Below are 87227 nucleotides of genomic sequence, written 5' to 3' on the forward strand. Positions count from 1 at the left end.
CGAGGATAAGTTCCGCGCGGCACGTTTCTGATTTCCGTGGCGTGCGTCTCGCCGTCATCGCCGCAGGCACCTGGCGCTGGACTACCGCTGCGACCAAGCATTTTGCTGACCTTCCGCAGTCAGGTGCGGCCAGCACAGACGTCGACCGAATGGTTGCTTATGCCTCCCTTATCGTGGGCAACATGCCGGTGCTACGCGCCCAGCAGGGCAAGCACGTGGCCATCGTTGCGGTAGATTTCCACCCCTACCTGGACTTTCGCCAGACCTTGCTGCGCGGTCTCCAACACAGCAGCGCGGAAGCGGACGAGAAGGGGCCGGCCCTCGCACTTGCCCGCTACCTAGACATGGAGTCCACCGCGGAAGAGCCCTACCTGCATTTTTCTGATGGCACCACGGTGCGTTTTGAGCAGTCAAGCCCCGGGGTACACAAGATTTCCAGCATCACCCCGGGCTTGGCGGCCGCGCGCGTCTTGGAGGACGCCTTTTACTTAAGCACCGAAAGCCAGATGTTTTTCCAAGGCAACTTCCCAGATGCCACGGTAGAACTCGATGTGGATAAGGCCACTGCCACGGTGTCCTACAGCGGCGGGCAGATGACGGCCAATGCGGTGCTTATCGCGACCATTTCGGACGAGGAATTCACGTGGGCCTGGGCGGATCCGAAGCTCAAGGACACCGCGGCGGCGCGGTTGGCAGGTAACCTAGCGCGCTTTGGCATAGACGAGGCCGTGCCCGAATTGGTACGCCCGCACCTTCCCCTTCCGCTGGCGCGTGGACACCAGCTGCCGCACCTAGCTTTGCCCATTTTGGGGATCTGGACGCTGGCGGGCACTACGCTTGCCGACGCCCGCGTGGGCCTCGTCCTGCTCGACGCCCCACAACTACACCTCCCGGAGCCGACTCCGGCAGCCACCGAAGCGACGCTGTCGGTGCCACCTCCCTCATGGATCAACGCCGATCGCGCCCGCGCCGCCTATGGATCATTTCGCGGGGTGGAGGTGTAAGGCGCTGCGGAGGGCGTCCACGTCGACGTCGGCAAGCGCGGCAGGTTCAAATGCCGCATCGTTGGTTTTATCCACCAAGACCGCTCGCACGCCCTCGGCAAAGTCCCCACGGCGGTACATATAAGCACCCAGGTTGGTCTCCATATCTAGCGCTTCGCGGATGCTGCTGCACTCCTGCTCGGCGCGGAATAGCTCCATGGCCGCCACGATGGAGGTAGGGCACGCCTGCGCGGTCAGCTTTTCTACCAGATTTTTCAGTTCTGGGTACTGTTCCAAGGCCGTGGAAATGTCTTGCCAGGTGTCGTGGGCAAAGGCGTCCTCGATGGCGTCGATAAACTCGGCTAGGGGAACCTCGCCGCTAGGTGCGGTAGCGTGCTGGGATAGCGCCGTGGCTAGTCCATGCTCGATAACCGCACTAGCAAAGGCCTCGCCGTCCGCCACATAATGAGTGGCCAACCCGCTCCACACAAGGTCTGCGGCATGCATGCGGTAGCCGGTAATCCCCCAGAACTTCGCCAACTCGGCCGAGGCCTTCCCACGCGTTCCCACCGCGCGCTGGGCGGCATAGGCCATGCCTACGTCCGTGACATAGCCAATATTCATCTCTGGCATAGAAGCAAAGGTCTTATCCGTAACTACTCGATGGGACCCATGGGCGGAGATACCTAGGCCACCTCCCATAGCGATGCCATCGATGAGCGCCACGATGGGCTTGGGATATTCCGCGATATCACCGTTCAACGTGTATTCGGTGGCGAAGAAGGCATCGACCTCATCCACCTCGCCCTCCTTGACCCCTTCGCGGGCGTAGCGAACATCGCCGCCGGCGCAATATGCCTTGGAGCTAGTCGAGGTAAACAGCACCTGTTCTACCTCATCGTTGTCGCGCCACTGCGCCAACGACTCCGCAATGAGGTGGATCATTTCCGGGGTGAGAGAATTGAGAGCCTTGGGGCGGTTGAGCTCAATGACTCCGGTATGGTTACGGATTGAGGAAACGATAGGTGCAGCATTAGTCATAACCCCTAGTGTGACACAGAACTCATGCACCTATCCACCATCAGCCAATTCACAGATAGGTTCGGAATTTTGCTCCCACAGCTCATCGCCCTGGATATGGACGGCACCCTACTGGACGGCAACGGCCAGCTTCCACCAGATTTCGCCGCGATCAGCACCCGTGCCCACCAGCTCGGCATCACCCTAGTACCCGCCTCGGGCCGCCAGCTCGCCACCCTGCAAGAGATGTTTCCGCACGAGGGCACCTTCATCGCAGAAAATGGCTCCGTGGTCGTCCATGATAATCGCGTCATCAGCGCCACTACCCTGCCCGGCACAGCCGTGCGTGCCGCCATAGCCGCACTCCAGTCTGTCGAAACCCCGCATACCGTAGTGCTATGCACGCCGGATACCGCCTATGTCCACAAGGAAGCTAATGAACAGTCCCGCGCTGAGATTGCCAAGTACTACAGGTCAGTGGAATGGGTAGATGACCTCGATGCGCTACTGGATGCGGACATCATCAAAATCGCCGCTTACTGCGCCGACGGCAGCGAAAAGCACCTACATCAGCCCCTTCTTGCGGCTGTACCGGAACACAATATCGCCATCTCTGGCGCCGTATGGCTCGATGTCATGTCCGCTGGCGTCAATAAGGGCGTAGCGCTACAGACCATGGCGGAGCTCCTCTCGGTTCCCATGCCTCGTACCGCCGCTTTTGGCGATTTCCTCAATGACTACGAGCTCCTCCGCGAGGCAGGCACCGCGATCGCAATGGAAAACGCGCACCCAAAGTTGAAGGAAATCGCCGATCGCATTGCCCCACCCAATACCGAATATGGTGTCATGACAGTTCTGCGTCAGCTTTTTGACAGCGAAGAGTCTTAGACTCGAATTTTCGCCTCCGCCCCGCGCGCCGCACCGTTACGCCCCCGCATGGGAAAAAGTGCTGGTGCGCAGGCTAAAATAGTCCGTTTAGAAAATATACGTAGTGCTTTGGGAGTTTTTGTGAAGCAAATTTTGCGCTCACTGCTGGGGAAGAAGAAACCTGGGCGTTCGAACAAACCACGCACACCGGTCTATCAGCCAGTACAGCCCAAAGCTGGCTCTACCAGTGCGCCCCAAACCCCTAATAAAAAGGATTCTGCGCCCCAGAAATCGGCCAACACCGAATCCACCACGGGTGCACAATCCACCGAGCCGAAGGGCAAGCCCCAGGACCGCACCGCCAAGGACGGCGAGTCTAAGAACCAGGCTAAGCAGGCACCCGCGCGCAAGCCCACTCCGACGAAGCCTGCACAGGCTTCCGAATCCAAGTCTGCTGCTGCGAAACCGAAAGATGCAAAGCCTGCCGCCAAGCCCGCGGCTAAGGACACCACTCGCCCCAGCACCGAAAAACCACAGGCAAGCAAGGCCACTTCCGCAAAACCGCAGCAGCCTAAGTCCACCTCGCCATCGCCTGCAGCCAAGGCACCGAAGGCCAAGCCTGCAGCCCAAAAATCTGCCGCCAAGCCATCCGCCGCACAACAAAACAAGGCAGAATCCTCCCCCAAAGCAGCTGTTAAAAAGCAACAGGACTCGCCCGCTCAGGACAAGAAGCCACAGCGCAAAGCGCACGAACCGGTTCAACGACCGCGCCGCGGCGCAAGCTTTAGCACCACCCCCTCTAAGAACTCCCCAAAGACCCCTTCTGCCCGCAGTACTTCCCCGAAGCCGGCCGCGAAGCCTGTCACCGAGCCCTCTCAGAAAGGCGCGGTAAAGCCCGCACAGCAGGCGCACCCCAGGGCCGAAAAACCGAAGCAGGCACCCAAGCCATCCTCTTCTTCCAGCGCGAAGAAGGCTTCCCCGCAACCGGCAAAGCCGCAGAAATCCCAGCCGGCTAATTCCAAGCCGGCCACAGACCAGCAGCAAGCGCAGAAGCCACGCTCCCCCAAGCAGGACCCGGCAAACTCGGCAAAAGAGCAACCACAGCCGCAACCAATGCCGATGAAGAATGCGCAGCCGTCGAAGCCCTCGCAACCGTCCAAGGGCCAAGGATCAGCGCGTACTCCCCGCACTACAAAGCGAAAGGCTACCCCACCGGCCTCGGCCCCTAGCGCTCCAGCGCCAAAGAAGGGCACCGCTACCCCCAAGCCGAAGTTAGCTGCGCCAAAGACTGCATCTGATCCTTCTCAGCAGAAAGCTGGGGCGGCGCAAAACCAGACTGCCAACAAAGGAAACAAGGTAGTCCAGCCGAAATCGCAGCAAGGCGCCCCCTCTAAGGGCAACCTGCCCAAGCAACAGGCGAAAAAGCAACAACCGCAGCCGGAGGCAAAGGAGACGACGCCTCAAGACAACGCCAAGAAGGTAACCAAGCGCCGCCCGCAGGTTAAGCCCTCCGATATCAGTCGCGGATTGGCTCGCAAATCGCAGCAGGTGGGCACTCCTACCCCAGCTCAGCAAAAGCCGTCGCGATCTGCCCAAAAGCCCAAGGCAAAGCAACAGCCTGATTCGCCTCAGCCGAAGAAGGCCGAGCCTCAAGCCACTCCGAGGATGGCGCCTGCAAAAGCCGACAAGTCCGCTGCGACAGGCACTGTAGCAGCTGGAGTGGGTACGGCCGCCGCCGCTGCCGCCGCTGAGAAAAAGCGAGAGAAGGCACAGCCGTCGAAGAAGCAACATCCAGCCCCCGAAAAGCCACAGGCAAAGGCGGCACCGCGCCAGCCACAACAAGCTGCGCAGAAGCCAACATCACAGCAGGCCTCGGCCACGCAGGTAGATACTAAATCTAAGTATCCGCTACAAAAGCAGGCCAAGGATCCTGAAGCACTGGCTACGCCGCCTGAGAGCAAGGTCGTTAAAAAGAAGCGCCACGCCCGCCTGCGCCAGGTCAAGGGGCTGGATGGACTGCGCGGCCTCGCAGTTATTGCCGTAGTGTTGTACCACTTCTTCCCTTCCCTTCTTCCCGGTGGTTACTTGGGCGTTGACCTCTTCTTCGTCCTCTCCGGATTCCTCATCACCTCGTTGCTGGTGCGCGAATTCCGTACCTCCGGCACAATCAGCTTGAAGGACTTCTGGGTGCGTCGATTCCGGCGCATCCTCCCAGCCGCAGTATCCGTCCTAGTCATGTGTACCGCGTTGGTGGCATGGATAGGCGGGGACCTAGCGGTCGGCTTGCGCCAGCAGTTCTTAGGCACCCTATTCTTTGTCAATAACTGGACGCAGATCGCCACCTCCCAGTCCTACTTTGCGGACAATGAGATTCAGGTCTTTGCCCACTATTGGTCGTTGGCTGTGGAGGAGCAGTTCTATGTCATCTGGCCACTTCTTATCACTGGCGTTTTCCTGATTTCTCGCCGCAAGCCGCGCCGGCTTCCCATCTTCGTAGCCACAGTCTTAGCTATCGGTTCCGCCGTGGCCATGGCACTCATTTACGTGCCGGGTGAAGACCCGACGCGCGTCTACTACGGCACTGATACCCATGCTTTTGGCCTGCTCACTGGTGCCGTGCTGTCTTTGCTAATGACCTCCACCAAGTCCGACCCACAGGCGGACTCGTGGGCAGCGGCAGGCAAAGCCGAATCGCGCATCGCCGGAATCATTGGCACTTTGGCGCTCATCGGCTACGGTGCCCAGCTATTCCTCATGCCGGATGACGCGGAGATCACCTACCGGGGTGGGCTCTTCCTCACTAGCGTGCTTGGTGTCCTGATGGTGTGGGGCGTGGTTCGCGAATACGGCCCGATGACCCCGCTCTTTAGGACCAAGGTCATGCGCTGGTTTGGCCAGCGATCCTTCTCGCTGTATCTCTGGCACTGGCCGGTCATCATGATGCTCAAGGCGCTTTTCGAGGGCAACCAGAACTCCGATAAATCGTGGATCCTAAGCCTGGTAGCCGTGCCGATTTCGCTGCTTCTGTCCGAGATTTCCTATCAGTTCATTGAGAATCCTTTCCGCCGCGGCGGCTATAAGAAGACGTGGAAGACCTACTGGTCCTCCCGTCCAGGGTTTAGCGAATTGCGCGACGGCTTTGGCAAGACCATGTGGCCGGTAGTCCCATTCCTGGTCATTGCCTCTGTAGCCGGCGTAGTCTACGGCGTTGTTAATTCCAGCGATAAGACCGAGTTGGAGCAGCAGCTGGAGCAGCTCCAGCAGCAGAACCAGAGCAGTAACAATGCCCCGGCGCAGCCGAATGATGCTGCCCCTCAGCCGCCTGCTGAGGACAACGACGATAAGGCTGCCGCGAAGGATAAGAAGACCCGCCCGATGCCGCAGGGCAAAGACATCACCGCTGTCGGCGACTCAGTGATGCTGGCTTCTAGTGGCGCCCTCAAGCAACGCTTCCCGCAGATTTACGTCGATGCAGATGTATCACGCCACTACACTGCGGGTATCCAGATTCTGCAGCAGCTCAAGGATTCCGGTCAGCTGCGCGACACCGTCTTCCTCGGGTTTGGCACTAACGGTCCTGCCTTCCCGGACCAGATCAAGGAAGCGCTAGATATCATCGGCGAAGACCACACCGTTGTCATGGCTGTTCCCTATGGTGACCGCGAATGGATGGCCCAATCCCAACAAGATGTCCTCGACGCAGCCAAGGAATACGACAACGTATATATTGCTGACTGGTGCGGACATGCACAGAGCAACCCGGAGATCCTCTACTCCGATGGCGTCCACCCGATGCCGGAACGCACCGGCGAGTACTCGGATGCCTTCTACGATGCTCTAAAGCAGTATTCAACTGGCGACAAGACTGTGTCCTCTCAGTGCGTGCCGCAGTAAAGCACAGGCCGGCGCGGGGCGGGGCGTCGGAAAGCGCCTAGATCCCTCCCCTCCCCTCCCGCCCTTCGCGCTCACCAGAAGGTGTGCTCCGCTAGCAGCAGCATCCGCTGTGAGCGCGAAGGGCACTGGTGCGCCTAGGCATAGAAAAAGCTCGCCCTCTACATCGCGGTAGAGGGCGAGCTTTATTCGTTGGGATTAATCGACGGAGAATTCGCCCATCTTGTCCCAACCGGTGCGGCCTTCGATATGAACGTTAATGATGTCTGGGGTTTCCACGAGGTACTTTGGGAATTCCTCGCAGGAGCGCTGGAAGTGCTCGCTCTGGACGTGCTCTACGTCCTTGCCGTCTGCGTAAGACTCCAGCAGCAAGAAGCGCTGGCGATCTTCTGGATCGCGGAACCACTTGAAGTCGATGCAGCCCGGCTCTGCATTGCAGGCCTCGGTGTACCAATTGATTTCATCGAGGAAGGTCTCTGCGTATTCAGGCTTGACGTGGAACTGTACGTTGATCAAAATCATGCCCCGATTCTACCGGTACCGTGCAGCTTCTTCATCGTCACAGATGGAGGCCACGAATGCGGTGAAATCGGGGCTAGTGGAATGCGGTTTAGTTGAGGAAGAACTCCGCAACGTAGATGTAGGTTCCGTCATAAGCAGTTGCTACGCCAAAGCTGTGTGGGGAACCAGCATTGACTGGAACATCGCGGTTGAACCAGTTCAGGCGGTCTTGTGCCTGCTGCTCAGTGAGGCGGTGAACAGAACCCTGTCCTTCGTCCTTGTGGTTCAGGCCGTGGGCTACCCCGCCCTTGTAGTCGAGCTTGCCGGCGGCACCCTGGTTGGCCCATTCCTGGGCGATGGCGGTGGCGTGGGCATCCTTGCGGTGCCCAGCCTTCTCGAGGTGGGCGCTGGTGGCGGCCCCCAACTCACCAGCGACCTTGGGCGCGTGGCCCGCCGGCTTGGCCAGGAATTCTGGCAGCGAGATATCGTACTTCTCGGCCAGCTCATAGGCCTGCGGTGGCAAGGTGAGGCGGAAATCCTGCACAGCGGCGAAAGGATCAGAAGAAAGCTGCTGAACCTGCGAAGAAGCCTGCTGAATCTGCGGCGGCAAGGCCGGCTGCGCAGAGGCCACGGTAGAAGTACCAGTAATGACAAGAGCGGTGGACAGGGCGGCTACGGTTGCACGGTGAGAAAGCTTCATGCCCTCCACCGTGCCATAAGTGGCCGGCAGTCTGGAAGGAGTTTCCAGGCTGCGCAGGTGATTCGATACAACTTTGTTATGGTCCCTGTGTTCTTGGGGAAATCCGGATGGTGGGACAATATCCTCACCGCGCATTTTTGGAGTACTGCGAAAGGTTCTTGACTGTTGCTGGACGTATTGACCGGGTTTGCGATTATTTTCGTAGTCATCGGCGTCGGGTTTGTGCTGGCCCACAGGGGTGTTATTGGCAAGGGCGAGGCGCGCTTGCAATTCAATCGCACAGCCTTCTGGGCGGCCACGCCGGCACTCATCTTTTCCAGCGTGGCTACATCCGATACCTCCGCGTTTGCGTCCCCAGTGGTGGCCGTTATTGCCGTTGCGTCCGTCGCCACCATGCTGTTGTATTGGCTGTGCAGCCGGCTACTTTTCCACGCAGCGGCGCCGAAACCATGGCGGGTGCCGCTGCGGCGAGCTACTACAACTCGGTCAATATTGGCTTGCCCATTGCCACCTATGTCATTGGTGATGCCACCTTCGTCATCCCGGCATTGGTTCTCCAGATGGCGGTGCTCTCCCCGTTTATTATTGCCGGGCTCAATGCGCAGGGTACGAGCCCGCGATCGATATGGGGCTCCGTGCTCGCAGGGATTACCGCGCCGGTGGTGTTAGCTGCGGTGGCGGGATTTATTGTCTCCGCGGCGCAGTGGCAGGTACCGGATGTGGTGATGAAGCCGCTAGAGATATTGGGTGGCGCCTCTATTCCTATGATCCTGATGAGCTTTGGTGCCTCGTTAAAGGGCGACGGGCTGTTGGAGGAGGACCGTCTGCCCACCCTAACCGCGACGGTATTGAAGTTGGTGGGCATGCCCGCTGTCGCGCTGGCCGTGGGCGCAGCGCTGGGGCTAGACGGTGCGGAGTTATATGCGGCATTGATTTTGGCGGCCTTGCCTACGGCACAGAATGTGTATAACTATGCCGCCACCTATGAGGTAGGAGAAACCATAGCCCGGGATACGGTCTTTCTCACTACCTTCCTGTCGCTTCCTGCGATGCTGGCCATCGCAGCCTTATTTGGCTAAAGCGCACTTAGTATATGCCGACGTCGAGCGCGTCAAATTCGCGCTGCAGCGCATCGGGGTCAATGGCTCCTGCCACGTCTGGTCCAGCGATGGCGGCGAAGCCGTCGAGTACCGATGCCCCGTAGTTATGACCGTGTCCATCGGGTACGTCCTTTGCGCCGGGCAAATCGGCGGCTACTTGGAGGGAGGAGATGATGGGCATCCACTGCATCACGCGCTCGGCAGAATACGGTGTTCGCTCGCGCATCCAATCCGGCTCTTTAAAGGCCATCTGTGGTGACCACCAGGCCACCGGATCCGAGGGGTGTTGGATATAGAGCATGCGGGTGCGTCCCCACTCCTCTTCTGGCACCGTGCCCCATTGGCGCACCTGCGCGTCATCATTGGCAAAGCGCACGACGAGGCCGCCGGCGTATTCGGGAGTTATCTCAGAGGAGCCAGGGTCGCGGCGCTCCACAAACTGGGTGCGCAAGCGATTAAAGTGCGGCGGCCCCGTCAATAGGATGCCATCAACGGAATTGGCGATATCGCGCACCCCGGAAAAGGCCGCCTCAATGCCCGTGGTGCCCAAGGATTCGCCGTAGAGGTAGAGCTTTGGTCGCTTATCCTCCGGCAGCTCGTTCCACCAGTCCACGATAGGGTTGATGAACTCCTCCCCGGCGCGTTCTACTTGGCCGCCACCAGACAGGAAATGCAGGGCTGAGGGCATGGCAGAGTATTGGGCGGCCGCGATGGCGGTGTCGCCGCCGTAGAGCAGCTCGAAGGCTTGGGCGGAATAGGACGACACCCACCCCGTTCCGGTGGTCATAATGAGAAGTAGCGCCTCGCGGTCTTGAGCGTGGGTGCGCTCGAGTTCCGAGATAAGCAGCTGCGCTCGCTCCTCATTGGAGGCGCGATTGCCCAGGCCGGCATAGGCGCGAATGGGTTCTTTAGCGGGCTTTCCGGTAACCTCTTCCAATTCCGCGCGGTGCGCACCGGAGGAGAGGAAACGCGAGCCCTGCAGTCCCACCCCATTCCAGTCCACGCGGGAGTCTGGGGAGCCACTGCGCTCAACAGACGTGGGACGCTGCGCTGCGGGATCGGGTTCGGCATTTTGGGCAGTAAAGATCCTCTCCCCCACGCCCACAATGGCGCCGGGAATGAGGTTTTCCACGGTATACGTGCCCACTAGGGCCACGATGATTACCGCGCCCACAACGCGGTAGGCGGCACGGAAGCGCTGGGGAAAGTGGCTGGAAAGCCAGCGCACACAAAAGCGCAGCACGCGCAGGATGAAAAGGAAGGCGGTAAATACCGCAAGAGCCAACGGAACCACCAGCACATAGCTGGCAATGGTGGGTGCCGGTGCGGACAGGGTGTCTGCGAGTTGGCGTTGCCACCGCACGGCAAAGACCGCAAAGCCTATCATCCACACCACAAAAGCGGCAGTGGCAATGCGGGAAACGAGGCGGTAGCGCCGAGCTGGCCACGTGGTGGCATCAAGCCAGGGATGCCGGGGCGCCACATAGCGCACCACCAGTCGGTACCACACGAGCTTGAGGGCGATGCCCAGCGCATAGCCGAGCCCTGCGGCAATGCCGGAGACGAGTCCTTGGTAGAGCCAATCGCGCGGCAGGATGGATGGAGTAAGCCCCAGGGTAAATAGTGCTGCGGCGCCGATAATGCCCCACAGGTCGAGGTGGCTGACGATATCGGCGATGTGGGCTTCTACCCTTCGAGCTTCTCCCCCAACTCCAGCCATTCCATCTCCAATTCCTCGTAGGCGCTGCGGTTTTCCTTTAGTTCTCCGTCCAATTCGGTCAAGGCCTGGGTATCAACCTTTTCCGCGGCGGTGGCCATCTTCTCATTAATCTGCGCGGCCGCCTTTTCCAGCTTGTGCATCTTGCGCTCGAGGGCGTTCATCTTCTTGGTGATTTCGCGCTCTTGCTGGGACGAGAGCTTCTTTTCTGGTTTCGGTGCAGCATTGTCTGCCTTCTTTTCTCCCAGGTTGAGCACGCCGGAGCTCTGCTGGGCCTCAAGCGCGGCACGCTTGCGCAGGTACTCGTCGATGCCGCCGGGAAGGTTGGTGAGCTTGCCATCGCCAAAGAGCGCGTAGGTGTTATCTGCGATGCGCTCAATGAGGTAGCGATCGTGCGAAATGACCACCAGGGTGCCTGGCCAGGAGTCCAAGAGGGACTCCAGTTCCTGCAGGGTATCGATATCAAGATCGTTGGTGGGCTCGTCCAGCAGCAACACATTGGGCTCGGCCATCAGTACGCGGGTCAGCTGCAAGCGGCGCCGCTCGCCACCAGAGAGGTCGCCTACCGGGGTGCGCTGACGCTTGGCGGAAAAGCCCAGGCGCTCGGCCAGCTGGGAGGCGGAAAGCTCCTTTTTGCCGAGCTGAACGTAGGTGGCGACGTCCTCGACGGCGTCGATAAGCCGGCGCTGCGGATCTAGGTCATCGAGTTCCTGGCGCAGCCAACCGAGGCGCACGGTTTGGCCCTCGATGCGTTTGCCGGCCGCCAGCTCGTACTCGCCGGCCAGGGTGCGAAGCAGGGTGGTTTTGCCGGAGCCATTAACGCCCACCAAGCCGATGCGCTCGCCGGGGGCTAGGCGCCAGGTGAGGTGATCTACCAAGGTGCGACCGTCCGGGGACTGCACGGTGGCATCCTCTAGCTCGATAACTACGCGGCCTTGGCGCTGCTTGGAAAAGGCCATCAGCTCAACCTTATTGCGCGGCTCCGGCACGTCAGAGATCAACGCCTCGGCGGCCTCGATGCGGTAGCGCGGCTTGGAGGTACGCGCCGGTGCGCCGCGGCGCAACCAGGCCAGCTCCTTGCGGGCAAGGTTCTTGCGGCGCTGTTCCATGGCATCGGCTTGGCGGGCGCGCTCGGCGCGGGCAAAGGTCCAGTCGTTGTAGCCGCCCTCGTAGGTATCGACCACGCCATCGTGCACCTCCCAGGTCCACGTGGCTACGGTATCGAGGAACCAGCGATCGTGAGTAACCACGACCACAGCTAGCTTGCGCTTGAGCAGGTGGTCCGCGAGCCACTGCACGCCTTCCACGTCGAGGTGGTTGGTCGGCTCATCGAGTACCACGAGGTCCAAATCCTGCACCAGCGCGGCGGCCAGATTCACGCGGCGGCGCTCGCCTCCGGAGAGCGAGCCCACCGGAGTATCTAGCCCAAGATCTACAATGCCCAGCCCGCCCAAGACATCGCGCACCTTGGCATTGGAGGCCCACTCATAGGTTTCCAATTCCAGGGGCTCAATAATCACTTGAGCGATGGTGAGCTCATCGGGCAGGTCAAAGCGTTGGGTAACCACAGCCATGCGCAAATCAGAGGTATGGGATACGCGGCCGGCGTCGGGCGGTTCGATACCGGTGAGCACCTCCAGCAGGGTGGTTTTGCCACCACCATTAACGCCGACGATGCCAATACGGTCGCCGCTTTGCACACCTAGGGATACCCCGTCTAGGAGGGTTTTTAATCCATAAGTTTTGCTGACTTGCTCGAGGTTAATCAGGTTTGCCATAACGAGTGTCCATCTTAATACCTCCCTGCACATACCCCCGCATTTCTTCAGGCTATTGCGATTGATTTTCACGTCCAATAGTGTGCCTATATATGAAGCATTACACACTTTCCCTCTGCGCGGTGCTCTCTGCCACGGCAGTAGCCATCGCCTCCTGTTCCGCCCCCACCGAAGAGGAAAAGGATTCCCTGCACTCCCACGACCACGCGCACAGCGAGGAGGACCACGCTCACGAGCACGACCATGACCACGCCGGGCACTCACACGAAGGCTTCGAAGCCGAAGAGGGACAGACCGAGGTAGCCCAGCTGCCCACCCGTATCGTTATCTCCCATGCAGACGGCTTGAGCGCTTATGACGCCAAAACGGGCAAAGTAATCGGCGAGGACAAGATGAATGCCTTCCTTCGTCTCAACGATGCCGGGGATAATCGCCACGTCATAGTCACTAAGGGCGATAGCTTCCTCACCTACGACACAGGCCGCATTACCAAGGGCCACGGCGATCACAACCACTACTACACCGCAGAGCCCTCGCTTGGCGACGCCCCTATCAAGGCCCCGCACGCCGGCCACGTTGTCCACCACGATGGCTTTACCGCACTGTTTTCAGATGGCGATGGCGTAGCACGGATTTACAAGACCGAAGACATGGGCAAAGACGATGCCCAGTCGGTCAATACCGTAGATACGGGGGCTGCTCACCACGGCGTGGCCGTACCACTGAAGGATGGCTCGGTAGTTATCACAAAGGGGACCGAGGACGAGCGCCACACCATCCAGCATCTGGATAAGGAGGGCAAGGTCCTTACTGAAACCACCAAGTGCCCTGGCGTGCACGGCGAGGCCGCCGCGGGTAACGGCAACATTTTCTTCGGCTGCGAGGATGGCCCTGTAGTCTTCGATGGCACAAAGTTCCACAAGGTGGACGCCTCCGCCTATGCCGGAGCAGGCGGATACCAGCGCTCCGGCAATGCTGCCGGTTCGGAGGAATCCGATGTCATTCTGGCCGATAATAAGACCGACAAGGATGCAGAGCTCGAACGCCCCACCTCCGTGACCCTGGTGAATGCCAAGGATTTTTCCGCCAAGAAGGTTGAGCTCGATGCTTCCTACTGGTTCCGCTCCCTGGCCCGCGGCCCGCTGGGCGAGGCACTGGTGCTCACCACCGACGGCAAACTCAACATCATCGACCCAGATTCCGGCGAAATCACTTCGCAGATCGATGCCATTTCCAGGTGGAAAGAAAATAAGGAGTGGCAGCAGCCGGGGCCCATCCTGCAGGCTGCCGATGGCTACGCCTTTATTACCGACGCCCAGAAGAAGCAGCTCGTGGTCATCGACCTCCTCCAAGAAAAGGAAGTTAATCGTTTCGACCTCGACATCGAGCCCACCGAGATGACGGTGCTCTAGCTACAGCACCACGGCGCCGCTAGCAGGACCATGGGTAGCCACACCCTTGGTGCCGGGAATTTCCACCGTCACTTGGGAGACCACTTCCTTAGCCTCCTCTGCCCCAGCGCAGAGGAAGGCACAGGTCGGACCACTGCCGGAGACGATACCCGCGAGGGCTCCAGCGGCCACACCCGCCTCCAGCGTCTTGCGCAGGTCCGGGCGCAGGGAAAGCGCCGCCGGCTGCAAGTCATTGTGCAAGTGCTGTGCCACCCGGTGCGGGTCGCCCGAGATAAGCGCCTGCGATACTGCCGCAGTATCCATGTGCGGCGCGCCGCCGCGACCCTTTTCTCGCATTTCATCCAGCTTGTGAAAGACCTGCGGGGTAGATAGCCCGCGATCCGAAGCGATGAGCGCCCAGTGGTAGGTACCGCGCGCCATCATCGGGGTAAGCTGCTCGCCGCGCCCTGTACCGAGCGCAGTGCCACCCAACAGGGTAAAGGGAACATCCGAGCCCAGCGCCGCGCCTAGCGCGTCCAAGATCGGCTCACCCACCGAGTCGATGTTGTAGTAGCCGCCATAGCAGCGCTCGGCTAAGCGCAGCGCGGCGGCCGCATCAGCAGAGCCGCCCGCCATGCCTCCGGCGGTAGGGATGGCTTTGTGGATTTCCAGCGCTACCTCCGGCAGCGCCTTCGGTCCATGGGTGGTGTATAGGTACTGCATGATGCGGTTGACTGCGGTCCACGCCAAGTTTGTGTAGTCCTCCGGAACACCCTGTGCATGAGGGCCCGTAACCTTTAACCCTTGAATGCGCGGCTTATCCACCTCGGGATTACCCAAGTCCGTGAGTGTCACGGTGTCATGCAGCTCCAAAGACTGAAAGACGCTGGCAAGCTCATGGAACCCATCCTCGCGCGGTTCCTCCACGCCGAGGTGGATATTGACCTTGGAGTGAGCGCGCGCGGTATAGACGAATGGATCGCTATCTAGTGGTGCACTCATTTAGATTCCTGCCAATCGTACGAAGTCCTCCACGGCGAGCTTTTCACCGCGCTGCTTCGGATCGATATCCGCCGCTCGCAGGGCTTCCTCGGCGGCGGCACCCGAACCAAAGTGGCCGGACAATGCCGCGCGCAGGGTCTTGCGGCGTTGGGCAAAGGCGGCGTCGATAACCGGCCAGACCTTAGCCCGCGACTCATCGGTGACCGGCCAAGGAGCATCTTCAAAGACGTCGATGCGCACCAGCCCAGACTCAATATTGGGCGCGGGCCAAAAGACGTTCTTGCCAATCGTGCCAGCCTTGGAGACCTTGCCATAAAAGCCCGCCTTGACCGAGGGTACGCCATAAACCTTGCTGCCCGGCTGGGCCGCGAGACGGTCCGCCACCTCGAGCTGGACCATCACCAGCACGCGGCGAATGGAGGGAAAGGTCTCCAGCAAGTGCAGCAGAACCGGTACAGCGACGTTATACGGCAAGTTGGCCACGAGGGCAGTCGGCTCCGTGACGTCAGAATCCGTCACGCGCAACGCGTCCTTTTCCACTACGCGCAGGCGGTGTGCATACTCAGAGGCACGCTCGGCCACGGTATCGGGCAGCTGGGCGGCCAAACGGGAATCGATCTCTACCGCAGTCACCTCCCCCACGGCCTCAACCAAGCCAAGGGTCAGCGATCCCAAGCCGGGGCCTACCTCGAGGACGCGATCTGTGGGATCCAGCTCCGCCGCGGCGACGATGCGCCGGATGGTATTCGGGTCATGCAGAAAGTTCTGCCCCAGCTTCTTCGTGGGCACGATGTCGAGCTTCTCCGCGAGGGCGCGGATCTCTACAGGACCCAAAAGCGCGGCGCCGGTGGAATCAGTCATGCCTTCTAACTTAGTAGAAGAGACAAAAAGGCCGCACACCACAGTGGGTGTGCGGCCAAGAAGCGCTACGGTTTAACGCAGGCCCAGCTTGGAAGTACATGCCGGCCATGCGCCCCAGCCCTGCGCTGCCTGCACCTTTTCTGCCACGGCAATCTGCTGCTCGCGGGAAGCCTGCCATGCCTCCGGTGCGTACTCGGTGCCGCCGAATGCTGCCCAGGTCGATGGGGTGAACTGCAGGCCACCGGAGAAGCCGTTGCCGGTATTAATAGCCCAGTTACCGGTGGCCTCGCACTGTGCAATGGAATCCCAGACGGAGCCATCGGCCACCGCCGGAGCAGCAGCACCGGAGTTGCCGCCCTCCTCCGACTTTTCCTCCTCAGCCTTCTTGGTGCCGCGGGCAATGGTGGCAGCCTTAGGCTCGACGGTTACCTTTTCCTTGATGACGTCATTGGATTCCTTAGCGCCGTCCTTCATTACCAGCTTGTGGGTAATAACGCGCTTGCCCTTAACGCCTTCCTCGCGGACCTCTTCGGTGCCCTCTTCCAGCTCCGGGTCATCAACGTAATTAGGCTCGGCGTCAAACTCTTCTTCCGAGTCATAAACGGTGGTAGATACCTGGTCCACCTTGATGGACATGCCCTCGGTAACCTTGGTCTCCTTGGACGGGAAGACGCGGTCATCGTCATCAACGTCGATATTGCGGGCCTTGAGAACGTCCTCAACGGTCTTAGCGGCAATCTTGGTGTAGGTTACCTTGCCGCCATCATTAATCTTGACGATCTTCGGGGACACAACCTCAAGGTCCATGCCCTCTTCCAGCTGGGCGTCCTCGTCCACGTCAGCATCACCGGACTTCACAGAAGCACCCTTGACCACGCCGCTGAGGTTACCCAGCAGGTCAGAAACGGTGAGGTCGGTGGTGGACAGCTGCTGCTGCACGCCATCGATGGTCACGGCTACTGGCTTGGCGGTGCGCACAGAGATCTCATCGCCATCACCCACGGACTCGGACGGGGCTGGGGAGACGATGTCCCCCTCGCCTACCTGCACGCCGGCTGCCTCCAGCGCGCCATCGACATCCTTGGCAAAGGTAGCCAACTCCACCTTGTCGCCGTTGATGTCCACAGTGACATCCTTTTGTGCCGCAACGGCTACCACGCCGCCGACGGCTAGGGTGCCCAATACACCACCCGTTGCCAGGCGCAGTGGCAGCGAGCGGGAGTTATTGATGCGCTTGATCTGATGAGGTGACATGCTGAATAAATCTCCGGTAGTGCAGGTTTCAACAATTACAAGAGTTTAGGCCAGCAAAGTTGTCCACGCAGGCGTTTGCTTTACTAAGATCCGCTGCTGCCGCACCAAGGGCGGCGCTGCAGGATCCTAAAACCTAAACGAACGATTAATAACGATACGATAACAGCCCCACAAAGTCGAGGACTAATCCACCACACACCTCACTGGACACACAACCGCCACACCAAACACCCCCGCCACCTCTGACCAGCGGGTTTTATTTTTGTGAAAACCGTCACCTAGGCGTTAGCGCAGGCCGTAGACACGATCAAAAGTGTCATTTACCTCCGCCGCTAGCGCTTGCACCGTCTGGTGGCGCACGCGAGCGATGCATTCATATGTGTGCCCGATAAGAGCCGGTTCATTGCGCTGGCCCCGGTAGGGCTCTGGCGTCATATATGGCGCATCGGTTTCCACCAATAACTGGCCGGCCGGCGCCTTCGCCGCCGCCTGCCGCAGCTCGGCATTGCGCTTGAAGGTGACGTTACCGGCGAAGGACAATACGTAGCCGCGCTCCAAGGCCTCCTCTGCTACTTTCAGCGGCGAGGAAAAGCAGTGCAGCATAACGGTGTCGGGCGCGGGGGCGTCGGCAAGAATGCGCAGCAGGTTCGCATCCGCCTCGCGGTTGTGAATCATCAGCGTCTTGCCATGGCGCACCGCAAGGTCAATATGCCAGCGCAGGGATTCCTCCTGCTGGGCCATGGTCGCGGTGGTCTCCGGCTCGTGCTGCACCCAGTAGGCATCGAGGCCGGTCTCTCCCACTGCTACGCAGCGCGGATCCGCCACCATCTCCTCCAGTGCCACCTTGGTAGGTGCATCCAACTCGTTGGCGCGCACTGGGTGGATGGCACAGGCGGCATACACATCCGGAAAGGAATGTGCAGTAGCTAGAGCCGCTGCCGATTCACGGCGGTCATCGCCCACCGTCACCATGCGGCTAATACCGGCGGTGCGCGCGCGATTGACCAGCACCTCATCGGTGTCCTTGTGTGAAAAAAGATGCGTGTGCGCATCGATGAGGCCGCTTAGGCCCGGTGCCGGAACGGGAGTGGGACGTCGCTTCTTTTTAGCCATGTAGGCAATTGTAATATTGGCTGCCATGTTGATCAGACCCGCTGGCCTTGCGGATGTGCCCGCCATGACCGAGACCCTCAACTGGGCTATCGAGCACACCGATGTTATTTTCCGCGCTACCCCGGCTAACATCGCAGAGCGCGAGGCCTACCTGCGCGGCATCTGGGACGAGGGCTGCCCGTGCTTCATCGCGGAGTCCGATTCTGGCACCTACCTGGGGTGGGCGCTCTACTATCCTTACCGCGATCCGCAGGTGTGGACGGGCTGTTATGAGACCACCATCTATCTCTCCCCTGCTGCTCAGGGCCGGGGCGTTGGCACTGCGTTGCTTGGTGCCTTGGTAGATGCGGCCCGCGCCGATACAAAGGTTCATTCCCTGCTCGCCCTCATCGTCTCCACCAATGCGGCATCGCTAAAGTTGCATGAAAAGTTCGGGTTTGAAAACGTGGGTACTCTTAAAGAGGTTTGCTACAAGTTCGATCACTGGTTCAGCCTCACCCACCTACAACTTCTGGTGTAAAGGAATTTCTATGCATATCCGTCCTGCTGAGCTTGCCGACGCCCCCGCACTCACCGCTATCTACAACGTCGGCTCCGCAGCGAAACCCGCCGCTAACCTGGTCACGTGGCAAGAAGATGTCTCCGACCGCGAAGAGTGGCTCAAGGAGATGTTTAAGGCCGGCTCCCCAGTCTTTGTAGCCGTGCACGATGATGAAGTCATTGGTTGGGCGGCCTACTTCCAGTTCGTCACCCCCGCCATCTATTACGGCACCGTGGAAGATTCCGTCTACATTGCGCCCTCCGCTCAGGGTAAGGGCGTGGGCTCCGAGCTTCTCGACGCCCTTATGGACGTCGCCGCCGACGACGCCTACGTGCAGACGATGATCACCTATATCGTCGATACCAACGAGAGTTCTATCGCCCTGCACAAGAAGTTCGGCTTCACCGAGACCGGCCGCATGCCGAATATCCATACCAAAGATGGCGTCCGCCTCGGCTTGGTGCACCTCCAGCGCGATTTCGAGCGCTAAACCCGCAACCACCCTTCCCGGCAAGGATTCGGGTATTTCGTACTCTTTCTTTCTAGTCCGGAATACAGAAACGGCCGCGTTATGCCCTTTTCTTCGCCGAAAAGGGGACCATAACGCGGCCGTTTTAGGTGCTGTTACTTAGTAACAGGCGCCCACTCGGGGCCGGTCTCGCCCAGCTCTGGGTCGAGCTTAGAAACGAGCGGCTTCGGCTTGGCCAAGGCGGTGCCCGGCTCTACCTGGATGCGCTCCCACTTTGCCTGCTGCTGGGTGTAGTCGCCCATGATGACCGGATACTCGTGGCCCTCTGGCGGCAAGCCAGCACCAACGAGCTCTACGGGGATATCATCCTTGACATCGTGGACCTCTGGCTGGGCTGCCCACACGCCGCTACGGCCCAAGGTTTCATGGACCTTCTGCGCGGTAAACGGCAGGTACGGCGTGAGCATAACATTGCAGTCAGAAACCACCTGGAGAGCAGTCCACAGCACGGTAGCTAGGCGCTCGCGCTGGGCCTCATCCTTGGCCAACTTCCATGGCTCTTGGTCTGCAATATAAGCGTTGGCTTCGCCGACGACGTGCATGATAGCGGTAATCGCCTGCTTGAACTTGGACTGCTCCAACAAAGCACCGGCGGTCTCGAAGGTCTCTTCCGCCAGCTGCAGGATCTCCTTATCCTTTTCTTCCAGCGCCGCTGGTGCCGGAACTTCACCGAAGTTCTTAAAGGCCATAGATACGGTGCGGTTGACCAGGTTGCCCCAGCCATTGGCCAGCTCATTATTGATACGGCGGACGAATTCATCCCAGGTGAAGTCCGTGTCATTGTTTTCCGGACCGGCCACGGCGATGAAGTAGCGCAGGGCATCTGGGCCAAACTCCGCCAAGAAATCCTTGACATAGATGACAACGCCCTTGGACGAGGAGAACTTGGAACCAGACATGGTCAAGTACTCAGAGGAGACAATCTCCGTAGGCAGGTTCAACTCGCCGTACTGGTGGAGTTCACCGCCCTTGTTGCCCTTGCCGGCATAGCCCAAAAGCTCGGCCGGCCAGATCTGGGAGTGGAAGGTGATATTGTCCTTGCCTTGGAAGTAATAGTGGCGGGCCTCCGGGTTCTGCCAGAAGTCCTTCCATGCCTCCGGCTGACCGGTGCGGTATGCCCACTCGATGGAGGAAGACAGGTAACCGATGACCGCATCGAACCACACGTAGAGCTTCTTAGCGTTATTGTCCTGCCAGCCCTCAACGGGGATCGGAATGCCCCAATCAATATCGCGCGTCATGGTGCGCGGGCGCATATCCTCCAGCAGGTTCAGGGAGAACTTCAAGACGTTCGGGCGCCAGTCCTCACGGGTGGAAAGCCACTTTTGCAGCTCCTCCTTGATGGAGGGCAGATCCAGCAGGAAGTGCTCGGTTTCAATGAACTTTGGGGTCTCGCCGTTGATCTTGGATACGGGGTTGATCAGGTCCACCGGGTCGAGCTGGTTGCCACACTCATCGCACTGGTCACCGCGGGCGCCATCCGCGCCGCAGATGGGGCAAGTGCCCTCAATGTAGCGATCCGGCAGGGTGCGTCCGGTAGACGGCGAAATAGCACCCTGGGTGGTCTCTTTGAGCATGTAGCCATTGGCATACAGGCCCTTGAAGAGTTCCTGTACCACGGAGTAGTGGTTACGAGTGGTGGTACGAGTAAAAAGATCGTAGGACAGGCCGAGGTTGGCTAGGTCAGTGACGATCTGGCGGTTGTAGCGGTCTGCGAGCTCGCGAACGGACACGCCTTCTTTGTCCGCTTGAACCAATAGCGGAGTGCCGTGCTCGTCCGTACCGGAGACCATGAGTACGTTGCGGCCACGCATTCGCTGGAAACGTGCAAAGACGTCAGAAGGAACACCAAAGCCGGCCACATGACCGATGTGGCGCGGGCCGTTGGCATAGGGCCAGGCAACATTTACTACTACAGACTCAGTCATGGGTTCTACTGTATCGAAGCCGGCTCCTGCCCACACGATTAGGGCAGACATTTACTCCGCAGGTGAACCGCTTTTTCAGAACAAAGCGCCCACCGCTTCCCCACTGCTGAGGAAACGATGGGCGCTATGAAAGCAAACCGTGAAGGGCGCGAATTACTTGCGCTTCATCGGGTGCTTGAGACGCTCGTTGCGGCGCTTCTTAAGTACCTGCGTGCGCTGGTACTCGCGGTGCAAGCGGCGCTCGCGGGCCATCTTGCGCTGGAACTGCTGTGCCTCGCGGTACTCGAGGTAAATAATATCCTCGCTCAGAGCCTTGTAGATGGCGAACATCAGGCCTATGACAATGAACAGGAACGGCAGTGCAGCAACGATGGTGACGTTCTGCAGGTTAGTCAGCGCGTCCTCATTAGCCAGGAGCAGGGTCAGGCCTACCAAGGCAGTCAGTGCGCCCCATGCCGCGGATAGCCACGGCTTAGCGGTAGAAGCACCATTTTGGGACATAGAACCCATCACCGTGGACGCAGAGTCCGCAGAGGTGATAAAGAAGGTGGACAACAGGACCGCCGCAACGATGCCGGCAACGAAGCCGCCAGGCATGGACTGCAGCAGATTAAACAGCTCTTCCTCAGCAGACTCGCCGGTAATGGATTCGCCGTTTTGCTCCATGTGGATAGCGGTGCCGCCGAAGATAGCGAACCACAGGGTGGATACGCCAGCTGGAATAAGCAGGACGCCGAGGCAGAACTCGCGGACGGAACGGCCACGGGAGATGCGTGCCAGGAACATGCCCACGAATGGGGACCAGGAAACCCACCATGCCCAGTAGAAGATGGTGTAGCCGGACAGCCACTCACCGGCGGTGCCGTTTTCGGACTCGGCCGTGCGGCCGATCATCTCGGTGAAGTAGTTGAGGTAGTTACCAATGGAGCCAGGAATCTGGTTGAGGATGGTAACGGTCGGGCCCAAGATGAACACGAAGATCGCCAGCACTGCGGCAAGGACCATATTCGCATTGGAAATGTACTGAATGCCCTTGCCCACACCGGACATCGCGGACAGGAGGAATGCGAGGGTAAGAACCAGCACGATGCCGATAACCACGGAATTGGTGGGGTTATCGATGATTCCGGATGCCTTCAAGCCGGCCTGAATCTGCAGGGCACCCAGGCCCAAGGAGCAGGCGGTACCGAAGACGGTGGCGAAGATGGACAGGATATCGATGAACTTGCCCACCGCACCGTTGGCGTTACGCTCGCCGATGAGCGGCACGAAGGCCTGGCTCAATAGCTGCTTGCGGCCAATGCGGAAGGTGGAGTACGCGATGGCCAAGCCAACGATGGCGTACACCGCCCAGGGGTGCAGCGTCCAGTGGAACATGGCATAGGCCATGGACGATCCAACGTTGCCAGTGCCCTCGCCCGGGGTGCCGTCACGGTAGTTAGCCAGCGGCTCGGAAGCGCCGTAGAACATCAGGCCAATGCCCATGCCGGCGGCGAACATCATGGCAATCCACGATGGCGTGGAAAATTCCGGCTCCTCATTAATGTGGCCCAACTTGATGGAGCCGAACTTGGAGGCGGCAATAAACACAACGAACACCACGAAGACGGTGCCGAAGAGGATATAGGCCCAACCGAAGTTGTCCACGACCCAGGTCAGGGCCGAAGAGGAGAAATTGGCAAAGTTATCCGGGGCGGCCAGGCCCCACACAACGATCGCGGCGACCAGAACACCGGCGATGCCGACGATGGACCAATCGATTGGCATATTGTCACGATCGGCCGCGATTTCCACCTCAGGATCGTCATAGCGCTCCGGGTGGAAGCCATCGGAGTGAATCATATCCTGAAGCTGGCCGGTGGCAGATTGTGCGTCCAGCTGTTCGTCTACAGTCTGATAATTCTCAATAGGCTGCCCGCTCGAAGAAGCAGAGGCCGGCTGCGCCTGTGCGCCGACCGGTTCCTTTCCTTCTTCTGGCACGCCTGTGCCCATATTTTCCGAGTTCGTCATGAGCTATACAGTGGTGCGGAACTACTCAATTATCAAACGAAGCACGTAGAAACTTCGCTGCTCAACGCCGTTTCCCAGGGATTTTCCACAATAATTTGAAAGGTTTTTACGCTTTATTTCCCCATGTAAATACCGCTTTAATCCGCCCACACGCCCGAGGACTATAACAATTCAATTACAAATCCCCCGTTAGTGAAGCCGTCTACGCGCGCTACGGGGGTGTGACGTAATCGAATAAGCGGTGGGGACTAATCCTTGCGAGCCGCCAAAGCGGCATCATAAAGATCGCGATTAGAAACCTCGGTGCCTTTGGCTACCTGCTTGCACGCGTCCTTCAGTCGCATCCCCGCGTCCGCTAGCTCGAGCGCCTTGGGCACCAAGTCTGCGGCGGTAGCGGCAGCGGCAGTACCGCCCTCAATCACTACGGTGATCTCTCCCCGAGCACCGTCTACTGCCCACTCAGCTAGCTCGCCCAGATTGCCACGGCGGATTTCCTCATAGGTCTTGGTCAGCTCTCGGCACACCGCGGCCGGGCGGTCGGCGCCGAGAATTTCCGCTGCCTCGGCCAAGGTTTCGGCTACGCGGTGAGGAGATTCGAAGAAGACGATGGCTCGCTTTTCGTTACGCAGTGACTCCAGCCACGCCTTGCGGGGACCGGGCTTGCGAGGAGGAAAGGCGTCGAAAAGGAAATGCCCCACGCCCAGGCCCGAAAGCGCCAGGGCCGTCGGCACGGCAGAAGGGCCAGGAAAACAGGTCACGGGGATATCCCGCTCGGCTGCCGCGGCCACAAGGGACAGGCCCGGATCCGAAATAATGGGCATGCCGGCATCGGTGACGACGAGGACGGTGCCTGACGCGGCGGCGTCGATAAGCTGCTGGGCTCGGTCCTTTTCATTGTGATCAAAATTGGACACCACCCGCCCGGAAATCTCGATCCCTAAAGCCTGGGCCAGATTGCGCACGCGCCGCGTATCTTCGGCCGCGATAACGTCCGCATGCTGCAAGGCATGCATTAAACGCGCGGAGGCATCTCCTACGTTTCCCAGCGGCGTGGCGGCGAGGATTACCCCGCACGGTAGTGGATCCAGACCTAAAGCAGACATACTTCTAGCATTCCATACTCTTTAATGCGCGGTTGCGCTACGTTGTCGCCTAGACTCAACCAAGTGACTATTGCTACCGCTGCCCCATCGCGCACCACGCACGACACCGTGGCTCCGCCAGCACCCCGCGCCTATGCGTGGGGCAAGGCTGACTGGATAAGCACTAGCGTCGTCGGCGTCCTTGCGCTCATTACCCGCTTTATCGGACTTACCGCGCCCGTTTCCAAGGGCACGCCCGTCTTTGATGAGAAGCACTACGTTCCCCAAGCCTGGGACATGGTGCGAAGCTGGGATAACCTTTTTATCGGCGGTATTGAAACCAACCCCGGCTATGGTCTGGTGGTACACCCACCGCTGGGTAAGCAGATCGTGGCACTTGCCGAATGGATCTTTGGTTATTCCCCTTTGGGCTGGCGTTTTATGACGGCCCTCTTCGGAGCAGCCACCGTGCTCTTGACGATGTCCCTGGCCCGCCGGGTCTCTTTATCCTGGCAGGTAGCAACCCTAGCTGGCCTCATCGCCGTATTTGATGGCGTGCTCTTGGTCTCCTCCAAGTTCGGCATGCTGGATATCTTCCAAGTCTTTTTCGTTGTAGCCGCCGCCTGGGCGCTCGCCCGCGATCATAATCAGATGCGCGAGCGCCTCCACAACGCGTTTTTGAAGGACCGGATGGGCTCTTCCGCCTTCGGCCCGCGCTTTGGATTCCGCTGGTGGCGCCTCCTCGCAGGTGTCTGCCTTGGTCTTTCCCTGGGCGTGAAGTGGTCCGGCCTGTACTTCATCATGTTCTTTGGCCTGATGTCCGTCTTTAGCGACCTTGCCCTGCGCAAGCGCTATGGGGTGCGCCGCTATATCCTCGGTACACTGGTGCGCGATACCCCTGCTGCCCTGGCCTCCCTTGTGCTCGTGCCGGTACTGCTCTACGCCTGGACGTGGCGGGCTTGGTTTTCCTCCGAAACCGCCGTGTACCGCCATGCCAAGGTGGATGGGACCATCGAGGATGGATCGTGGCTAATGCACCTGCCCGATTCTTTGGCCGGCTGGTTCTACTACCATTCCTCTGTCTTGGAATTCCATGCCAGCCTTACCTCCTCCGGCGGCCACCATCACCCGTGGGATTCCAAGCCCTGGGCCTGGCTCGTTGGCGCCCGCCCTATTTTGTACTACTCCTCCACAGACCTGCAGTGCGGTGATGGCAGTAACGAATGCCGCAAGATGCTCTACCTCTTTGGCACCCCGGCCATCTGGTGGCTGGTCATCCCGGCCGTGCTGTGGGGACTGTGGTCACTCATTATTCGGCGCAACCGTGCCTTCCTTATCCCCTTGGTGGGCTTTGCGGCAGGCTTCTTGCCTTGGCTCGCGGCCTTTGACCGCCAGATGTACTTCTTCTACGCCACCGCTTTTATCCCCTTTGTCATCGTGCTTATTGCATTAGCTTTAGGCCAGCTCATCGGGCATGGCAAGCCTGTGCGGTGGGGATGGCTGAAGAGCTTGGCCGGCGGCCCTGTACGTTGGGGTACTATCGCCGCCGTGTTCTACCTAGCCCTGGTAGTGGCGATGTTCTTCTATTTCTCTCCCATTTTGTACGGCTACAAGATTCCAGATTCCTGGTACCACTCCATGATGTGGCTGCCGAGCTGGACCTAACCGCGCCTGAATGAAGTTTATTGCGGCTGTGCATTGAGGGACTTCCACCACGCGCGCACGAGGTAGCCCTTTTCCGCCGCCCAAGCCCACGCCAGGCTAATAGTTGCCAGCGCGGTGGCAATAAGGAAATACACCTGCTCAATGGTAACGGTACCCAGCGCTATATCGCGCATTCCAAAGCCGAAGAGGAAGGCAAACATCGTGGTCGATACCGGAAGCAGGCCGGTGAGCGCTGCGGGGCGCCAGGCGCTGAAGAATAGGCCGCAGGCCATGCCAAAGCGTACTGCCGCGCCCTCCATCAGCAGGTTGGCTCGCTCCGGATCCGCAGTGGGATCTAGAACTTTTCCTTCCGCGCCCAACGGTACGAGCCCGGAGGCGTGCACGATGAGGACCACTGCCCAGATCGCAAAGATGGCCCCCATAAGCACCATTGCGGCCCGCGCAACCGTGAGGTTGGCTTGGCGAGCGCTCGCGGTACGTCGCCATTCCGGCTCCACGCCGGCCAAGATGACATCAGAAAGATCCGTGGGCGGAGCCATGCCGGAATCCACGGGCTCCACAAAGCTCAATGAACGCGATAGCGCGGCCGCCTTGTCACGGAAAGCGCGGCATTCGGCGCAGCTTTCCAGGTGAGTATCAATGACGTCCTGGGACAGCTCGGAGTGCTCTCCATCCATATGCGCGGAGATAGCCGCTTGGACCTGGCTATGCGTCAACATTGCTGAGCACCCCGTCCATGCTGGCTCTACCGGAGCCAAAAATTACGATCATCAGCAGGGATAACAGCAATACCAGTGGGTATTCGATTCCACCATCGGCAGCAAATAGCCCGTGGCCCAGGTGCACGAAATACAGGGCACAGCCCATGAGCAATGCGAGTGCCCCGGCGACAAAAGTGGTGAGCAGACCAACGACGAGGAATGCACCGCCGGCCATCTCTCCTATGGCGGCGATATAGCCGGAAAGCTGTGGCTGCGGCACCCCCAGGGCGGAAAATTGCCCCACAGTTTCATCCATGCCGGTCATAAACATCTTGTCCACGCCGTGTGCGATAAAGATTAATCCGAGGACCGCTCGAAACATAAGCAGTGCGGCATCGCGTACGGCAGGTCTATTCATGCTGAACAGATTACCCTGAACCCCTCACCCGATGCGAAGGCAATGGACTACACCCATGCTCCTGGGAAATTCGCCCTTTGGCGGGGGAAGGAAAAGAACACGGCCGCGCGGGCTGTTTCAATGGGAACCACGCACAAAAGATAAAAGGAGAACACCATGAGCGAACCAACTACGCAGTCCGAAGAGCGAACCACCTTGGTCTATGACGATGATGGCCTGGGCCGCCCGCCTTGGGCGATGTCCTCGCCGATGTTAAAGGAGTATTACGACACCGAATGGGGCCTGCCCATTTTCGATGAAGCTGGACTCTACGAGCGTTTGAGTCTCGAATCTTTCCAGTCCGGCCTGTCCTGGGCGGTGGTGCTCAAGAAGCGCGAGGCCTTCCGTGCGGCCTTTTGCAACTTCGATCCGGACAAGGTCGCCCAATTCGGCGAGACTGACGTGGAGCGTTTGCTTGGCGACGCCTCCATTATCCGCAACGAAACCAAAATCCGCGCCGCGATTAATAACGCCAAGGCGACCATCGCTCTGCGCGAGGAAGGCGGGCTGGCGGAGTTCATTTGGGCCTACCAACCTCCAGAAAACCTCTACCCCACCGTGATGGAGGATATTCCGAAAAAGAGCTACGAGTCCAAGCTCATGTCCCGCGAGCTCAAGAAGAAGGGGTTTCGCTTCGTTGGCCCGGTTACCTGTTTCGCCCTCATGGAGGCCATCGGCATGATTGATACCCACCTCATCGGCTCTCATCGCCGCGGCACCTCCGGGGTGTGGCTGGAGAGCGGCGTGCCGAATTATGGCCTAGCGCAGGAATACAACGCGATCGCGAACTCACAGACAGCGAGCGCCGACGAGCTCCACGGCGCTACTAGCTAGTCCGCCACACGCGCTTATCCAGCGCGGCGGGCTGCTAGGTCATCGCGGCGATCGTAGCCATCCGGCCCGGCGTGCGGGCCGTCAAAGTCGCCGTCCTCACCATCGCTATAGCTCAGCGGAAGATGCACGAAGTCCGGGCTCTCATCGTCGATTTCCACGACCACGGCGCCTGGGCGGCGCAGATTGCGTGGAATCTTCAGCTCTTCATCCTCGGTGTTGCGCACGCCCAAACGGGCGCGGCGCAGGTGGCGCACACGGCGGCGCATCAGTGCCTGTTCCTGGCGGACCTGAGAGCGAAGGGCGATCAAGTAGGCCACGGTGAGCACGCCGGCGACCGCAGCCAACCACCAAGTCCAGCCACCAACTACGATGCCGAGGGCCACCGTGAGCACCACAGCCACGGCCAGCCCCAGCAAGGTGCGCTGACGTCGCTGGTAGCGCGTTGCAGACTTTTCCTTTTCCGCTACCGGATCCCAGCCACCGCGGCCCAAACGACGCTGGGCAAATTCGACCTCGTCCTCGGACAGGTCAGTATCCAAGCCGGCTTCGTCTGCTTCCGTGGCCGCTGCTAGTTTCTCGGACCCCTTGGCCTCGGACACATCATCCGCGCCGGCAGGCTCTACGGGGTCATTCTCCCTGACCTCGGCCTTGTCTACGGCGCCCGGATACATGAGGTCTACCGGCGAGGTATAGGTTTCGTCGTAGGTATAAGCATCGCTCGCCACGCTAGAGACAGCTGGAGCGCTAAAGACCTCAGCCTCGGCGGCGGCAACTTCGGCGGCATCGTTCTTCGAGGCCTTGTCCGCGGCGTCGTCCTCGTCCTCCAGGAGCACGTCATCGACATCGTCTGCCTCTGCGGTGTTGGCTTCCTTGTCCGCATCAGCCTGCTGGGAGGCAGGAACCGCAGCTGCCTGTGGCTCGACTGCAGACTCGTCTTCTTCTGCAATCGCTTCTTCCACCAATTCGCCGTCGATGGTTTCTGCCTGTTCCTTGGATTCTTCACCCGCGGTGGAGGCGGAAGCGCCAGTAAACGCTCGGCTACCGCTGCCGAAGGGCTGGGACTTGGCCCGGCGTGCGGCGCCGGCAATCGTTACGGAGCGCGACGAGGGCTTGGTGGTCTCGGCATCGGATTCACTGTTGGCAGCGTCTGCAACCTCGACGACTTCGTAGTCCGCCTCGTCTTCATCGTCACGGCGGTGGACGTCTTCAGCGCGCAGGCGCGGACGACGCCGGCCAGCGACCTTGCCGGAATCTCCTTCAAAGAGGACCCGGGTATCTTCAAAGGCCTCACCGGTATGGCTCATTGGGCGATTATTCCTACCCAATAGCCACGGTGCGAGCACGAAGAGCCACACCACGATGATCGCGATAATCGGCACAGCTGTCGACACGAAAAGGACCTTCCCCTTGGATACAGATGATTACTCCACCTTAAACGGTGAAACCGCACCGTAGCACCCCAAATTCGCACAAATTACAATGTTGTGACTTATGTGAAAATTGAGGTGGGAATCCCAGCGGTTAGGCCGCTATTTCACGCCAGTCGTCCAGCTTGACGCAGGCGCTCCACCGCCGTAGAGGCAAAGTCTTCTTTCACCAACGCCACGTAGTGGTGGTCCTGCCACGCGCCGTCGATATGTAGATTGCGCCGCAAATACCCCTCATGCCGGAACCCGTTGGCAGCCAAGACGCGGCCCGAGGCTGGGTTGTGCTCCAGATAGGTGGCGGTCACGCGGTGCAAACCCACCCGTCCAAAGGCATGGTCCACGCCTAAAGCGGTGGCGGCCGTAGCCACCCCGGCGCCGTGAACCGCGGAGTATACCCAGTAGCCAATCCAGCAATCGCGAATGCTGCCATGCTGAATGTTTCCCAGGGTTACCTGCCCTGCGAATTTCCCCTCCACCTCAATGACAAGCGGGATCACCAGCGCCTCACGCGCGGCGGTGCGCAGGTACATCAGGTGATTCCACCACGCCTGCTGGCTATGCGCCGCCGCCCACGGTGCGGCTTGGGTCGGCTCAACCGGACGGAGGAAGCTTTCATCGTCGATGCGCTGACGCCGCCACTCATGGCCGTCGGAACGCAGCAGGGGGCGCAAACGCATCCGCGCCCCCGAGGGAAAGACAGAAGAGGAGGGAAGCTGGACAAAAGGAGTAGATTCCGGCCACCCCGGATGCATGTCATCGGTGGGGCCGGTAGCAGGATGGCGAAACCTATCCGCCGCGTTGCCGAAAGGATCGAGCATTAGCTGCGCTGGGTCAAAAACAACACATCTACTACATCGCCTGGGCGGATTTCTGTGACCTCTTCCGGCACGCGAATCATGGCGTTGGCCTCTGAGAGGCCGGCCAAGAGGTGTGCCGGGGCACCTGCGGCACCGCCGAGGCCTTCCACCAAGTAGTCCGCGGTTTCGGCATCGCGCATCAGGCGAGCGCGGATGAAGCCGCGCCGGCCGGGGCGAGAATCGATGTGGTTCAACGCGCGGGCACGCACCACACGGCGGTGCGCATTCCGCTTGCCCAGCGCCAAGCGGATAAGCGGGCGGATATACACCTCAAAGACCACAAGCGCGGACACCGGATTGGACGGCAGCAAGAAAGTAGGAATGCGCTCCTCGCCCATCAGCCCAAAACCTTGGACGGAGCCGGGGTGCATGGCCACGCGCGAGGTATCAATATCACCAAGGTCGTCGAGAATCTCGCGGATTGCTTCGGCACCAGCGCCACCCACCGCGCCGGAGATAACCAGCACCTCGCTGCGGGCAATGTGCTTTTCCAACGCTTCGCGGATACGACGCGGCTCACCTTCGGCAATGCCCACGCGGTGCACCTCTGCCCCGGCTTCGCGGGCCGCGGCAGCCAAGGAATAGGAGTTCACGTCAAAGACCTGCCCCAGCGCCGGCTCTTGGTCCAAGTCAACCAACTCGCGGCCAAAGGAAATGATGGTAATACGCGGGCGCGGATACACCAGCACCTTTGAGCGGCCCACCGCGGCTAGAAGGCCAATCTGAGCTGGGCCCAGGACGGTGCCGGAGGATACAGCGACATCGCCAGGCTGGATATCGTCGCCTACCCGGCGCACAAAGTCACCAGAGCGCACCGGGCGGTGGGCGGTAACGCGCTTGCGGCCGCGGTCGGTCCACTCGAGGGGAAGGACGGCGTCGGCAAGCGTGGGCAAAGGCGCACCCGTATATACGCGCACCGCTTGCTTAGGTTGCAAGCGCAGCGGCTGCTTGGAGCCGGCCGGAACCTCACCCACCACGGGCAAGGAACGCTCTACCTCCGGCTGCGGGGAATCCGCATCCTCTTCGCCCTCAGTGGACTGGTTCTCCTGGTCCTTGTGGCGGCGCACCCGCAGACCCCGCTCGCCGCCAATATCCACGGCGCGCACCGCGTAGCCATCGATGGCCGCTTGCGGGAAGCCTGGCAGGGGTTGGTTAGCCTGTACCTGCTCGGCGCACATCAAACCCAGCGCGTTGGAAATACCGATGCGCACCGGCTCCGGCGTCGTCGCCGCATCCGTTACCAGCGCCAACTGGTCATCAACTGAACGCATAAGGTCTATGCCCGCCCTTTCTTCGCTTCCACATCCTTAGCCACTAGGAAATCCCTAGGCTAGGCCGTGCTCGTCCTCATACTCGGCGATGATGTGCTTAATCGCTTTATACAGCGTGGGGCCGTACTTTTCATCGCGCAGGCCAAAGTCCACGTTGGCGGGGATATAGCCGCCGGGATTGCCCAAATCATGGCGCTTTCCTTGGTGGACTACCACGTGGACGGGCTCACCCTCCTCGATGAGGAGCTCGATGGCGTCAGTAAGCTGCAGCTCGCCGCCCTTGCCCGGCTTAATGCGGCGCAGGGCATCAAAGATCTTGCGGTCCAAAAGGTAGCGGCCGGTGGCCACGAGGTTAGAAGGAGCATCCTCTACTGCCGGCTTTTCCACCATGCCCACGACCTTCTTCACGCCAGGGGCATCGGTATCTTCCACGTCGAAGACGCCGTAGTTGTAGGTCTGCTCGCGCGGGACCTCGAAAGCGCATAGCACGCTGCCACCCAATGCCGCGCGCACACGCGCCATATCGGCCATGACGGTGGCGGGCAGCACAATGTCATCGGGGAGCATGACGGCGAAGGAATCCTCGTCTTCCCCAAGGACCTCTTCGGCAAGGCCCACCGCGTGGCCCAAGCCCAGCGGCTTTTCCTGTTCCACCGCAACGGGGTGAATGAGCTGGTTGGCGCGCTTAACCTTGGCCACCTGCTCGTTCTTGCCGCGGGATTCAAGGGTCTCTATCAGCTCGGGAAAAGCCTCGAAGTGGCGCATGACTTCTTGCTTATCGGGCGCGGTAATCACCGCCAGACGGCGCGCACCTACAGAAGCTGCCTCCTCTGCGATGAGTTCGATGCCGGGAGTATCAACAACGGGCAGTAGTTCCTTGGGAACCGTTTTGGTGGCGGGCAAAAATCGGGTGCCCATACCTGCCGCTGGAACTACAACCGTGGTGATTCCGCGGGCGGAATCTTCGCGTTCTATAGCCATGCACAATAGCGTACAACGCCACATTATTTTCCCGTGCACCGCTACGCCGCGGGGTTATGATTTATTTATGACCTCTTCCATTACCGCCAAAAACGAGCTGCGGGCCCGCTTGGTCCAGGCCCGCCGCGAACTATCCTCCGAGGACCACGATGCCTTTACCGCTGGCGTGCGTAAGCATCTCGAATCCGAACTCACCGAGTCCATGACCGTGGCCGCCTACTGGCCTTTGGGTTCTGAGCCCGGTGGTGCGGACTTTGTGCCGTGGCTCAAGGCCCATGTTTCCCGCGTTCTCCTGCCAATTTCCGGCGAGAATGGCACGCTGACCTTTGCCGAATACCGCGGCAAGGAAGCCATGCACACCAGCCCATTGGGTTTGAATGAGCCCCAGGGCCCAAGCTTTGATAGCAGCGTGCTGGCCGAGTGCGATCTAGTGCTCGCCCCCGCCATGGCAGTAGATGCCAAGGGCAACCGCATGGGCAAGGGCGGCGGCTACTATGACCGCGCACTAGAGCCGCTTCCCCACGGTAAGCCGCCGGTTTTCGCCATGGTCTACCCCTCCGAATTCCTAGACGAGCTGCCTACCGAGGACCATGACCGCAAGGTTGATGCCGCCGTCACCGCAGAGGGCATCACCCGCTTCTAGTTTTTAGAGTGCGGGAACCATGCGCGGTTTCGGGCAGTCTAAAAGAGTATGCCCACTTCGCGTATACCCCGCCTCGTTTCCACCCTTCGTACCCCTGGCCACCGCCGCGGCGTTGTAGTGCGCCGCGCCATTGCGGTGGCCCTTCTTATTGCCGCGCTGGCTTCGGCCTTGTCTGCGGCTAAGGAACTGCCGCGCGTTCCCGTCTTTAGCCGCGACCTGCCTGCGGGGGCGGAGCTGGCGCTTGCCGACGTCGACTTGGCCCGCCTTCCTTCTTCTTCCATCCCCGATTCCGCGGTAGCGGCAAATCCAGAAGAACTTACTGGTCGCGTGATTACCGCCGCAGCCGGCAGGGGCGAGGTGATTACCGATGCGCGTCTTTTGGGAGAAGACCTCGTCTCCAGCTTGGTCGGCGGATCGGAAGCCGCGGCTGCGCGGATGATCCCGGTCAAGCTCGCCGAGCCAGACATCATCCCCCACCTACACCATGGCGATACCGTGGACGTGGTGACCGCCGTCGATGCCGCGCCCTCCCCTGCTGGAGAAGGCGAGGCGCCCACAACGCCCACCGCGCGCGTTATCGCCACCGGCGGGCGCGTGGTGTCGACCTCTAGCGCCGAAGGCGAGGCCTCTTCCTCTACGGTTTTGCTCGCGCTGCCCCATGACCATGCCAATGATGTTGCCGCGGCGTCATTAAGCCAGCCGCTCACGGTGGTCATAGTTGGTGATCGCGCTCACCCGCAACAGCGCTAGGCCTTTTCAGCCACAACAGTTGTGGTTGGATACCGCCTACATTAAGGTTTCACGATGCCCATGGTTCACACCAAACTTTAGTTATTCCCAGAAAGGTTCGTGCATATCACCATGCTCAAGGGTTTTAAAGACTTCATTATGCGCGGCAACGTCATCGAACTTGCCACCGCAGTCATCATCGGCTCCGCCTTCACCGCGATCGTCACCGCCGTTACTGACTCCATCATCCAGCCGATCATCAATTCCCTTGGGTCTGCTGAGGTGGACGGCCTAGGCTTCCAGATCACCGACAACAAGAACACCCTCGTGGACTTCGGCGCTGTAATCACCGCAGCGATTAACTTCCTCATCATCGCCGCAGTGGTCTACTTCCTCATCGTCATGCCGCTGAACAAGCTCACCGAGGCCGCTAAGCGCCGCCACGGTGTAGACCCTGAGGCTCCGGCACCAACCTCCGAGGAACTGCTCGCGGAAATCCGCGACCTGCTCGAGGCCCAGAATGTCTCCGATAAGGACATCCCGGGTACCGGCATTGACGGTTCCGCCCCCGGCGCTGCCGACGCCGATTACGGTTCTACCGGCGGCGGCCGCCACCAGGCCTAGTACCCTGCGCTGCATATACAACGCAGAGCCCGCGGTTTCATTTCTCCGGAAGCGAAACCGCGGGCTTTTTGGATACCTCTGTGGCTGCAGACCTGCATCCTGTTTTAGGCACTAGCCGCCGTAGTGTGGGGGCTGATTCTCTCGGTAGAACTGTTCATCGCGCTGGCCGGACTCCCCCTCTGCCGCCGCCGAATCCCCGTCATCGACGGTAACGATTCTCTCTTCATCGGCACCGTGGGCAGCGGGTGCGCCGGGTTTATCAGCACTACGGTCATAGTCGGCAGCAGCAGATTGGCGAAATACTCGCCGGCGATTTCTCCGCGACGTCATAGAAAATTCCCTGCGGTTACTGGACGCTAGATTGCTGCAGCTGGTCAATGAGGTGGTGTACCAGGGGCGCCAAGGTAGCCATGCCATCGCGGACGGCAGCTCGCGAGGAGGCAAGGTTGACCACTACGGTAGAACCCGAAACACCAGATAGGCCGCGGGACGTGCAGGCATCCACCGCGCCGCAGGCTTGGCCAGAAGAACGCAGCGCCTGTGCCACGCCCGGAACCATCTTGTCGATGACAGACCGGGTAGCCTCCGGAGTCTTATCGCGCGGGCCTACACCGGTACCGCCCACGGTGAGGACCACGTCCACGCCACCGACCACGGCGGTCTCAATGGCCTGGCGGATCTTGGATTTCTTGGAACGGACCACGATGGCGCCATCAACACGGAAATTGGCCTCCGCCAGCAACTCACTTACCAACTGCGAAGTGCTATCGGATTGCTCACCAGGATGGTCAGTGACAATCACAATAAGCCCACGGCGCGGGGCAGCAAGGCTATCCTCCTGCTCGCTTGCCAGCAGGAAGGCATCATCGGGTTCGGCAACATCCATCAAGGAATCGCGCCTGGTCGCGCCGTCGGGCTGCGCGGAGTCGGTCACATCGTGCTGCGAATCTGGCATTTTTCTCCTTAAGTTAAGGCATTGAGGCCTTGTGGCGGGGTGAGGTACGGCGCATTTAGCACCTAATGAGGTCTTGCACAGTAATTTACTCGCCTGAGAGGGTTACCTCTACCTGACGAGATTCATCCGAGTCTTCGCGGGTAACCTCCAAGGTCACCGTCGCGCCAAAGTCTTGCGATCGCGCCGCCGCGATGAGCGCATCGGCGTTTTCGATCAGACGATCGTTGACGCGGGTAACAATGTCGCCATCCTTTAGGCCCGCCTTATCTGCTGGGCCACCCGGCTCCACCCCGGCGATGCGGGCACCATTGCCGTCGTCGCGCGCTAGCACCTTCACGCCAAGGGTCGGGTGGGAAACTTTGCCGTCATTAATGAGCTCATCTGCCATGCGCTTGGCAAAATTGGATGGGATTGCAAAGCCCAAGCCAATGGAGCCGCCCTCGCCGGAGGAACTATTAGACAGCGAAGCAATCATGGAGTTCATGCCCACGATATTGCCGTCTCGATCCACCAGGGGGCCGCCCGAGTTGCCAGGGTTTACTGCGGCATCGGTCTGAATGGCGTCAATCAATGAGGACTCGCCACCATCCTGGGATGCGCGCACGGGACGGTTCTTCGCAGATACGATGCCCGAGGTCACGGTAGCATTCAACCCCAAAGGAGACCCCACGGCCACCACCTCCTGGCCTACAGCAACGGAATCGGAGTCGCCGAACTGCAAGAAGGGCAAGTCCTTGACGTCCTTGATCTTCACGATGGCCACGTCCGTATTCGCATCCGAGGCCACCACGTTAGCTTCATGCTTGCTGCCGTCATTCATGGTCACTTGCATCATGCCACCGTGTTCAGCACCGGCAACCACGTGGTGGTTGGTCAGTACATAACCATCTGGGGAGATGACAGAACCGGAGCCTTCAGCCCCACCAGCACGAGTCATCGTCTGGATAGAAACCACCGCCGGCAAAACCTTGGAGGCTACTTCTTCCACAGAACCCTGTTCCGGTTCCTTACCGGTGCTATTGTTTGCCGGCTCAGCCTTGAGGGCTTCATTGACCACGGAGGTATCGTTATTGCCTCCCCCAGAACTCATGCCGACCACAGCGCCGGCAATCGAGCCTGCGGCGATGGCAGCGACGGCCGCCAGTGCGGTGGCGGCGCCCAAGCCGATTTTCTTCTTTTGCTCCGGCTGCGGAGGCAGCGGGGTGACCATCGGCCCTTCCTGCCCCTGACCACTAAAGCTTTGGGTCTGTGGGGCATTCGGATAGGGCCCCAGCGAACCTAGCGTTCGCGGGTCATCGCCTTCAGCACCGCCGCGCGGCTGATTCCAGCCCTGCGAATAGGAACCGGTCTCATACGCCTGCGCACCAGCACCACTATAAGGACCAGTGTCATCGCTGTAGGGGCCAGCATTTCCGGCACCCGCGCCCGGCTGTCCGGTCTCCCCAAAGTTCGGACCACCCTGAACCGGCTCGGCCCTACCCGGACCTTCCTGGGATTCTCCCTCTGGGGAGTTTCCATCAAAGCCGCGGTAATCGTCATTCCTCATGTTCATGAGAAAACTATGCCTCACTTCGCTTGGTCAAGACTGATATTGATCTGCCAACCTACTAGGAATTCCTGGAAGGATGCTGTATTACCTCACCAGTATAAACGCTTGTACGCTAGCCCTGATTAAACCAACGCTGCGCAAAGATTTCACCCCGGTCGCTCGGGTCTTCCTTATCACCCGGCAGCCCCTCATGCGGGTCTGCCAAACCGTCCACGAAAATCTCACCCGGCGCAGGCTTACCCGGCAAAATGACTTCCATGCGGGTGCCACCATCATTAGACTCGCGGATCTTGATCGTGCCATCGTGGCGTTCAATTACCGATTTCACAATGGCCAAGCCCAAGCCCGAGCCCGGCATGGAACGCGCTTCTGCCGAACGGTAGAAGCGTTCAAAGACCTTCTCCCGCTCCTCCGGTGCAATGCCAGGCCCAGAGTCATCAAAGCGCAGGCGCACCTCGTGGGAGGATAGCTGCTCCATGGATACGCGCACCGTGCCAGTTGCCGGCGACCACTTAGCCGCATTGTCCATGAGGTTAAGCGTTGCACGGCCCAATGCGAAGGGGTCGCCGTCCAGCTCCCACGGGATAAAGCGCACCAAGAACTCCACATCGGGACGGCGGCGGCGCGCACGCTCCAGCGAAGCCATCATGACTTCACAAAGGTCAACCGGTTCCGGTTCGCGCTCATTGCCGTCCTCGCGCGCCAAATCAACGAGGTCCCCAATCAAGGTGGAGAGCTCATTCATCTGGGACATCACGTCATCTTCGAGGTCTTTGCGGTCCTCATCGCTCATGCCAAAGCCACCACCGGCGCGATTGAGCATCATCAAAAGCTCAATATTGGTACGCATAGAGGTCAGCGGGGTCTTCAACTCATGTCCAGCATCGGCTACGAACTGAGCCTGCTGCGAACGGGATTCCTGCAGTGCCTCCAGCATCTGGTTAAAGGAGGTGGTCAACTGCGCCATCTCGTCGTTATTGGAGACCTCAATAGGACGCAGGTCGTTGGTCTGCGTCACGTAATCCACCGCTCGCTTCAGCCGGGCGATGGGTTGCATACCGGTTTTGGACACGATGAGGCCGGCAAAAATGGCGAGCAAGATGCCAAGGCCAACGATAATCAGAAGCACCGTGCCCAAGATGGCTATGAGCCCTTGCGTAGGTGCGAGAGACTGAGCGACGACCACGGTAGAGCCGAGATCATGACGCTTGGCCAACACCCGCTCGCCGCCGACGGTACGCACGGAAGTTTCCGTGTAATCCTCCGTCCGGTGGAAGTCCCCGCCCACAGGAATGGTGTCGCCGTAGGAAAAGCTCATGGAGGGCGGTGATAGGGCTACACGGGTGCCAGGGTTATAGGCCTTAAAATCCTTGATTTCCTGGTCCACGTTATCCATGAACCGCGGGTCTTGGCTTTGCCGCAACAAGACATCGGCCTTGGCCTCCAAGCGCTCATCGACGGAGGCAGTAAGGGACATAGAAACTACCCAATACGTTGCCAGCGTCATCAAGGCAACGGCTACGGCCACCACAAGGCCGGTAACAGTAGCAAGGCGCCACCGCAGTGGCGTCCGTGAAGCCCAACTCCCCTGACGATCAGAGAACTCGGTAAGAGGGGTGGACTGTACCTTCCCGGAAGCCACCGCAGGGGAAGCGGGCTTCCTTAAAATCACGAATTAGACTCCCTCAAAACATAGCCCACACCACGGACGGTGTGGATGAGGCGAGCATCGCTCTCGCCCTCCGTCTTCTTACGCAGGTAGCCGATATAGACCTCGAGAGCATTGCCGGAGGTAGGGAAATCGTATCCCCATACTTCTTCCAGGATCTTGCTGCGCGAGAGAACCTTGCGGGGATTTTCCATCAGCAATTGCAGCAGCGCAAACTCGGTACGCGTCAAGGAAATGGCCCGGCCACCGCGGCTTACTTCGCGGGTATCGGCATCAAGTTCAAGGTCCTCGAAGCTAAGCTTGCTTTCCACCGGAGCTTCAGCGGCGATGGAATCTGCAGCGGCACGCCGTACCAAGGAGCGCACGCGGGCCAAGAGCTCTTCCAATGCGAACGGCTTTGGCAGGTAATCATCCGCTCCGGCATCGAGGCCAGCCACGCGATCCGAGACGCCATCGCGCGCGGTCAGAACGAGGATTGGACGATCCCAACCCTCACTGCGCAGGGTACGGCATACTTCTAGTCCATCCATGTTGGGCATCATGACGTCCAGAATCACCAATTCGGGATTCTCAGCGCGCACCGTCTCCACGGCTTCCAAGCCGTCGTTAGCGGTCAGCACTTCGTAGCCGTTAAAGCGTAGGGAACGGCGTAGCGATTCGCGGACGGCTTGTTCATCATCCACCACAAGGATTTTCATAGTCCTAATTATTACTGATGACAGTCAACTTCATGAAGTTAAGGGAAATATTTACCCCCATAGCCCCCCAAATACAGTTAAAACATGCTTATAGGAGGCTTCTAAAGCTAAAAATCCCCGCCCAGCCCTCTAAAGAGAGCGGACGGGGAGATTAAAGAGCGAGCTTAGAACTGCTCTACGTCAACCAGGCCCAGCTTGGCAGCCTTAACCAGGCGGCGCGGGATGCGGACGGTCTGGCCATCGATGGTGACTTCCTGGAGGGCTACATTGTCAGCCTTCCACTGGGAACGGCGTGCGTGGGTGTTCGCACGGGACTTCTTAAACTTAGGAGTTGCCATTTTCTACTCTCCTCCTTACGCGTTCTTCTTCTTGCGGCGTGCCATGCCACCGAAGCGCTGGTTGAAGCGCTCGACGCGGCCGGCGGTATCCATAACGCGCTGTGCACCAGTCCAGAACGGGTGGGACTCAGCGGTAACGTCAACGACGATCAGTGGGTACTCGTTGCCGTCTTCCCACTCAACGGTGCGGTCGGAGGAAGCGGTGGACTTGGTCAAAAAGGAGTGACCGGTACCAGCATCACGGAAGACTACCGGGTGGTAATCCGGGTGAATATCTTTCTTCATATATATTCCCTCAGGGTTGGACTACGGGTCGGTTCCACACGCTTGGTGAGGATCGTGCCCGAGTTGGGACGTACAAATTTCACTCTGTTAACCGCGCGCCGCGTGGCACGGGTCAACAACCTGAATTATCCTACAGCCAACTAACCCATATACGAAATCCCCAACCAGCGGCGACCACTCATTTCACTCACGTTTCTTGCATCACGCCTGGCGGCACCCCACAGGCAAACACCACCCCAGCACGGCAAACGGCCAAGGTGCCGCAGCGAGGCAGCGATTAGGTAATTCGCGCCCGAGGCTGTAAGATTTTCCCTTGCTGTTGTCAAAATATACGTTTTACGCCCCGTCTACTGGTGTTTGACGATGGCGCCGCACCCGCTCACACCTCACTTTTGAGCACTGCCACCCTCACACGGCAGTCGGCGCTTCATTGTCTATAGCCATGATGTGGGCGGCTAGGAGAAAGAAGACCCATGTCGGCTATTTGCCAGGTAACGGGCCGCAAGCCGGAATTCGGCAAGCAGGTCTCGCACTCGCACCGCCGCACTTCGCGCCGTTGGAACCCCAACGTGCAGCGTCGTCGCTACTACCTGCCCTCTGAGGGCCGTACCATCACCCTGAACGTTTCCACGAAGGGCATGAAGATCATCGACCGCGATGGCATCGAGTCCGTTGTGGCTAAGATTCGCGCACGTGGGGAGAAGATTTAAGTATGGCACGTAACGATATCCGCCCAATCATCAAGCTTAAGTCCACTGCGGGCACCGGTTACACCTACGTGACCCGTAAGAACAAGCGCAACAACCCGGATCGCATCACCTTGAAGAAGTTCGATCCGATTGCCCGCAAGCACGTCGAATTCCGCGAGGAGCGATAATCAATGGCTAAGAAGTCCAAGATCGCTAAGAACGAGCAGCGCAAGGAAATCGTCGCCCGCTATGCGGAGCGTCGCGCTGAGCTCAAGAAGATCATCAAGAACCCGAACACCCCGGATGAGGAGCGCCTGGAGGCTCAGTTCGAGCTGAACCGCCAGCCTCGTGACGCTTCCCCAGCCCGCGTACGTAACCGTGACGCTGCCGATGGCCGCCCACGCGGTTACCTCCGCAAGTTCGGCCTGTCCCGTGTCCGTATGCGCGGCATGGCTCACCGTGGTGAGCTGCCGGGCGTTCGTAAGTCCAGCTGGTAAAGGGGTAATTGCACAATGGCTAATAAGCGCAATAACCAAAAGAAGTTCCGTATGGAGCAGAGCCGTCGCCCAAAGAAGAACCCTTTGAAGGCTGAGGGCATCGAGAAGGTGGACTACAAGGACACCAAGACTCTGCGTCTGTTCATCTCGGATCGTCACAAGATCCGTTCCCGTCGCGTCACCGGTTTGACCCCGCAGCAGCAGCGTCAGGTTGCTACCGCAGTCAAGAACGCACGCGAAATGGCTCTCCTGCCGTTCACCACCCGCTAAACAGTAGCTGGGTATCAACAGCGCACTTTTGCCGCTGGCAAGTGTGACACGGTAAAAGAACCATAAGCTTTCGCCGCCTCCCTCCCCGAGGGCAGGCGGCGAAAGTCGTTTTAGCCCTCCTATCCCTTCTGCGCGGCCCACATGCCCGGATCACAGAACCGAAGTGTTAGATTGAAAACATTCGTGCACCCCGCAGCCGGCGGGGAAGCACCGGCCCCGCACTAGTGAAAGGCAGTGAGCAATGGCCCTGCACCAATCCCTACTCGATCTTTCCGAGCTCGCCCCGCACTGCCAGTCCCGCGCTACGGCCCGCGGACTGCTCGCAGAGGCCCAAGATATCTTGCGCAACGCGGTCGCCCACCAGGACAATGAGATTGAATTAGCCAACTGGTATTCCCGGCTGATTACGGATATTGTTCGCTCCCCGGGGGTCAACTCCCCAGTCCGTCTTAGCGGCGCGGCCGCCCGTGGCGACCAGCTGCCCTCCATGCCCGTGGTGTGGATGGGCGACGATGCCGATCTGCAAGAGGTCTTCGCCGATGTCGGTCTCCAAGCTCACGCAGCCACCGATTCCATCGCCGCGCGCGTCGACGCCGGCCTGTCCCTTGGAAGCGGCGGGGAACAAGCACTGCTAGAAGAAGCCTTGGGCCAGCGCCCGCCTGCCCTAAAGATGGTCGATGGCCTGCCGGACCGCGATGCAGCGGTCGATATTAAGGCCACGCTGCTCTCCCCCATTGCAGCTATCGCACGCTGGGCGGCACCTGGACCGCGCCCGACCGTTGACCGCCTGGCGATTGGCGTGGAACGCGATCTGCTTACAGCCGCGGACGCAGAGTCTTTGGACCTAGCGTGGCGCACCGGTTATGCGTTAGAGTTGCGCCGTTGGTATGAGGGCGTTAGCGATCGGCCGGCCACGCTGCGCGATCTTCCGCCGCTGGATCGCACCGCTTATGGTTCGGCGTGCCGCATTGTCTCGGCTGCGTTTGAATCCATTTCCCGGCGGGCAGAAGAATATAAATAGTCTCTACGGTGCGGATTCGGAAGCTGCACCTCATCGGGCATAAGATTGTACAGTTGACTATTAAAAGCGATTTCCCTTTGTGAAAGGAGGCGTCCCACCGCATGGCAGGCAATGTCGGTAGGCCGCGTAAACACAGCCCGCGGCGCAGAGGCAATAGCGCCCGTGAGGAGATCTTGGACGCCTCCTCCGAGCTTTTCACTACCCAGGGTTTTGCAACCACGTCCACGCACCAGATTGCAGACGCGGTAGGCATCCGTCAGGCGTCGCTGTACTACCACTTCCCGTCCAAGACGGAGATTTTCCTGACGCTGCTCAATTCCACCATTGAGCCCTCCCTGGAATTGGCCGATGAATTGGCGGGCACCGACGCCGACCCGGCTCAGCGCCTGTGGTCTTTGGTTGCCGCAGAATCGCGTCTGCTGCTTACCAGTGGCTGGAACGTGGGCCGCCTGTATCAGCTGCCGGTGGCTAATTCTTCGGAGTTCTCCGAGTATCACGAGTCGCGCGACCGCCTGCAGAATCATTTCCGCTCCACCGCCGCCGCCATTGTGGGCGAGGATGACCCCCGCGTGGAGCTTCCCTTCCACATTGCGCTGTCCGTTATTGAGATGCGCCCCAATAACGGCACCCCTCCGTTTGACGCTTCCCAGTCGGTTCCGGAGACTGCCGCCATGCTTGCCGACGCCGCCTTGGCCGTCCTCGACGCCTCCGTCCCCGACAATGCCGAAGAAACTACCTTGGAGCTGCTGAAGAACCGCAACGACTCCATCTCTGCGGCCGCCGCCGCAGCGGCCGACCGCAAGAAGAAGTCGCGCTAGCCCGTCGTTCCTCTCGTTAGCGCTGCCACGACTCCGTGAACTCGCCCGTGGCGGCCAATCCGCCGCCCTCGCGCACGCTCACGCCACTCGGCGTCACCACGATGATCGACGGATCAGCATTGACGTAGTAGTTATTGCCGTCTTGGGTAACGTCGCTTGTTTGAAACTGACCATCAAACATCGACGAGCGATAGAACTTGACGCCACCACCCGTTTCACAAATGATGACCCTGCCGTCGGGACCAGCCCCAGCGAACAAGGCACGCTCAAAGCGCTGACAGTTGGCGTAGCCGCCATCGAGCCATCCGTACTCATTGAAATTAGAAATGTAGTTTCCCACACCAGTTTTCTGACCCCCACCGGTGGAAGACGGGGCCTCCTGCTTCTCCGTCTGCGTGACCGTGACTACCGGCGATTCCTCAGGGGATTCCTTGGTTACGGTCTCTTGCGCGGCCGTAGTTTCCTCGGCGGTCTCCTCTTCTTTGTCGGAGTTATTGACCGTAGTCATTCCACTGCCCTCACCTTTGAAGCTGGGAGCGGATTCATCCGTGGAGTTACTGCAACCACTCAGCGCGAGGCTGGCGGCCACGAGCGGGACGAAGCCTGCGGCAATAAGCGGGCGGAGGCTTAAGCGAGAAGTCATGAGTTTTCCTTTCTACTGACAGCCTTAACAGGCAGGGCTGGGCCACTGGGTTTCGGTCTGCGCTAGGGCTTCGGCCATGGAGGTAAGCACCGATTGCGCGGAGGCGTACTGACCATCAGGGGAGGATGCAATCAGTGCCACGGCGACGTCGTGCCCGTCAAGCTGCACGATGCCCATCTGCCGCACGTCGTAGGCGCCGGCGGGGCTCGGGCCCCAGCCGCCCTTCATCAAGGCGCCCGGCAGGGTGCGCAGGCCGTAGGCTTGGGCGGGATCGGCGACACCCATGGCGTCGATAATCGGCTGGGCGCCTTCAACGCAGCGCACCCCGGCCATGAACTTTGCTTGGTTGGCTACGCCCCACATGGTTTGGCCAAAAGCCGTAAATTCCGGCCGGGTGACCTAGGATTGGACTTGGGTGGCGGTATCGCCCCCCTCCGCGATGACGCTTTGTGTGGCCTGCGCGGCGGCGGCCCCCTCCCCTAGTGCCGCCCACGCCGCCTTGGCGGCCTCGTTATCGGAGTAGGTGATTGCAGAGGACACTAGCTGGCCATCGGCCGCACCCGTGCGATTCGCCGCGATCAGCACCGGCACCTTGGAGGTTGACCACGCGGCCTCGGGAGCGGTGCGCCCGGCTTCAATGGCGGTCGTGCCATCGGAGACGGCGATGCCCACATCGCCGTGTTCGGCCACGATGCGGTCAAGCACGGCTTGGACATCACCGGAAGGGGCCGCGGCCGGTGGCTCCGTAGAGGAGGAAGGCGCAGACGAGGCAGCCGGTGGTGCTGATGAGACCGCGGGCGCTGCGGACGTGGTCTCTTTTCCGTAGAGGGGATCTGCCGTGCCACGTGCTTCGGTGTTGACGAAAGTAGGGGAATTATCTGCCGCATCCTCATCGCCGCAGGCGCTCAGGGTGAGCGCGCAGGCGATAAGGGCGGCTGCCGGGCCCCAGGCCCGGCGGATAGGGAATGTCATGGCATTGAGCTTAGGCTAGTGCGCGAAGTGGCGGGTGCCGGTCAGGTACAAAGTAACGCCGGCTTCCTTCGCTGCCGCGATGACTTCTTCGTCGCGGATGGAGCCGCCGGGCTGGACAACGGCCTTAACGCCGGCGTCGAGAAGCACCTGCAAACCATCGGCGAACGGGAAGAAGGCATCGGAAGCAGCGAAGGAGCCCTCAGTGCGGTTGGCACCATCGGCTAGGGTATTGGCGCGCTCGACGGCGAGTTTGGCGGAGTCAACGCGGTTGACCTGGCCCATGCCCACGCCCACGGTGGCATTGTCCTTGGCCAGCAAGATGGCATTGGACTTCACCGCACGCACGGCGCGCCATGCGAACTCGAGCTCAGCCAAGTCGGTCTCGTTGAGGGCCTCGCCCGCGGCCAGGGTCCAGTTAGCCGGGTTATCGCCCTCGGCCTGGTAGGTATCTGGCTCTTGGGTGAGCACGCCGCCAGAGATGTACTTGCGCTCCTCGTGCTGGTCTTCGTGCTCTGCCTGTAGCACGCGCAGATTCTTCTTGGCCTTGAGGACTTCGATGGCGCCGTCCTCATAGGAAGGAGCAACGATGACCTCGGTGAAGATCTCCTTGACCTGCTCGGCCATCTCTACGGTGACCTCGCGGTTGACGGCAACCACGCCACCGAAGGCGGACATTGGGTCGCACGCGTGCGCCGCGCGGTGGGCAGCGGCGATGGACTCCTCGGACACGGCAATGCCGCATGGGTTGGTGTGCTTGATAATCGCAACGCAGGGGCGCTCGTGGTCCCACGCGGCGCGCCAAGCGGCATCCGCATCCTGGTAGTTGTTGTAGCTCATCTCCTTGCCATTGAACTGAGTGGCATTGGCAAGGCCCTTGGAACCGATGCGGGTAACGGTGGCCGCCTGGTGAGAGTTCTCGCCGTAGCGCAGCGGGGTGGTTTGCCCCTCCTCGCTGAGCTGGTCCACGAACCAGGCGGAGACGGCCGCATCATAATCCGCGGTGTGCAGGAAAGCATCGCGGGCAAGGCCACGGCGCTGCTCCAGGGTAAAGCCACCGTTGGTGACGGCTTCCACGGCTTCACCGTAGCGGGAAGGGTCTACCACAACGGCGACAGACGGGTGGTTCTTGGCGGCTGCGCGCACCATGGACGGGCCGCCGATATCAATCTGTTCCACGCAGCCATCAAAGTCCGCGCCCGAGGCCACGGTCTCGCGGAAGGGATACAGGTTGACCACGACGAGCTGGAAAGGCTCTACCTCGAGCTCGGAGAGCTGGTTGAGGTGATCTTCCTTGCGGGTATCGGCCAGGATGCCGGCGTGCACGCGCGGGTGCAGCGTCTTAACGCGACCTTCCAAGCACTCCGGGAAGCCGGTGAGCTTTTCTACCGGAGTAACCTCGATGCCTAGGTCCGCGATCTTCTTCGCGGTGGAGCCGGTGGAGACGATTTCTACGCCTGCCTTATCGAGGGCGCGGGCTAGATCCTCCAGCCCGGTCTTGTCGTACACGCTGATAAGGGCGCGCTTTACCTGCTTGCGGTCTTCGCTCATGAGGAGGATTAAGCCTTTCGAAAAGTCTTAGTCTGCGAGTTGAATAGTTAGTTTCTCGTCGTGGACGTTAGCTGCACGCAGCACCTCCACGATGAGGTCGCGCTCTACTTGTTTAATGCGCTCGTGGAGGGTGGACTCGTCATCGTCCGCATTGATGGCAACGGGGCGCTGCGCGATGATGGAGCCGGTATCCACGCCCGCGTCCACAAAGTGGACGGTAGAGCCAGTGATCTTCACGCCGTAATCTAGGGCGTCGCGCACCGCGTGCGCTCCCTTGAAGGCAGGCAGTAGCGCCGGGTGGGTATTGATGGTGCGGCCTTCGAAGCGGTCCAGGAATTCCTGGCCCAGGATCTTCATAAAGCCCGCAGAAACAACAACGTCTGGCTGCGCAGCATCTACTGCGTCAACCAGACGTTGATTCCATTCGGCGCGATCCGCACCCAGCGCCACGACCTCGGTATCAATCCCGTGGTCCTGTGCGCGCGAAATACCGTGGCATTCCTTATCCGCCACCACCTTCACTACCTGGTAGTGCCCGGCCTGGGCATCCATGATGGCTTGCAGCAGGGAACCCGTTCCAGAAACGAGCACCACCACTCGGAGGCGTTCAGGGTCAGCGGTATAGCGCGGAGGCATCGGTGAAGTCACGCGCTATAGCCTAGCCCCTCTCCCCCTCCTCGGGGGAATCTTCGCTCGAGGAGTCCTGCTCACTCTCCCCCATTTGGTCCTTGAGCTGTTGGCTCAGCGGCTTGGCGACGCCCCTTTCATCGCCCTCCTTAGCCTCCTCCGGCCGCTCCGCTGCTTCTTCGGCTGGAGCGCCCTCTTCTTTCTGCTCTTCTTCCGGTTCCTCCGCGGCCGCGTCAGGTGCAGTATCTTCGGGCTCGTCCTCGACTACCTCGGCGTCAACAATTTCCGGATCGGTGATGGGGTCTCGCTCCGGTTCGGTGGGAGCCTCGTCGGCAACGGCAGCGGGTTCGTCGGCATATTCATCGGCGGGGGACGCACCAGGTGCCGTGCGGGCCGCACGCCAGGCCACGAAGGCGAAGCCAGCGGCAACGGCGCAGCCAACGACGGCCAGCCACAGGGCGGTGAGGCCTGCGGCAGTCCACAGCTGCGGGCCGGTCGCGCCGTAGTAGCCAAGAACACCGCTGACGAGGTAGCAAGCAACCAGCATGATTACTGCGGAGGCCACCGTAGCTACTAGTACGTCCTGAAAGCTCGGGCGCTTCTTATACAACGAGTAGAGTGCGGCCCCGAGGGGGACGATCAATAGCGCCACCGCCCAGCTGGGCGCGGATGCTGGAATGCCGCCGGTAATGGGCAGCGGCGGCAGAGGCACAAGGTGGGCGCTAAAGAGGCTCACCGATCCTTCGCCTACGGAGAACTCCGAGCCCACCAATACCGCCGCAGTGCTCACGATGGCATTGGGAATGTAGAGCACGCTCAGCAGCACGAGTCCGGCAATGCCTAAGCCGGAGATCGTAGGATAGTCATTCATCATCTCGCCCTGGCGGGAGACATTGACCAGGAATACCACCGCGAAGACTGCGGCTGCGCCAATGGCCAGGTAAGCGAGATAGCGAAGGGCGATCTGGGTGGCGTCGACAAGCGGGCGCGGCACTCCATAACGCTTGGCCAACGCCCGCCACAAGCGCCACCCCATGCCGGCCGCCATGGCAGCCAGGTGCAGAACAATAACGCGCAACAACGCCTGCGCCAGGTTTGGCGGGGAGACGTCATAGACCTTGCCCGCATCCCACAGCATCAGCCACGCGATGATGGTAAATACCACCGGCACGCCAAGCACGCAGGCCAAAAGAGTAAGCAAGTCCTTGACGCTGACCTTGTGTTTTATCGCGCTGCGTACCCGAACCGCCACCACCGCGGCGAGGATAAGCGCTGGCAAGGCGGGCAGGAAGGAAATATGCACATCAGCCGCAGAGACCGGGGCGAGGTTAAAGACCATCCAGGCCTCCGCCACGATGGTGTACCACCACGCCATGGGAGAGCCGGTGAGCATGAGACCGCCAAGCGCGATGGCCATAATGATAAGGGCAATAACCACGTTGGGCACTGCCGCCGTAACGAGCATGCGGCGAATGCGCCCGGCTTTGGTCAACGGCGCGGGGGTACGGCGCGCCTTGGCCTTGGAGCCGGCCTTGCGAGCGACGCGCTGCGCCGATCCAGAGGACTGGCGTGACCCACTGGGGTGAGGCGCGCGTGGGGTGCGCTCCGCGCGCACCGTACGGCCCCGCGCCTGGCTACGCGGGCGGGGCGTTGACCGAGATTGGGGGCTGGTGTTTTTGTTCATCGGCGTCCACTTTGCCACCTTCCGGAAGTGAAATCGGGGTGGCGCGACGAGGGGCTCGCAAAATCACCGGCGGCAACCCCTGTACCTGGGCTATACAAATATATAAGGAGTATAAAATCTACCCTGGTTTCACACCCTTAACTCTGGCTGTAATACTACTGAAGGCAAAGGCCGCTAGTTTTGAGTGACGCACGCGGAGCTCGCGTGGGATCTTTATCGCACTAACATTATTCTGGGTGCCACATGTTGCCTGCTCGTGGACAATTTCCCCGAGAGGGGCCTGAAAGTTTCTTAATTTGGGTTGCTGTTATCTTTTCGAGACGCTACTGTTACATCTCGTTGGTAACAAGAAGGTCACAATCTCGTAACTAACTCGGCGGGGACGTAACACCCGTTCTGCGCAGATTGTGAAAATGACGAAAGAAGACCTAATGCGAAGCAAAGTTCAGCGTGGCGCCGGCCGCCATCGCAAGATTGTCACCTCGCAGACCGCGAAGGGCCGCATTGCCGTAATGACGGTTGCGGCAGGTGCAGTTTCCACCGCCGGCGTTGGTGGCGCAGCCGCCGCAAACATCCAGTCCGATGACGCAGCCACCACCAAGACGCAGTCCGTTGACTTCGAGCTCGCCTCTGACTCCACCCAAGTTGAGGATGCTGCTGCGGCTCCGGTTGATACCACCCCGCAGATCCTCAACGTTGCTGAGGCTAAGCCAGTTACTGATCTGACCGATCAACTCAACAAGGCCATTCAGGCCTCTGAAGAGCGCGCCGCTGCCGACGAGGCTGCTCGCGCTCCGTCCGTAGCTCGCCCGGCCGAGGGTGCATTCACATCTCCATTCGCTATGCGCTGGGGCACCTTCCACAAGGGCGTCGACATCGCCAACTCTCCCGGCACCCCAATCCTTGCCGTCATGGATGGTACGGTCATCGACTCCGGTCCAGCTTCCGGCTTTGGCCAGTGGATCCGCATCATGCACGACGACGGCACCATGACCGTCTACGGCCACATGCAGACCCTTGACGTGGCCGTTGGCGAGCACGTGCATGCCGGCCAGAAGATCGCCGGCATGGGCTCGATGGGCTTTTCCACCGGCTCCCACCTCCACTTCGAAGTTCACCCGAACGGTGGCGAGGCAATCGATCCGCAGCCTTGGCTGGCTGAGCGAGGTATCGACCTCTAAGACCCCCAGCCAACACCTTCTTGTTAAGCGCCGCAGTGGCTTTCCTGCGGCGCTTTTTCATGTCTACAATTGCCCTAAAGACACCAGCGCCGGCCCCCGACCACCGAGGCTGCAGCCAACCTTCCCCGAGACGACTCAAATGCCTCCCAGCCTTCCCATTGCGCCTCCAACAAAAGGCAAGCCCCGTCAAGACAAGCGCTCCACCACCGAGCCCTAGACACAAATTGCGCCGCACAGCCAAGTCCAGTACGCAGCCTTGTCGCAGGTAAATACACATTTACGCTAATCACTGGGCTTGAACGCAACACGCTATTTCCAGAGCGGCACACCCACCCCCAAGGTCCACCCCCAGACCCTAAACCAATACTTTACAGACGCCACTCCAACCACATTGGTAACACGCGCAACAAGCTGGCATGTTCGAATAATTTCGAATTATTTCCGCCTCTACCAGCGTTTTTTAAGATTGCGCGGGCCGTTCGGGCGGGCTAACTTTTAACTCGTTGCCACGAGCGATTTCGAACGCAAGCATTTCAGCTTTCGGCGTGTCGCGGTTGGCAGTTGCAAGACGCCGCCCTCACTAGGGCACAAGCGTCCCGAGACCATGCACAGCCATGAAAAGGACTTTAACTATGAAGCGCATGAACCGCGCACGCAAGAACGTGGCGCTGAGCATCGTTACGCTTGGCACCGTACTTGCTACCGGCACCACCGCTTTTGCTGCAGAGCCAGTGGCTAGCGTGGACGTATCAGACGGCTCCTCCGAGCCCACCGCTACCAATGTAGATAACGCCGGAGTGGTCGACGCCCTCGTTGGCTTGGCCACTACTACCGTAGGGGTTCTCAACGGCGACGCTACCCCGCAGGTAGATGGAAACGAATCCGGCGGAGTAAATATCGTCTTGGATCCTGGTTCTGTACCGGGATTGAAGGAAGCATTCGCTCCACAGGGAAATCACTCCGGACTCACCACGAAGCGCGGCAAGGACTCCGCGGGCAATACTGTGGTCTTTCCTACCTCCGGCACGCTTACTTCTGGCTTCGGCCAGCGCTGGGGCACGATGCACAACGGCATCGACGTAGCTAACCCGGTGGGCACCCCGATTCTGGCGGTCATGGACGGCACCGTCATCAACTCCGGCCCGGCACAGGGCTTTGGCAATTGGATCCGCATCCAGCACGATGACGGCACCATCTCCGTCTACGGTCACATGCCGGCAGACCAGCTCAAGGTAAATGTGGGCGAGCGCGTGACCGCGGGTCAAGAAATCGCCGGCATTGGCAACGAGGGCCACTCCACTGGCCCGCACCTCCACTTTGAGATTCACCCAGGTGGAGGAGCACCCGTTGACCCAGTCTCCTGGTTCAACGAGCGCGGCATTACGGTCTAGAGTTTTTCCATCGGCACCCCGCCGATGAGCATCAGCCGGACCTTACCGGAAGAACCAAAGTCCACGGTGACCGTGGCACGCTTACCGGAGCCGGACGTTTCGATGACGGTACCGAGCCCGTATTTGGCGTGATTGACACGGTCACCCACGGCAAGGTTGAGGTTATTGTTCTTAGGCATCGAGGTCGCCGCCGACTTGCTAGTGCGTTGCGATGGGGAAGACGCAGCGCGCTGGCCACCGCGGGACCCGCCTCTGCCCCACCCAGACCCGTCGCGGCCGTAGGAACGACCATATTGGTAATCGTCCTCGCCCCACGCGCCGGTTAAGGAACTATCGGAGTCTTCGCGCCGCCAGTTGATGAGGTCTTCTGGGACCTCGCCGAGGAAGCGGCTGGCGGGATTAGTCACCGGATTGCCCCACGCCGAACGCAATATGGCACGGGTGAGATACAACTGTTCACGGGCACGAGTAATGCCCACATAGGCGAGACGGCGCTCCTCGCTTAGTTCCTTCGGGTCACCCAGTGAGCGCATATGCGGGAATTGGCCATCCTCCCAGCCGGTCAAAAAGACTACGGGGAACTCAAGGCCCTTGGCGGTGTGCAGAGTCATCATGGTGACCACACCAGTCTCGGAATCTGGGATCTGGTCAGCATCGGCCACCAGCGACACCTTTTCCAAGAATGCCTGCAGCGAACCGGGCGCAGCTTCGCCTTCCTCTACTAGCTCGGAGGGGTCCACTGCATCCGCACCGGATGCGGCAAGCTGGTTGGCCGCCTCCGAGGTGAATTCGCGCGCCACCGATACCAACTCGTTGAGGTTATCTAGGCGCGCTCCGTCCTGCGGGTCATTCGAATTTTCCAATTCCGACTTGTATCCCGTGGCATCCAAAATGGCGGAAAGCAGCTCGCCCAAATCCGGTTGGCCGGTAACCTCATCGCGCATGGACGGGATCCGATTGCGGATGCCCTCCATCATGTCGTTGAATTTGGTGACTGCGTTAATAGCCCGAGTGCCAAGGCCAGGGACGTCGCCTCGGGGGACATCGGCAAGCGCCTTGCCAAAGCTAATGCCGTGGTTTTCCGCATGGAGGGCAATATGTCCCTGCGCCTTGTCACCAATGGCGCGCTTGGGCACGTTGATGATGCGGCGCAGACTTACCGTATCGTCCGGATTATCCAAGATGCGCAGGTAGGCCACCATGTCGCGGATTTCGCGCCGCTCATAAAAGCGCGTGCCACCCACCACCTTGTACGGAATTCCGGAGCGAATGAAGATATCTTCCAGCGCACGGGAGGCGTTATTGGTGCGGTACATGACCGCGATATCGGAATAGCTGCGGCCCTTATCCGCCAAGGAGTCGATTTCAGAGGCGATAAACCGCGCCTCATCGTGCTCATTATCGGCAACATAGCCTACGATCTGCTCGCCCTCACCGTGGGCGGTCCACAGGTTCTTCTCGCGGCGATTCTCATTCTTGGCGATCACGGCATTGGCCGCGTTGAGAATGGTCTGTGTAGAGCGATAATTCTGTTCCAGCAAGATCGTGTGCGCCTGGGGGTAGTCGCGCTCGAATTCCTGAATATTGCGGATGGTGGCCCCGCGGAAGGCATAAATGGACTGATCGGAATCGCCCACTACGCACAACTCGGGGGCATCGGCGCCGAGCTCTCCCCTGCCCACGAGCGCGGCAACTAGGGCGTATTGGGCGTGGTTGGTGTCCTGGTACTCGTCAATTAGCACGTGCTTAAAGCGCCGACGATAGAACTCCACCACCTGCTGGTGCTGGGTGAAAATACGCACCACCTCACCGATGAGATCATCAAAGTCCACAGCATTGGCCGCGCGCAGGCGGCGCTGGTATTCGGCATAGACCTGGGCCACGGTGGTTTCAAATGGGTTCTTGGTCTGCTGCGCCTTTTCCAATGCGGATTCGGGACCGATGAGCTCATTTTTGTGATTAGAAATCTGATTGGCCAGGACCCGCGGGGTGTACTTCTTTAGATCCAGCTGCATGTCCTTAGCAATCATGGACAAAAGCCGGCGGGCATCATCGCCATCATAAATGGTGAAATTGGTATTAAGCCCCGGCACCAGCTGCGCATTTTGGCGCAAGATGCGCACGCAAATGGAGTGGAAGGTAGACACCCACATGCGCTCGGCCACGGGGCCGACCAGCCCGCCCACGCGCTCCTTCATTTCCGCGGCGGCCTTATTAGTAAAGGTAATGGCGAGGATCTCCCACGGATTTACCCCGCGATGGCGCATGAGATAGGCAATGCGGCGTGTAAGCACGGCAGTCTTGCCAGAACCAGCGCCGGCCACGATGAGCAGCGGGCTGCCCGTGTGGGTAACGGCCTCAAGCTGCTGTGGGTTGAGGCCCTCGGTCAAGGCATCGGGGGATTCGGATTCCGGGCTCGCTGCGCGCGGTGTGCCGAAGCCGCCAAAGGGGCTTGGTGTGGGTGCGCCGCCGGTGGACGGGGAAGGGCTAAAAGGAGAGTTTTCGTTCATAGTGCCTTCCAACCTACTAGCCCCACCGGACACGCCCCGTATCTGCCGTGCGAGCTGCTATTTCCTTTTGCGCGAGCGGGTGGCACAATATGGTCTTATGACCGCAGAAGATAACAAGGACATCGTCGATAACGGCCTGGACATCCGCACGCCTTCGGGTACGGATGATCCCCTATCTGATGCGGAGATCCAGCAGTATCGCGAAGAAATCAACCGCATGGACCGCATCATCTTGGATGCCGCCAAGCGCCGCACGGAAGTCTCTCAGGCTATTGGCCGCACCCGCATGAGCTCCGGCGGCACCCGCCTAGTTCACACGCGCGAGATCGCCATTTTGAATCAGTTCCGCGATGAACTTGGGGAAGAAGGCCCCACCATCGCCTCGGCGCTACTGCGGATGGGCCGCGGCCGCCTGGGTTAACCGAATAATTACGACCCAGCCGATACTATGCAGTACCCTGAATTAGCATGAATGCAGTTCTCGTCGCCGTCATAGTCATGCTCGTGCTCGCCCTCCTGCGCGTGCATGTGGTGGTAGCGCTCTTCCTAGGAGCCATCGTCGGCGGGCTCCTGTCGGGCATGGGCCTCGATGCCACCATGGTCGCCTTCCAAGACGGCTTGGGCGGCGGCGCCAAGATTGCCCTAAGCTATGCCCTCTTGGGCGCTTTTGCCATGGGCGTAGCCTCGGCCGGGCTGCCACAGGTCCTGGCTAATTTCCTCATCCGCAAGCTCGGCGGCAGCGGCGAAGCAGACCCCAAGACCGCCCTGGCCACCAAGTGGATGCTCATCCTCGGGCTCATCGCCATGTCCGTGATGAGCCAGAACCTCATCCCGGTCCACATCGCCTTCATTCCGCTCATCATCCCGCCGCTACTTACAGTGATGAATAAGCTGCGCCTGGACCGTCGGCTAATTACTACCTGCCTGACCTTCGGCCTTATCACCACCTACATGTTCATTCCGGTGGGCTTTGGCTCCATCTACCTAAATGACATCCTGCTCTTTAATATCCAGCAGGCGGGGCTTGATACCTCCGATATCAATATCATGCAGGTTATGGGCGTACCGGCGCTCGGCATGCTCGCCGGCCTACTCATCGCCATTTTCATTAGCTACCGCAAACCGCGCGACTATGAAAACCTGCCCATCGCGGCTGAGGAGCACCAAGAGACCCCCTCTGCCTATAAGGTGTGGGTTTCCGTCGTGGCCATCATTGCCACCTTTGCGGTGCAGATTGTCATGCAGGCGCTCGACTTCGAATCCGATGGCCTCATGGTCGGCGCGCTGACCGGCTTGGGCATTTTGCTGCTTACCGGCGCGGTGGATTGGAAGCACGCGGACGATGTCTTTACCAATGGCATGAAGATGATGGCTCTTATCGGATTCATCATGATCACCGCCCAGGGGTTTGCCTCGGTGATGACGGCGACCAATGAGGTCGGCCCGCTGGTGGATGCCACCGCCAACCTCTTTGGCACCAATAAGGTCCTTTCCGCCGGCGCGATGCTGGTGGTGGGCCTGGTGGTCACCATGGGCATCGGCTCGTCCTTTTCCACCTTGCCCATCATCTCCGTTATCTATGTGCCGCTGTGCATGTCGTTGGGCTTTAGCCCTGCGGCCACCGTTGCGCTTATTGGCACCGCGGGCGCGCTTGGCGACGCCGGCTCTCCCGCCTCCGATTCCACCCTCGGCCCTACCGCAGGCTTGGGCGCGGATGGCCAGCACGACCACATCCGCGACTCGGTCATTCCCACCTTCATTCACTTCAATATTCCGCTGCTTATTGCCGGCTGGGCAGGCGCGCTCATCCTCTAAGACGGCCCGACGCGGTAGTGCTTTCTGGACTACGGTGGGAGGGGTACATGTTGCCAATGCGCTAGTTGCCAGAAAGGCCTACCACCATGGATATCACCGCATCTGCCCAGTGGAGCGAGCTCGCGAAGGTTTATGAGGAGAAGAAGGACCTCAACCTCCGCGAACTTTTTGCCGCCGATGCAGACCGCGCCCGCAACTTCACCTTCGACGCCGCCGGGCTGCACGTCGATCTGTCGAAGAACCTGATCGACGGGGACATCGTCAAGCAGCTGGTTGAGGTAGCCAAGGCCGCTGACCTTGAGGCCCGCCGCGACGCCATGTTCGCCGGCGAACACATCAATAACACCGAGGACCGCGCCGTGCTGCACACCGCACTGCGCATCCCTGCCGAAGATGACTTGAGCGTTGACGGCCAGGACGTCGCCGCCGATGTCCACGAGGTCTTAGGCCGCATGCGCGATTTCGCCACCGCGCTGCGCTCCGGCTCGTGGCTCGGGCATACCGGCCACACCATCAAAAAGGTAGTCAATATCGGCATCGGAGGCTCTGACCTCGGACCAGCGATGGCGGCCAAGGCACTGCGCTCCTATGAGGTCGCCGGCATCTCCGCCGAATTCGTCTCCAACGTTGACCCGGCCGATATGGCCGCCACGCTCGATGGTCTGGACGCAGAATCTACCCTATTCATCATCGCCTCCAAGACCTTTACCACCCAGGAGACGCTAACCAATGCGCACGCTGCACGCCGCTGGCTCATCGAGCAATTCAATGGTGACGAATCCGCCGTGGCCAAGCACTTCGTCGCCGTGTCCACCAATGCGGAGAAGGTAGCCGAGTTCGGCATCGATACCGAGAACATGTTCCCGTTCTGGAATTGGGTCGGCGGCCGCTACTCCGTGGATTGCGCCATCGGTCTGTCCCTCATGTGCACCATTGGCCCGATGGACTTCATGCGCTTCCTCGAGGGCTTCCACGCCATGGACGAGCACTTCCGCACCACCCCACTGGAAGAAAATGTCCCGGCACTCATGGGCCTCTTGGGTGTCTGGTACACCAATTTCTTCGGCGCCCAGACCCACGCCGTGCTCCCCTATTCCCAGGACCTCGGCCGCTTCCCTGCCTACCTGCAGCAGCTGACCATGGAATCCAATGGCAAGTCCGTGCGCCGCGACGGCACCGCGGTTACCGCCCCATCCACCGGGGAAATCTACTGGGGCGAGCCGGGCACCAATGGCCAGCACGCCTTCTTCCAACTCATGCACCAAGGCACCCGCCTCATCCCGGCGGACTTCATCGGGTTTGCCCGCCCGAAGCAGGACTTCCCCACCGCCGATGGCTCCGGGTCCATGCATGATCTGCTCATGGGCAACTTCTTTGCGCAGACCAAGGTGCTGGCCTTTGGCAAGACCGCAGAGGAAATCGCGGCCGAGGGTGTTGACGAGGCAGTCGTGCCCCATAAGGTGATGCCGGGCAACCGCCCGACCACCACCATCCTGGCTGAGGAGCTCACCCCGCAAACCCTCGGCGCGCTCATCGCACTCTACGAGCACATCGTGTTTACCCAGGGCGTTATCTGGGATATCAACTCCTTCGACCAGTGGGGCGTGGAGCTGGGCAAGCAGCAGGCCAATGACCTAGCACCGGCAGTCTCCGGCGCTGAGGCTGCCGACTCCGGCGACCAGTCCACCGATGAGCTCATCGGTTGGTACCGCTCCAACCGCTAAAGGCACACTTTGAGCCGCGTTATCCCCTCTCACCTACTCGGCGAGGCGGATAACGCGGCTGCTTTATGGCCTCGCTTGCCCCACGGCGATGTAAAACAAGCACGTTCTGCCCCAAATCAAAGGAACATTAGGCAGAACGTGCTTGTTTTGTCAGCGGAATGCGGTTTAGAGCTTGACCATCGGCTCCCAGCCGAATGGGATGTGATCAGAGTCCACAATCTTGCGGCCGAACGGGAAGCAGGTCACCGGGATCATCTTCAGGTTGGCCAGCGCGGCTGGGATGCCCACGATGGTCACTACCTGTGCCGCCGCGGTGGTGACGTGGCCAATGGCCAGCCACAGGCCGGCGACCACGAACCAGACGACGTTGGAAAAGGTGGACATGGAGCCGCTGCCCTTTACCGGCTGCACCACCGAGCGGCCAAATGGCCACAGGGCGAAATTAGCCATGCGGAACGATGCGACGCCCGCGGGGATGGTGACGATGAAGATGCAGGCGATGATGCCAAAGATGAAGTAGGCCAAGGCTAGGAGGAACCCGCCGGTGATGAACCAAATGATGTTAAGAAAGGTACGCATGTCCCCCACACTAGCGCGGTCGTCTTACTGCGCGGGGTGAAAAGGCTGGCAATGCGGGCACCACCAGATGATGCGCTCGAGTTCACCTTCATCACCTCCGCGGTCCACCCCGCCGAGCGCGCCCTTGGTGATGAACGTGCCGCAGCGACGACAGCGCTTGCGATTGCGGCCGAAGACATAAGTGGTCTCCCCGGCGCGGCGCACCCCCGTGGTTACGCGCACCGGGGAGGCGCGGTTGGCCCACATGATGCGCCGAGAGATATCGAGGATGCGGTCGGTATCTACCTCGGCCACCGGTGTGGCCGGGTGCACGCCGGCCAAGAAACACGCCTCGGCACGGTATTCATTGCCGATCCCCGCGACGACCTTCTGGTCTAGCAGCGCCGCTCCGATGGCTCGCTGCGGCCGAGAGTTCAGCCGGCGCAGGGCCTCCTCGCGGTCCCAGTCGGGGTCGAGAATATCCGGACCGAGGTGAGCGATGCGCTGGTGGTAGTGGTCAGCAGGATAGATATCCACAAAGCCCAACTGGTGGCCAACGACCTCGATATCGCGCGGGGAGTTGGCCAGCTGCAGCACGATGCGGGCGGTATGCCCGGGCTTGCGCCAGCGATCGCCTGCGTAGTGGATGGCCCAAGCGCCTTCCATCTTGAGGTGGGTGTGCACGATTGTCTGGTCGAATTGCATGAACAGGTGCTTGCCGTAGGGCCAGACGCGCTCGCACACCATGCCGTCTAGGTGCACGGTGGCATAGCGCGGCACGCGCACGGAGCAGCCGGTGACTTCGCGGCCGGTCATGAACTGCAGGCGGTTGGATAGCTGCAGGACGGAATCGCCTTCGGGCATAACACCTCCAGTGAATCTTTAACGGCGGTACCCGCCGCGCGGGCGGAAACCACCATTATTGCGCGGAGCGGGCGGCGGATCATCAAAGCTGAGCTCTTCGATGGCCTCGGTCGCCCGGCGGCCTGCCCGCGGGGTGCGCGGAGCGGCGGCGCGGGCGGAAATGCGCACGCCCTTAGGCGTAATCCCGGCGCCGGCGTCGCGCAGGTGGGCCGCCGCATCGGTTTTATGGATGGGGCTGCCATTGCACTTTTCAACGACCAACGGGGACAACGCTCCCCTCGCCACCATGTCCGTGAGCGCGGAAACCAAGCGGGGATATACCTCGGCGGGGTCGATGCCATCGGGCAGCGATTCGATAAAGGTGGTGAGGGTTTTACCGCCGCGGGTGAGGTGGGCGATGGGCAGGCCGTCGATAAGCACCACCAGCGCGCCGGCCGAACGGGCGGGGCCGCCAGTCGCTTTGCCGTCGGCATCATCGCGCTGCGGCCAGGGCAGGGCCGCACCGTACGGGTTGGCCGGATCGCAGGCGGCGAGGACAAAGGTCTCGGGCTCGGTGGTGCCAGACGGCCAGCCGGTAACATCCGGGGAATCGGCCAGGCCGCGCAGGCGGTCGATGATGGCGGGGGTGGAGAATTGCGCGGCGCCAAGCCCATCGATGACGTAGCCACGCATGGCCTTGCCGGATTCTTCAAAACCGGAGAGCACCTTATAGGCCAGAGCAAAGCCGCCGAGCACGTCTTCGGCCACGACGGAGCCGCGGGTGAGCACGCCGTAGCGGTCGAGCCAGGCCTCGCCGTGGGCGACGGACCGGGAGGTGGCATCGGTAGAGGCTGGTACCGCCAGCGACCACCGGCCCATGACATCGGGCGGGGTCCCCGCGCCCGCGGCATTCTGCGCCTGGGCGAAGGAGGTGCGACCCATGCGCAGGCGGGAGCGGGTGGGCCGCCGCTTCGAGCGATGCGCGGTGCGGCCCGAGCGGGAACCGCCGGAAGACAGTCGGGTGCGAATAGGCGCGAAGGAATCGGGACTCACCAGGCCCATCTCTACTAACCCCCAGAGGGCCTCGCGGGTTTCCTCGGTGGTACCGGGGGCGTCGGCGGCAATATCGGCAAAGAGGAAGCCACCGCCACGGCCTAGGACATCGAGGATGGAGCGCTGCAGCATGCTGATACCCTCGGCATCCGTTTCCGGGGCGAGTTGAGCAGCATAGTCTGAGGGCAACAGTATGATCCAGGGGTCGGCCGCGCCGGCCTTGCCAGCACCCACAATGAGCACCTCGCCATTGGAGGTGAGCTCATCGAGCATGGTGGGTGAATAATCGCCCACCCGGGCGGGCAGGATGAGCGATTCCCACGCAGAGGCAGGCAGGCGCACCCCAGCGAGCTGCTCGATGACGGAAAAGACGCCATCGGCACCGCGCAAGGCCGGGCGCTTTCCGGCCGGTGCGATGCTATGCCACTCCGGCAAGAAACGGGCGAAGGTAGCGCCCGAGACCGGCTCGGTAGCAGCCCGCGCGGCGGCGAGCGAGCGCGAGCGAATGGTCTTGAGCACCGCGGCGGCGCAGTACTCCTGCTCCTCCACTCCCTGCCGGTAGCGGCCTTCTACTACCCCATCGAGCGCACCGAGGACGGTGTGCGCGGCGGAGACGGAAATGCCGAAGGCCTCGGTGAGATCTCGCAGCACAAACGGACCGCGGGTGCGGGCCCAGCGCGAGACCAGCTGCGGTAAGGCATCGGAAATAGTGGCCACCTGGGCGGGGATGCCGGGAGGAATGGGGATGCCCAGGGCGTCGCGAAGCAGGGGCGCATCCTGTGCTTGGGCTAGGTGCTCGCGGCCGCCAATGCGCACGCGCATAATCCGGGTGCCCAGCTGGTCTAGGGCGGAAAGCGGCACGTCGGTGTGCTCGCCTAGCTCGTCTATGGGAATCGGCCCCAGCACACGAAGCAGGTCCGCAACTTCCTCGGTGGTGCGCGCCCGGCGCGAGGGATGGGTGCGCTGGAGCTGGGCATGGACCTCGGCGATGATCTCCGGATCGAGCAACTCGCGCAGCTCCACCGTGCCGAGCAGCTTGGCTAAAAGCGCCGGGTCGAGGGCCAAGGCGGCCGCGCGCTTTTCCGCCAACGGGGAATCGCCCTCGTACATAAACGCGCCGGTGTAGTTAAACAGCAGCGAAGAGGCAAACGGCGAAGGCTGCTCGGTGGTGACCTCCGCGATGCGGATGCGCCGGTGGCCCAGCTCCCGCATGACTTCCGTAAGAGCTGGGACATCGTAGACATCCTGGACGCACTCGCGCACCGTCTCCAGGATGATGGGGAAGGACGGATACTTGCGGGCAACGTCCAAAAGCTGTTCGGCGCGCTGGCGTTGCTGCCACAGCGGCGCGCGCTTGCCGGGATTGCGCCTAGGCAAAAGCAGCGCGCGGGCTGCGCACTCGCGGAACCGGGAGGCAAAGAGCGCGGAGTTGCCCACTTGCTCGGCCACGATATCAGCGATCTCATCCGCGTCGAAGGCAAAGATGGATCCATCGGGCTCGGATTCTGCCTCCGGCAGGCGCAGCACGATTCCATCATCGCCAGCTACTGCCTGCGGATCCATGCCGGTGCGCTCGCCTACCCTGGCCCCCACCGCTAACGCCCACGCGGAGTTGACCGGCCGGCCAAACGGGGTATGCAGCACCACACGCCAATCGCCTAGCTCATCGCGGAAGCGCTCAAGCACTAGTGTCTTTTCATCCGGGATGACACCGGTGGCCTCGTTCTGTTCCTGCAGATAGGCCACGATATTGGAGCGCGCATTATCATCGGCATCCGCAATGCTCTCCGGCGAGGAAAAGACCTCGCGGCGATACTCACCTAGCGCCTTGCCCAACTCATAGGGTCGGCCCGCGCCATCGCCATTCCAAAACGGCAGGCGCCCGGTATGCCCCGGTGCGGGCGTGACCAATACCTGGTCGCGAGTGATGTCCTCGATGCGCCAACTGGTAGCGCCCAGGGTGAAAACATCGCCCACTCTGGACTCATAAACCATCTCCTCATCCAGCTCGCCCACCCGGCGCGGAGCACCACCGGAGCCCTCGCCCGAGCCGGTATAGAGGAATACCCCAAACATGCCCCTATCCGGAATCGTGCCGCCACTGGTCACGGCCACGCGCTGGGCGCCAGGCCGCGCGGTCATCACTCCCGTCACGCGGTCATAAACCACGCGGGGCTTGAGCTCGGCAAAGTCCGTGGACGGATACACACCGCTTACCAGGTCCAGCACGGAGTCATAGACTTCCCGCGCCAGATCGCGGTAGGGCCAGGCCCGGCGGACCATCTCGTACCACTCATCGGCATCGAGCCCGTCCTCGCCGGCCGCGGCCACGGCCGCCACCGTCTGCTGCGCCAGTACGTCCAGCGGGTTGCGCGGGGTATGCATTTCCTCAATGAGCCCGGCGCGCATGCGCGCTACCGTCAGCGTGGACTGCACCAGATCCGCGCGGTGCTTGGGATAGAAGGAGCCATGCGAAACCGCGCCCACAAAGTGCCCGGCGCGGCCCACTCGTTGCAGGCCGGAGGCCACGGAGGGCGGAGCTTCCACCTGCACCACCAGTTCCACGGCACCCATATCGATGCCCAGCTCCAGCGAGCTCGTAGCCACCACGGCCTTGAGCGTGCCCTCCTTCAGCATGGTCTCTGTCATCGCGCGCTCATCCTTAGACACCGAGCCATGGTGGGCGCGGGCGATGACAGCCGGAGCCTTGCCGGCGACGTCGACCTGCTTCATCAGCTGGGCCGGGTCGCGCCGAGTCTCAGGCGAGAGCGAATCCGGATCGTGCTCTTGTGCATAGAGCTCATTGAGCCGGCTGGTCAGCCGCTCGGCCGTGCGGCGAGAATTCACAAACACCAGCGTGGAGCGATGAGCCATGATTTCCGCATAGAGGTCATCCTCAATAAACGGCCAGATCGACTTCGCCGTGGGCAGCGCGGACTCATCCACGGAAGGAGAGCTGATGCCAATCGCATCATCCACCGTCATCTCCCCAATGGTGGAGCCTTGCTCTGGTGTGGGCAGATCGGACATATTCTCCACGGGCACGTGCACGTCCAGCTGCCACTTCTTCTCCGCAGCCGGGGCCACAATTTCTACTGGGCGGTTGCCGCCCAAGAAGTTTGATACCGCAGACAATGGCCGCACGGTGGCGGAAAGTCCAATGCGCTGGAAGTCCCCTGCCACCTGCTGCAGACGCTCCAAGGTCAGCGCTAGGTGCACGCCGCGCTTGGTACCGGCTAGGGCATGAATCTCATCGATGATGACGGTATCCACCGTCTTTAAAATCCCCGCCGCCTTGGAGGTCAGCATCAAATAGGCGGACTCCGGGGTGGTGATCAAGATATCCGGCGGTTTGCGCACCTGCCGCGCACGTTCCGCCGAGGGCGTATCGCCCGAGCGCACGCCTACCGATATATCCGGCACGTCCAGCCCTAGGTTCTCCGCAGTGCGCGCGATGCCGGTCAGCGGGGCGCGCAGGTTATTTTCCACGTCTACGCCCAGCGCCTTCAGCGGAGAGATATACAGCACCTTCACCCCGGAGGCGGATCCACCAGTCCCAGAACCCACCGGCAGCGCCAGCTGACCTTCGCGCTCGACCAAATTATTCAGCGCCCACAAAAACGCAGCGAGCGTCTTACCGGAACCGGTAGGAGCTACTACAAGGGCATGCTCACCGCGGGAAATCTTCTCCCAGGCCTGCACTTGCACGGCGGTAGGAGCAGCAAATACATCCTGAAACCACTGCGCTACTTGGGGCCGGAAGCGGTCGAGGATGTTTTCTGGCATGACCACACTCTAGTCCGCGTTGTAATGTGGGCACCATGACCGTCGAGATTTCTGATTCCCGCCTGACCAATTCCCTCGCCCAGGGCTGCGGTGAGATCCTAAAAGGTGTGCGCAACGGGGGCCTGCTACGGGGCCTTTCGCTTGGCGACGCCGGCGATGAAGCCGCCCAAGAATGGATCTCCCGCGTCCTCGCGCAGCACCGTCCCCAGGACGGCATGCTCTCTGAGGAAGCCTCCGATGACCTAGCCCGTTTAAAGAAGGACCGCGTGTGGATCGTGGATCCGCTCGACGGCACCAAAGAATTTGCCACCGGCCGCCAGGACTGGGCCGTGCACATCGCCCTGGTAGAAAACGGTATCCCCATCCACGCGGCGGTAGGCCTGCCGGATCTCGGCGTTACTTTTAAGTCCTCGGACGTCCGGGCGGTCACCGGCCCGCTGTCCAAGAAGTTCGTTGTCTCCCGCAATCGCCCGCCCAAGGTAGCCGACTATATTGCGGAGAAAATGGGCTATGAAATCGTGGGCGTCGGCTCCGCGGGGGCTAAGGCCATGCACGTGCTGCTCGGCGATTATGACGGCTATATCCACGCCGGCGGTCAGTACGAATGGGATCAGGCCGCTCCGGTGGGCGTCGCCCAGGCGGCCGGCCTGCACTGCTGCCGCCTCGATGGCTCCGAAATCCGCTTCAATAATGAGGACACGTTCATCCCGGATATCCTCATCTGCCGCCCCGAGCTCAAGGATGAAATCTTGGAGCACGCCCAGGCCTTTGCCGCGGAGCATGGCGGATTCTAAACTAGTGCGCATGATTGAGACCCCGTACGAGGATCTGCTGAAGAAGGTCCTAGAGACCGGCACCCCCAAAGGCGATCGCACCGGCACCGGCACGCGCTCCATTTTTGGTGCGCAGCTGCGCTATAACTTGGCCGAGTCCTTCCCGCTACTGACCACCAAGAAGGTCTACTTCCATGCGGTGTTGGGCGAGCTGTTGTGGTTCCTCAAGGGCGACTCCAATATTAAGTTCCTGCAGGAGAACAAGGTCCGCATCTGGAACGAGTGGGCGGATGAGAACGGCGAGCTGGGCCCGGTCTACGGCGTGCAGTGGCGCTCCTGGCCCACCCCAGACGGACAGCACATCGATCAGATCCAGCAGGCGCTCGACACCCTGCAGAACAACCCGGATTCCCGCCGCAACCTGGTCTCTGCATGGAACGTCGCGGAGCTAGACAAGATGGCCCTGATGCCCTGCCACCTGCTCTTCCAGCTCTACGTGGCAGATGGCACCTTGTCCATGCAGGTCTATCAGCGCTCGGCCGATATGTTTTTGGGCGTGCCCTTTAATATCGCCTCCTACGCGGCGCTGACCCACATGTTTGCCCAGCAGGCCGGCCTCAAAGTGGGCGAGCTCATCTGGACCGGCGGCGATTGCCATATCTATAACGACCACGTGGAGCAGGTCAAAGAGCAGCTGTCCCGCGAGCCGCGCCCCTACCCGCAACTCAACCTCCACAAGGCGGAAGACATGTTCTCCTATGACTTCGCCGATTTTGAGATTGAGGGCTACGACCCCCACCCCACCATCAAGGCGCAGGTGTCCGTCTAATGTTGGGCGCAATCTGGGCACAGTCCCTGGACGGCATCATTGGCGATGGTGAGCAGATGCCTTGGCACGTGCCGGAGGATCTCAAGCACTTTAAGGACGTGACCATGGGCGCGCCGGTCATTATGGGCCGGAAAACCTGGGAGTCCCTCAACCCCAAGTTCCGACCGCTTCCCGGCCGCGAGAACTACGTGCTCTCCTCCCGCACCCCCGGCCAGTGGTCCGCCGGCGCCCAGGTGCTTACCGCGATGCCCTCGCTTTCCGACGCCTGGGTTATCGGCGGCGGCCAAATCTACACCGCCACCTTGGACCAAGTGGACCGCATTGAGGTCACGCTCATGGGCGTTAATATCGGCAGCACCTACGGCGAAAAGTCCATCTACGCCCCCGACATCCCCGAGGAATTCGGCCTCGCCCACAGCACCGATTGGCTAACCTCCGCCAAGGGCCACCTGGCACTGCCGGACAAAGAGGCCAGCGACCTCCCCATCAAGTACCGCTTTTTAACCTACGACCGAAAGGATGCAGCCTAATGTCTGTTACTACCCCAGAAACCAACTCCGACGTCACCATTTTCTACGCCGACTGGTGCCCGTTCTGCGCCAAGCTCATCAAGAACTTGGACCGCACCGAAACCCCATACACGCTTGTCGACGTCGAGGCCGACAACGCCGAAGACATCAACGCCTGGATCGAATCCGTCAACGACGGCAACCGCATCATCCCCACCGTCCTCTACTCCGACGGCACCCACGAGACCAACCCACCAGCCTCCTCCGTGCGTAATAAGCAGAAGGAATTGGCGGAAAGCTAACCCACACCCCAGCCATTTCGGGGCGCTCCTGCCCCACTGCTATGATTAGCCAAGTTGCACACGCAACCCCGCCCCAGTAGCTCAGGGGATAGAGCACGGCTCTCCTAAAGCCGGTGTCGGTGGTTCGAATCCACTCTGGGGCACAATTGTCATGAGTCGCGACATGTTTGACAGATGAGTCGGGACATTGTTGACAAACCGGCATCTCAGTTGCTTTTTGTTCTGGGATGTCGGTTTCTTCGATCGGACGGCCAGTACAAGGTCCTATGAGGGTGTCAGGAAGTTTGTGTGTGAGGCTCTGATCTAGAAGGAGTTTCACCGATAATGACTACGGTGTCACCGAAGAAAAGCCATGACCCGGCGAGGGTCAACGAGATCAGCGAGAAGCTGATGGAAAACCCTGAGGTCGCCAGCTTGATCAGCGAGCTGTCGGCTTCCGCTGATGATTCAAGCGAGCTGGTCAAAGGCCTGTTACAGGCATCGATCAACGCTGGCCTTAAGGCGGAGATGGATGCGCACTTGGGCTACGGCCATTCCGACCGCAACGCCAAAGCCCAGGTCGAAACCTCACAGGAGAATAACCACCGCAATGGGTCGTACATCAAGACCGTCAATTCTGGATACGGCGCGGTGGAAGTAACTGTGCCCAGGGATCGTGCCGGCACGTTTATTCCCCGCATGGTGCCCAAGGGCGCACGCAGGCTCACAGAGCTCGACGACATGATCGTCTCGCTCTACGCCGGCGGGATGACAGTGCGCGATATTTGCCATCATCTCGCGACCACCCTTGGGGTGGATATGAGCCCCGATACGATCAGCACCATTACCGATGCGGTCTTGGAAGAGGTCATGATCTGGCAAAACCGCCAGCTCGACGAGTTTTACCCGGTGATCTTCCTCGACGCCCTACGCGTGAAGATCCGTGACGGCCACCGCGTGGTCAACAAGGCTTGCTACATGGCGGTTGGTGTCGACATGGACGGCATCAAGCACATCCTGGGATTGTGGATCGCTGAAAGTGAAGGCGCCGCATTCTGGGCATCGGTGTGCGCAGATCTGGCCAACCGCGGGGTCCAGAACGTGTTCATCGTCTGCTGCGACGGGCTCAAAGGCCTGCCAGAAGCCGTGGAGGCAACCTGGCCGAATTCCACATTGTGCACCTGATTCGAGCTGCGAACCGGTGGGTGTCTTATCAGGACCGCAAATCTGTCTCCCGCGCGCTGCGTGAGGTCTACACCGCCACCAATGAGGACACCGCACGCGCCAACCTGGATGCTTTCGAGGCCAGTGAACTGGGCCTAAAATACCCCCAGTCGGTCAAAGTCTGGCGCGACGCCTGGGAGCGGTTCGTGCCGTTTCTACAGTTCCCGCCTGCGGCCAGGCGAGTGCTCTACACCACCAATTCGATCGAGTCACTCAACGCGCAACTGCGTAAAGCTACCCGTAACAGGGGCCAATTCCCGTACGATACCGCGGCGCTGAAGACGCTGTGGCTGATGATCTGCAACATCGAAGACAAGCGCGCTGCCCAGCGGGCGAAGAAAGCCAAGCGCAACATTGAGTGCAACGGCTATATTGAAGGAGCGAAAGCCACCGGGTGGAAACAAGCCATCAACCAACTAGCCGTGGCTTACCCCAACCGATTCGCGGACTACTTGTAAACCAAGCCCCCGCACACAAAGAATCGGACACTCTCGGTCCTATCGTTCCAAGCAGCAGTACCAAGACGTCATAAAGAACACTTACGCCCGGCGAAGGAGCCCCTTCCCTTTCAGACTTTAGAAAGAGCCCTATGGCCTAAGTGGCTACACTTTGCAACGACGCCACCGGGCTGAGGCCTTGATGACGTACAGCTCCACCCGGGTAACAGATACACCACGCTAGCGGACGCAACCGGTTTTCCCATCTACTCAAGCGGGACAAAGCCTGGAAAATTTCAAACCAGTACAACTACCACAAACTCACGTTCCAGCTCTCTATAGAACGTGAGTTTCATGTTTTAGCGAGGGAAATGACACCCATGTGAGATAATCAACCTGATCTGATCAACCCTGACTCAGAAAGGAGACACGATGCCCCAAGACGGCAGCTGCTCAAAGCTGAATCCCTGCCTGACATGGTTCGGAAATATCCAAAGTGACATCGCGAACAGGACTGCAGGCCTTGCGAATTCCAAAGCCCTCGCACAACAAGCAGCAAGCATCAGCGCGTCTATAAAACTGGACGCAAACCCCTACATTGACTTCAAAAACACCGCAGCAATACAAGCCCTAAACCGGGTACAATTATCCGCCAACACTACTTCCGCTTTTCTGGATATACGTAACGAGCAATCATTCAAAGCTGTCGATGCAATGCGGCAGGGCATGGTTATGGAGATCGACTCTCCGACCTGGAAGCAGATCACTGGGGCGCAAACTTCAATTGCTGCCTTAGCGAAAGTCAGCAGTCCTCTGTCGGACCTTTCGACTCTTGCTGGTATGGGTCAAGTCATTCCGCCGAAAAGTACGCTCGCGAGACTCAACTTCTCTGCCGTGACTGAAGCCATTACTGCAACGCAGGCATTGAACAGACAAGCAATGGTTCCACGAGGACTCTCCAAAGCTATCGCTCAAGCGACCAAGGGCCTGACTGTCTCTGAGCAGTTACTCAAGCAGATGAAGGGTCTAGCATTCTCGCCAGCTGCGCAGGTTGCCCTTAAAGAGTATTCAACGGCTTTTCCCGATTTTGAGAAGTTTTCAGCAGTATCAAAAATCGTCGGCGAACACTACAGTCAGCCCAACATCAACAGCACTCTACGCCGCTTCCGAAGCCTCGAAAGAGAACTCAAACTCGACATTCCAGTGGAAACGCCTGGTGATATCGATGACCTAATTGATGATGCAGAGACCGTTGAATACGTTCAGAATCAAATCACCGAAGATGGGGCTCTTAAGCCTTCGATTTCACAAGCCCTGTTCGGTTTCAATCTCAACGAACTCACCCTTACACAATCCGGCAGTCTGGTCGCATTCGGAGGATCAGTTATCACTTATCTGCATCAAGCTCTGGGGACACTGCTTGAAGAGAACGTCACAGCCGCACGCTTCTTCACCGTTGCAATCATCTACTTCATCCCCGTTTACGGTGCAGCAATGGCCGCAGATGGAGCACTAAGCAAGGGCAAGGATTCACCTGCTGCGTAGTCAGCAATGTCATCCGAGTTTCGGAAGCAGAACCCGCCACAGCCAACAGTAAAATTCAAGGCAAAAGCCTAGGAACAAAACTCGGGGCGCTTCACCCCTATGCTCGAAAAGCTTTCCTCATGGCTATAAGAAGACCTAGCCCTGCCCAGTAATACAAAAGCCCCCTGAAATACCTGCAAATAGCAGTACAGACAGTAGTAGAGCCAGCTTGCCACTGTGAGCAAGAATTCGGGCGCGCTTACTACCCCTATTTTAAATTATCTGAAGTACAACGAGGTCCATCAAGCAACTATAGTCGCATAGGACGTTACCTAGCCCTAAGACAGAAGGACCCTGCAAAGTGAGCACCGCTGAGCTAAATCAGTCCGTCGTGTGGAACACCGCCGACAAGTACCTGCGCTCCATCGTCGAGCCAGAGGACTACGGTGACTACATCCTGCCGCTGACCGTCCTGCGCCGCCTCGAGTGCATTTTGGCTCCCACCAAGGACAAGGTTGTAGAACTGGCCACCAAGCTCAATGCAGAAGGAATGAGCGAGGCCTACCTGGACTGGGAAGTACAGTCACAGTTCGGATTGTCCTTCTACAACACCTCGCAGCTGGACTTGACCCGCATCGCTGAGACCGATGACCACGTGTTCGACTCACTCATGGATTATGTGGGCGCATTCTCACAAAGCGTGCGCGATATTTGGGACGCGTTCGACTTCGCGGTCAAGATGCGCACCCTAGACCAAGCTGGTCGCTTGTGGCCGGTGGTCAAGCACTTCTCCACCATTGACATGTCCGTGGAGGCACTACCGGACGCACAGATGGGTGACTTATTCGAGCACGTGATGTACCGCGCCTTCAACACCAAAGGCAAAGCTGCGGGTGCTTTCTACACTCCACGTGATGCGATTCGTCTTATGGTGGACATCCTCTTTGCCTCCGATGACCTTGGCCTGACCTCCCCCGGCGCGTCGCGTACCGTCTACGACCCCACCGCGGGCACGGGCGGCATGCTACTCGTAGCTGAGCGCGCGTTGAAGGAACTCAACCCCAACATTGAGGTCAACCTCGCTGGTCAGGAACTGATGCCAACAGGCTACGCTATTGGCAAGGCCGACCTGCTTATTCAGGGCGGTGAGCCGGACGCGATCCGTCACGGCGACACCTTGCTCACTGACCTTTATGAGGGCGAGCAATTCGAGTACATCCTGTCCAACCCGCCGTTTGGCTCTGACTGGTCAGTGCAGCAATCCTCGGTCAAGGAGCAGGCCAAGGTACCGGGTTCGCGCTTTAGCCACGGCCTGCCTAATAAGGGCGATGGCCAGATGCTGTTCTTATCCCACGTGGCTTCCAAGCTCATGCCCGCAGGCAAGGACGGTTCCGGGGGACGTGGCGCGGTGGTGTCTAACGGCTCGCCACTGTTTACGGGTGGCCCTGGTTCAGGCCCCGACCAGATCCGCGCGTGGCTGCTAGAAAACGACCTGGTGGACGCGATTATTCAGCTGCCCACCAACATGTTCTACGGCACGGGTATTTCCACCTATATCTGGATTCTGGACACCAACAAGGAAGACCACCGCAAGGGCTTTGTGCAGCTTATCGACGCCTCCGAGTGCTGGTCTGTCCCAGATAAGGGCCTAGGCGATAAGCGTCGCGAAATGCGCGAGGCCGACCGGAACAAGGTACTGCAAGCCTACAGCGCTTTTACCGATAGCGATATGTCCAGGGTACTCACGCCGGACGATTTGGGCTTCCGTGATGTGAAGGTCACCAAGCAAACACGACTGGGAGTTGACGTCACCGACGACGCAATTGCTGAGGTACTGGAGCACAAACAGGCCGTAGAGGCACACGCCGACGTGGTACGCGCGGTAGCTAACGCTTCCTACAACGATTTGCCGGACGTCCTCAAGGCTGCGGCCAAGGAATACGGCGTGAAGATGCCCTCCACGCTTATCGACGCCATCTCTAAGGCCATCGCCGTCCCTGATAACGAAGCGGAGCCAGCAGTTGACCGCAAGGGTAACCCGGTTCTCGACCCGTCATTCACCATGACTGAGCGCGTGCCGCTTACCGAGGACATCAACGAGCACATGCAGCGCGAAGTACTCCCCTTTGCACCCGATGTAACCTGGGACACAGCCAAGGCCGTCACCGGCTACGAGATTCCGTTCAAGCGCGTGTTCTACAAACCCGAACCCGTGCGTCCCCTAGCCGAAATCGATGCCGACGTGGCGAAGGTCATGGGCCGCCTCATGGAGAAGTTCGGGCAGGTGAGGAAGTGATGAGTGAGACAAACCGGTTGGCACCGCTGTGGTCGCTTGCTGAATTGAATAACACCCCGACGCCTCCACAAGGCGAATTAGTATCACTTGATCGAATAGAAGGCGGTACCGGCAGATTAAAAGATGAAGAAAGTAGCTTCACCGCAGAGGGACGAGCGTTTGAAACAGGCGACGTCCTTTTCGGAAAGTTACGGCCCTACCTTGCGAAGTATTGGCTTGCAGATAAGGACGGTACAGCGCAGGGCGATATTCATATATACCACCCCTCTGATGAAACAGAACCACGATTTCTTGCATATATCGTCGGCTCCAACGAATTTATAAGACTGGCGGACGCAGCTTCTACCGGAACGAAAATGCCGCGTGTTGAATGGTCAAAGGTTGCTCAGTTTCAGGTACCTGCCCCACCGCTGGATGCCCAGCGCGCCATCGCCGATTACCTTGACCGCGAGACCGCCGAGATCAACGGTATGCGCGCCGACTTGGACGAGATGGAGCGGCTGCTGACAGAGCGACGAGCGACGGTAGTTGAACGTTTGCTGCTGGGGAAAAGTACTCCAGACTTGGCAAACCTACCGCGCCAATGGAAGAAGACCACCATAGGCACGCTCTTCTCCCTTCATAATGGTGATCGGGGGATTAACTATCCATCGCCTGATGAGATCACTGAAACAGGAATTCCGTTTATCAACGCCGGAGACTTAGCTTCTGGCAGCATCAACCTAGAAACTTGTAAGCGAATCAAACCGGAAAAATACGCTGCAATGGGTGGAGCTAAACTACGACAAAACGACCTGTTATTTTGCTTGCGAGGCTCCTTGGGGAAATGGGGGTTGGTGGATTTCGATGGAGGGGCACTAGCAAGTTCATTGTGTGCCTTAAGGCTGGAACGCGTAGACCTTGCAGATGTGAGATACATTGCGCACTCTATGGCTACCCGCGTGTTCTCGCTTCAAGTCTGGTTGAACGAATCAGGGTCCGCACAGCCAAATCTGGGTGCGGAACAAGTCAGCCGGTTCCGCATCCCCCTCCCACCCCTCGTCGAACAGCGCCGCATCGCGGACGAGATCGACCGCGAGACCACCGAGATTGATTCGATGTTGGAGGACATTACAAAGCTGAGGGACTTGCTGGCGGAGCGTCGCGCAGCAGTGATTTCAGCGGCGGTAACTGGCCAGATTGATATTCCTGCCTCCCCAACCCACAAGGACGAAGCTCATGCCTAAACGTGACATCATGCGCGAAGAGCGCCTGGAAGAGACCATCTGCGAGTCGTTGCAAACCAGCGGCTGGATCTATGAACCGGGTATGAAGGACACCGGCTGGGATGCACGCCTAGGGCTGTTCCCAGCTGATGTGCTGCACTGGCTTTCCACCCAATACCCGGAGGACTACGCCAAGGCCGTGCCACACGACGTGACCGAAGCAAGGCGGGAGAATGCGCAGAGGTTGCTGCTGGAGTACGTCGCCAAGCGGCTCGAATCCGCAACGCGCAAGGATGCGCAAACAGGACGCATCCGTGGAGGCTTGCTGGGTACCCTGCGAGAGGGCTTTAAGTACGCGCAGACTAATGCGCGCTCAGCAACCTTTGGCCCCATGGTGGCATTTCCACCTGCCAACCCGCTCAGTGTGTCCGCGGCGAAGCGTGCGGAGGAAAATCGCCTACGCATTATCCGCCAGGTTCACTTTGATGCGACCAGCGGCGAGACACTGGATCTCGTCGCCACAGTCAACGGCATTCCGGTGGCCACGTTTGAGCTAAAGACGGACAACACCCAATCCGTGGCGCAAGCAATGAAGCAGTACCGTGAGGACCGTGTGCCGTCGAAGAATCGCCGCGTACTCCTGCCTGGGCGCGCACTGGTTCACTTCGCGGTATCGAATGACGAGGTGTACATGACCACCGCGCTTCACGGCAACGACACGAGGTTCCTGCCGTTCAATCAGGGACATGACGGCGCAGGCGGAAACCCGCCGATTGAGGATAGGTCGGCTACGTCCTACTTGTGGGAGCAAGTGTTGAAGCCGAGGTTGCTGCTGCGCATCTTGAGTGACTTCGCGGTATGGGAGCCGGATTCTAAGTCCAAGCGCGGTGCTCAAGGCAAGCTCATCTTCCCCCGTTTCCACCAGCTGCGAGCGGTGGAGAAAGCCACCACTGATGTAGCTCAGCGCGGCGCTGGAGGGCGCTACCTCATCGAGCACTCCGCTGGCTCAGGCAAGACAAAGACCATTGCGTGGCTTGCGCATCGCCTTATTAGGCAGGTGGCCGAGGACGGCACCAAGACCTTTGATTCCGTCATCGTGGTCACCGACCGCACAGCACTCGATACCAACATTCGCCAGGACATGCAGGCACTAGCAGCATCGCGCGGTCTGGTGGTCTCGGTTGGCGAAAACTCTGGCGCGAAATCACCACAGCTGCGCGAGGCGCTGGTTGAGGGCGGGCACATCATCACCTGTACGCTGCAGACATTCCCGTATGTGCTCTCACTGCTAGATGACGACCCAGATATTCAGGGCCGCAACTGGTGTGTGATTGCCGATGAAGCCCACTCCTCACAGACCGGTTCCTCCGCCTCAGCTTTGCGTGAACTGCTGGCAGAAGTCGACGTGGATGAGACAGAAGAATACACCGCCGATGATCTGCTAGAGCTGCGCCAGGAAGCAGTCGCTACCGCGTCCAACATGACTTTTGTGGCGCTCACAGCCACGCCGAAGGGTAAAACCCTGCGCCTATTCGGTTCACAGACCCCGGACGGCCACTACATCGCCTTCGACACTTATCCCATGGGCCAAGCTATTGCCGAGGGCTTCATCATGGACGTGCTTACCAACTACTCCACCTACACCATGTGGGCGGAAGTCCGCGACGAGTTGGGACGAACTGAAGAGGTAGATCAGTCCGCAGCGGTTACGGACATGGTGCGTTTTGTCCGCCTGCATCCGACCTCCATTGCCCAAAAGGTTGAGGTGGTTGTAGAGCACTTCCGCCGCAATGTTGCGCACCACCTTGATGGCCAGGCTCGCGCCATGGTGGTGACTTCATCGCGCAAGGCAGCGGTGCACTGGTCCCACGAAATGAACCGCTACATTACTGCAAAGGGCTACGGGTTCCGCTCGCTGGTGGCGTTCTCCGATTCGGTAAGCATGGAGGACGAGCCGGAGCCAGTCACCGAGGTAAGCCTCAACGGCGAGTCCGACGTGGAACGCGCGTTTAAGGGTGATGACCTGCCTTACCGCGTGCTCATTGTGGCGAATAAGTTCCAAACTGGTTTTAACGAGCCACGTCTGTGCGCGATGTACGTGGACAAGCACCTCTCTGGTGTGGCAACGGTACAAACTCTATCTCGCCTGAACCGAATTTATCCGAAGAAGCCCGCTCCGATGGTGGTCGATTTCGTCAATGATCCCGAACTCATTGAGGCCGACTTCAAGCGCTACTACCAGGGTGCCTCGATTGATACCGATATTGACCCAAACTCGCTGCACACGCTTGCTGACGAACTCGATACCGCCGGTTATTACGACCCCGACGAGATGAACAGGGTAGCCGAAGCCTACATGGCCGGCGAAGATTCGGAGAAATTACGCGGTGCTGCTGACGCCATCCTTAGCCGTTGGCGCGCCGACCGCAAGTCAACCGACAAGGACACCGTCGAGCACGCCAAAGACTTCAAGGCACACGTACTCAAGTATCGGCACGCCTATGAGTTCCTCTCCCAGATCATTGCTTACGCGGATGCCGACGTATCACGTCGTGCCATGTTGTGTAGCGTTCTGGAGCCGAATCTGCATGTTACAGAGAACGTCGAGGACGAAGATTTCCTGACTGGCGTCACGTTGGCTGGCGTTGCCATTGCCCAAGGTGAAGTCGAAGAAGATCACCGCGTTTCCGATACCGAACCGGAGCCGCTCAAGGTACCGGAGTTCACGGTCCGCCTCGGCGAGCCCCAAACTCCGTTGCGCAGTGCCTTCGATGAAGCGGTTGAGAAGGTCAATGACCTGTTCTCACTCGCGGGTGTCGACGTCGATAGCAGCGAAACCGGACAGATGATTGTCGCCGCATGGGGAACCCTGTCCAAGCAGCCGGTTGCGGTAAAGCTCGGCAAGGAAAACACCAAGGAGCAGCTAAAGCGTTCCAAGAAGTTCAAGATCGAAGCCACGCGCGCGATCTTTAGCGGCATTGAACAGCGCAAGCAGCGCGATGCTCTGGTATCTAGCGACCGCAATGTCCTCGAAAGCCTGGTCGAGGCCTTGGCTAATATCATGGCGTCGGCGAACGAAACAGGGCAGCTGGAAGAAAACGAATAGGAAGAGTAGCCCGGCGAAAACATCTGATCGTGAGCTTTCCGCTGGGCCGGTAACTTTTCGAGTTTCAGAGCTTGTCTATTGATTCACGCGTCCGAAAAACTCGATGTTGCTTGAGGCTCAGTCAATTTAAGCGGTTCGCACTCTACAGCATCGCCCTGACTCGCGACATGGTGCACCTGCAGCGCACCGTCAAATCCCAAAGCTAGGAACGCGGACGCATCAAGAAGGCAGTAGCCATCGGCGTCAGTATGATTGCTGGCAGTGCTACACCAACATTAGTGCCGTCAAAGACGATAGCGCCGAGGCCAACGGAGAGAACCGCGAGATCTATCCAGTCTCGCCGCGTAGGCGCTGCGTCCTTTTCAGTGTCAACCTCGGTCATCGTTAGTCGCCTGCTACAGCTTGAGACTTTGCTTCTTGGGTCTCGCTAATGGCATTGCCAAGCGCTGCAATGAATGCGATTAGGCCCACCGTGATGAGAATGTGTCCAAGACCAGCGATACCAGAAATCATTGCAGACGATTCCTCCCCCAGTACGGTCAGGCATCCGTGCCAGATCATGACGCCGACGGTGACGACCACGCCGACGTTATAGAGCCAGAAGAACGCATTGAACTGACCGCGGTTGTGCGACAGACCAAAGACCTTCTCCAATACCAAGAAGATAAGGCTCATCATGAAACCGAGCGCTAGCAAGTGCGTGTGCACCACGCTTAGCTGAGTGAACTCACCCGCGGGGAAATCATTGGCACGCGTGAATTCTCGATAGAACACGCCAGCGCCCAAGCCCAACACGAGGTAGAAAATGGATGCCCAATACAAAGGTTTCATGGTCATTCTCCTTCCCCACCGTTGACACGGCTGGATAAGCGATGGATCAAATACTCTAAAGACTCATCTTTCTACATTCGTCCCCGTTTTGAATCACAGGGCTGGTTGAAGCTGCAATCAACCAGTCGGTTGACTGTTTGGTCCATTAGATAAAGAGGAGGCCGACCCTCATTAGGGATTTCATCAATAACCACCGCATCCTCCAAACATCCACTCAAGGGTCCTAAAAATTTACTGCACGTTTACATCGATCCCAAGTTTTCTTAACTTCAGTGCAGTTAGATTGATGTTCCTGATCACTACTCTCTCTGGAGGAACTCCCACGATGAAGTCGAAGCACACTTCTCTCTCTGCCATAGCCCTTGCTTCAACCGTCCTTCTTACTTCGTGCGGCGAGCCTGCGTCCGACCAAGAAGATTCACAGGCGACCAGCGATTCAACCTCCATAACCGTCTATACCTCCGAACCAGAAGAAAAGGTCGATGAAATCAATGCGGCCTTCAATGAGGAATACCCCGATATCGAGGTCAATGTATACCGCGCTGGCACCGGTGATTTGAACGCCCGCATCTCTTCAGAGAAGCAATCTGGCGACATTGAAGCAGATGTTTTCTGGGCGGCCGATGCGCCTACCTTTGAAAATTACGCCGAGGATGGCGACCTCATTGAGCTGGCCGATGTCGATTCCGATGACATCATCGACGAAGCCAAGGACGACGAGAATTTTTATGTTGGCACGCGCATAATCCCTACTGTAATTGCTTATAACACCGACGAAATCGCAGAAGGGGATGCCCCGACCTCGTGGGCGGATCTCACCGATCCGAAGTACAAGGACAAACTCGTCCTGCCGAACCCAGCGGTCTCAGGTGCAGCGGCTTTCAACGCCTCTGCGTGGAAGAATAATTCGGCTCTCGGAGAAGCGTGGATCGAAAATCTGGGCAAGAATTCCCCGATGATCGCAGAGTCCAATGGCCCTACCTCCCAGGAAATCGCCTCCGGTTCCAAGCCCGTGGGCGTGGTCGTCGATTACTTAGTCCGCGACCTGGCGGATAAGGGGTCCCCAGTTGCCCTCGCCTACCCCACCGAAGGATCACCGTATATTTCTGAGCCTGCGGGCGTATTCAAGGACTCCAAGGAACAAGAAGCAGCACAGAAATACATCAACTTCCTGCTTTCAAAGAAGGCACAAGAAATCGCCGTCGAGCAGTCGTACCTCCCGGTGCGTGAGGACGTGGGAACCCCAGCAGGCACCCCTGAACTCACAGACATTGAGCTCATGGACCAGGACTTGGGGAAAATCACCAAGGATAAAGACGCCGCCGTCGAGGTATTCCAAAAGGCAGTGTCTTCCTAGTTCTTGGTGGCCCACTTGTTGAAAAATCCCTCCGTATCCGCGCTACGCGTTGGCGTGTGGCTGATTGCCATTGGCCTGTTCATCGCGCCTTTGACCCTTGTTGTCTCCCTTGCACTGGGCGGAAACCAAATTCCCATCTTGCTAGAGCAAGGGCTCGGCATCGCCACATGGAATTCGCTATTTACCACGGCGCTTTCGGCTCTCGCTGCCGTCATCATCGGCACCGTTATTGCCATCGCGCTAGACCGCACAGATATCTACGGCTCTTCGGTACTGCGCCTATTCTTGCTTTCGCCTCTCTTGGTTCCGCCATTTATCGGAGCGATCGCCTGGATTCAACTCTTCGGCCCGAATCAGGGCTTGAATAAGCTTTTTGAGTTCGAAATATGGAATATCTACGGCGCAGACGGGGTCATTGCGCTGATGACTATCCATTCTTTTCCCACGGCATATGTCATCATTTCTTCAAGCTTGCGCTCCATCTCCCCCGATTTTGAGCTAGCCGCCCGAGTATCTGGGGCTTCCGTGATGGCAGTTCTGCGCACGGTCACCCTTCCACTCCTGCGCCCCGCGCTATTGTCCGCGTTCACTCTCACAGCAATTGCTAATCTGGCTGATTTCGGCATTCCCGCTATTATCGGCTCGCCGGCTCGGTTCGAAACGCTCGCGACGATGATTTACCGGTTCATTGATTCCGGCACCGTATCCAACCCCTTACAAGTGGTCTCGACCATCGGCGTTGTCCTCTTATTTTTGGGAATCGGCGCAGTAATCATGGACTATCTCACCTCCCTGAAAAACTCGTCTTCTACACATGACTCCGGAAGTCCGGCGCGTTTCGCACTGCATTCGGCGCGCTGGCCGGTCACGATCATCATGTGGGTGTGCGGGCTCGCCATTTCCATTGGCCCAATTCTCGGTTTGGCCTACCGCGCATTGCTGCCAGCTCCTGGGGTTCCATTTACCTTAGAAACCATCTCGCTGGCGAACTTTAGCAGCGCTTTATCCAACCCGCGCGTCATCGACGGACTCAGTAATTCCGCATTTCTGTCAATAACCGCCGCGATAATCTGCGGGGTTCTTGGTTGGGTCATCGGAATTCTAGTGACCCGGACTCAGGCACGAGGAAATACGCTTTTAACCCTTTCTGCGCTGCTACCGAGCGCGCTGCCTGGGCTTATCATCGGTGTCGCCTGGCTGATTGCCGGGCGCTATACCGGGCTGTATAACACCATTTGGATAATCCTTATCGCCTACGTCTGTGCTTTTACCGCACTCGTTGTCCAGGCCGTGCGTGCCCCGCTAATAAGCACCCCGGTCACCGTGGAAGAAGCAGCGCGCATCTCCGGCGCCACGCCGCTTAAGGCGCTATTTACTACCACCGGCGCGATGACCATTCCAGCGGCGATATCCGGTGCGGTGCTCGTAGCGGTGACCGCGATTCGAGAACTTACTATTTCCGTACTCCTCGTCGCACCTGGAACGACAACACTGGGTGTCCAAGTCTTCAACCTGCAACAGGCAGGAAATTATAACCAGGCATCGGCACTCGCCCTGCTCTTTGCGCTACTTGGCATCATTGCCGTCGCACTGACTATCCGTGCTCCCAAGGTAAGGACTTAATAATGGCGAAAATTGCAGCTTCCCACCTCACGGTCACTTTTCCGGACGGAACCACCGGCCTGCGCGATATCAACCTCTCCATCGAACCTGGGGAACTCATTGCACTCGTTGGCCCGTCAGGCTCCGGTAAAACCACGCTCTTACGCACCATCGCTGGTTTTATTTCTCCATCGTCAGGTGAGCTTTACATAGATGGCCGGCAGATGACTGCTATTCCTCCCGAGAAACGCAGCATCGGCATGGTCTTCCAACAGCACGCGATCTGGCCGCACATGTCTGTTAAAGACAATGTTGGCTACCCGTTGCGCCAGGCGAAAGTAACAAAGCCCGAGCGCGAAGAGCGCATTTCTGAGACTTTAGCTCTCGTGGGCCTGCCAGGATTCGAGAACCGTACTCCGGACAGCCTTTCTGGTGGGCAGCGCCAGCGCGTTGCGCTGGCCCGGGCGATCGTTGCTAATCCCAAGGTTTTATTACTGGATGAAGCTCTTTCAGCCCTCGATGAACCATTGCGCGATAATTTGCGCCGCGAGCTGGTAACCCTGACGCAAAAGCAACGCCTAACCACGGTGCACGTCACCCACGATCGCGCCGAGGCGCTGGCAATCGCAGATAGAGTCGTGGTTCTAGATGGCGGCGAAATCCAGCAGATTGCTACCCCACAACAGCTGCTGGAAAATCCCGCAAGCCCGCTGGTCGCGGGATTTATTGCGGATGCCACAATAGTCCAGGCCGCTATCTCAGGAGGCCGCGTCGAGTGCCCAACCCTTGGCATTTCTTGGCCATTGAGTGAAGTCTCCGTGCGGGGCGAAGGTACTAAGGCCGCCATCTTACCGCACCACGCAACAATCGTGGAGGAAAACCATCCAGGTGCCACGGTTCCAGCAGTAGTTGACTCTGCCATTTACGAAGCCGGCCACTACTCCGTTACCGCCACCCACGGATCGGGAACCACATTCCGCACCACCGCGGACGATAAGCCAGCGATGGGACAAACGGTGCGCATCCGCTTCGCGCCGCCCTTGGTTTTTTAGATCACCACCCCGCAAGAACTATGACCAGCTCAGCGATTGCACGGTGCCGCCGTTTTGCAGCGGTTACACCCGCCGTCTTAAGCAAAAAATTTTAGGCTAATACCGATCACAGCCGACACGGAACGCTGGTTATCACACCCATCTTCATCACCATGCTCTCAGAAGGCAGTGTCGTATATTGTCTGAATCCGCTTGAGCTCTAAGCCATAAGTGAGAGCACTAAGCAATCTTCCATTGACCTTAACGGCGTAGAAATTTCGATATACCGCGCCAACAATCCGGATGACGCCAGCATCCCGCTAGTCCGCTGGGAAAGACTAGTTATCGTTGGAGGAGCACCTGCTGGTGACCGTCGCGGAATGTTCCACAGTGAACGTAGACATCGTAAACTCCCGGCGCGCGGAGCCAAAGGCGTTTGACGTGCATGTGGAAGGTGACCGCATAAACGAAGATGGCGCATCTCATCTGTCCGAGGTTCACGTGGGCTTTGATCTATCTTTCCCAGATACGCCCGAGGGCAACCAAGCCCGTAGGATGGTGGACAACCTGATTCGCAGCTCCCACGAGAAGGACTGCACGGTATCGCGCACGGTTGAGAACCCCACGCGGGTGAAGTTCAGCAACGACTCGAAATAGTTTCCCGGTGTAATTGTGCGACAAGCGGTTTCGCTCCAGGGATGACCCCAGACCCGCTGCTATGGTGCAATTGTTAACTACTGTGACAAATGTGATTACTGCAGGAGCTCAACATGTCACCATCTTTCTCCCGTCGCGGTCTTTTTAAGGTCGGTGCTCTCGCCCTAACCGCAGGCGCCATCGGCGCTGCCGCACCGAATGCAGCGGCACTCGGACCGGTGCGCGGCACAATCATTGATTTCTCCGCCGGCGTACCTTCCCCGCAGGCAATTAAGAATGCCGGCCACATGGGCGCGATTCGCTACGTCTCCGACAAGCGCCCCGGCGCGGCCTGGATGACCGGCAAGCCGGTAACCCTCAAGGAGACTAAGGCCAATGCAGCAGCAGGCCTGCCCACGGCGTCGGTCTACCAATTTGGTCGTGCGGAAACCGCCGATTGGAAGCAAGGTGCAGCAGGTGCGGCAGTACACGCACCGAAGGCGATTGCGCTGCACAAAAAGGCAGGCGGTCCCACCAACCGCCCGATCTACATCGCCATCGACGATAACCCCACCCGCGAGCAGTACACCCGCCAAATTCGCCCGTACCTGCAGGCATTCTCCAAAACGCTGGAACTGGCTGGCTACCAGACGGGGATCTACGGCAACTACAACACCATCGAGTGGGCGATCCAGGACGGCATCGGCAAGTACTTCTGGATGCATGACTGGGGTTCCAACGGCAAGATTCACCCGCGCACCACTATCCACCAGCTGCCACACGGCAAACAGCAGACCATTGGCGGCGTCATCGTTGACGTCAATGAGGTCTACGCCGAAGACTGGGGCCAGTGGACGCCTGGCAAGTCCGCGGCACCTGCACCGGCAAAGAAGCCGACCACCAAGAAGCCACAGCCAAAGCCGCAGCCACAGACCAACGCCCCGAGCAATGGCTCGTCCGACTTGGTCAATCAGCTGAGTTCGCAGCTGCAGAGCAAGCACCCAGAGCTACCAGAACTTCCGCAGGTCACCGCCAATGGCGTGACCTTTAATGGCAAGACGTTGAGCAACGAACAGATTCGTCAGCTAGCGAAGATCGTCGCAGAAACGGTTGCAAAGGCGCGGTAGTACTACCTCTTAGAGGGCTCGGAGGTTTTCTCCGAGCCCTTCTTTTTGTCTGTGGACTTCTTTTGGGACGTGGTGGATTCGCTAGTGGGCTCTTTGGACGAGGACTTTTCCTTCTTGCCCTTGCCGGATTTCTCGTCCTTGTCCTTCTTACTGGAGGAGGTAGTAGAAGTCTCCGAGGTGGAAGTCTCGATCGGTGGGACGTCCTCGCCATCTTTGTACTTGAGGAAGCGCTCGGTGGCCTTGCCCAGATTCTTCCCCGTCACCTCGTCCTTGACGTAGTCGGTGAGGTCATCGGATGAGCCGTTAATAGAAGCGGCGGCGACGAAGTTCTCGCCAAAGGAGACCGAGGAGTTAATGGACTTGTCATTAGACCATCCCCACTTGCTGCCTACCACGTTAGAGAGCTTGGCTGTGCCGTAATCCTGGCGGTAGCCATCCTCCGAGATGGGATCGGCATGGGCCATAGCTACCAGCACTGGGTGGGTTTCATCGCGCTCAATGAGCTGCGAGATGAAGCTGGCTACGTCATACGTGGAGGTTTGCGAGTAGCCCCATTGCTCGCCCGCCTTGGTGGATTCGAGGTGGAATTCATCGGCAATCGCGTCGATGGAATCCGGATACTTGTCAAAGAGGTCTTCGGCGGACTTATCGGAGGAGCTAGCGATCATATCCAGCGCCTCATATTTGTCTTCGTACTCGCCCTTTTCCATGACGTAGGTGGCGATGTAGAGCTTGATGAGGCTGAGCGCCGGGCGGGCCTCGTGCTCCGAGGCAGAGCCCATGTGCATGCCATCGTGCAGGCGGATATAGGTAACCGAGCGCCCCTCATCACCTTCTAGAAACTCATTGGTTTCTGGTGGGACGTCGCGGTTGGTGTCTGGTGCGGCCGAGGGGGCGTCGGCAAGCGCGTCGCTTTCACGCTCGCTATTGCTGCACGCGGTGGTGGTCAAGGCGAGCATGCATACGGCCAAAGCGGCACCAGCCTTAACTGATGCCGCCTTGCGGTTCAACGACGTTTTAAACACGTCGATATATGTTACCGGTTGAGTGCACTATCTAGGCAATTAATGCTGCACAGGTGCCTCCACGCCCACGCCGGTAAGGGAGCGAACTTCCATCTCTGCGGAAAGCTCCTCAAAGTTATCCGGCTTGGTCATGATGGAGACCAACCAGCCAACGAAGAAGGACAGCGGGATGGAGACCAAGCCCGGCGAGGAGAGCGGGAAGATGGCCCAGTCCGCGCCTGGGAACATGGAGGTCTCAGAACCGGAGACTGCCGGGGAGAAGAAGATGAGCACCAGGCAGGACACCACGCCGGTGTACATGGAGGCCACCGCGCCCGCGGTGTTGAACCGGCGCCAGTACAGGGAATACAGGATGGTCGGCAGGTTGGCGGAGGCCGCCACCGCAAACGCGAGGGAGACCAGGAAGGCCACGTTCTGGGTCATGGCCAGGATGCCCAAGATGATGGAGACGATGCCAAGGACCACCACGGTGGCCTGGGAGATGCGGACCTGCTCAGCCTCGGTGGACTCGCCGTTGCGGATAACCGCATGGTAGATATCGTGCGCAATGGACGCAGAGGCGGTAATGGCCAGGCCAGCAACCACGGCGAGCACGGTAGCGAAGGCCACGGCGGAAATAATCGCCATGAAGATGGAGCCGCCGATCTCGAGCGCGAGTAGTGGCGCTGCGGCATTGGCGCCGCCCGGGGCGTCGAGAATGCGGTCCGGACCTACCAGTGCTGCCGCACCGTAGCCCAGGACCAGGGTCATAATGTAGAAGGCACCAATGACGACAATCGCCCAGGTAACGGAACGGCGCGCCTCGGTAGCGGTGGGCACGGTATAAAAGCGCATCAGCACGTGCGGCAGGCCACCCACGCCGAGTACCAGGGAAATGCCCAAGGAAATAAAGTCCAGCTTAGTGGCGGTGGTGGCGCCGTACTGCAGGCCTGGGGCCATGATGTCCTTGGCCTCGTAGCCCTTCTCTTTAATCTGCTCGGAAGCGGCGTGCATGTCGATGGCGTTATTAAACAGAGTGCTAAAGCCGCCGCGCAGGGCAATAAAGACCAAGAAACACATGATGACCACGCCGGCCACCAAGAGCACGGCCTTGATCATCTGCACGTAGGTGGTGCCTTTCATGCCGCCGACCAGGACGTAAACAATCATGAGCACGCCCACGATGCCGACGACGAGGGCCTGCCACTTGAACTCGTGGATATCCAGCAGTACCGCAACCAAGGAGCCGGCGCCGGCCATCTGCGCGATGAGGTAGAAGAGCGTGACGAAGAGGGTGGCGATAGACGCCGCCACGCGCACGGGCTTTTGCTTCAGGCGGAAGGACAGGACGTCCGCCATGGTAAAGCGGCCGACGTTACGCATGGGCTCGGCAACGAGCATGAGTGCCACCAGCCAGGCAACAAAGAAGCCCACCGAGTACAAGAAGCCGTCGTAGCCGTTGAGCGCCACAGCGCCAACGATGCCCAGGAACGATGCAGCGGAGAGGTAGTCACCGGAGATGGCCAGACCGTTCTGGCGTCCGGAGAAGGTGCCGCCGCCGGTATAAAAGTCCGAGGCCTTCTTCGTGGTCTTTCCGGCGCGCAGCACCACCGCCATGGTGATGATGAGGAAGATGGCGAAGATGGAAATATTCAGGATGGGGTTGCCGGCGGAGGTCTCGGCGGCAAGGGTGGTGATAGTCATTAGTTGCCCTCCAGCTCTTCACGGATGGCGGCCGACTTCGGCTCGATATTCTTATTGGCGTACTTCACGTAGATCCACGTGATAATGAAGGTGGTGAGGAACTGGGCTAGGCCGAAAACCAGTCCGACGTTCCAGCCACCGCCGAGCTCGATTGCCATGAAGTCAGGGGCAAACACGGCGGCTAGAACGTAGACCACGTACCACACGAAGAAGGCCACGGTCATAGGGAAGGTAAAACTCCGGTAGGTGCGGCGCAGCTCGCCAAACTTGGCGGAGTCGCGCATCGCGATGAACTCGCTACCGGTGGGTTCGCGGCGCGAGACAGGAGTTGCAGCTACGTCACTCATAGAGCATCGTCTCCTTGGGTGAGAGGAACTTGGGTCACACGAGATAGTGTGTTACTGCTCACTATCCACGTTGATCTGTAAGTTACAGAACATTTTCTGCAAGGTTGTAAACTCTGCCAAGAAAACTTTCTACTCCCCACCCTTTTAACCCCATAGGCTTCACTGAACTGGAATAACATCTTTAGCAAACTACCCCCGAGAGAAGAATCTTTTACCCCTTGTAAAGATAGTTAACAGCCGCTTGGCAAAAGAAAAAGCCCCCGTGAGGAGGCTTAATCTGCAGTTGACGTTACTCTTCGTTGCCTGGGAATTCGCGCGGGTCATTGAACATACGGCCAAAGCCCTCCTGGCCCTCTAGCGCGTCAATGGCAGATACTTCCTCCGCCGTGAGCTCCAGCTCGGTGGCGGCCAGGTTTTCCTTCAGGCGCTCAGTGCGCGCGGACTTCGGGATCACGGATATGTCTTTAGACATGAGATAAGCCAGGACAACCTGTCCCTCGGTGGCCTCGTGGTCAGCGGCAGCTTGCTCAATCACTGGGTTATTGAGCACTACCCCGCGCGCCAACGGGGCCCACGCCTCAGTGACGATGTCATTATCGTGGTGGAAGGCGCGCAGGCTGGACTGGGTAAAGCCCGGGTGAATCTCCACCTGGTTGAGCACCGGAGAAATGCCGGTGGTGGAAATTAGGTCCTTGAGCACGTCCTCGTAGAAATTAGCCACGCCAATGGACGCAATCTGACCCATGCCCTGCAGGCGGGCGATAGCCTCAAAGGTCTCGTTGTATAGGCCACCCTGCGGCCACGGCCAGTGGATAAGATACAGGTCGAGGTAGTCCAGCTGCAGATCCTTCAGCGACTGCTGGAATGCCTCTTCCACCTTGTGCTCCCCCTGGTGGGAGTGCCATACCTTGGAGGTAATAAAGAGCTCATCGCGGGTGACGTCGCCGGCATCCATTGCCTGCTTCAGGGCGGTGCCTACCGCCTCTTCATTCTTGTAGAGCGTGGCGGTATCGAAGTGGCGGTAGCCCAAATCGATGGCCTCGCGGATGACGCGGATGCATTCCTCGTCATATAGCTTGTACGTACCCAAGCCCAGCTGGGGCATTTCGCGGTCATCATTGAAAGTTACGGTTGGCACAGTCATACCCTCCATTGTGCCGCAGTTTTTCTGACCGCGCCGAAAACGACGAAACCCCAGGGCAAACTGAACTGCTCCCCATTAGTTGGACTGAGAAATCAGTTACCTACTAGTGGGGAGCAGTTGTATGCATACACGTAGTTCGTTGTCGGCGGGGCAGCGGGAAGAATTGGTGGCTCTTTTCGAGCAGGGTTGTAGTTACTGGGCTGCAGCCCATCATGCCGGTGTTGGTGTTTATCCAGTTCGTGCTTTGTTTCGTCGGTTCTTGCTCCATGGCAAGCTGTGTCTTGTGGAAAAGCCTTCAAAGCAGCAGTACTCTTTCGAGATCAAAAAGGAAGTTGTCCAACGCCATCTCACTGGCGAGTCAAAGATGAGTCTTGCCCGTGAGTTTGGCCTGTCGTCAGACCAAGTGGTTGGGTATTGGTCGCGGAAATGGCGCAAAGGCGGCGATGACGCCTTAAAACCGAAGCCGAAGGGCAGGCCTAAAGGTTCAGCTAAGCCGAAAGTGCTTTCTGAAGAAGATAAGCTACGTCGCGAAAACGAACGGTTGCGGGCCGAAAATGCCTACCTAAAAAAATTGCGGGACTTGAGGAATCAGGGACACGCCTGAAAGTCCAAGCGATCGTCATCCTCAAGTCTCACCACCGCTTGGAGTACCTCCTAGAGGCAGCCGGTATGCCGCGGG

76 protein-coding genes, 1 tRNA gene and 3 pseudogenes (1 of these 80 cut by a window edge) are annotated in these 87227 nt (G+C 59.5%); 39 read left to right on the forward strand and 41 right to left on the reverse strand.

Annotated elements, in window-relative coordinates; translation table 11 throughout:
* Positions 1 to 1004, forward strand: partial view of a DUF6882 domain-containing protein gene (locus RAE04_RS06425; protein WP_317026803.1) — the 3' portion only. 172 nt of this gene lie to the left of the window's left edge; only the last 1004 of its 1176 coding nucleotides appear in the window; its start codon lies off the left edge, out of view; it ends in the stop codon at positions 1002 to 1004.
* Here the strand turns inward: RAE04_RS06425 and RAE04_RS06430 are convergent.
* Positions 981 to 2024, reverse strand: coding sequence for a 3-hydroxyisobutyryl-CoA hydrolase (locus RAE04_RS06430; RefSeq protein WP_317026804.1), 1044 nt, complete (start codon positions 2022 to 2024; stop codon positions 981 to 983). The two genes, RAE04_RS06425 and RAE04_RS06430, sit on opposite strands and share 24 nt — an antisense overlap.
* A 24-nt stretch (positions 2025 to 2048) precedes the next feature.
* Between RAE04_RS06430 and RAE04_RS06435 the strand changes: the two genes are divergently transcribed.
* Positions 2049 to 2891 carry an HAD family hydrolase gene (locus RAE04_RS06435; protein ID WP_317026805.1) on the forward strand — a complete coding sequence of 281 codons (843 nt, stop codon included), beginning with the start codon at positions 2049 to 2051 and terminating at the stop codon, positions 2889 to 2891.
* Between the two features lie 120 nt (positions 2892 to 3011).
* Positions 3012 to 6764 carry an acyltransferase family protein gene (locus RAE04_RS06440; protein ID WP_317026806.1) on the forward strand — a complete coding sequence of 1251 codons (3753 nt, stop codon included), beginning with the start codon at positions 3012 to 3014 and terminating at the stop codon, positions 6762 to 6764.
* Between the two features lie 195 nt (positions 6765 to 6959).
* Here the strand turns inward: RAE04_RS06440 and RAE04_RS06445 are convergent, their stop codons facing one another.
* Both RAE04_RS06445 and RAE04_RS06450 read right to left on the reverse strand, forming a co-directional pair.
* On the reverse strand, positions 6960 to 7283 hold the full coding sequence (locus RAE04_RS06445; protein ID WP_005323747.1) for a putative quinol monooxygenase: 324 nt from the start codon (positions 7281 to 7283) through the stop codon (positions 6960 to 6962).
* A gap of 88 nt (positions 7284 to 7371) precedes the next feature.
* Entirely contained in the window at positions 7372 to 7962 is a 591-nt protein-coding gene (locus tag RAE04_RS06450; RefSeq protein WP_317026807.1) for a hypothetical protein, read from the reverse strand.
* Between the two features lie 165 nt (positions 7963 to 8127).
* On the opposite strand from RAE04_RS06450, the pseudogene RAE04_RS06455 reads away from it, so the two are divergent.
* Positions 8128 to 9041: pseudogene (locus tag RAE04_RS06455) on the forward strand (AEC family transporter).
* A 7-nt stretch (positions 9042 to 9048) separates the two neighbouring features.
* On the opposite strand, the gene RAE04_RS06460 reads toward RAE04_RS06455, so the two are convergent.
* Together RAE04_RS06460 and RAE04_RS06465 are read right to left on the reverse strand one after the other, a co-directional pair.
* The gene (locus RAE04_RS06460; RefSeq protein WP_317026808.1) at positions 9049 to 10782 is read right to left on the reverse strand and encodes an alpha/beta hydrolase; all 1734 of its coding nucleotides are present in this window, start codon (positions 10780 to 10782) and stop codon (positions 9049 to 9051) included.
* The gene (locus tag RAE04_RS06465; RefSeq protein ID WP_317026809.1) at positions 10749 to 12557 is read right to left on the reverse strand and encodes an ABC-F family ATP-binding cassette domain-containing protein; all 1809 of its coding nucleotides are present in this window, start codon (positions 12555 to 12557) and stop codon (positions 10749 to 10751) included. The genes RAE04_RS06460 and RAE04_RS06465 overlap by 34 nt, the downstream gene beginning before the upstream one ends.
* Positions 12558 to 12649: 92 nt before the next feature.
* Here RAE04_RS06465 and RAE04_RS06470 point away from each other — a divergent pair, with 92 nt between their 5' ends.
* Entirely contained in the window at positions 12650 to 13969 is a 1320-nt protein-coding gene (locus RAE04_RS06470) for a hypothetical protein (protein WP_317026810.1), read from the forward strand.
* On the opposite strand, the gene RAE04_RS06475 is transcribed toward RAE04_RS06470, so the two are convergent.
* The 4 genes from RAE04_RS06475 to RAE04_RS06490 form a co-directional block, all read right to left on the reverse strand.
* Positions 13970 to 14950, reverse strand: coding sequence for a 4-(cytidine 5'-diphospho)-2-C-methyl-D-erythritol kinase (locus RAE04_RS06475; protein ID WP_317026811.1), 981 nt, complete (start codon positions 14948 to 14950; stop codon positions 13970 to 13972).
* Entirely contained in the window at positions 14951 to 15811 is an 861-nt protein-coding gene (gene rsmA, locus RAE04_RS06480; RefSeq protein WP_317026812.1) for a 16S rRNA (adenine(1518)-N(6)/adenine(1519)-N(6))-dimethyltransferase RsmA, read from the reverse strand. It abuts the gene before it with no gap.
* A 72-nt stretch (positions 15812 to 15883) separates the two neighbouring features.
* Positions 15884 to 17065 carry a transglycosylase family protein gene (locus tag RAE04_RS06485; RefSeq protein WP_317026813.1) on the reverse strand — a complete coding sequence of 394 codons (1182 nt, stop codon included), beginning with the start codon at positions 17063 to 17065 and terminating at the stop codon, positions 15884 to 15886.
* Between the two features lie 285 nt (positions 17066 to 17350).
* Positions 17351 to 18205, reverse strand: coding sequence for a TatD family hydrolase (locus RAE04_RS06490; protein WP_317026814.1), 855 nt, complete (start codon positions 18203 to 18205; stop codon positions 17351 to 17353).
* On the opposite strand from RAE04_RS06490, the gene RAE04_RS06495 reads away from it, so the two are divergent.
* On the forward strand, positions 18204 to 18698 hold the full coding sequence (locus RAE04_RS06495) for an N-acetyltransferase family protein (RefSeq protein WP_317026815.1): 495 nt from the start codon (positions 18204 to 18206) through the stop codon (positions 18696 to 18698). The two genes, RAE04_RS06490 and RAE04_RS06495, sit on opposite strands and share 2 nt — an antisense overlap.
* 10 nt (positions 18699 to 18708) lie before the next feature.
* On the forward strand, positions 18709 to 19209 hold the full coding sequence (locus RAE04_RS06500; RefSeq protein WP_225747289.1) for a GNAT family N-acetyltransferase: 501 nt from the start codon (positions 18709 to 18711) through the stop codon (positions 19207 to 19209).
* A gap of 134 nt (positions 19210 to 19343) precedes the next feature.
* On the opposite strand, the gene metG is transcribed toward RAE04_RS06500, so the two are convergent.
* From metG to rsmI, 3 genes are all read right to left on the reverse strand, one after another.
* Positions 19344 to 21176 carry a methionine--tRNA ligase gene (gene metG / locus RAE04_RS06505; protein ID WP_317026816.1) on the reverse strand — a complete coding sequence of 611 codons (1833 nt, stop codon included), beginning with the start codon at positions 21174 to 21176 and terminating at the stop codon, positions 19344 to 19346.
* A 153-nt stretch (positions 21177 to 21329) separates the two neighbouring features.
* Positions 21330 to 23186, reverse strand: a complete 1857-nt coding sequence (locus tag RAE04_RS06510) for a BCCT family transporter (protein WP_317026817.1) — start codon at positions 23184 to 23186, stop codon at positions 21330 to 21332.
* A 248-nt stretch (positions 23187 to 23434) separates the two neighbouring features.
* Entirely contained in the window at positions 23435 to 24289 is an 855-nt protein-coding gene (gene rsmI / locus RAE04_RS06515; RefSeq protein WP_317026818.1) for a 16S rRNA (cytidine(1402)-2'-O)-methyltransferase, read from the reverse strand.
* A gap of 24 nt (positions 24290 to 24313) precedes the next feature.
* Here rsmI and RAE04_RS06520 point away from each other — a divergent pair, with 24 nt between their 5' ends.
* Entirely contained in the window at positions 24314 to 25933 is a 1620-nt protein-coding gene (locus RAE04_RS06520; RefSeq protein ID WP_317026819.1) for a dolichyl-phosphate-mannose--protein mannosyltransferase, read from the forward strand.
* Between the two features lie 17 nt (positions 25934 to 25950).
* On the opposite strand, the gene RAE04_RS06525 is transcribed toward RAE04_RS06520, so the two are convergent.
* Positions 25951 to 26652: a zf-HC2 domain-containing protein gene (locus RAE04_RS06525; RefSeq protein ID WP_317026820.1), complete on the reverse strand. Its 702-nt coding sequence runs from the start codon at positions 26650 to 26652 to the stop codon at positions 25951 to 25953.
* On the reverse strand, positions 26639 to 27052 hold the full coding sequence (locus RAE04_RS06530; protein ID WP_317026821.1) for a DoxX family protein: 414 nt from the start codon (positions 27050 to 27052) through the stop codon (positions 26639 to 26641). Before RAE04_RS06530 ends, RAE04_RS06525 begins: the two co-directional genes overlap by 14 nt.
* A gap of 156 nt (positions 27053 to 27208) precedes the next feature.
* Here RAE04_RS06530 and RAE04_RS06535 point away from each other — a divergent pair, with 156 nt between their 5' ends.
* Positions 27209 to 27925: a DNA-3-methyladenine glycosylase I gene (locus RAE04_RS06535; RefSeq protein ID WP_317026822.1), complete on the forward strand. Its 717-nt coding sequence runs from the start codon at positions 27209 to 27211 to the stop codon at positions 27923 to 27925.
* Between the two features lie 14 nt (positions 27926 to 27939).
* Here the strand turns inward: RAE04_RS06535 and glpR are convergent, their stop codons facing one another.
* The 4 genes from glpR to RAE04_RS06555 form a co-directional block, all read right to left on the reverse strand.
* A complete protein-coding gene (gene glpR, locus RAE04_RS06540; protein ID WP_317026823.1) occupies positions 27940 to 29316 on the reverse strand; it encodes a gephyrin-like molybdotransferase receptor GlpR in 1377 nt (458 codons plus the stop codon).
* 143 nt (positions 29317 to 29459) lie between these two features.
* Positions 29460 to 30170: a GNAT family N-acetyltransferase gene (locus tag RAE04_RS06545; protein ID WP_269953248.1), complete on the reverse strand. Its 711-nt coding sequence runs from the start codon at positions 30168 to 30170 to the stop codon at positions 29460 to 29462.
* Entirely contained in the window at positions 30170 to 31480 is a 1311-nt protein-coding gene (gene glp, locus RAE04_RS06550) for a gephyrin-like molybdotransferase Glp (protein WP_317026824.1), read from the reverse strand. The genes RAE04_RS06545 and glp overlap by 1 nt, the downstream gene beginning before the upstream one ends.
* Before the next feature lie 54 nt (positions 31481 to 31534).
* Positions 31535 to 32461: a UTP--glucose-1-phosphate uridylyltransferase gene (locus RAE04_RS06555; protein WP_317026825.1), complete on the reverse strand. Its 927-nt coding sequence runs from the start codon at positions 32459 to 32461 to the stop codon at positions 31535 to 31537.
* A gap of 67 nt (positions 32462 to 32528) precedes the next feature.
* Here RAE04_RS06555 and RAE04_RS06560 point away from each other — a divergent pair, with 67 nt between their 5' ends.
* The 3 genes from RAE04_RS06560 (at position 32529) to mscL (ending at position 34457) form a co-directional block, all read left to right on the forward strand.
* Positions 32529 to 33104: a 5-formyltetrahydrofolate cyclo-ligase gene (locus RAE04_RS06560; RefSeq protein WP_198492743.1), complete on the forward strand. Its 576-nt coding sequence runs from the start codon at positions 32529 to 32531 to the stop codon at positions 33102 to 33104.
* A 48-nt stretch (positions 33105 to 33152) separates the two neighbouring features.
* Positions 33153 to 33854, forward strand: a complete 702-nt coding sequence (locus RAE04_RS06565) for an SAF domain-containing protein (RefSeq protein WP_317026826.1) — start codon at positions 33153 to 33155, stop codon at positions 33852 to 33854.
* A 111-nt stretch (positions 33855 to 33965) separates the two neighbouring features.
* A complete protein-coding gene (gene mscL / locus RAE04_RS06570) occupies positions 33966 to 34457 on the forward strand; it encodes a large conductance mechanosensitive channel protein MscL (RefSeq protein ID WP_284791889.1) in 492 nt (163 codons plus the stop codon).
* Between the two features lie 111 nt (positions 34458 to 34568).
* Here the strand turns inward: mscL and RAE04_RS06575 are convergent, their stop codons facing one another.
* From RAE04_RS06575 to RAE04_RS06605, 7 genes are all read right to left on the reverse strand, one after another.
* A complete protein-coding gene (locus RAE04_RS06575) occupies positions 34569 to 34787 on the reverse strand; it encodes a hypothetical protein (RefSeq protein WP_080970467.1) in 219 nt (72 codons plus the stop codon).
* 16 nt (positions 34788 to 34803) lie between these two features.
* Positions 34804 to 35412, reverse strand: a complete 609-nt coding sequence (locus tag RAE04_RS06580; protein WP_225747299.1) for a molybdenum cofactor biosynthesis protein B — start codon at positions 35410 to 35412, stop codon at positions 34804 to 34806.
* Positions 35413 to 35497: 85 nt separating this feature from the next.
* Positions 35498 to 36964 carry a S1C family serine protease gene (locus RAE04_RS06585; RefSeq protein WP_317026827.1) on the reverse strand — a complete coding sequence of 489 codons (1467 nt, stop codon included), beginning with the start codon at positions 36962 to 36964 and terminating at the stop codon, positions 35498 to 35500.
* Positions 36965 to 37073: 109 nt separating this feature from the next.
* Positions 37074 to 38633 carry a HAMP domain-containing sensor histidine kinase gene (locus RAE04_RS06590; RefSeq protein ID WP_317026828.1) on the reverse strand — a complete coding sequence of 520 codons (1560 nt, stop codon included), beginning with the start codon at positions 38631 to 38633 and terminating at the stop codon, positions 37074 to 37076.
* Positions 38630 to 39328, reverse strand: coding sequence for a response regulator transcription factor (locus RAE04_RS06595; RefSeq protein WP_284786491.1), 699 nt, complete (start codon positions 39326 to 39328; stop codon positions 38630 to 38632). Before RAE04_RS06595 ends, RAE04_RS06590 begins: the two co-directional genes overlap by 4 nt.
* A gap of 164 nt (positions 39329 to 39492) precedes the next feature.
* Positions 39493 to 39666, reverse strand: a complete 174-nt coding sequence (gene rpmF, locus RAE04_RS06600) for a 50S ribosomal protein L32 (RefSeq protein WP_005279913.1) — start codon at positions 39664 to 39666, stop codon at positions 39493 to 39495.
* A 15-nt stretch (positions 39667 to 39681) separates the two neighbouring features.
* Positions 39682 to 39951 (reverse strand): type B 50S ribosomal protein L31, encoded by a 270-nt coding sequence (locus RAE04_RS06605; RefSeq protein ID WP_005323793.1) that lies wholly within the window; start codon positions 39949 to 39951, stop codon positions 39682 to 39684.
* 473 nt (positions 39952 to 40424) lie between these two features.
* Here RAE04_RS06605 and rpmB point away from each other — a divergent pair, with 473 nt between their 5' ends.
* The 6 genes from rpmB to RAE04_RS06635 all read left to right on the forward strand — a co-directional run bounded on the left by rpmB (position 40425) and on the right by RAE04_RS06635 (position 43246).
* On the forward strand, positions 40425 to 40661 hold the full coding sequence (gene rpmB, locus RAE04_RS06610; protein WP_005279911.1) for a 50S ribosomal protein L28: 237 nt from the start codon (positions 40425 to 40427) through the stop codon (positions 40659 to 40661).
* 2 nt (positions 40662 to 40663) lie between these two features.
* Positions 40664 to 40828, forward strand: a complete 165-nt coding sequence (gene rpmG / locus RAE04_RS06615; protein ID WP_005279910.1) for a 50S ribosomal protein L33 — start codon at positions 40664 to 40666, stop codon at positions 40826 to 40828.
* 3 nt (positions 40829 to 40831) lie between these two features.
* On the forward strand, positions 40832 to 41137 hold the full coding sequence (gene rpsN, locus RAE04_RS06620; protein ID WP_005279906.1) for a 30S ribosomal protein S14: 306 nt from the start codon (positions 40832 to 40834) through the stop codon (positions 41135 to 41137).
* Between the two features lie 15 nt (positions 41138 to 41152).
* Positions 41153 to 41407 carry a 30S ribosomal protein S18 gene (rpsR, locus tag RAE04_RS06625; RefSeq protein WP_005279904.1) on the forward strand — a complete coding sequence of 85 codons (255 nt, stop codon included), beginning with the start codon at positions 41153 to 41155 and terminating at the stop codon, positions 41405 to 41407.
* 241 nt (positions 41408 to 41648) lie between these two features.
* Entirely contained in the window at positions 41649 to 42428 is a 780-nt protein-coding gene (locus RAE04_RS06630; RefSeq protein WP_317026829.1) for a putative nucleotidyltransferase substrate binding domain-containing protein, read from the forward strand.
* A gap of 101 nt (positions 42429 to 42529) precedes the next feature.
* A complete protein-coding gene (locus tag RAE04_RS06635) occupies positions 42530 to 43246 on the forward strand; it encodes a TetR/AcrR family transcriptional regulator (protein ID WP_284786486.1) in 717 nt (238 codons plus the stop codon).
* Between the two features lie 16 nt (positions 43247 to 43262).
* Here the strand turns inward: RAE04_RS06635 and RAE04_RS06640 are convergent, their stop codons facing one another.
* Genes RAE04_RS06640 through RAE04_RS06665 form a run of 6 tightly spaced genes read right to left on the reverse strand, consistent with a single transcriptional unit; the run spans position 43263 to position 48738 of the window.
* The gene (locus tag RAE04_RS06640; RefSeq protein WP_317026830.1) at positions 43263 to 43889 is read right to left on the reverse strand and encodes a hypothetical protein; all 627 of its coding nucleotides are present in this window, start codon (positions 43887 to 43889) and stop codon (positions 43263 to 43265) included.
* A 24-nt stretch (positions 43890 to 43913) separates the two neighbouring features.
* Positions 43914 to 44252 carry a hypothetical protein gene (locus RAE04_RS06645; RefSeq protein WP_317026831.1) on the reverse strand — a complete coding sequence of 113 codons (339 nt, stop codon included), beginning with the start codon at positions 44250 to 44252 and terminating at the stop codon, positions 43914 to 43916.
* A 36-nt stretch (positions 44253 to 44288) separates the two neighbouring features.
* On the reverse strand, positions 44289 to 44861 hold the full coding sequence (locus tag RAE04_RS06650) for a hypothetical protein (protein WP_317026832.1): 573 nt from the start codon (positions 44859 to 44861) through the stop codon (positions 44289 to 44291).
* Positions 44862 to 44876: 15 nt separating this feature from the next.
* Entirely contained in the window at positions 44877 to 46409 is a 1533-nt protein-coding gene (gene purH, locus RAE04_RS06655; protein WP_317026833.1) for a bifunctional phosphoribosylaminoimidazolecarboxamide formyltransferase/IMP cyclohydrolase, read from the reverse strand.
* Positions 46410 to 46436: 27 nt separating this feature from the next.
* Positions 46437 to 47045 carry a phosphoribosylglycinamide formyltransferase gene (purN, locus tag RAE04_RS06660; protein ID WP_193393071.1) on the reverse strand — a complete coding sequence of 203 codons (609 nt, stop codon included), beginning with the start codon at positions 47043 to 47045 and terminating at the stop codon, positions 46437 to 46439.
* Between the two features lie 22 nt (positions 47046 to 47067).
* Complete coding sequence (locus tag RAE04_RS06665) at positions 47068 to 48738, reverse strand: DUF6350 family protein (protein WP_284791877.1); 1671 nt, start codon at positions 48736 to 48738, stop codon at positions 47068 to 47070.
* Positions 48739 to 49151: 413 nt separating this feature from the next.
* Here RAE04_RS06665 and RAE04_RS06670 point away from each other — a divergent pair, with 413 nt between their 5' ends.
* A complete protein-coding gene (locus tag RAE04_RS06670) occupies positions 49152 to 49901 on the forward strand; it encodes a M23 family metallopeptidase (RefSeq protein WP_284786478.1) in 750 nt (249 codons plus the stop codon).
* Positions 49902 to 50533: 632 nt separating this feature from the next.
* On the forward strand, positions 50534 to 51292 hold the full coding sequence (locus RAE04_RS06675) for a M23 family metallopeptidase (RefSeq protein WP_317026834.1): 759 nt from the start codon (positions 50534 to 50536) through the stop codon (positions 51290 to 51292).
* On the opposite strand, the gene pcrA is transcribed toward RAE04_RS06675, so the two are convergent.
* Entirely contained in the window at positions 51289 to 53802 is a 2514-nt protein-coding gene (pcrA, locus tag RAE04_RS06680; RefSeq protein WP_317026835.1) for a DNA helicase PcrA, read from the reverse strand. The two genes, RAE04_RS06675 and pcrA, sit on opposite strands and share 4 nt — an antisense overlap.
* 97 nt (positions 53803 to 53899) lie before the next feature.
* On the opposite strand from pcrA, the gene RAE04_RS06685 reads away from it, so the two are divergent.
* From RAE04_RS06685 to pgi, 3 genes are all read left to right on the forward strand, one after another.
* Positions 53900 to 54223, forward strand: coding sequence for a chorismate mutase (locus RAE04_RS06685; RefSeq protein ID WP_023021988.1), 324 nt, complete (start codon positions 53900 to 53902; stop codon positions 54221 to 54223).
* Between the two features lie 47 nt (positions 54224 to 54270).
* Positions 54271 to 55617: a Na+/H+ antiporter family protein gene (locus RAE04_RS06690; RefSeq protein WP_284791881.1), complete on the forward strand. Its 1347-nt coding sequence runs from the start codon at positions 54271 to 54273 to the stop codon at positions 55615 to 55617.
* A gap of 86 nt (positions 55618 to 55703) precedes the next feature.
* Positions 55704 to 57341 carry a glucose-6-phosphate isomerase gene (gene pgi, locus RAE04_RS06695; protein WP_317026836.1) on the forward strand — a complete coding sequence of 546 codons (1638 nt, stop codon included), beginning with the start codon at positions 55704 to 55706 and terminating at the stop codon, positions 57339 to 57341.
* A 165-nt stretch (positions 57342 to 57506) separates the two neighbouring features.
* On the opposite strand, the gene RAE04_RS06700 is transcribed toward pgi, so the two are convergent.
* Genes RAE04_RS06700 through RAE04_RS06710 form a run of 3 tightly spaced genes read right to left on the reverse strand, consistent with a single transcriptional unit; the run spans position 57507 to position 63581 of the window.
* Positions 57507 to 57920 carry a YccF domain-containing protein gene (locus RAE04_RS06700; protein WP_049377693.1) on the reverse strand — a complete coding sequence of 138 codons (414 nt, stop codon included), beginning with the start codon at positions 57918 to 57920 and terminating at the stop codon, positions 57507 to 57509.
* Between the two features lie 24 nt (positions 57921 to 57944).
* Entirely contained in the window at positions 57945 to 58763 is an 819-nt protein-coding gene (locus RAE04_RS06705; RefSeq protein ID WP_317026837.1) for a DNA-formamidopyrimidine glycosylase family protein, read from the reverse strand.
* A gap of 18 nt (positions 58764 to 58781) precedes the next feature.
* Positions 58782 to 63581: an ATP-dependent helicase gene (locus tag RAE04_RS06710; RefSeq protein ID WP_317026838.1), complete on the reverse strand. Its 4800-nt coding sequence runs from the start codon at positions 63579 to 63581 to the stop codon at positions 58782 to 58784.
* Between the two features lie 35 nt (positions 63582 to 63616).
* On the opposite strand from RAE04_RS06710, the gene RAE04_RS06715 reads away from it, so the two are divergent.
* From RAE04_RS06715 to RAE04_RS06760, 10 genes and pseudogenes are all read left to right on the forward strand, one after another.
* The gene (locus tag RAE04_RS06715; RefSeq protein WP_317026839.1) at positions 63617 to 64375 is read left to right on the forward strand and encodes a 3'(2'),5'-bisphosphate nucleotidase CysQ; all 759 of its coding nucleotides are present in this window, start codon (positions 63617 to 63619) and stop codon (positions 64373 to 64375) included.
* The gene (locus tag RAE04_RS06720; protein ID WP_317026840.1) at positions 64362 to 65183 is read left to right on the forward strand and encodes a thymidylate synthase; all 822 of its coding nucleotides are present in this window, start codon (positions 64362 to 64364) and stop codon (positions 65181 to 65183) included. The genes RAE04_RS06715 and RAE04_RS06720 overlap by 14 nt, the downstream gene beginning before the upstream one ends.
* A complete protein-coding gene (locus RAE04_RS06725; protein ID WP_317026841.1) occupies positions 65183 to 65713 on the forward strand; it encodes a dihydrofolate reductase in 531 nt (176 codons plus the stop codon). Before RAE04_RS06720 ends, RAE04_RS06725 begins: the two co-directional genes overlap by 1 nt.
* Positions 65713 to 65994, forward strand: a complete 282-nt coding sequence (locus RAE04_RS06730; RefSeq protein WP_317026842.1) for a glutaredoxin domain-containing protein — start codon at positions 65713 to 65715, stop codon at positions 65992 to 65994. The genes RAE04_RS06725 and RAE04_RS06730 overlap by 1 nt, the downstream gene beginning before the upstream one ends.
* A 70-nt stretch (positions 65995 to 66064) precedes the next feature.
* Positions 66065 to 66137: transfer RNA gene (locus RAE04_RS06735), tRNA-Arg, on the forward strand.
* Between the two features lie 181 nt (positions 66138 to 66318).
* Positions 66319 to 67655 (forward strand): annotated as a pseudogene (locus RAE04_RS06740) (IS256 family transposase).
* A 411-nt stretch (positions 67656 to 68066) separates the two neighbouring features.
* Positions 68067 to 69179 (forward strand): hypothetical protein, encoded by a 1113-nt coding sequence (locus RAE04_RS06745; protein ID WP_317026843.1) that lies wholly within the window; start codon positions 68067 to 68069, stop codon positions 69177 to 69179.
* 340 nt (positions 69180 to 69519) lie between these two features.
* Positions 69520 to 71454 carry a class I SAM-dependent DNA methyltransferase gene (locus tag RAE04_RS06750; protein WP_317026844.1) on the forward strand — a complete coding sequence of 645 codons (1935 nt, stop codon included), beginning with the start codon at positions 69520 to 69522 and terminating at the stop codon, positions 71452 to 71454.
* Complete coding sequence (locus RAE04_RS06755) at positions 71454 to 72680, forward strand: restriction endonuclease subunit S (protein WP_317026845.1); 1227 nt, start codon at positions 71454 to 71456, stop codon at positions 72678 to 72680. Before RAE04_RS06750 ends, RAE04_RS06755 begins: the two co-directional genes overlap by 1 nt.
* Positions 72673 to 75765, forward strand: coding sequence for a type I restriction endonuclease subunit R (locus RAE04_RS06760; RefSeq protein ID WP_317026846.1), 3093 nt, complete (start codon positions 72673 to 72675; stop codon positions 75763 to 75765). Before RAE04_RS06755 ends, RAE04_RS06760 begins: the two co-directional genes overlap by 8 nt.
* A 202-nt stretch (positions 75766 to 75967) precedes the next feature.
* Here the strand turns inward: RAE04_RS06760 and RAE04_RS06765 are convergent, their stop codons facing one another.
* Positions 75968 to 76147, reverse strand: coding sequence for a hypothetical protein (locus RAE04_RS06765; protein ID WP_317026847.1), 180 nt, complete (start codon positions 76145 to 76147; stop codon positions 75968 to 75970).
* A 2-nt stretch (positions 76148 to 76149) separates the two neighbouring features.
* Complete coding sequence (locus RAE04_RS06770) at positions 76150 to 76596, reverse strand: DUF2871 domain-containing protein (RefSeq protein WP_317026848.1); 447 nt, start codon at positions 76594 to 76596, stop codon at positions 76150 to 76152.
* Between the two features lie 325 nt (positions 76597 to 76921).
* Between RAE04_RS06770 and RAE04_RS06775 the strand changes: the two genes are divergently transcribed.
* The 5 genes from RAE04_RS06775 (at position 76922) to RAE04_RS06795 (ending at position 82349) form a co-directional block, all read left to right on the forward strand.
* Positions 76922 to 77953: an ABC transporter substrate-binding protein gene (locus RAE04_RS06775; protein ID WP_150851335.1), complete on the forward strand. Its 1032-nt coding sequence runs from the start codon at positions 76922 to 76924 to the stop codon at positions 77951 to 77953.
* Between the two features lie 6 nt (positions 77954 to 77959).
* On the forward strand, positions 77960 to 79576 hold the full coding sequence (locus tag RAE04_RS06780; RefSeq protein ID WP_408933137.1) for an ABC transporter permease: 1617 nt from the start codon (positions 77960 to 77962) through the stop codon (positions 79574 to 79576).
* Between the two features lie 2 nt (positions 79577 to 79578).
* Positions 79579 to 80607 carry an ABC transporter ATP-binding protein gene (locus RAE04_RS06785; protein WP_317026850.1) on the forward strand — a complete coding sequence of 343 codons (1029 nt, stop codon included), beginning with the start codon at positions 79579 to 79581 and terminating at the stop codon, positions 80605 to 80607.
* Between the two features lie 327 nt (positions 80608 to 80934).
* Positions 80935 to 81243 (forward strand): OsmC family protein, encoded by a 309-nt coding sequence (locus tag RAE04_RS06790; protein ID WP_317026851.1) that lies wholly within the window; start codon positions 80935 to 80937, stop codon positions 81241 to 81243.
* Positions 81244 to 81356: 113 nt separating this feature from the next.
* Positions 81357 to 82349, forward strand: a complete 993-nt coding sequence (locus RAE04_RS06795) for a DUF1906 domain-containing protein (protein ID WP_317026852.1) — start codon at positions 81357 to 81359, stop codon at positions 82347 to 82349.
* 2 nt (positions 82350 to 82351) lie between these two features.
* Here RAE04_RS06795 and RAE04_RS06800 read toward each other — a convergent pair whose 3' ends face one another.
* From RAE04_RS06800 to RAE04_RS06815, 4 genes are all read right to left on the reverse strand, one after another.
* A complete protein-coding gene (locus tag RAE04_RS06800; RefSeq protein ID WP_317026853.1) occupies positions 82352 to 83374 on the reverse strand; it encodes a hypothetical protein in 1023 nt (340 codons plus the stop codon).
* Between the two features lie 39 nt (positions 83375 to 83413).
* On the reverse strand, positions 83414 to 85057 hold the full coding sequence (locus RAE04_RS06805; protein WP_317026854.1) for a cation acetate symporter: 1644 nt from the start codon (positions 85055 to 85057) through the stop codon (positions 83414 to 83416).
* Positions 85057 to 85404, reverse strand: coding sequence for a DUF485 domain-containing protein (locus RAE04_RS06810; RefSeq protein WP_284792254.1), 348 nt, complete (start codon positions 85402 to 85404; stop codon positions 85057 to 85059). The genes RAE04_RS06805 and RAE04_RS06810 overlap by 1 nt, the downstream gene beginning before the upstream one ends.
* Positions 85405 to 85693: 289 nt before the next feature.
* On the reverse strand, positions 85694 to 86557 hold the full coding sequence (locus tag RAE04_RS06815) for an aldo/keto reductase (protein ID WP_284811075.1): 864 nt from the start codon (positions 86555 to 86557) through the stop codon (positions 85694 to 85696).
* A gap of 112 nt (positions 86558 to 86669) precedes the next feature.
* Here RAE04_RS06815 and RAE04_RS06820 point away from each other — a divergent pair.
* Positions 86670 to 87227: pseudogene (locus RAE04_RS06820) on the forward strand (transposase); the annotation flags it as partial.

This window comes from Corynebacterium sp. CTNIH16 (assembly GCF_032821655.1).
Taxonomy (GTDB): Bacteria; Actinomycetota; Actinomycetes; order Mycobacteriales; family Mycobacteriaceae; genus Corynebacterium; species Corynebacterium marquesiae.

Bases quoted from the DNA above. Each gene is read 5' to 3' on its own strand.
- rpsR (WP_005279904.1), top strand. From the start codon at position 41,153: ATGGCTAATAAGCGCAATAACCAAAAGAAGTTCCGTATGGAGCAGAGC.
- RAE04_RS06535 (WP_317026822.1), top strand. From the start codon at position 27,209: ATGAGCGAACCAACTACGCAGTCCGAAGAGCGAACCACCTTGGTCTAT.
- RAE04_RS06475 (WP_317026811.1), bottom strand. From the start codon at position 14,950: ATGAGTGCACCACTAGATAGCGATCCATTCGTCTATACCGCGCGCGCT.
- RAE04_RS06545 (WP_269953248.1), bottom strand. From the start codon at position 30,170: ATGCTCGATCCTTTCGGCAACGCGGCGGATAGGTTTCGCCATCCTGCT.
- RAE04_RS06450 (WP_317026807.1), bottom strand. From the start codon at position 7,962: ATGAAGCTTTCTCACCGTGCAACCGTAGCCGCCCTGTCCACCGCTCTT.
- purH (WP_317026833.1), bottom strand. From the start codon at position 46,409: ATGAGCGAAGACCGCAAGCAGGTAAAGCGCGCCCTTATCAGCGTGTAC.
- pgi (WP_317026836.1), top strand. From the start codon at position 55,704: ATGGATATCACCGCATCTGCCCAGTGGAGCGAGCTCGCGAAGGTTTAT.
- RAE04_RS06490 (WP_317026814.1), bottom strand. From the start codon at position 18,205: ATGGCAGCCAATATTACAATTGCCTACATGGCTAAAAAGAAGCGACGT.
- rsmI (WP_317026818.1), bottom strand. From the start codon at position 24,289: ATGTCTGCTTTAGGTCTGGATCCACTACCGTGCGGGGTAATCCTCGCC.
- RAE04_RS06765 (WP_317026847.1), bottom strand. From the start codon at position 76,147: ATGACCGAGGTTGACACTGAAAAGGACGCAGCGCCTACGCGGCGAGAC.
- RAE04_RS06810 (WP_284792254.1), bottom strand. From the start codon at position 85,404: ATGAGTGACGTAGCTGCAACTCCTGTCTCGCGCCGCGAACCCACCGGT.
- rpmF (WP_005279913.1), bottom strand. From the start codon at position 39,666: ATGGCAACTCCTAAGTTTAAGAAGTCCCGTGCGAACACCCACGCACGC.
- RAE04_RS06495 (WP_317026815.1), top strand. From the start codon at position 18,204: ATGTTGATCAGACCCGCTGGCCTTGCGGATGTGCCCGCCATGACCGAG.
- rsmA (WP_317026812.1), bottom strand. From the start codon at position 15,811: ATGACTGATTCCACCGGCGCCGCGCTTTTGGGTCCTGTAGAGATCCGC.
- RAE04_RS06775 (WP_150851335.1), top strand. From the start codon at position 76,922: ATGAAGTCGAAGCACACTTCTCTCTCTGCCATAGCCCTTGCTTCAACC.
- RAE04_RS06435 (WP_317026805.1), top strand. From the start codon at position 2,049: ATGCACCTATCCACCATCAGCCAATTCACAGATAGGTTCGGAATTTTG.
- glp (WP_317026824.1), bottom strand. From the start codon at position 31,480: ATGCGTTCAGTTGATGACCAGTTGGCGCTGGTAACGGATGCGGCGACG.
- RAE04_RS06650 (WP_317026832.1), bottom strand. From the start codon at position 44,861: ATGACATTCCCTATCCGCCGGGCCTGGGGCCCGGCAGCCGCCCTTATC.
- RAE04_RS06585 (WP_317026827.1), bottom strand. From the start codon at position 36,964: ATGAACATGAGGAATGACGATTACCGCGGCTTTGATGGAAACTCCCCA.
- RAE04_RS06560 (WP_198492743.1), top strand. From the start codon at position 32,529: ATGACCTCTTCCATTACCGCCAAAAACGAGCTGCGGGCCCGCTTGGTC.
- RAE04_RS06645 (WP_317026831.1), bottom strand. From the start codon at position 44,252: ATGTGGGGCGTAGCCAACCAAGCAAAGTTCATGGCCGGGGTGCGCTGC.
- RAE04_RS06430 (WP_317026804.1), bottom strand. From the start codon at position 2,024: ATGACTAATGCTGCACCTATCGTTTCCTCAATCCGTAACCATACCGGA.
- RAE04_RS06795 (WP_317026852.1), top strand. From the start codon at position 81,357: ATGTCACCATCTTTCTCCCGTCGCGGTCTTTTTAAGGTCGGTGCTCTC.
- rpmG (WP_005279910.1), top strand. From the start codon at position 40,664: ATGGCACGTAACGATATCCGCCCAATCATCAAGCTTAAGTCCACTGCG.
- RAE04_RS06715 (WP_317026839.1), top strand. From the start codon at position 63,617: ATGACCGTCGAGATTTCTGATTCCCGCCTGACCAATTCCCTCGCCCAG.
- RAE04_RS06785 (WP_317026850.1), top strand. From the start codon at position 79,579: ATGGCGAAAATTGCAGCTTCCCACCTCACGGTCACTTTTCCGGACGGA.
- RAE04_RS06770 (WP_317026848.1), bottom strand. From the start codon at position 76,596: ATGAAACCTTTGTATTGGGCATCCATTTTCTACCTCGTGTTGGGCTTG.
- RAE04_RS06510 (WP_317026817.1), bottom strand. From the start codon at position 23,186: ATGACGAACTCGGAAAATATGGGCACAGGCGTGCCAGAAGAAGGAAAG.
- metG (WP_317026816.1), bottom strand. From the start codon at position 21,176: ATGACTGAGTCTGTAGTAGTAAATGTTGCCTGGCCCTATGCCAACGGC.
- RAE04_RS06685 (WP_023021988.1), top strand. From the start codon at position 53,900: ATGACCGCAGAAGATAACAAGGACATCGTCGATAACGGCCTGGACATC.
- RAE04_RS06445 (WP_005323747.1), bottom strand. From the start codon at position 7,283: ATGATTTTGATCAACGTACAGTTCCACGTCAAGCCTGAATACGCAGAG.
- RAE04_RS06805 (WP_317026854.1), bottom strand. From the start codon at position 85,057: ATGACTATCACCACCCTTGCCGCCGAGACCTCCGCCGGCAACCCCATC.
- RAE04_RS06690 (WP_284791881.1), top strand. From the start codon at position 54,271: ATGAATGCAGTTCTCGTCGCCGTCATAGTCATGCTCGTGCTCGCCCTC.
- RAE04_RS06530 (WP_317026821.1), bottom strand. From the start codon at position 27,052: ATGAATAGACCTGCCGTACGCGATGCCGCACTGCTTATGTTTCGAGCG.
- RAE04_RS06760 (WP_317026846.1), top strand. From the start codon at position 72,673: ATGCCTAAACGTGACATCATGCGCGAAGAGCGCCTGGAAGAGACCATC.
- RAE04_RS06555 (WP_317026825.1), bottom strand. From the start codon at position 32,461: ATGGCTATAGAACGCGAAGATTCCGCCCGCGGAATCACCACGGTTGTA.
- rpsN (WP_005279906.1), top strand. From the start codon at position 40,832: ATGGCTAAGAAGTCCAAGATCGCTAAGAACGAGCAGCGCAAGGAAATC.
- RAE04_RS06485 (WP_317026813.1), bottom strand. From the start codon at position 17,065: ATGTCACCTCATCAGATCAAGCGCATCAATAACTCCCGCTCGCTGCCA.
- RAE04_RS06470 (WP_317026810.1), top strand. From the start codon at position 12,650: ATGAAGCATTACACACTTTCCCTCTGCGCGGTGCTCTCTGCCACGGCA.
- RAE04_RS06670 (WP_284786478.1), top strand. From the start codon at position 49,152: ATGCGAAGCAAAGTTCAGCGTGGCGCCGGCCGCCATCGCAAGATTGTC.
- rpmB (WP_005279911.1), top strand. From the start codon at position 40,425: ATGTCGGCTATTTGCCAGGTAACGGGCCGCAAGCCGGAATTCGGCAAG.
- RAE04_RS06605 (WP_005323793.1), bottom strand. From the start codon at position 39,951: ATGAAGAAAGATATTCACCCGGATTACCACCCGGTAGTCTTCCGTGAT.
- RAE04_RS06465 (WP_317026809.1), bottom strand. From the start codon at position 12,557: ATGGCAAACCTGATTAACCTCGAGCAAGTCAGCAAAACTTATGGATTA.
- pcrA (WP_317026835.1), bottom strand. From the start codon at position 53,802: ATGAACGAAAACTCTCCTTTTAGCCCTTCCCCGTCCACCGGCGGCGCA.
- RAE04_RS06710 (WP_317026838.1), bottom strand. From the start codon at position 63,581: ATGCCAGAAAACATCCTCGACCGCTTCCGGCCCCAAGTAGCGCAGTGG.
- RAE04_RS06675 (WP_317026834.1), top strand. From the start codon at position 50,534: ATGAAGCGCATGAACCGCGCACGCAAGAACGTGGCGCTGAGCATCGTT.
- RAE04_RS06640 (WP_317026830.1), bottom strand. From the start codon at position 43,889: ATGACTTCTCGCTTAAGCCTCCGCCCGCTTATTGCCGCAGGCTTCGTC.
- RAE04_RS06705 (WP_317026837.1), bottom strand. From the start codon at position 58,763: ATGCCCGAAGGCGATTCCGTCCTGCAGCTATCCAACCGCCTGCAGTTC.
- RAE04_RS06575 (WP_080970467.1), bottom strand. From the start codon at position 34,787: ATGACGTCGCGGAGAAATCGCCGGCGAGTATTTCGCCAATCTGCTGCT.
- RAE04_RS06520 (WP_317026819.1), top strand. From the start codon at position 24,314: ATGCGCGGTTGCGCTACGTTGTCGCCTAGACTCAACCAAGTGACTATT.
- RAE04_RS06745 (WP_317026843.1), top strand. From the start codon at position 68,067: ATGCCCCAAGACGGCAGCTGCTCAAAGCTGAATCCCTGCCTGACATGG.
- RAE04_RS06630 (WP_317026829.1), top strand. From the start codon at position 41,649: ATGGCCCTGCACCAATCCCTACTCGATCTTTCCGAGCTCGCCCCGCAC.
- RAE04_RS06565 (WP_317026826.1), top strand. From the start codon at position 33,153: ATGCCCACTTCGCGTATACCCCGCCTCGTTTCCACCCTTCGTACCCCT.
- RAE04_RS06730 (WP_317026842.1), top strand. From the start codon at position 65,713: ATGTCTGTTACTACCCCAGAAACCAACTCCGACGTCACCATTTTCTAC.
- RAE04_RS06500 (WP_225747289.1), top strand. From the start codon at position 18,709: ATGCATATCCGTCCTGCTGAGCTTGCCGACGCCCCCGCACTCACCGCT.
- RAE04_RS06635 (WP_284786486.1), top strand. From the start codon at position 42,530: ATGGCAGGCAATGTCGGTAGGCCGCGTAAACACAGCCCGCGGCGCAGA.
- purN (WP_193393071.1), bottom strand. From the start codon at position 47,045: ATGCCTCCGCGCTATACCGCTGACCCTGAACGCCTCCGAGTGGTGGTG.
- mscL (WP_284791889.1), top strand. From the start codon at position 33,966: ATGCTCAAGGGTTTTAAAGACTTCATTATGCGCGGCAACGTCATCGAA.
- RAE04_RS06460 (WP_317026808.1), bottom strand. From the start codon at position 10,782: ATGGCTGGAGTTGGGGGAGAAGCTCGAAGGGTAGAAGCCCACATCGCC.
- RAE04_RS06580 (WP_225747299.1), bottom strand. From the start codon at position 35,412: ATGCCAGATTCGCAGCACGATGTGACCGACTCCGCGCAGCCCGACGGC.
- RAE04_RS06815 (WP_284811075.1), bottom strand. From the start codon at position 86,557: ATGGAGGGTATGACTGTGCCAACCGTAACTTTCAATGATGACCGCGAA.
- RAE04_RS06525 (WP_317026820.1), bottom strand. From the start codon at position 26,652: ATGTTGACGCATAGCCAGGTCCAAGCGGCTATCTCCGCGCATATGGAT.
- RAE04_RS06725 (WP_317026841.1), top strand. From the start codon at position 65,183: ATGTTGGGCGCAATCTGGGCACAGTCCCTGGACGGCATCATTGGCGAT.
- RAE04_RS06595 (WP_284786491.1), bottom strand. From the start codon at position 39,328: ATGAAAATCCTTGTGGTGGATGATGAACAAGCCGTCCGCGAATCGCTA.
- RAE04_RS06720 (WP_317026840.1), top strand. From the start codon at position 64,362: ATGGCGGATTCTAAACTAGTGCGCATGATTGAGACCCCGTACGAGGAT.
- RAE04_RS06755 (WP_317026845.1), top strand. From the start codon at position 71,454: ATGAGTGAGACAAACCGGTTGGCACCGCTGTGGTCGCTTGCTGAATTG.
- RAE04_RS06700 (WP_049377693.1), bottom strand. From the start codon at position 57,920: ATGCGTACCTTTCTTAACATCATTTGGTTCATCACCGGCGGGTTCCTC.